The sequence below is a fragment of the Rhodoferax sp. genome, from assembly GCF_030653815.1.
Taxonomy (GTDB): domain Bacteria; phylum Pseudomonadota; class Gammaproteobacteria; order Burkholderiales; family Burkholderiaceae_C; genus Rhodoferax.
Genome location: NZ_JAURYQ010000041.1, coordinates 1 through 107,778 on the forward strand (window position 1 = coordinate 1; position 107,778 = coordinate 107,778).

The 107,778-nt window shown below is 61.9% G+C and carries 110 protein-coding genes and 1 pseudogene; 51 read left to right on the forward strand and 60 right to left on the reverse strand.

Annotated features, from left to right (window positions below):
- Positions 1-139 (reverse strand): annotated as a pseudogene (locus tag Q7U49_RS15460) (16S rRNA (cytidine(1402)-2'-O)-methyltransferase); the annotation flags it as partial.
- A 20-nt stretch (positions 140-159) separates the two neighbouring features.
- Here Q7U49_RS15460 and Q7U49_RS15465 point away from each other — a divergent pair.
- From Q7U49_RS15465 to Q7U49_RS15475, 3 genes are all read left to right on the forward strand, one after another.
- Positions 160-597, forward strand: a complete 438-nt coding sequence (locus tag Q7U49_RS15465) for a YraN family protein (protein ID WP_304765727.1) — start codon at positions 160-162, stop codon at positions 595-597.
- Between the two features lie 62 nt (positions 598-659).
- A complete protein-coding gene (locus Q7U49_RS15470) occupies positions 660-1,235 on the forward strand; it encodes an SIS domain-containing protein (RefSeq protein WP_304765729.1) in 576 nt (191 codons plus the stop codon).
- The gene (locus Q7U49_RS15475) at positions 1,235-1,894 is read left to right on the forward strand and encodes a BON domain-containing protein (protein ID WP_304765731.1); all 660 of its coding nucleotides are present in this window, start codon (positions 1,235-1,237) and stop codon (positions 1,892-1,894) included. The genes Q7U49_RS15470 and Q7U49_RS15475 overlap by 1 nt, the downstream gene beginning before the upstream one ends.
- 66 nt (positions 1,895-1,960) lie before the next feature.
- On the opposite strand, the gene Q7U49_RS15480 is transcribed toward Q7U49_RS15475, so the two are convergent.
- The 3 genes from Q7U49_RS15480 to Q7U49_RS15490 form a co-directional block, all read right to left on the reverse strand.
- Positions 1,961-2,896 carry an NAD(P)-dependent oxidoreductase gene (locus Q7U49_RS15480; RefSeq protein WP_304765734.1) on the reverse strand — a complete coding sequence of 312 codons (936 nt, stop codon included), beginning with the start codon at positions 2,894-2,896 and terminating at the stop codon, positions 1,961-1,963.
- A 63-nt stretch (positions 2,897-2,959) separates the two neighbouring features.
- Positions 2,960-4,096, reverse strand: a complete 1,137-nt coding sequence (locus tag Q7U49_RS15485) for a PilT/PilU family type 4a pilus ATPase (protein ID WP_304765737.1) — start codon at positions 4,094-4,096, stop codon at positions 2,960-2,962.
- 26 nt (positions 4,097-4,122) lie between these two features.
- Positions 4,123-5,166, reverse strand: coding sequence for a type IV pilus twitching motility protein PilT (locus tag Q7U49_RS15490; protein ID WP_304765739.1), 1,044 nt, complete (start codon positions 5,164-5,166; stop codon positions 4,123-4,125).
- A gap of 34 nt (positions 5,167-5,200) precedes the next feature.
- On the opposite strand from Q7U49_RS15490, the gene Q7U49_RS15495 reads away from it, so the two are divergent.
- Entirely contained in the window at positions 5,201-5,893 is a 693-nt protein-coding gene (locus tag Q7U49_RS15495; RefSeq protein ID WP_304765742.1) for a YggS family pyridoxal phosphate-dependent enzyme, read from the forward strand.
- Here the strand turns inward: Q7U49_RS15495 and Q7U49_RS15500 are convergent.
- The 3 genes from Q7U49_RS15500 to rocF form a co-directional block, all read right to left on the reverse strand.
- Positions 5,881-8,526 carry an EAL domain-containing protein gene (locus Q7U49_RS15500; protein WP_304765745.1) on the reverse strand — a complete coding sequence of 882 codons (2,646 nt, stop codon included), beginning with the start codon at positions 8,524-8,526 and terminating at the stop codon, positions 5,881-5,883. The two genes, Q7U49_RS15495 and Q7U49_RS15500, sit on opposite strands and share 13 nt — an antisense overlap.
- 5 nt (positions 8,527-8,531) lie before the next feature.
- On the reverse strand, positions 8,532-8,951 hold the full coding sequence (locus Q7U49_RS15505; protein ID WP_304765747.1) for an Lrp/AsnC family transcriptional regulator: 420 nt from the start codon (positions 8,949-8,951) through the stop codon (positions 8,532-8,534).
- Positions 8,952-9,022: 71 nt separating this feature from the next.
- Positions 9,023-9,943: an arginase gene (gene rocF, locus Q7U49_RS15510; protein WP_304765749.1), complete on the reverse strand. Its 921-nt coding sequence runs from the start codon at positions 9,941-9,943 to the stop codon at positions 9,023-9,025.
- 183 nt (positions 9,944-10,126) lie between these two features.
- On the opposite strand from rocF, the gene Q7U49_RS15515 reads away from it, so the two are divergent.
- Genes Q7U49_RS15515 through Q7U49_RS15535 form a run of 5 tightly spaced genes read left to right on the forward strand, consistent with a single transcriptional unit; the run spans position 10,127 to position 14,080 of the window.
- On the forward strand, positions 10,127-10,405 hold the full coding sequence (locus Q7U49_RS15515) for a 2Fe-2S iron-sulfur cluster-binding protein (protein WP_304765752.1): 279 nt from the start codon (positions 10,127-10,129) through the stop codon (positions 10,403-10,405).
- Entirely contained in the window at positions 10,392-11,714 is a 1,323-nt protein-coding gene (locus Q7U49_RS15520) for an FAD-dependent oxidoreductase (protein ID WP_304765755.1), read from the forward strand. The genes Q7U49_RS15515 and Q7U49_RS15520 overlap by 14 nt, the downstream gene beginning before the upstream one ends.
- A gap of 57 nt (positions 11,715-11,771) precedes the next feature.
- The gene (locus Q7U49_RS15525; RefSeq protein WP_304765758.1) at positions 11,772-12,620 is read left to right on the forward strand and encodes a transporter substrate-binding domain-containing protein; all 849 of its coding nucleotides are present in this window, start codon (positions 11,772-11,774) and stop codon (positions 12,618-12,620) included.
- 28 nt (positions 12,621-12,648) lie between these two features.
- Positions 12,649-13,305 carry an amino acid ABC transporter permease gene (locus Q7U49_RS15530; protein WP_304765760.1) on the forward strand — a complete coding sequence of 219 codons (657 nt, stop codon included), beginning with the start codon at positions 12,649-12,651 and terminating at the stop codon, positions 13,303-13,305.
- A gap of 19 nt (positions 13,306-13,324) precedes the next feature.
- Positions 13,325-14,080 carry an amino acid ABC transporter ATP-binding protein gene (locus Q7U49_RS15535; protein WP_304765763.1) on the forward strand — a complete coding sequence of 252 codons (756 nt, stop codon included), beginning with the start codon at positions 13,325-13,327 and terminating at the stop codon, positions 14,078-14,080.
- 10 nt (positions 14,081-14,090) lie between these two features.
- On the opposite strand, the gene Q7U49_RS15540 is transcribed toward Q7U49_RS15535, so the two are convergent.
- Positions 14,091-15,272: an FAD-binding oxidoreductase gene (locus Q7U49_RS15540; protein WP_304765765.1), complete on the reverse strand. Its 1,182-nt coding sequence runs from the start codon at positions 15,270-15,272 to the stop codon at positions 14,091-14,093.
- Between the two features lie 76 nt (positions 15,273-15,348).
- Here Q7U49_RS15540 and Q7U49_RS15545 point away from each other — a divergent pair, with 76 nt between their 5' ends.
- The gene (locus Q7U49_RS15545; RefSeq protein ID WP_304765767.1) at positions 15,349-16,407 is read left to right on the forward strand and encodes a 3-deoxy-7-phosphoheptulonate synthase; all 1,059 of its coding nucleotides are present in this window, start codon (positions 15,349-15,351) and stop codon (positions 16,405-16,407) included.
- Between the two features lie 9 nt (positions 16,408-16,416).
- On the opposite strand, the gene Q7U49_RS15550 is transcribed toward Q7U49_RS15545, so the two are convergent.
- Together Q7U49_RS15550 and lplT are read right to left on the reverse strand one after the other, a co-directional pair.
- Positions 16,417-16,902, reverse strand: coding sequence for a glutathione peroxidase (locus tag Q7U49_RS15550; RefSeq protein ID WP_304765770.1), 486 nt, complete (start codon positions 16,900-16,902; stop codon positions 16,417-16,419).
- Between the two features lie 21 nt (positions 16,903-16,923).
- Complete coding sequence (gene lplT / locus Q7U49_RS15555; RefSeq protein ID WP_304765773.1) at positions 16,924-18,207, reverse strand: lysophospholipid transporter LplT; 1,284 nt, start codon at positions 18,205-18,207, stop codon at positions 16,924-16,926.
- 124 nt (positions 18,208-18,331) lie between these two features.
- On the opposite strand from lplT, the gene alr reads away from it, so the two are divergent.
- Positions 18,332-19,423: an alanine racemase gene (gene alr / locus Q7U49_RS15560; protein WP_304765775.1), complete on the forward strand. Its 1,092-nt coding sequence runs from the start codon at positions 18,332-18,334 to the stop codon at positions 19,421-19,423.
- 117 nt (positions 19,424-19,540) lie between these two features.
- On the opposite strand, the gene Q7U49_RS15565 is transcribed toward alr, so the two are convergent.
- From Q7U49_RS15565 to Q7U49_RS15575, 3 genes are read right to left on the reverse strand one after another with little or no spacing between them, the layout of a single operon-like run.
- Positions 19,541-19,996: a type II toxin-antitoxin system VapC family toxin gene (locus Q7U49_RS15565; RefSeq protein ID WP_304765778.1), complete on the reverse strand. Its 456-nt coding sequence runs from the start codon at positions 19,994-19,996 to the stop codon at positions 19,541-19,543.
- Positions 19,993-20,367: a hypothetical protein gene (locus tag Q7U49_RS15570; protein WP_304765781.1), complete on the reverse strand. Its 375-nt coding sequence runs from the start codon at positions 20,365-20,367 to the stop codon at positions 19,993-19,995. The genes Q7U49_RS15565 and Q7U49_RS15570 overlap by 4 nt, the downstream gene beginning before the upstream one ends.
- 28 nt (positions 20,368-20,395) lie before the next feature.
- Complete coding sequence (locus Q7U49_RS15575; RefSeq protein WP_304765784.1) at positions 20,396-22,984, reverse strand: cation-translocating P-type ATPase; 2,589 nt, start codon at positions 22,982-22,984, stop codon at positions 20,396-20,398.
- Between the two features lie 241 nt (positions 22,985-23,225).
- Here Q7U49_RS15575 and Q7U49_RS15580 point away from each other — a divergent pair, with 241 nt between their 5' ends.
- From Q7U49_RS15580 to radA, 3 genes are all read left to right on the forward strand, one after another.
- A complete protein-coding gene (locus Q7U49_RS15580; protein ID WP_304765787.1) occupies positions 23,226-24,122 on the forward strand; it encodes a hypothetical protein in 897 nt (298 codons plus the stop codon).
- A 101-nt stretch (positions 24,123-24,223) separates the two neighbouring features.
- Positions 24,224-25,207: a PQQ-binding-like beta-propeller repeat protein gene (locus tag Q7U49_RS15585; protein WP_304765790.1), complete on the forward strand. Its 984-nt coding sequence runs from the start codon at positions 24,224-24,226 to the stop codon at positions 25,205-25,207.
- Between the two features lie 15 nt (positions 25,208-25,222).
- Positions 25,223-26,599: a DNA repair protein RadA gene (gene radA / locus Q7U49_RS15590; protein WP_304765793.1), complete on the forward strand. Its 1,377-nt coding sequence runs from the start codon at positions 25,223-25,225 to the stop codon at positions 26,597-26,599.
- 121 nt (positions 26,600-26,720) lie between these two features.
- On the opposite strand, the gene Q7U49_RS15595 is transcribed toward radA, so the two are convergent.
- Positions 26,721-27,311 carry a glycine zipper 2TM domain-containing protein gene (locus Q7U49_RS15595; RefSeq protein WP_304765796.1) on the reverse strand — a complete coding sequence of 197 codons (591 nt, stop codon included), beginning with the start codon at positions 27,309-27,311 and terminating at the stop codon, positions 26,721-26,723.
- A 189-nt stretch (positions 27,312-27,500) separates the two neighbouring features.
- Between Q7U49_RS15595 and Q7U49_RS15600 the strand changes: the two genes are divergently transcribed.
- From Q7U49_RS15600 to waaF, 3 genes are all read left to right on the forward strand, one after another.
- Positions 27,501-28,451: a branched-chain amino acid transaminase gene (locus tag Q7U49_RS15600; protein ID WP_304765799.1), complete on the forward strand. Its 951-nt coding sequence runs from the start codon at positions 27,501-27,503 to the stop codon at positions 28,449-28,451.
- A 68-nt stretch (positions 28,452-28,519) separates the two neighbouring features.
- Positions 28,520-28,723, forward strand: coding sequence for a zinc-finger domain-containing protein (locus Q7U49_RS15605; protein WP_304765802.1), 204 nt, complete (start codon positions 28,520-28,522; stop codon positions 28,721-28,723).
- Between the two features lie 3 nt (positions 28,724-28,726).
- On the forward strand, positions 28,727-29,731 hold the full coding sequence (gene waaF / locus Q7U49_RS15610; RefSeq protein ID WP_304765805.1) for a lipopolysaccharide heptosyltransferase II: 1,005 nt from the start codon (positions 28,727-28,729) through the stop codon (positions 29,729-29,731).
- Positions 29,732-29,929: 198 nt separating this feature from the next.
- On the opposite strand, the gene Q7U49_RS15615 is transcribed toward waaF, so the two are convergent.
- Genes Q7U49_RS15615 through Q7U49_RS15635 form a run of 5 tightly spaced genes read right to left on the reverse strand, consistent with a single transcriptional unit; the run spans position 29,930 to position 35,376 of the window.
- The gene (locus Q7U49_RS15615; protein WP_304765808.1) at positions 29,930-31,258 is read right to left on the reverse strand and encodes an ATP-binding protein; all 1,329 of its coding nucleotides are present in this window, start codon (positions 31,256-31,258) and stop codon (positions 29,930-29,932) included.
- 17 nt (positions 31,259-31,275) lie between these two features.
- A complete protein-coding gene (locus Q7U49_RS15620) occupies positions 31,276-31,983 on the reverse strand; it encodes a response regulator (protein WP_304765810.1) in 708 nt (235 codons plus the stop codon).
- Positions 31,984-32,043: 60 nt separating this feature from the next.
- Positions 32,044-33,363 carry an AmpG family muropeptide MFS transporter gene (locus tag Q7U49_RS15625; RefSeq protein WP_304765811.1) on the reverse strand — a complete coding sequence of 440 codons (1,320 nt, stop codon included), beginning with the start codon at positions 33,361-33,363 and terminating at the stop codon, positions 32,044-32,046.
- 17 nt (positions 33,364-33,380) lie between these two features.
- Positions 33,381-34,580, reverse strand: a complete 1,200-nt coding sequence (gene chrA / locus Q7U49_RS15630) for a chromate efflux transporter (RefSeq protein ID WP_304765813.1) — start codon at positions 34,578-34,580, stop codon at positions 33,381-33,383.
- 4 nt (positions 34,581-34,584) lie between these two features.
- On the reverse strand, positions 34,585-35,376 hold the full coding sequence (locus tag Q7U49_RS15635) for an exodeoxyribonuclease III (protein WP_304765816.1): 792 nt from the start codon (positions 35,374-35,376) through the stop codon (positions 34,585-34,587).
- Between the two features lie 10 nt (positions 35,377-35,386).
- On the opposite strand from Q7U49_RS15635, the gene pyrE reads away from it, so the two are divergent.
- Together pyrE and Q7U49_RS15645 are read left to right on the forward strand one after the other, a co-directional pair.
- Positions 35,387-36,103: an orotate phosphoribosyltransferase gene (gene pyrE / locus Q7U49_RS15640; protein WP_370654024.1), complete on the forward strand. Its 717-nt coding sequence runs from the start codon at positions 35,387-35,389 to the stop codon at positions 36,101-36,103.
- Positions 36,100-36,780: a DUF4124 domain-containing protein gene (locus Q7U49_RS15645; protein WP_304765819.1), complete on the forward strand. Its 681-nt coding sequence runs from the start codon at positions 36,100-36,102 to the stop codon at positions 36,778-36,780. The genes pyrE and Q7U49_RS15645 overlap by 4 nt, the downstream gene beginning before the upstream one ends.
- A gap of 15 nt (positions 36,781-36,795) precedes the next feature.
- Here Q7U49_RS15645 and gatB read toward each other — a convergent pair whose 3' ends face one another.
- The 3 genes from gatB to gatC are packed head-to-tail and all read right to left on the reverse strand — an operon-like array spanning position 36,796 to position 40,105.
- Positions 36,796-38,298, reverse strand: a complete 1,503-nt coding sequence (gene gatB, locus Q7U49_RS15650) for an Asp-tRNA(Asn)/Glu-tRNA(Gln) amidotransferase subunit GatB (protein ID WP_304765822.1) — start codon at positions 38,296-38,298, stop codon at positions 36,796-36,798.
- Positions 38,299-38,300: 2 nt separating this feature from the next.
- Positions 38,301-39,785: an Asp-tRNA(Asn)/Glu-tRNA(Gln) amidotransferase subunit GatA gene (gene gatA, locus Q7U49_RS15655; RefSeq protein WP_304765825.1), complete on the reverse strand. Its 1,485-nt coding sequence runs from the start codon at positions 39,783-39,785 to the stop codon at positions 38,301-38,303.
- Positions 39,786-39,805: 20 nt separating this feature from the next.
- Positions 39,806-40,105: an Asp-tRNA(Asn)/Glu-tRNA(Gln) amidotransferase subunit GatC gene (gene gatC / locus Q7U49_RS15660; protein WP_304765827.1), complete on the reverse strand. Its 300-nt coding sequence runs from the start codon at positions 40,103-40,105 to the stop codon at positions 39,806-39,808.
- A 200-nt stretch (positions 40,106-40,305) separates the two neighbouring features.
- On the opposite strand from gatC, the gene Q7U49_RS15665 reads away from it, so the two are divergent.
- From Q7U49_RS15665 to mrdA, 4 genes are read left to right on the forward strand one after another with little or no spacing between them, the layout of a single operon-like run.
- A complete protein-coding gene (locus tag Q7U49_RS15665) occupies positions 40,306-41,349 on the forward strand; it encodes a rod shape-determining protein (RefSeq protein ID WP_304765830.1) in 1,044 nt (347 codons plus the stop codon).
- A gap of 15 nt (positions 41,350-41,364) precedes the next feature.
- The gene (gene mreC / locus Q7U49_RS15670; RefSeq protein ID WP_304765833.1) at positions 41,365-42,285 is read left to right on the forward strand and encodes a rod shape-determining protein MreC; all 921 of its coding nucleotides are present in this window, start codon (positions 41,365-41,367) and stop codon (positions 42,283-42,285) included.
- Positions 42,282-42,812: a rod shape-determining protein MreD gene (gene mreD / locus Q7U49_RS15675; RefSeq protein ID WP_304765836.1), complete on the forward strand. Its 531-nt coding sequence runs from the start codon at positions 42,282-42,284 to the stop codon at positions 42,810-42,812. The genes mreC and mreD overlap by 4 nt, the downstream gene beginning before the upstream one ends.
- 33 nt (positions 42,813-42,845) lie before the next feature.
- The gene (gene mrdA / locus Q7U49_RS15680; protein WP_304765838.1) at positions 42,846-44,873 is read left to right on the forward strand and encodes a penicillin-binding protein 2; all 2,028 of its coding nucleotides are present in this window, start codon (positions 42,846-42,848) and stop codon (positions 44,871-44,873) included.
- Between the two features lie 37 nt (positions 44,874-44,910).
- On the opposite strand, the gene Q7U49_RS15685 is transcribed toward mrdA, so the two are convergent.
- Both Q7U49_RS15685 and Q7U49_RS15690 read right to left on the reverse strand, forming a co-directional pair.
- Positions 44,911-45,669 carry a TSUP family transporter gene (locus Q7U49_RS15685; RefSeq protein WP_304765840.1) on the reverse strand — a complete coding sequence of 253 codons (759 nt, stop codon included), beginning with the start codon at positions 45,667-45,669 and terminating at the stop codon, positions 44,911-44,913.
- A gap of 228 nt (positions 45,670-45,897) precedes the next feature.
- Positions 45,898-47,574: a GMC family oxidoreductase gene (locus Q7U49_RS15690; protein WP_304765843.1), complete on the reverse strand. Its 1,677-nt coding sequence runs from the start codon at positions 47,572-47,574 to the stop codon at positions 45,898-45,900.
- 143 nt (positions 47,575-47,717) lie between these two features.
- On the opposite strand from Q7U49_RS15690, the gene Q7U49_RS15695 reads away from it, so the two are divergent.
- Both Q7U49_RS15695 and Q7U49_RS15700 read left to right on the forward strand, forming a co-directional pair.
- Positions 47,718-48,845 (forward strand): ABC transporter permease, encoded by a 1,128-nt coding sequence (locus Q7U49_RS15695; protein WP_304765846.1) that lies wholly within the window; start codon positions 47,718-47,720, stop codon positions 48,843-48,845.
- A complete protein-coding gene (locus Q7U49_RS15700) occupies positions 48,842-49,657 on the forward strand; it encodes an ABC transporter ATP-binding protein (protein WP_304765849.1) in 816 nt (271 codons plus the stop codon). The genes Q7U49_RS15695 and Q7U49_RS15700 overlap by 4 nt, the downstream gene beginning before the upstream one ends.
- On the opposite strand, the gene mnmE is transcribed toward Q7U49_RS15700, so the two are convergent.
- Genes mnmE through rpmH form a run of 5 tightly spaced genes read right to left on the reverse strand, consistent with a single transcriptional unit; the run spans position 49,634 to position 53,673 of the window.
- Complete coding sequence (mnmE, locus tag Q7U49_RS15705) at positions 49,634-51,040, reverse strand: tRNA uridine-5-carboxymethylaminomethyl(34) synthesis GTPase MnmE (RefSeq protein ID WP_304765852.1); 1,407 nt, start codon at positions 51,038-51,040, stop codon at positions 49,634-49,636. The genes Q7U49_RS15700 and mnmE overlap by 24 nt on opposite strands.
- Before the next feature lie 24 nt (positions 51,041-51,064).
- Entirely contained in the window at positions 51,065-52,792 is a 1,728-nt protein-coding gene (gene yidC / locus Q7U49_RS15710; RefSeq protein WP_304765855.1) for a membrane protein insertase YidC, read from the reverse strand.
- Positions 52,789-53,073 carry a membrane protein insertion efficiency factor YidD gene (gene yidD, locus Q7U49_RS15715; protein ID WP_304765858.1) on the reverse strand — a complete coding sequence of 95 codons (285 nt, stop codon included), beginning with the start codon at positions 53,071-53,073 and terminating at the stop codon, positions 52,789-52,791. The genes yidC and yidD overlap by 4 nt, the downstream gene beginning before the upstream one ends.
- On the reverse strand, positions 53,070-53,489 hold the full coding sequence (rnpA, locus tag Q7U49_RS15720; protein WP_304765861.1) for a ribonuclease P protein component: 420 nt from the start codon (positions 53,487-53,489) through the stop codon (positions 53,070-53,072). Before rnpA ends, yidD begins: the two co-directional genes overlap by 4 nt.
- Before the next feature lie 49 nt (positions 53,490-53,538).
- Positions 53,539-53,673, reverse strand: a complete 135-nt coding sequence (rpmH, locus tag Q7U49_RS15725; RefSeq protein ID WP_006299042.1) for a 50S ribosomal protein L34 — start codon at positions 53,671-53,673, stop codon at positions 53,539-53,541.
- A gap of 225 nt (positions 53,674-53,898) precedes the next feature.
- On the opposite strand from rpmH, the gene dnaA reads away from it, so the two are divergent.
- From dnaA to Q7U49_RS15775, 10 genes are all read left to right on the forward strand, one after another.
- The gene (gene dnaA / locus Q7U49_RS15730; RefSeq protein WP_304765864.1) at positions 53,899-55,308 is read left to right on the forward strand and encodes a chromosomal replication initiator protein DnaA; all 1,410 of its coding nucleotides are present in this window, start codon (positions 53,899-53,901) and stop codon (positions 55,306-55,308) included.
- A 105-nt stretch (positions 55,309-55,413) separates the two neighbouring features.
- A complete protein-coding gene (dnaN, locus tag Q7U49_RS15735; RefSeq protein WP_304765867.1) occupies positions 55,414-56,520 on the forward strand; it encodes a DNA polymerase III subunit beta in 1,107 nt (368 codons plus the stop codon).
- Positions 56,521-56,562: 42 nt separating this feature from the next.
- Positions 56,563-59,157, forward strand: coding sequence for a DNA topoisomerase (ATP-hydrolyzing) subunit B (gene gyrB / locus Q7U49_RS15740; protein ID WP_304765870.1), 2,595 nt, complete (start codon positions 56,563-56,565; stop codon positions 59,155-59,157).
- A gap of 9 nt (positions 59,158-59,166) precedes the next feature.
- Entirely contained in the window at positions 59,167-59,547 is a 381-nt protein-coding gene (locus tag Q7U49_RS15745; protein ID WP_304765873.1) for an HIT family protein, read from the forward strand.
- Positions 59,548-60,492 carry a phosphorothioated DNA-binding restriction endonuclease gene (locus tag Q7U49_RS15750; protein WP_304765876.1) on the forward strand — a complete coding sequence of 315 codons (945 nt, stop codon included), beginning with the start codon at positions 59,548-59,550 and terminating at the stop codon, positions 60,490-60,492.
- Positions 60,493-61,194: 702 nt separating this feature from the next.
- The gene (locus tag Q7U49_RS15755; RefSeq protein ID WP_304765879.1) at positions 61,195-62,670 is read left to right on the forward strand and encodes a SulP family inorganic anion transporter; all 1,476 of its coding nucleotides are present in this window, start codon (positions 61,195-61,197) and stop codon (positions 62,668-62,670) included.
- 13 nt (positions 62,671-62,683) lie between these two features.
- Positions 62,684-63,553, forward strand: a complete 870-nt coding sequence (locus Q7U49_RS15760; RefSeq protein WP_304765882.1) for a universal stress protein — start codon at positions 62,684-62,686, stop codon at positions 63,551-63,553.
- A gap of 234 nt (positions 63,554-63,787) precedes the next feature.
- A complete protein-coding gene (locus Q7U49_RS15765) occupies positions 63,788-63,991 on the forward strand; it encodes a hypothetical protein (RefSeq protein ID WP_304765885.1) in 204 nt (67 codons plus the stop codon).
- An 11-nt stretch (positions 63,992-64,002) separates the two neighbouring features.
- Positions 64,003-64,461, forward strand: a complete 459-nt coding sequence (locus Q7U49_RS15770; protein WP_304765888.1) for a hypothetical protein — start codon at positions 64,003-64,005, stop codon at positions 64,459-64,461.
- A gap of 137 nt (positions 64,462-64,598) precedes the next feature.
- Positions 64,599-65,072 (forward strand): hypothetical protein, encoded by a 474-nt coding sequence (locus Q7U49_RS15775; protein WP_304765890.1) that lies wholly within the window; start codon positions 64,599-64,601, stop codon positions 65,070-65,072.
- Between the two features lie 48 nt (positions 65,073-65,120).
- Here the strand turns inward: Q7U49_RS15775 and Q7U49_RS15780 are convergent, their stop codons facing one another.
- Both Q7U49_RS15780 and Q7U49_RS15785 read right to left on the reverse strand, forming a co-directional pair.
- Positions 65,121-65,819 carry a M23 family metallopeptidase gene (locus Q7U49_RS15780; RefSeq protein WP_304765892.1) on the reverse strand — a complete coding sequence of 233 codons (699 nt, stop codon included), beginning with the start codon at positions 65,817-65,819 and terminating at the stop codon, positions 65,121-65,123.
- Between the two features lie 11 nt (positions 65,820-65,830).
- Entirely contained in the window at positions 65,831-66,802 is a 972-nt protein-coding gene (locus tag Q7U49_RS15785; RefSeq protein WP_304765895.1) for a L,D-transpeptidase, read from the reverse strand.
- Positions 66,803-67,006: 204 nt separating this feature from the next.
- Here Q7U49_RS15785 and Q7U49_RS15790 point away from each other — a divergent pair, with 204 nt between their 5' ends.
- Positions 67,007-67,213: a CsbD family protein gene (locus tag Q7U49_RS15790; protein ID WP_304765898.1), complete on the forward strand. Its 207-nt coding sequence runs from the start codon at positions 67,007-67,009 to the stop codon at positions 67,211-67,213.
- Between the two features lie 26 nt (positions 67,214-67,239).
- The gene (locus Q7U49_RS15795; protein ID WP_304765901.1) at positions 67,240-68,682 is read left to right on the forward strand and encodes a dihydrolipoyl dehydrogenase; all 1,443 of its coding nucleotides are present in this window, start codon (positions 67,240-67,242) and stop codon (positions 68,680-68,682) included.
- Between the two features lie 56 nt (positions 68,683-68,738).
- On the opposite strand, the gene Q7U49_RS15800 is transcribed toward Q7U49_RS15795, so the two are convergent.
- Entirely contained in the window at positions 68,739-69,260 is a 522-nt protein-coding gene (locus Q7U49_RS15800; RefSeq protein ID WP_304765903.1) for an Rrf2 family transcriptional regulator, read from the reverse strand.
- Between the two features lie 163 nt (positions 69,261-69,423).
- Between Q7U49_RS15800 and Q7U49_RS15805 the strand changes: the two genes are divergently transcribed.
- On the forward strand, positions 69,424-69,654 hold the full coding sequence (locus tag Q7U49_RS15805) for a hypothetical protein (protein ID WP_304765905.1): 231 nt from the start codon (positions 69,424-69,426) through the stop codon (positions 69,652-69,654).
- A gap of 36 nt (positions 69,655-69,690) precedes the next feature.
- Positions 69,691-70,158 (forward strand): CreA family protein, encoded by a 468-nt coding sequence (locus Q7U49_RS15810; RefSeq protein ID WP_304765908.1) that lies wholly within the window; start codon positions 69,691-69,693, stop codon positions 70,156-70,158.
- 74 nt (positions 70,159-70,232) lie between these two features.
- Here the strand turns inward: Q7U49_RS15810 and Q7U49_RS15815 are convergent, their stop codons facing one another.
- The 4 genes from Q7U49_RS15815 to Q7U49_RS15830 all read right to left on the reverse strand — a co-directional run bounded on the left by Q7U49_RS15815 (position 70,233) and on the right by Q7U49_RS15830 (position 74,416).
- A complete protein-coding gene (locus Q7U49_RS15815) occupies positions 70,233-71,732 on the reverse strand; it encodes a tripartite tricarboxylate transporter permease (RefSeq protein ID WP_370654025.1) in 1,500 nt (499 codons plus the stop codon).
- A 52-nt stretch (positions 71,733-71,784) separates the two neighbouring features.
- Positions 71,785-72,285 (reverse strand): tripartite tricarboxylate transporter TctB family protein, encoded by a 501-nt coding sequence (locus Q7U49_RS15820; protein ID WP_304765911.1) that lies wholly within the window; start codon positions 72,283-72,285, stop codon positions 71,785-71,787.
- 77 nt (positions 72,286-72,362) lie between these two features.
- Entirely contained in the window at positions 72,363-73,352 is a 990-nt protein-coding gene (locus Q7U49_RS15825; protein WP_304765913.1) for a tripartite tricarboxylate transporter substrate binding protein, read from the reverse strand.
- Complete coding sequence (locus tag Q7U49_RS15830; RefSeq protein WP_304765916.1) at positions 73,346-74,416, reverse strand: 4-hydroxythreonine-4-phosphate dehydrogenase PdxA; 1,071 nt, start codon at positions 74,414-74,416, stop codon at positions 73,346-73,348. Before Q7U49_RS15830 ends, Q7U49_RS15825 begins: the two co-directional genes overlap by 7 nt.
- 208 nt (positions 74,417-74,624) lie before the next feature.
- On the opposite strand from Q7U49_RS15830, the gene Q7U49_RS15835 reads away from it, so the two are divergent.
- Together Q7U49_RS15835 and Q7U49_RS15840 are read left to right on the forward strand one after the other, a co-directional pair.
- Positions 74,625-75,308, forward strand: coding sequence for a GntR family transcriptional regulator (locus tag Q7U49_RS15835; RefSeq protein ID WP_304765918.1), 684 nt, complete (start codon positions 74,625-74,627; stop codon positions 75,306-75,308).
- A 64-nt stretch (positions 75,309-75,372) separates the two neighbouring features.
- Positions 75,373-76,758 carry an NAD(P)H-dependent oxidoreductase gene (locus tag Q7U49_RS15840; RefSeq protein WP_304765921.1) on the forward strand — a complete coding sequence of 462 codons (1,386 nt, stop codon included), beginning with the start codon at positions 75,373-75,375 and terminating at the stop codon, positions 76,756-76,758.
- A gap of 2 nt (positions 76,759-76,760) precedes the next feature.
- On the opposite strand, the gene Q7U49_RS15845 is transcribed toward Q7U49_RS15840, so the two are convergent.
- The gene (locus Q7U49_RS15845) at positions 76,761-77,591 is read right to left on the reverse strand and encodes a sterol desaturase family protein (protein ID WP_304765924.1); all 831 of its coding nucleotides are present in this window, start codon (positions 77,589-77,591) and stop codon (positions 76,761-76,763) included.
- 77 nt (positions 77,592-77,668) lie between these two features.
- On the opposite strand from Q7U49_RS15845, the gene Q7U49_RS15850 reads away from it, so the two are divergent.
- From Q7U49_RS15850 to Q7U49_RS15860, 3 genes are all read left to right on the forward strand, one after another.
- Complete coding sequence (locus Q7U49_RS15850; RefSeq protein ID WP_304765927.1) at positions 77,669-78,331, forward strand: metalloregulator ArsR/SmtB family transcription factor; 663 nt, start codon at positions 77,669-77,671, stop codon at positions 78,329-78,331.
- An 18-nt stretch (positions 78,332-78,349) separates the two neighbouring features.
- Positions 78,350-78,700, forward strand: coding sequence for a DsrE/DsrF/TusD sulfur relay family protein (locus Q7U49_RS15855; RefSeq protein ID WP_304765928.1), 351 nt, complete (start codon positions 78,350-78,352; stop codon positions 78,698-78,700).
- Between the two features lie 148 nt (positions 78,701-78,848).
- Complete coding sequence (locus Q7U49_RS15860) at positions 78,849-80,024, forward strand: ABC transporter substrate-binding protein (RefSeq protein ID WP_304765931.1); 1,176 nt, start codon at positions 78,849-78,851, stop codon at positions 80,022-80,024.
- Positions 80,025-80,098: 74 nt separating this feature from the next.
- Here the strand turns inward: Q7U49_RS15860 and Q7U49_RS15865 are convergent, their stop codons facing one another.
- Together Q7U49_RS15865 and Q7U49_RS15870 are read right to left on the reverse strand one after the other, a co-directional pair.
- Positions 80,099-80,293 (reverse strand): zf-HC2 domain-containing protein, encoded by a 195-nt coding sequence (locus Q7U49_RS15865; protein WP_304765933.1) that lies wholly within the window; start codon positions 80,291-80,293, stop codon positions 80,099-80,101.
- Positions 80,290-80,916 (reverse strand): RNA polymerase factor sigma-70, encoded by a 627-nt coding sequence (locus Q7U49_RS15870; RefSeq protein ID WP_304765936.1) that lies wholly within the window; start codon positions 80,914-80,916, stop codon positions 80,290-80,292. Before Q7U49_RS15870 ends, Q7U49_RS15865 begins: the two co-directional genes overlap by 4 nt.
- 323 nt (positions 80,917-81,239) lie before the next feature.
- Between Q7U49_RS15870 and tkt the strand changes: the two genes are divergently transcribed.
- From tkt to Q7U49_RS15890, 4 genes are all read left to right on the forward strand, one after another.
- Positions 81,240-83,237: a transketolase gene (tkt, locus tag Q7U49_RS15875; RefSeq protein WP_304766016.1), complete on the forward strand. Its 1,998-nt coding sequence runs from the start codon at positions 81,240-81,242 to the stop codon at positions 83,235-83,237.
- A gap of 38 nt (positions 83,238-83,275) precedes the next feature.
- A complete protein-coding gene (gene gap / locus Q7U49_RS15880) occupies positions 83,276-84,274 on the forward strand; it encodes a type I glyceraldehyde-3-phosphate dehydrogenase (RefSeq protein ID WP_304765939.1) in 999 nt (332 codons plus the stop codon).
- Between the two features lie 74 nt (positions 84,275-84,348).
- On the forward strand, positions 84,349-85,977 hold the full coding sequence (locus Q7U49_RS15885; RefSeq protein WP_304765942.1) for an ABC transporter permease: 1,629 nt from the start codon (positions 84,349-84,351) through the stop codon (positions 85,975-85,977).
- A gap of 1 nt (position 85,978) precedes the next feature.
- Positions 85,979-86,611, forward strand: coding sequence for an ATP-binding cassette domain-containing protein (locus tag Q7U49_RS15890; protein WP_304765945.1), 633 nt, complete (start codon positions 85,979-85,981; stop codon positions 86,609-86,611).
- Positions 86,612-86,628: 17 nt separating this feature from the next.
- On the opposite strand, the gene Q7U49_RS15895 is transcribed toward Q7U49_RS15890, so the two are convergent.
- A complete protein-coding gene (locus Q7U49_RS15895) occupies positions 86,629-88,779 on the reverse strand; it encodes an FAD-dependent oxidoreductase (protein WP_304765947.1) in 2,151 nt (716 codons plus the stop codon).
- A gap of 245 nt (positions 88,780-89,024) precedes the next feature.
- On the opposite strand from Q7U49_RS15895, the gene Q7U49_RS15900 reads away from it, so the two are divergent.
- Positions 89,025-90,071, forward strand: coding sequence for a cyclic nucleotide-binding domain-containing protein (locus Q7U49_RS15900; protein ID WP_304765950.1), 1,047 nt, complete (start codon positions 89,025-89,027; stop codon positions 90,069-90,071).
- A gap of 59 nt (positions 90,072-90,130) precedes the next feature.
- Here Q7U49_RS15900 and Q7U49_RS15905 read toward each other — a convergent pair whose 3' ends face one another.
- From Q7U49_RS15905 to Q7U49_RS15920, 4 genes are all read right to left on the reverse strand, one after another.
- Positions 90,131-90,361 (reverse strand): sulfurtransferase TusA family protein, encoded by a 231-nt coding sequence (locus tag Q7U49_RS15905; RefSeq protein ID WP_304765953.1) that lies wholly within the window; start codon positions 90,359-90,361, stop codon positions 90,131-90,133.
- A gap of 56 nt (positions 90,362-90,417) precedes the next feature.
- A complete protein-coding gene (locus Q7U49_RS15910; protein ID WP_304765956.1) occupies positions 90,418-91,530 on the reverse strand; it encodes a YeeE/YedE family protein in 1,113 nt (370 codons plus the stop codon).
- A gap of 105 nt (positions 91,531-91,635) precedes the next feature.
- Complete coding sequence (locus Q7U49_RS15915; RefSeq protein WP_304765959.1) at positions 91,636-91,821, reverse strand: hypothetical protein; 186 nt, start codon at positions 91,819-91,821, stop codon at positions 91,636-91,638.
- A 24-nt stretch (positions 91,822-91,845) separates the two neighbouring features.
- A complete protein-coding gene (locus tag Q7U49_RS15920) occupies positions 91,846-92,031 on the reverse strand; it encodes a hypothetical protein (RefSeq protein ID WP_304765961.1) in 186 nt (61 codons plus the stop codon).
- 118 nt (positions 92,032-92,149) lie between these two features.
- Between Q7U49_RS15920 and gcvA the strand changes: the two genes are divergently transcribed.
- Positions 92,150-93,136 carry a transcriptional regulator GcvA gene (gcvA, locus tag Q7U49_RS15925; RefSeq protein ID WP_304765964.1) on the forward strand — a complete coding sequence of 329 codons (987 nt, stop codon included), beginning with the start codon at positions 92,150-92,152 and terminating at the stop codon, positions 93,134-93,136.
- Here the strand turns inward: gcvA and Q7U49_RS15930 are convergent.
- Genes Q7U49_RS15930 through Q7U49_RS15990 form a run of 13 tightly spaced genes read right to left on the reverse strand, consistent with a single transcriptional unit; the run spans position 93,105 to position 105,975 of the window.
- A complete protein-coding gene (locus Q7U49_RS15930) occupies positions 93,105-94,178 on the reverse strand; it encodes a LytR C-terminal domain-containing protein (RefSeq protein WP_304765966.1) in 1,074 nt (357 codons plus the stop codon). The genes gcvA and Q7U49_RS15930 overlap by 32 nt on opposite strands.
- A gap of 28 nt (positions 94,179-94,206) precedes the next feature.
- A complete protein-coding gene (locus Q7U49_RS15935; protein ID WP_304765969.1) occupies positions 94,207-95,154 on the reverse strand; it encodes a type II secretion system F family protein in 948 nt (315 codons plus the stop codon).
- 9 nt (positions 95,155-95,163) lie between these two features.
- Entirely contained in the window at positions 95,164-96,138 is a 975-nt protein-coding gene (locus Q7U49_RS15940; protein ID WP_304765971.1) for a type II secretion system F family protein, read from the reverse strand.
- A 4-nt stretch (positions 96,139-96,142) separates the two neighbouring features.
- A complete protein-coding gene (locus tag Q7U49_RS15945; RefSeq protein WP_304765974.1) occupies positions 96,143-97,504 on the reverse strand; it encodes a CpaF family protein in 1,362 nt (453 codons plus the stop codon).
- Between the two features lie 18 nt (positions 97,505-97,522).
- A complete protein-coding gene (locus Q7U49_RS15950; protein WP_304765977.1) occupies positions 97,523-98,695 on the reverse strand; it encodes an AAA family ATPase in 1,173 nt (390 codons plus the stop codon).
- 14 nt (positions 98,696-98,709) lie between these two features.
- Complete coding sequence (locus Q7U49_RS15955; protein ID WP_304765980.1) at positions 98,710-99,309, reverse strand: TadE/TadG family type IV pilus assembly protein; 600 nt, start codon at positions 99,307-99,309, stop codon at positions 98,710-98,712.
- 8 nt (positions 99,310-99,317) lie between these two features.
- Entirely contained in the window at positions 99,318-99,779 is a 462-nt protein-coding gene (locus Q7U49_RS15960) for a TadE/TadG family type IV pilus assembly protein (RefSeq protein WP_304765983.1), read from the reverse strand.
- A gap of 38 nt (positions 99,780-99,817) precedes the next feature.
- Positions 99,818-101,233, reverse strand: a complete 1,416-nt coding sequence (locus Q7U49_RS15965) for a pilus assembly protein TadG-related protein (protein WP_304765986.1) — start codon at positions 101,231-101,233, stop codon at positions 99,818-99,820.
- Positions 101,234-101,262: 29 nt separating this feature from the next.
- Complete coding sequence (locus Q7U49_RS15970) at positions 101,263-101,562, reverse strand: hypothetical protein (protein ID WP_304765989.1); 300 nt, start codon at positions 101,560-101,562, stop codon at positions 101,263-101,265.
- 11 nt (positions 101,563-101,573) lie between these two features.
- A complete protein-coding gene (locus Q7U49_RS15975; RefSeq protein ID WP_304765992.1) occupies positions 101,574-103,136 on the reverse strand; it encodes a type II and III secretion system protein family protein in 1,563 nt (520 codons plus the stop codon).
- 10 nt (positions 103,137-103,146) lie between these two features.
- Positions 103,147-103,992: a Flp pilus assembly protein CpaB gene (gene cpaB / locus Q7U49_RS15980; protein WP_304765994.1), complete on the reverse strand. Its 846-nt coding sequence runs from the start codon at positions 103,990-103,992 to the stop codon at positions 103,147-103,149.
- A 1-nt stretch (position 103,993) separates the two neighbouring features.
- Entirely contained in the window at positions 103,994-105,358 is a 1,365-nt protein-coding gene (locus Q7U49_RS15985) for an ATP-binding protein (RefSeq protein WP_304765997.1), read from the reverse strand.
- Positions 105,359-105,369: 11 nt separating this feature from the next.
- Positions 105,370-105,975: a prepilin peptidase gene (locus Q7U49_RS15990; RefSeq protein ID WP_304766000.1), complete on the reverse strand. Its 606-nt coding sequence runs from the start codon at positions 105,973-105,975 to the stop codon at positions 105,370-105,372.
- 125 nt (positions 105,976-106,100) lie between these two features.
- On the opposite strand from Q7U49_RS15990, the gene Q7U49_RS15995 reads away from it, so the two are divergent.
- A complete protein-coding gene (locus Q7U49_RS15995) occupies positions 106,101-107,138 on the forward strand; it encodes an IS630 family transposase (RefSeq protein WP_304766002.1) in 1,038 nt (345 codons plus the stop codon).
- Between the two features lie 30 nt (positions 107,139-107,168).
- Here Q7U49_RS15995 and Q7U49_RS16000 read toward each other — a convergent pair whose 3' ends face one another.
- From Q7U49_RS16000 to Q7U49_RS16010, 3 genes are all read right to left on the reverse strand, one after another.
- Entirely contained in the window at positions 107,169-107,393 is a 225-nt protein-coding gene (locus tag Q7U49_RS16000; RefSeq protein ID WP_304766005.1) for a hypothetical protein, read from the reverse strand.
- Complete coding sequence (locus tag Q7U49_RS16005) at positions 107,381-107,581, reverse strand: hypothetical protein (protein ID WP_304766008.1); 201 nt, start codon at positions 107,579-107,581, stop codon at positions 107,381-107,383. Before Q7U49_RS16005 ends, Q7U49_RS16000 begins: the two co-directional genes overlap by 13 nt.
- A gap of 11 nt (positions 107,582-107,592) precedes the next feature.
- Positions 107,593-107,778 (reverse strand): hypothetical protein (locus Q7U49_RS16010; protein WP_304766010.1); only part of this gene is annotated, 186 nt, incomplete at its 5' end.

A 107,778-nucleotide genomic window follows, 5' to 3' on the forward strand; every position in this document is an offset into this window, starting at 1 on the left:
CCCGCTGCAGCACATGCAGGGCGCGCAGCGTGATGTCGGCCAGGTTGCCAATGGGGGTGGCCACCACATACAGGCTGTGCTCTGGATAATGCTGATGGCTGGCCGCTGCCTGGGCTGCGGTCAGTGCCAACTCAAACAATGAAGCAACAGGGGAGTTCAATGGCGGTGTCTAAAGAAGGGGTTGAGCGGGCAAAGGGTGGGGCCAGACGACCAACCACCCGCGCACTCGGCGAGGCCGCAGAGCTCGGCGCCCTGGCACACCTGCAGGCCGCCGGGCTGGTGCTGGTGGCCCGCAACTTCCGCTCGCCGGGGCGGGGCGGTGGTGAGGTGGACCTGATTATGCGGGAGCCCGACGGCACGCTGGTGTTTGTGGAGGTGCGTGCCCGGGCGGGCACCGGCCATGGCGGCGCGGCCGCCAGTGTGGGTTGGGCCCAACAGCGGCGGGTGATTTTTGCGGCCCGCCATTTTCTGGCGCGCTTGCCGGTGTGGCCTCCGTGCCGCTTCGATGTGGTGGCGCTGCAGGGCGACGGCGGGGCCGGTGAGGCAGCAGAGCTGGTGTGGCTGAAGGCCGCTTTTGATGCCAGCGGTTACAGCTGAACCCATCCATGAGCCGCCCTTGGGGCGGCGCTGTGCGGGGCGTGCCCGTATCATCGGCCCCCATGCTTGTCCACCGTGTCCAACAGCAGTTCATTGACAGTGCCGATCTCACCTACCAGTGTGCCGAAGCGCTGGGGGCCAGTGTCGATGCGGCCATTGGTGCGCTGCTGGCGACGGTCACCGGGGGCGGCAAGGTGGTGGCGTGTGGGCTGGGTTCGGGCGGCGTGCTGGCCCAGTTGCTGGTGGCCCACCTGGTCAATGGCCTGGAGCGCGAGCGCCCGGCGTTGCCCGCCTTGCTGCTGCAACCGGATGCGGGGGCACCCGATGCGGTCTTGCGCCAGTTGGGGGCCCTGGCCGCGGCCGAGGAGTTGTTGTTGCTGGTGGGCGACACCACCGAACCCGAGCGCTGGCAGGCCTTGGTGCGCACCGCCCACGAGCGCGATATGGTTGTGGTGGCGCTGACCGGTCTGGGGGCTGGCGCGGTGGCCCGGGTACTGCGCGACACCGACGTGCACGTGGCCGTGCCACACACCCGCCTGACCCGCGTGCACGAGGTGCACCACCTCGTGCTCAATTGCATGTGTGATGGCATCGACGCCCAACTTCTGGGCGATGCCGCTGACTTGGAGAACACCTGATGAATGTCCTGACGACCCTTGGGCCCCGGCCTGCTGCCCTGGCCCTGGCCCTGGTGTTGGGTGTGGGTGCCACCGGCTGTGCGCCTTTGTTGGTGGGCGGGGTGGCCACCACCGCCATCGTGGCCAATGACCGCCGCACCTCGGGCGCGCAGCTCGAAGACCAGGGCATCGAGCTGCGCGCTGCCAACCGCCTGCGCGACGCCCTGGGCACCCGTGGCCATGTGAACGTGACCAGCTACAACCGCCAAGTGCTGCTGACCGGCGAGGTGCCCACGGAGGCCGACAAGCTGCAGGTCGGGCAGTTGGTGGCAGGGGTGGACAACGTGAGTGCCGTGCACAACGAATTGGCGGTGCTGGGCAACTCCACCCTGACCCAGCGCACCTCCGACACCCTGGTGACTGCCCGCGTCAGGGCTTCGCTGGTGAATGCCAAAGACCTGCACTCCAGCGCCATCAAGGTGGTGACGGAGCGGGGCACGGTGTACCTGATGGGCCGGGTCACCCAGCGTGAATCGGACCGGGTCACGCAGATTGCGCGCACGGTTCAGGGCTCGCAGCGGGTGGTGCGCCTGTTCGAGCTGATTTCCGAGGCCGAGCTGGCGCGTTTGCAGCCGCCGCCCGCGCCCAAGGCGGTATCCCCCAGCGCACCTGTCAACTGACCGGGGCCTCTGGCCGCCCGCCCGAGTTTGGGCGAGGCAGGCAGTGCGAGGCCACGGCTGGCCTGGTCAGTCGCTGCTGTCGGTGGTTTTTTGCAGGCGTTTGATCAGGCTGGACGTGTCCCAGCGGTGGCCACCCATGCGCTGCACGTCGGCATAAAACTGGTCCACCAGCGCGGTCACTGGCAGGCGTGCCCCGTTGCTGCGGGCTTCGTCCAGCACCAGTCCCAGGTCTTTGCGCATCCAGTCCACCGCGAAGCCGAAGTTGAACTGGTCGGCCACCATGGTTTTGCCCCGGTTGTCCAACTGCCAGCTCTGGGCCGCACCCTTGCCGATGACATCGAGCACCAGGTTCATGTCCAGCCCGGCATGCTGGCCAAAGGCCACCCCCTCGGCCAGCCCCTGCACCAGCCCGGCGATGCAGATCTGGTTGACCATTTTGGCCAGCTGCCCTGCGCCCGAGTCACCGACGCGGGTCACGGCACGGGAATAGGCCAGTGCCACCGGCTGCATGGCATCAAAGGCGGCTTGGGTGCCGCCACACATCACCGTCAGCACGCCGTTCTCGGCACCGGCCTGTCCGCCGGAGACGGGCGCATCCACAAACGACAGGCCCTTGGATTCGGCCAGCGCCGACAGTTCGCGCGCCACGGAGGCCGATGCGGTTGTGTGGTCCACAAAAATGGCACCCGGCTCCATGCCCGCAAAGGCACCGGCAGGCCCGGAGGTGACGCTGCGCAGGTCGTCGTCATTGCCCACACACGCAAACACCAGCTGGGCGCCCTGGGCCGCTTCTTCGGGGGTGGTGGCCATGACGGCGCGCTCGTGCAGGGCCATGTCGTCGCACCACGCGATGGCCTTGGCGGTGGTGCGGTTGTACACCGTGACATGGTGGCCAGCACGCACCAGATGGGCCGCCATGGGGTAACCCATGACGCCCAGGCCCAGAAACGCCACGCGGCTTGGCGGGCAAAATTCGTAGGTTTTATGACCAATGGTGCTCATGAAGTATCCTGTAAAAGTAGAGCTAACTATTGTTGATGGATAAGCGCGGAGTGGCTTTTTTCTTCAAATAATAGACAGGTGTTCGGTACCGGCCGAGATGTCTTGCGATTTGGCCCGCTGCGACTGCAGCTTGATGGACAGGCGCAGGTCGTTGACCGAGTCGGCGTTGCGCAGCGCATCTTCGTAGCTGATGATGCCGTGCTCGTAGGCGTCGAACAGCGCCTGGTCAAAAGTTTGCATGCCCATGTTGCGGCTTTTCTTCATGATCTCCTTGATCTCGGAGACCTCGCCCTTGAAGATCAGGTCGGCAATCAGCGGGCTGTTGAGCATGATTTCCACTGCGGCATGTCGGCCCTTGAGGTCCTGCTTGGGCACCAGCCGCTGTGAGACCATGGCCTTGAGGTTGAGCGACAGGTCCATCAGCAGTTGCTGGCGCCGCTCCTCCGGGAAGAAGTTGATGATGCGGTCCAGTGCCTGGTTGGCGCTGTTGGCGTGCAGGGTGGCCATGCACAGGTGGCCGGTCTCGGCAAAGGCCACGGCGTGTTCCATGGTTTCGCGGTCGCGGATTTCGCCCATCAGAATCACGTCGGGCGCCTGGCGCAGGGTGTTTTTGAGAGCTGCTTCCCAGCTGTTGGTGTCCAGCCCGACCTCGCGCTGGGTGACCACGCAGTTCTTGTGCGGGTGCACAAACTCCACCGGGTCTTCCACGGTGATGATGTGGCCCTGCGAGTTTTCGTTGCGCCAGTCGATCATGGCCGCCAGGGTGGTGCTTTTGCCCGACCCCGTGGCCCCGACGATGATGCACAGGCCGCGCTTGGTCATGGTCACGTCTTTGAGCACAGGCGGCAGGCCCAGGCCATCGATGGTGGGCAGCGTGGACGGAATCACCCGCATCACCATGCCAACCTTGCCCTGCTGAATGAAGGCGTTGACCCGAAACCGCCCGATGCCCGGTGGCGAGATGGCGAAGTTGCACTCCTTGTTCAGCTCGAACTCGGCGGCCTGCTTGTCGTTCATGACGGCGCGGGCCAGCGTGAGGGTGTGGGCCGCGTTGAGCGGCTGCGGGCTGACCCGCACGATCTTGCCGTCCACCTTGACCGCGGGCGGGAAGTCGGCGGTCACGAACAGGTCGCTGCCCCCACGGCTGACCAGCAGCTTGAGCAGGTCGTTGACGAATTTGCCGGCTTGGTCGCGTTCCATGGCGGTGTCCTGTGGGTTGGCGGGGTTCAGCCGGGAAAGTTGTCGGGAATCTTGGCCTTGCTCCTGGCCTCGGCCGCACTGATGATGTTGCGCTTGACCAGGTCCGCGAGGTTCTGGTCCAGGGTCTGCATGCCCATTTGGTTGCCAGTCTGGATGGACGAGTACATCTGCGCCACCTTGGCCTCACGGATGAGGTTGCGGATGGCGGGTGTGCCCAGCATGATTTCGTGTGCCGCCACCCGGCCCTGGCCGTCCTTGGTCTTGCACAGGGTTTGCGAGATCACCGCCTGCAGCGACTCGCTGAGCATGGCGCGGATCATTTCCTTCTCGGCCGCCGGGAACACGTCGATGATCCGGTCGATGGTCTTGGCGGCACTCGAGGTGTGCAGGGTGCCAAACACCAGGTGGCCGGTTTCGGCCGCGGTCATGGCCAGACGGATGGTTTCCAGGTCGCGCATTTCACCCACCAGGATGGCGTCCGGGTCTTCGCGTAGCGCCGACTTGAGGGCGGCGGCAAAGCTTTGTGTGTGCGGGCCGACCTCGCGCTGGTTGATCAGGCATTTCTTGGATTCGTGAACAAATTCAATCGGATCTTCTACCGTGAGGATGTGGCCGAACTCGTTTTCATTGAGGTAGTTCACCATGGCCGCCAGGGTGGTGGACTTGCCCGAGCCCGTGGGGCCGGTCACCAGCACCATGCCGCGCGGCTTGAGTGCCAGCTCGGCAAAAATTTTCGGGCAGTTGAGTTGCTCCAGCGTCAGGATTTTGCTGGGAATGGTCCGGAACACCGCGCCCGCGCCCCGGTTCTGGTTGAAGGCGTTGACCCGAAAACGCGCCAGGCCTTCGATCTCAAACGAAAAGTCGATCTCCAGGAACTCCTCATAGCGTTTGCGCTGGGCGTCGTTCATGATGTCGTACACCATGGCATGCACCTGCTTGTGGTCCAGGGGCTCCACGTTGATGCGCCGCACATCGCCGTGGACCCGGATCATCGGGGGCAGCCCCGCCGACAAATGCAAATCGGACGCCTTGTTCTTGACGCTGAAGGCCAGCAATTGGGTGATGTCCACAGAGGTTCCCTTTTGTTTGTTACGCTTGGTAATTATGACCAAGATTTCAACACAACTCAGCGCGGTGCGTGAGCGGATCCAAGCGGCTTGCCGGGCTTCTGGCCGGCCCACTGAAGCGGTGGCTTTGCTGGCCGTTTCCAAGACCTTTGGGGCCGACGCGGTGCAGGCGGCCTTTGAGGCTGGTCAGACCGCTTTTGGCGAAAACTACATCCAGGAAGCGGTCGGGAAAATCACCGCGCTGCGCCACCTGCCGCTGGTGTGGCACTGTATCGGCCCCATCCAGAGCAACAAGACCCGTCTCGTGGCCGAGCACTTTGACTGGGTGCACACGGTGGACCGGCTCAAGATTGCCCAGCGCCTGAGCGAGCAGCGCCCCGCAGAGTTGCCGCCATTGCAGGTGTGCATTCAGGTCAATGTGGATGGCGGGCCGACCAAGTCGGGCGTGGCGCCCGAAGACGCGTTGGCGCTGGCGCAGGCCGTGGCCGGCTTGCCGCGTTTGCGCCTGCGCGGCGTGATGTGTATTCCGGAACCAGCGCCCGACTTTGAGGCCGCGTGCCAGGTCTTCAAAAGGGCCGCAACCCTGTTCGACGCCTTGAAGGCACAGGGCCTCCAGCTCGACACCTTGTCGATGGGCATGAGCGCCGATCTGGAGGCGGCCGTTGCCTCGGGCAGCACCCTGGTGCGCGTGGGCTCCGCCATTTTTGGCGCGCGCCACTATCCGGTCTGAGCGCTGTCCGCGCTTGAGCTTGCGGCCTCGGGCGCCGGCGTTGGCTTGCCAAACAGGTAGCCCTGAAAGTAGCGACAGCCCAGTGTCAGCAAGGCATCGCGCTGCGCCGCGCTTTCCACGCCTTCGGCGATCACCGCCAGCCCCAGGCTGTCGCCGAGCGAGACGATGGCGCGGATGATGCTGACATTCTGCGGGTGCTCCAGCATGTCGCGCACAAAGGCCTGGTCGACCTTGAGCTGGTGCAGTGGCAGGCGCCTGAGAATCGCCAGTGACGAGTAGCCGGTGCCAAAGTCGTCCAGCGACAGGCGCACGCCGAGATCACGCAGCGCATCCATCTTGGCCATCACGTCGGGCACATCCTCGACCAGTTGACTCTCGGTGAGTTCCAGTTCCAGCCGCGCCGCGTTGGCGCCGGTTTGCAGCAGCATGGTTTGTACCCGGGCGACAAAACTGGGTTGGCGAAATTGTGCCGCGCTGACATTGACCGCAATGGTCCAGTGGTGCTGCGCGGCCTGCTGCGAAAACGCCTGCAATTGAAGACAGGTACTGCGCAAGACCCAGTCGCCCAGCGCCACGATCAGTCCGGAAGACTCGGCTACTGCAATGAATTCACCCGGCAGAATCAGGCCGCGCATTGGGTGTTGCCAGCGCAGCAGCGCTTCGAAACCCAGCGTCTGGCCCTGGTCGTTCACCTGTGGCTGGTAATACAACACAAATTCGTCATGGGCCAGCGCCCAGCGCAGGTCGGCCTCCAGCGTGGTGCGTGCCACCACCTGGGCTTGCATGTCGGGGTTGAAAAACCGCAGCGTGTTGCGCCCCGCTACCTTGGCCTGGTACATGGCCATGTCGGCCTGTTTGAACAGTTCTTCGCGCGTCTCGGCGGGGTTGTCAATCAGTGCCACGCCAATGCTGACACTGGTGCGGCAGGTTTGGCCGCGCAACTGGTATTTTTGGCTGAGTCGGTCCAGCAGTTTCCGGGCCACCTGCTGCGCTTGCCGCGCGGCCTCGCCCGGCTCGATGCTCAGGTTCACCAGCATCACCACAAATTCGTCACCGCCCTGGCGCGCCAGCGTGTCCTGGGTGCGCACGCATTCGCGCATGCGCTCGGCGATCTGGTGCAGCAGCTCGTCACCCACATCATGACCGAGGGTGTCGTTGATGTCCTTGAAGTTGTCGACGTCGAGGAACATCAGGGCGGCATGCTGGGGCGCGCGCGGCAGTGAAGTGAGCAACTGCTGCACCCGGTCCTGCAGCAGGCGCCGGTTGGGCAGGCCGGTCAGGGGGTCATAAAACGCCAATTGGTGGATGGCTTCTTCGGCCTGTTTGCGCCGGGTCATGTCGGTTGAAATACCGCACAGCGCGTACACGTGGCCGGCACTGTCGCGCAAGGGCAGCTTGACCGATAAAAAGCTCTGCGTGACCCGGCCATCGACACTGCGGTTGACTTCTTCCTCTTCGACCCGCTCACCGTGCTCAATCACGCGCAGGTCATTGGCGCGCAACCTGGCCACCGTGAGCTCGTCAAAGAAAGCGCTGTCGGTTTGCCCGACCACCTGTTCGGCGCTGCGCCCAAACAGGTGCGCCACCCGGCTGTTGACATACTGGTAGCGCAGTTCGAGGTCCTTGATGTAGATGAAGGCGTCCACGCTGTTGAGGATGGTGTTGAGCCGCTCTTCGCCGGCACGGACGTGGGCGGTTTTTTGCGCCACCTGGCGGCGCAGCCAGGTGCTCAGGGCGAGCGCCAGCACCAGCGCAGCCACCAAACCCGCGAGCAGCCACCACAAGGTGCGCGGTATGACAAATTCGGGCGCCGCCTGCAGCCAGCGCTTCAAGGCCTGCGCATAAGGCGAGTCGGACTGCGCCTGCCATGGCTTCAAATGACGGTCAATGGCGGCCAGCAGCACACCATTTTGGCCTTTGGTGGTGGCGTAATACAGCTGCGCGGGCAGGAACACCACGGCAGTCGGTTCCAGATCAAACCGGGACGCCTGCAGGTCGCCAAAAAAACGACTGGCCGCAACGACGTCGGCGTTGCCCTGGCGCACTTGCCCGAAACCCTGCTCAAATGAATCGGCATGGACCCAAGTGGGAGAAATGGCAAAGCCATTCAGCAAGTTTTCCAAAAAAGGCGCTTGCACCGAGCCGTCAATGATGGCGATGCGCTTGCCCTGCAAGTCGGTGATGGTCCGGATCGGCTCACTCTTGCGGGTGTACAGCTGCGACCAGCTCAGCAGCGCCGGCACGTCGTGAAAATCAAAGAGCTGTGCACGTTGCTCGTTGTAGGCCACGTCGGGCATCAGGTCGATCTCGCCCCGGCCCAGTGCGTTCAGGCAGGCCTGCCATTCACAGGGCACGGCCACCACTTGCCAGCGTTCCCGCTCGGCCACGGCCATCAGCACGTCGCCCAGAATGCCACTGGGCTGGCCACGGTCGCCCAAAAACAACTTGGGTGCGTTTTCATAGACACCGACCCGCACGGTGCGCTTTGGCGGGTCGGCGGCGAGCGCGCCGGTCGCGGTCAGGAGCGCGGTCAGCACCAGCCAAGCCATGCGCTGCACCAGGCGCCTTGAGAAGTCAGCGCAGTCCCCCTGCTGTTTGACAGCATCGGTCAGCGCAGCTTGGGGGGTGTTCATGGCTACTAACGGTAGGTCGCCAGGTGGATGTTGGTCTCGGTGCTGCGGATGCCCTTGATCAGCCGGATGCGCTCCAGAATTTGCGACAGCTCGGCCATTGAGGTGGCCTCCAGCTCGGCCAGCAGGTCCCAGCGGCCATTGGTGTCGTGCAAGGCCGCGACGCCGGGTTCGCCCAGCAAACTGGCAATCACCAGCCGGGTCTGGTTGCCTTCCACCAGCACCTCCATCCAGGCGCGGATGCTGCTGCGCCCGGATTCGGGCCGCATCTTGACCGTGTAGCCCAGAATGACCTGCGCATCTTCGAGCTTGCGGATGCGGTTGGTGACCGTGCCGCGCGAGACCTTGAGCTTGTGGGCGAGGTCGGCCACGTTCATGCGCGCGTTCTGGCGCAGCAGACCGATCAGGCTTTGGTCAAGTTCATCCATGGCTGTCAAAAAAGTTGGAGCAGGCACTCAAAGTGGCAATTAAACACCAAGACCGCAAGGCTTTGTGACGATTAACCCGCCTTGCGCATCAGTGTGCTCTTGCCAAACAGCGACTCGATCAAATCCACCGCCACCTCGGCGGTGCGGTTGCGCACGTCAAAGGCCGGGTTGAGTTCCATCACGTCGAGCGAGGCCAGGCGGCCGGTGTCGGCGATCATCTCCATGCACAGTTGCGCCTCGCGGTAGGTCGGGCCGCCGCGCACCGTGGTGCCCACGCCGGGCGCAATGTCGGGGTCGAGAAAGTCGACGTCAAAGCTCACGTGCAGATGGGTGTTGGCATCGACCAGCGCCAGCGCCAGCTCCATGGCGGCGCGCATGCCCATCTCGTCGATGAAGCGCATGTCAAACACCTCCAGCCCAGCCTCATGCACCAGGCGTTTCTCGCCCGCATCGACACTGCGAATACCGATCTGGCGCACCCATTTGGGGTTGATGGCCGGCACCTGGCCGCCAATGCCGGTCAGCTCGGGCGGCCCATAACCGCACAAACACGCCACCGGCATGCCGTGGAGGTTGCCGCTGGGCGTGAGCGCGCTGGTGTTGAAGTCGGCATGGGCATCGAGCCACAACACGCGCAGTTTTTTGCCGCTGTCGCGGCAATGGCGCGCCACCGCGCTGATCGAGCCCAGGCCCAGGCAATGGTCGCCACCCAACACGATCGGCAGCCGGTTTTGCTGCAGTTCGGCATACACCGCGTCATGCACGGTCTGGTTCCAGGCGACCACCTCCGCCAGGTGGCGGTAGCCGTCCACCGGTGGCAGCCACGGGTTGCTTGGCCCGCTCAGATTGCCGCGGTCTTGCACCTGCAGGCCTTGGCTTTCCAGCACCTGGACGATGTTGGCCACGCGCAAGGCTTCGGGCCCCATGCTGGCGCCGCGGCTACCGGCGCCAATGTCGGTGGGTGCGCCGATCAGGGAGATATGGGGGTTCATGGTGCTTGAGTTCCTGAAAATGAAGCTGGCCTGGGCGTAACTGGAAGACAGACTGTGCGCAGTTTAGTCAGATTCAGCAGCGCAGCGCACTCGTTGCTCGGATGAAGCGCAGCGCAATCCGGGGTCGACCAATTTTGAGGTTTAATAGCTCACCTAATTTGTCCAAATGTAATTTCAGAGAACATGATCGACGACACGTTTTTCTGGCAGGGGCATCCGGTGCTTTTCCGACCCGGGGAAACCTTTGCCGCCGCCTTGCGCCGTTCGGTTCTGGATGACCTGGGGCCGGCCATGGGGCAATTGCGCGGCCGTTACTTTTGCGGCATCGGCGCCTGTCAGGCCTGCCTGGTGTCGGTCAACGGCGCGGCGCCGGCCGAAGCCTGCCTGACACCGGCGCGCGCCGGCGTGCAGCTGACCCTGGCCGCGTTGCCCGTGAGTGAGGTGCACCGTGTCACAGCCTGACGTGCTCGTGGTGGGCGGCGGGCCGGCCGGCGTGGCTGCCGCGGTGGCGCTGACCGGCATGGGTTTGCGTGTCATGCTGGTTGAGCAGCGCGATCGCCTGGGTGGTGCCATCCACCGCGCTTACGTCGGTGCAGGCCCCAGCGCCATCCAGCGCAACGCGCACCATCAGCGCTGTTGGCAAGCCTTGCTGGAGCAGGTCAACCAAGCGGGCGAACTGCTGACGCTGCAACTGCAATCGGTTTTTCTGGGTGTCGAGGGCGAGGGTCGTTATCTGCTCGATGACCGGGTGGCGGGGTGCGTGCGCCCTGTGCGCCCCAAGGCCGTGGTGATGGCCGTGGGCGGCGTCGAGCGGGTGTTGCCGGTGCCAGGCTGGGAGCTGCCAGGCGTGAGCACGGTGGGCGGCATGCAGGTGCAGCTCAAGGAAACCGGCGAAGCACCGCAAGGCCGGATCCTGGTGGCGGGCAGCGGGCCGCTGCCCCTGGCTTTGGCCGCGCAGTTGGCCGCGGCCGGCAATCCGCCCTTGGCGCTGCTGGAACGCGGCACGCCGTTTGGCATGGCGCTGCTGCAACCGGCTGCGGCCCTGGCTGGTTTGCGCAGTGGGCCACAGCTGGTCGAGGCGCTGGGCTATGCCAGTCAGTTGCTGCGCTTTGGCGTGCCCTACCGCACGGGTTGCACGGTGACGGCGATTGAAGCGGTGCCGCAGGGCCTGCGCGTGGCCGTGGTCGACCGGCGTGGCCGGACCCTGGTGTACGAGGTCGCTCATCTGGCCCTGCACGACGGCCTGGAGCCCAACCAGACTGGCTTGCCGCGTCAAGCGGTGGCGGGCTTGCCGGTGGTCTGGGCCGGCGATTGCCGTGAAGTGCTGGGCGCCGATGCAGCGATTCACGATGGTCGGCGGGCCGCGCTGGAGGTCGGGAAAATCCTCGGGCACCCTTGCCCACAGGCCGGCTTTGATGCCCCGTTGCAGTCGGCCCGGCGCCTGCAGTCGGCCTTGCGCACGCTGTACCAGGCACCCCACCCCGCCATCACGCCCGAGACCGTGCTCTGTCGCTGTGAGGGCTTGCGCGCTGCCAGCGCTTCGGCACTGCAGGGTGCGGCCTCGGCGCATGAAATTCGGGTGGTCGGCCGATATGCCATGGGTCCCTGCCAAGGCCGTTTTTGTGCGCGCAACGCACAAGCGCTGGCCGCCCAGGCGGGGGTGTCGTTTGAACCCCTGGACCTGCACGGCAGCGTGCCGCGCTGGCCGTTGCGACCCGTGTCGGTGGCGGCGCTGGCGGCCTATGCCGATGACGCGTCGACGACCCCTTGATGACCGCGCGATCCATTTTTTTGCAACCGGCAGTTTTGCCTTTACCAGGAGAAGACAATGACACTGAACCCACGACGCCATTTCACCATGGGTATCGCCGCGCTGGCGGCCAGCTGCCTTGCCGGTGCTGCGCTGGCACAGGCCCCCGCTGCGGAGCAAAGCACCTGGGACCGCATCAACAGCACCAAGACCCTGCGCGTGGGTGCGGTTGCCGGTGCCCCGCCGAATTACCAGAAAAACCTGGCGACCGGCGAGTGGAGCGGCATCATGGTGGACCTGGCCAAAGATTTGGCGGCCAAGCTCAACGTCAAGCTGGTGGTCACCGAGACCACCTGGGGCAACTCGGTGCTCGACCTGCAGACCAACAAGCTGGACATCTTTTTTGGCCTGAACCCGACGCCGCAACGCCGCGAGGTGATCGACTTCACCGTGCCGCTGTACCAGAACGCCTTCACGCTGATCGCCAAGAAAGGCTTCCAGGCCAAGACCTGGGATGACCTGAACAAGCCCGAGGTGACGATTGCGGTCGATGTCGGTTCGTCCTATGACAACCTGGTGACGGCCATGTACGACAAGGCGAAAATCTTGCGCTTCGAGAAATCCAACGACGCCACCATGGCGGTGCAAACCGGGCGCGCCGACGTGCAGCCGCTGGTGGTCACGGTGTCGGTTGGCATCCTGAAGAAAAATCCCAACATCGGTCACCTGATCGTGCCCGAGCCACTCAAGGGCACGACCACCAATGCCGGCCTGCGCAAAGAGACCGACAAGACCTGGCAGACCTACGTGGACAAATGGATCACCGAACTGCGTGCCGCCGACCAGGTAAACCCGATCGTGCTGTCCAACCTCGACAAACTCATGGGCATCAAGCCCGCAGAGATTCCGGTGATCGTCAAGTTCTGATTCGCATCTTTGATGGTCAGGAGAATCTGTGTACCAGTGGAACTTTGAATTTTTGTGGGAATACCGCAGCCTGTTTGCCACCGGCCTGCTCTACACGCTGGGCTATACCGCGATGTGCATTGGGTTGGGGTTGCTGTTTGGCCTGATCGCCGGCATGGGGCAGTTGTCGCGCTTCGGCGTGGTGCGCTGGCCCATGAAGGGCTACGTGGAGCTGTTCCGATCGACGCCGGTGCTGGTGCAGATCATCTGGTTTTACTACGCCCTGCCGGTGCTTCTGGGCATTGAAATGTCGCCGGCCATGGCAGCGATCTTGGCGCTGTCGCTGTACGGCGGTGCGTTTTACTCCGAGATCATCCGCGGCGGCATCATCTCGATCGAGGTCGGTCAGACCGAGGCGGCACGCGCCCTGGGCATGACGCGCTTTCAGATCATGCACCGCGTGGTGTTGCCGCAAGCGCTGCGGCGCATGACGCCGCCGCTGCTGAACCAGTCGATCATGCAGCTCAAAAACACCTCGCTGGTGTCCATCGTGGCCCTGCCGGACCTGGTCTACCAGGCGCAGGCCGTGGTCCACGAAACCTACCGACCACTGGAAACCTACACGCTGATTGCCTTGATGTACCTGGCCGTGCTGGTGCCTGCCACCAGCCTGATCAAGCGGCTGGAGCGGCGCGCCGACACCTGATTTTTTTGGAAACCAAGTCATGATTGAAATACAGGGGCTGCGCAAGCAGTTTGGCGACAACGTGGTGCTGCGCGACGTGTCGATGCAGGTCGCCAAGGGCCAGGTGGTGGCCCTGGTGGGGCCGTCGGGCTCGGGCAAATCCACGCTGCTGCGCTGCATCAACCTGCTGACCCTGCCCGATGCCGGCAGCATCCGGGTCGGCACCCACGCGTTCAGCTTTCAGGGCGCCGCCACCAAGCTGCCGAGCGACCGCGTGCTGGCGCGTTTTCGGGCCAACACCGGCATGGTGTTTCAGCATTTCAACCTGTTCCCGCACATGACTGCCTTGCAGAACGTGATGGAGGGCATGGTCACGGTGCTGCGCACGCCCAAGACAGAAGCGCGCGAACAGGCGCTGCAATTGCTCGACAAAGTGGGTTTGTCCGACAAGGCCGATGCCCATCCGCAACAGCTCTCGGGCGGCCAAAAACAGCGCGTGGCCATTGCCCGCGCGCTGGCCATGCAGCCGCAGGTGATGCTGTTTGACGAAGCCACGTCGGCGCTCGACCCCGAGCTGGTGGGCGAGGTGCTGGCGGTGATCCAGTCGCTGGCCAAGGACGGCATGACCATGGTCATCGTCACCCACGAAATTGCCTTTGCGCGTGAAGTGGCCGACGTGCTGGTGTTCATGCGCGACGGTGTGGTGGTGGAAAGCGGCCCGGCCAGGGATGTGATCGATCACCCGCAGCAGGCCGCCACCCAGGCTTTTTTAGCGCGCTTTCACGACAAGCCTTAAAGTGTTGGGGTCAGAGCACGTCGCTGTGCGAGTGGTCTGACCCGCAAGGTTTCAGGAAACGTGCGGGTGTCAAGGCGGCCAGGTCCTGGGCGCTGTCCTGCCCCAGCGCCCAGCGCGCCACGGCGGCACCCACCAGCGGCCCCAGGCAAATACCGTCGCCCTGCATGGCGGTGGCCAGGATCAGACCGTCCAGTTCGGGGTGCCGGCCAACGATGGGCAGGCCGTCTTCGGTGGTGGCGCGGATGCCGGCGAAGGTGCGAATGACCCGTTGGCGCGCCAGCGGCGGGTAGACGTCAATGGCCTCGCGCAAAATGGTCGTCACCGTGCGGATGTCGGTCTGGCGGTCCAGCACGCCGGTCTCGCGGCTGCTGCCTATCAGGAACTGGCCGGTGCGCAGCGGGTCGATCACCAGGCTGACCGAGCTTTGCTGAGCCGTGGGCGTGTGTTTGGAGGCCAGGTAACTGGCCGACATCAGCGGCCCGGGCAGCGCCGCGTAGCCAAAGGCAGCGCGGTCGGTCACGATCAGCTGACCCTTGCGCGGAATCATCACCTTGTCCAGTCCCAAAAAATGCATCGAATCAATGCCCGCGGCCAGCACCACCACATCAGCCAGCAGGCGCCCGCCAGGGGTTTCCACGCCGATCACGCGCTGACCTGACAGCACCAGCTCGAGCACCGGGGTGTGCCGCAGCGGCACCACATTGGCACACGCCAGCAAGCGGTGCGTCACTTCGTAGCCAATGGCATGGCCGTCCCGGGGCACCTTGAGCCCGGCCAGCACGCTGGCGCCCAGGCCTGGCACCCGCCGCATCAGCATGGTGCGGTCAAGCCACAGCGTGGCCTCGCCCTGGTGGTCGAGGTCGCGCTGCTGCGCGGCAATCACCGCCACTTCAAGGTCGTTGCGGGCAAACAGGTAGGTGGGGCGGGTGTGGAACAGGTCGGTCAGAATTTCATCCTGCACCAGTTGGGCATACAGGTCGCGCGCCTGGCGTGCCAGTTGCATCATCACGCCGGGACGCTTGCTGGCCACCGACACCGCGCCATCCGAGGCACCGGTGGCACCCGCTGACGGCGCTTTAGCATCGAGCACGGTGACTTTGGCGCCGGCGCGGCTCAGGTAAAACGCGGTGGCCGCGCCCACGATACCGGCGCCGATCACAAGAACATGGGGAAAAGGTCGACTGTCAGGCATGTTGGGGGTGTGAGAACTGGCCTTATTAGAACCCACTCATAAAATCAAGGCTATTTCCGCTCTATTCAAAACTCCCATGACCTTCCCCACCCCGCTTGAAAACCTGAACGTGCTGTCGCAGCAAACCCTGCTGCCGCCGAGTGCCTTGCACGACGCCGTGCCCGCCAGTGAGCGCGCCACCCAGACCGTCAGCGCGGCCCGCACCGCTGTGGCCAACATCCTGCAGGGGCGTGACCCGCGCCTGCTGGTGGTGGTGGGGCCGTGTTCGATTCACGACCTGGTGGCGGCACGGGACTACGCTCAACGCTTGAAGGCGCTGGCCGATGAACTGAAAGACCAACTGTTCATCGTGATGCGGGTTTATTTTGAAAAGCCGCGCACCACCGTGGGCTGGAAAGGTCTGATCAACGACCCGCGCATGGACGACTCGTTCCACATCGAAGAGGGCTTGCATCTGGCGCGTCAGTTGCTGGTGGACTTGAACGACATGGGCTTGCCCTGCGGCACCGAGGCGCTGGACCCGATCACGCCGCAGTACCTGGGCGACCTGATTGCCTGGAGTGCCATTGGCGCGCGCACCACCGAGAGCCAGACCCATCGCGAAATGGCCAGCGGCCTGTCGAGCCCGGTGGGTTTCAAGAACGGCACCGACGGTAACCTGGACGTGGCGCTCAACGCCATGCTGTCAGCCGCCCAGCCGCACACCTTTTTGGGCATCAACGGTGAAGGCCAGGTGGCCCTGACACAGACCCGCGGCAATGCCCATGGCCATTTGATTCTGCGCGGCGGCAGCGTGCCCAACTACGACTCGGTGTCAGTGGCGCAAGCCGAGGCCGAACTGACCAGGGCTAAATTGCCGGTGAATATCGTGGTCGACTGCAGCCACGGCAACTCGCGCAAAAACCATGCGCTGCAAAGCCTGGTGCTGAAAGACGTGGTGGGGCAGATGGTGGACGGCTGCCGCGCCATCAAGGGTGTGATGCTGGAATCCAACCTGTTTGAGGGCAACCAGAAGCTGGCCGACCCCAAGGACCTGCGCTACGGCGTGTCGATCACCGATGCCTGTCTGGGCTGGGATGAAACCGCCAATGGCTTGCGCGACGCGGCGCAACGGCTGCGCGCGGTGGCGCGTTAAGAACGCGCTTCAGGCCGCCAGCGCGGCTTGAATGTCCTTGGCCAGGCTTGCGGGGGTGTCGGTAGGGGCGTAGCGTTTCAGTACCCGGCCATCCTTGCCGACCAAAAACTTGGTGAAGTTCCACTTGATCGATTTGCTGCCCAGCAGGCCGGGCGCTTCCCCCGCCAGCCACAGGTAAAGCGGGTGGGCACCCGCGCCGTTGACCTCGATCTTGGCCATCATCGGGAACGTGACACCGTAGTTGCGCTGGCAAAAGCCGGCAATCTCGGGGTTGCTGCCCGCGTCTTGCGCGCCAAACTGGTTGCAGGGGAAACCCAGCACCACCAGGCCTTGTTGGCCATGGCTTTCATGCAGTTGCTCCAGCCCGGCAAACTGCGGTGTGAAGCCGCAGGCACTGGCGGTGTTGACGATCAGTAGCACCTTGCCCTGAAAGGTTTTCAGAGCCACTGGCTTGCCATCAATGGCCAGCGCTTCAAAGTCATAGACAGTCGTCATGGCGTCCCCTTGTGATCAGAATCAACCATGGGCCTTGTCGTTTCTGGCGATGGCCAGCAAGCGGTCGATTTCTTCGTGGTGGTGCGTCAGGTTGCTGGCATGCCAGCGTCGAATGAGCCACATGAAGCCGGCAATCACCAGGCCAAAGCCGGTGATGGCCGCAAAAGTCGGCAAGCCCAGCCCGGTGGACAGGCTGTAAAGCGCGCCCAGTACCAGAATGCAGGCCTGTTCGTTGAAGTTCTGCACGGCAATCGAGCGCCCGGCGCCCATCAGGTTGTGGCCGCGGTGTTGCAGCAGCGCGTTCATGGGTACCACCAAAAAGCCGCCCAGGGCGCCCAGCAAAATCAGGAACGGCGCAGCCACCCAGACATTGGTGATGAAAATCAGGCCGATGATCAACAGGCCCATGACAATGCCCAGGGTGATCACGCGTGGACCGTCTTCAAGCTTCATGCGCATCGACGCCATGACCGCACCCACCGCCATGCCAATGGCCACCACGCCTTGCAAGGCCGACGCCTGGGTCACCGAATAATCCAGCGCGGCGGCGGCCCAGGCCAGCACGATGAAGCGCAAGTTGCCCGCCACCCCCCAGATCAGCGTGGTGGCCGCCAGCGAGATTTGCCCCAGCTTGTCGCGCCACAAGCGGGTGTTGCAGGTCCAGAAATCGGGCAGCAGGGTCAGCATGCGTTTGGGCATCGGGCGCATCAGCACACCCGTGAGCGGGATGTGGGTGTTGAACCAGGCCGCCAGCAGATAGACAAAAATCAGCACCGAAATGGCCGCCTCGGCCGGGTTGTTGATGCCGGTGTTGATGCCAGGGATGTCAATGGCGAGCAAATGCTGTGACACGTGGCGCCCGACCAACTGGCCCCCCAGCAAGACCCCCAGAATGATCGAGCCGATCGTCAGGCCCTCGATCCAGCCATTGGCCTTGACCAGTTGCGAGGCGGGCAGGAGTTCGGTCAGGATGCCGTATTTGGCAGGTGAATAGGCCGCGGCACCAAGGCCGACGATGGCATAGGCCAGCAGCGGGTGGGTGCCAAACAGCATGAAAAGACAACCCGCGATCTTGATGAAGTTGCTCACCAGCATGACCCGGCCCTTGGGCATGGAATCGGCAAAAGCGCCGACAAAAGGTGCCAACACCACGTAAAACAGGGCAAACATGGGCACCAGGGCCGCCTGTTGCCATTGCGGCGCGTGGCTGGTGCGCAGCAATTGCACGGCGGCTACAAACAAGGCGTTGTCGGCCAGCGAGCTGAAGAACTGCGCTGACATGATGGTGAAGAAGCCGCGTTTCATCGATGGTTTTTTTGCAACCGCGTGCGGCGGCGCTTTAAGGGGTGACATGTCTCCAAACGTTACCGGGTTATAGCACGCCGCTGCAGTGTCAAAATCGCCCTAACGCAATTTCTCCAGAGCTTTTATGCCCCGCCCGATCCTTGCCACCATCCACACCGCTGCGCTGCAGCACAACTTGGCGCGCAACCGCCAGGCTGCCCCTGACGCCAAGGTCTGGGCGGTGGTCAAGGCCAACGCCTATGGCCATGGCATCGAGCGCGTGTTTGAAGGCTTGCGCAGTGCCGATGGCTTTGCCTTGCTCGACCTGGCGGAAGCCCAGCGGGTGCGCGACCTGGGCTGGCGTGGCCCCATTTTGTTGCTGGAAGGGGTGTTCGAAGCGCGCGACCTCGAACTGTGTTCGCGCCTGGATTTATGGCACACGGTGCATTGCGACGAACAGATCGACATGCTGGCGGCCTGCAAGACGCACGTCGGGCACCGCGTGTTCTTGAAAATGAACTCGGGCATGAATCGGCTGGGTTTTACCCCGGCGCGTTACCGCAGTGCCTGGGCGCGCCTGAATGCCTTGCCGCAGGTGGATGAGATCTCGCTCATGACGCACTTCAGCGATGCCGATGGCGGCCAGGGCATTGCCGCGCAAATGGCCTGTTTTGCCGAGGTCACGCGTGACCTGCCGGGCGAACGCTCGTTGAGCAACAGTGCCGCCAGCCTGCGCCATGCCGATGCGGTGCTGGCCTCGGACTGGATTCGCCCCGGTATCAGCCTGTATGGCAGTTCGCCTGACCACCCCGAGCACCTGGCCGGTGACTGGGGTTTGCTGCCGGCCATGACGCTGGCGGCCAAGATCATCGCGGTGCAGGACATTGCAGCGGGTGCCAGCGTGGGTTATGGCTCGAAGTTTGTGGCCGAGGCACCGATGCGCCTGGGCGTGGTGGCCTGTGGTTATGCCGATGGCTACCCGCGCGTGTGCCCCACTGGCACACCGGTGCTGGTGGCCGGCGTGCGCAGCCGACTGGTCGGGCGTGTCAGCATGGACATGGTCACGGTGGACCTGACGCCGGTGCCCGAGGCCGGCATGGGCAGCGAGGTGACGCTGTGGGGGCGCGCGGCCAATGGCGCGGTGCTCGGCATCGACGAAGTGGCGCAGGCCGCCGGCACGCTGGGTTATGAGTTGATGTGCGCACTGGCGCAGCGGGTGCCGGTGCAAATGGATTGATATACATTGCGGGTCAGACCACTCGCGCAGCGACGTGCTCTGACCCCAACTAATTGGAGCGGCTTGTGGGTCAGACCACTCGCGCAGCGACGTGCTCTGACCCCAACTGATTAGATTTCAGGGCAAGCTGCTCAAGTGCGCTTGCGCTGCCGTAGCCAGTTTTTGGTCAAAAGTGGCCAGCGGGCAAGTGAGTTCGGCGGCCAGCCAGAGGTAGGACGCGTCATAGGCGCTGAGCTGGTATTGCAGGGCCAGTGCGCAGACTGTCTGCACATCTATTTCATGCAATTCAATGGTCATGTCCAAAAATTGTGCCAAGCCGTCAGCAGCGTGAGCCTCGCCTCGACGTAATTTTTTGACTGCGACGCTGGTGATCTCAAACGGAAGCAAGTTGGGCGCATGCAGCGTGTGCCCTGTGATGCTTTGTTGGGCTTGTTGTTGCCATGATTCCTGAAACACAATGCCGGCCAGCGCACTGCAATCGACAACCAAAGGTGGACGCACCAAATACAGAGCAGGCGGTTCGGCCAGGAACAAAGTCGGGATGACCGATGACGCCGTTGAGGGGGTGCTCATCGGCTGTCCCTGTCTTCACGAATCATGTCGATACTTGATCCCTGACCTGGCACCGGGCCATTGGGGTACTTGGCTTTCAATTCTGCTGCCACTTGTTCCACCGTTTTCCAGCCGCGCCGAACGATCGGGTGACCCAATCGGTCGAATCCCACGACCGTACCAAAGCGGGCTGGTGCGCCCGGCTGTGTGGCCTGATCGCTGTTGTCCGTCGTCCGGACGGCGCTGGCATCAAGGCTGCTTGCCTCCGGCGCCACCACACGCTGGATCAGCGCCATGAGCTCGCCTTGCAGCGAGCGGTGGTTGCGCGCGGCGCGCTCGCGCAGGGCCTGGGCCCAGGCTTCGGGGACGTCTTTGATCGAGAGGTTTGGCATAGTGGCTCCAAAATGGATATTGGTTCCATTATGGCACCATTTTGCATTTGATGATCTTGAGCAATTCAAACCAAAGCACGCTGGCCAAGCCCAGACCTGCTGCGCCAGCCAGCCAAGACACAGGCAGGGCATCGAACAAAAACAAACTTGCCAGCCACGGCACATAAAGCACCAATCCCAGCAAGCCCAGGGCGGCGGTGACCACCATCCACAGCGTGCGGTTGGGCACCCACAGGCTGGCCCACAGCGAGCCGGCGCGGCTGCGGTTGGAAAAAATCAGCGCCAGGTTGGTGAACACCAGCACGGCAAAAGCCAGGGCGCGCATGCCGCCCTCGGTCAATTGGCCTGCGCCCCAGGCGGTGGCCAGCATCACCACGGCCAGCGCGCCCAGGCCCTGCAACAGCGCCAGCCCCAGCGCCATGCCGCCAAACAAAGGCTGCGTGACGTCGCGCGGCGGGCGCTGCATCACGTCGGATTCGGCCGGTTCGTTCTCGAACACCATCGAGCAGGCCGGGTCGATCACCAGTTCCAAAAATGCGATGTGCAGCGGGAACAGCACGGTGGGCCAGCCCAGCAGCACCGGTAGCAGCGCCATGCCGGCAATCGGCACGTGCACCGCCAGGATGTAGCTCATGGACTTGCGCAGGTTGTCAAAAATACGCCGCCCCAGGCGCACCGCACCGACGATCGAGGCAAAGTTGTCGTCGAGCAGCACGATGGAGGCCGCTTCGCGCGCCACGTCGGTGCCGCGCCCGCCCATGGCCACGCCGACATGCGCGGCTTTCAGGGCCGGCGCGTCGTTGACGCCGTCCCCGGTCATGGCGACCACCCCGCCCGCCGCTTTCAGTGCCTGCACAATGCGCAATTTTTGCGTCGGGGCGATGCGGGCGCAGATTTGCACGCTGCCCATGCGCTGCTGTAGCTCGGTGTCGCTCAAGTGCGTCAGCTCGTCGCCGGTCAGCAGCCCGTGTGGGCCGGGCTGGAGCCCGGCTTGCGCGGCAATGGCCAGCGCCGTGGCAGGATAGTCGCCGGTGATCATCACCACCCGGATGCCGGCGTTGTGGGCCTCCGTGACGGCCTGCGGGATCCCGGCGCGCAGCGGGTCGGCCAGGCCCAGCAGGCCGATGAACTCAAAATCAAAGTCGTGTTCGATGGCGGGCCAGTCCTCACCGTCGAAGCGTCCGCCTGCCACCGCCAGCACGCGCAGCCCTTTGGCGGCCATGGCCTCGACGGCGGCAGCCACACCCGCCTGGTCGGCGCTGTCCAGATGGCACAAATCCACAATGGCTTCCGGTGCCCCCTTGGCCGCCACCACATGGGCATCACCGACCCGGGCGCGCCAGACATGCGACATGGCACGCAGCTCGGGCGTCAGCCCGTAGGTTTGCATCAAGGTCCAGTCGCGGTGCAGGTGTTCGGTGTCTTGCAGGAAGTGTTGCCCCAGGCGATGAAAGGCTTTTTCCATCGGATCAAAGGGGTCGGTGACACTGGCCAGAATGGAATATTCCACCAGGGTGTGAAAGCACTCGGGCAAGTCGCTCGTGGTGGCGTAGTCGATACTCAGGCTGCCAGCCGACCCGGGGGATTCGGGCACAAAGAGTTCCGCCACCGTCATGCGGTTTTCCGTCAGAGTGCCGGTTTTGTCGGCGCACAGCACGCTGGTGGCGCCCAGGGTTTCAATGGCGGCAATGCGCCGGGTCAGCACGTTTTGCCGGGACAGGCGCCAGGCACCCAGGGCAGGGATCACGGTCAGCACCACCGTGAATTCCTGCGGCAGCAAGGCCATGGCCAGCGCAATGGCGGCCAGCAAGGCAGCCAGCCAGTCGCCCCGCATCAGGCCATAGGCGGCCAACAAAAACAGGCTGGCAAACAAGGCCACCAGCGCCAGCAGCTTGACCAGGCGCGCCATTTGTTGTTTCAATGGCGAACTCTCAAGGCCCAAGCCGCTCAGTGCCTGACCAATGCGGCCAATTTCGCTGTGCTTTCCCGTGGCCATCACGCGTGCCAAGCCGTGCCCGCGCACCAGCAGGGTGCCGGAATACAAGGTGTTGGCGGGGGAAGCGGCGGCGCCGGCCGGTTCGGGCTCGGTAGCCAGCTTGTCGACCGGCAGCGGTTCGCCGGTGAGCAAAGACTCATCCACCTGCATTTCCGAGCCCTGGATCAACACCGCGTCGGCCGCAATACGGTCGCCTTCGGCGAGCATCAGCACATCGCCGCGCACCACCTCGCGCCCGGCAATGCGCAGTGCGGCACCGTCACGCAGCACCAGGGCGCGCGGGCTGGTGAGGTCACGCAGGGATTCGATGGCGCGCTCGGTCTTGCCTTCCTGGTACAAGGTGAGGGCCAGCACCACCAGCACCAGACCGAATAGCACCAGGCCTTCCTGTAAATCACCCAGTACCAGGTAGAGCACGCCGGCGGCCAGCAGCAGCGCGAACATCGGGTCCGACAACGTGTCGCGCGCAATGGCCAGCAGGCCCCGCTTTTGACCATCAGGCAGCTCGTTGGGGCCATCGTCCTGGAGCGTTTGGCTGGCTTGCACTGTGCTGAGTCCGACGACCTCATCGGACCTTTGTGTGTTGGCGGCTGGGTTCAAGCCTTTGTCCAGATTTGTCATGGAGGTCCTCAAGTTATCACAAGGACAAGGCCAGCGCCTTGCGATAGGTCGCGCCAAAGCACAAGGTGGGCACGCCCCATGAGGCCATGGCTTGATCCGTTGATGACGCGCAAGCGCGTTAGTTTTCTATCATCGACCCGCAGAATTGTGACGTTTTGTAACTTTTGTTAGCGAAAACCCCTAGTATTAATTTAAATTAAGACTCTTAATATTCGCATGTACGCATCACAAGGAGATTCAAATGCAGTTCCATCTTCCCGTCAAACATTGGCTTTCCCGGCTTGCCAAGGCGACTTGTGTTGTTGGCCTCGGCCTGGCCTTCGCAGGCCTCAGCCAGGCTGACGACAAACCGTCCGGCAAGCGCACCATCGCCGAGCAGTTCATTCACGACATGAAAGAAGGCAAGATCAGCGAGGCGGGGGCCGATGACCATGTGGTGCAGGAGCTGATCATCAAGCGCAGCATTCCCATCACCTACAAGTACATCAACACCCTGATGAACACGCCCAACGCCTTTGGCCCGGGTGTGGCCTGCACGGTGTGCCACAACTCCAATGACCCCGGCAAGAGCTACCGCGGGCTGGACCTGTCCACCTGCAAGGGCATGATCGAAGGATCCACCGAGGCACCGAAACACGTGCTGTTCACGCCCGGTACCGACCCCAAGCGCGACATCCTCATACGCCGCCTGCGCAACAACCGGATGCCCCTGGGCCAGGGGTTCGAGAATTCCACCTTCACACCGAACCACATGCTGGTGAAACAATGGATTGCCGATGGCGCCAAGAACGACGATCACTTCAAGAAAAAAGTCCAGCCCCTGTTTAAAAAAGCCAACGCCTTCGGCCCCAACACACCTGCCTGCACCGCATGCCACATGTCCAACCAGGAACCCCCGAGCTTTCATGAGTTGAACCTGAACAGCTACGCCGGCATCATGCTGGGTGCCGACTCGGTGGCCAAGGGTGTGGACAAGGCCACCAAGGTCATCGTCCCCGGCGACCCTGCTGCGAGTTTTGTCTGGCAACACCTGTCGGAAGACCGCATGCCCCCCGGCATCGCACCGTCCGAGGCGCGCGACCATCCGAACACCACCATTCTTGCTGCCTGGATCAAGCAAGGAGCCAAGTGCGATTGATGGCGTTGGGAAGTCTGAACCGCCGCCACTTTTTGGCGGCCCTCACAGCCGGTGGGCTCTGGCCCACTGGTGTTGTTACTGCCGCAACCCAAAGCCCCCGGGTGCTCAGGCGTTGGACCAGTGGCAACAGCACGCTGGTGCCTCTGGCTTTGGTGAACGGGCAGATCCTGTTCGGTGGCGACATGACCTTGGGGCGTATCGACCCCGAGAATGCGAGTCCGGTGTGGAATGTGTCGCACCAACTCAGCAGCGACGCTGTCTACCGGCCGCGCGTGGCAGGCCAGTTGGTCATTGCCGGCGGCCAACATGAGTTGGGCGCCTGGCAATTTAAGGAGGGCCGGCGCCGCTGGCTGCACCAGGCCAACATCCAGGTGGGCACGCCCTTCGTCACGCCGGAGCGCACCTATGTCGGTGACGGGCACGAGTTGCTGGCCCTCGACAACCACACTGGCGCCATTGACTGGCGCTTTGCCGGCACGCCGGACACGCTGGCCAGTTATGCGCCCACCGTGGCCGGTGATACAGTTTTTTTCGGTCCGGGCAACGGCCTGCTGTACGCCTTGAACAAAGCTGATGGCGCGCTTAAGTGGCAGCTCGACGACAGCAGGGAATGGCAATACATGCGCCAGATGTACGTCAGCGGCAAGGTGCTGGTGGCGGGCACTTACACCGAGTTGTTGTATGGCATTGCCGTCGATAGCGGCAAGATCCTGTGGAAATTCAAGGCCGGCAACTTCATCAACTCGCACCATGTGGCCGGTGAAACGGCTTACCTGTGGTCACCCACGGGCTGGATCTACGCCATTGACGTGGCCACGGGCAAGGTGCGCTGGCGCCATCAGACCACCCGTTACGGCAAGCATGCTGCCAACTGGGGTCCCATGATGGCCGAACTGGTGACGTTTGAGGGCAAGTTGTATTGCCTGGACATGAACCAGGTGCTGCATGTGCTGGCGCTCGATGACGGACGTGAGTTGCTGCGCATTGCGTTTGCGCACGACCTGCGGCCCAGTGTGAGCCCGTTGAAAAATTCGCGGGCGGTGATGGCGTCCGAGAGCGGAGAAGTGCAGCTGGTGCAGTGGTAGGGCTAACATCCCCCCATGGCCAAAGAAAAAACCCACTACGTTTGCTCCGATTGCGGCGGCACCAGCCCCAAATGGCAGGGCAAATGCCCGAGCTGCAACGCCTGGAACACGCTGATCGAATCGGTCCCCGAGAGCGCCTCTCCGGTCAAGAACCGCTTTGCTTCCCTGGCCAAAACGGCCGAAATTGCCGTGCTGGGCGACATCGACGCGGTGGACATGGCGCGCACGCCCACCGGGCACGAAGAGCTGGACCGGGTGCTGGGCGGCGGCATGGTCGAGGGCGGTGTGGTGCTCATTGGCGGCGACCCCGGCATTGGCAAGTCAACCCTGCTGCTGCAGGCGCTGGATTCGCTGCAACGCAGCGGCCAAAGCACGTTGTACGTGACCGGCGAGGAAAGCGGCGCCCAGGTGGCGCTGCGCGCGCGCCGGCTGGGCCTGGACGGCTCGCAGGTCAGGGTGCTGGCGGAAATCGGGCTGGAGAAAATCCTGGCCACGCTGGCCTCCACCCAGCCCGACATTGCCGTCATCGACTCGATCCAGACGGTCTATTCTGATCAGCTGACCTCGGCGCCGGGCTCGGTGGCTCAGGTGCGTGAATGTGCTGCCCACCTAACGCGTGCCGCCAAGGCGAGTGGCGTCTGCATCGTGCTGGTGGGCCACGTTACCAAAGAGGGCGCGTTGGCCGGTCCGCGCGTGCTGGAGCACATGGTCGATACCGTGCTGTACTTTGAGGGCGACACCCACAGCAGTTTCAGGCTGGTGCGCGCCATCAAGAACCGTTTTGGCGCGGTCAACGAAATTGGTGTCTTTGCCATGACCGAAAAAGGCCTCAAGGGGGTCAGCAACCCGAGCGCCATCTTTTTGAGCCAGCACGCCGAGCCGGTGCCGGGCAGTTGTGTCATGGTCACGCTCGAAGGCACGCGCCCGATGCTGGTGGAAATCCAGGCGCTGGTGGACAACGGCGGACCGTCTCCCCGGCGCCTGAGCGTGGGTCTTGACAAGGACCGGCTGGCCATGCTGCTGGCGGTGCTGCACCGCCATGCCGGCGTGGCCTGCATGGACCAGGACGTGTTTGTCAACGCGGTCGGCGGCGTGCGCATTTCCGAGCCGGCGGCCGACCTGGCGGTGCTGCTGGCCATCACCTCGAGCCTGCGCGGCAAGCCGCTGCCGAAAGGTTTTTTTGCCTTTGGCGAGGTGGGCCTGGCCGGTGAGGTGCGTCCCGCGCCGCGCGGTCAGGAACGCCTCAAGGAAGCTGCCAAACTGGGCTTCAGCGTGGCCGTGGTGCCCAAGGCCAACCTGCCCAAGAACCTCAAGGCGAAAGACTTCGAGGGTCTGACGATCCACGCCGTCGAACGCGTCGAGCAGGCCATGGAAGTAGTGAGAAACTTATAACTTTGCGGGTCAGACAAAACTGAGACCTTGCGGGTCAGACCACTCGCGCAGCGACGTGCTCTGACCCCAACTGATCAGATGAACCCGCTCGTAGCGATGCGTTCACCCCAACCGATCAAGATCAGTTCCGCACCAGCACATCGCCAGACTTGCGTACCGCATCGCCAGACTTGAAACCAGGGTCTTGCTCGTAGTTGAATTCAGCCGTCTTGCCGTCGTTGTAGCGCACGCTCACCGTCCAGACCTTGCTGGCGTTCATGTTCTCCTGAACTTTCTTGCCGGCATAGGCACCGCCAGCGGCACCGGCAACGGTGGCCAGGGTTTTGCCCGTGCCGCCACCCACCTGGTTACCCAGCACCGCACCGGCCACGCCGCCGGCGATCATGCCCAGCGCATTACTTTCGCCAGGTTTTTCAGTGACCTTGACGGCCGTGACCGTGCCGCAAGTGGTGCACACCGCCGGCAATGTGGTTGGTTTGGGCGGCGCAAGGGCGGCCATCGCCTTGTCGTAAATCGCCTTGGCGTCACGGCGGCATTGCAGCCGCGCTTCTGACGAGGCTTCGTCAGCGCACAATTTCTTGTCGGCCTCATAACGCGCCTTCGCTGCGCTTGCGGTTGGAGTTTGCGCTTGTGCGCCCAGGTTGCAGGCCCCCAACAGCAGTCCAGCGGCCAGCCAGCCAGGGATGGAACGAGGGATCAAGGTGCGGCTCATGAAATTCTCCTGATATTGAACATGGCGCGGGCCGGCACACGAGCCAACCCAGGTTGGCGAAGAATACTGCGATTTCCCGGCTTTGCCCAACCGGATCCCACAAACGGCGAAATTCTCGCAACAGCACTTCGCCGGACCCGTAAAATCTGCCTTTTGCAGTATTGCCCCCTTAATCTGAAGGAATAACCGATGAGCCCCTTACCGCCCGACCTGTCTGACCGTGATGGAAAAATCTGGATGGATGGCCAGATGGTGGAATGGCGTGACGCCAAGATCCACGTTCTGACCCACACCTTGCACTACGGTTGTGGCGTCTTTGAAGGGGTGCGCGCCTACAAAACGGCCGACGGCACCGCCATTTTCCGGCTCGAAGAGCACACCCAACGGCTGCTTAACAGCGCCAAGATTTTGCGCATGAGCATTCCGTTCAGCAAGGAACAAATCATGCAGGCGCAAGTCGACGTGGTGCGCGCCAACAAACTCGAGTCCTGCTACCTGCGCCCCTTGAGCTGGATCGGCAGCCGCAAACTTGGCGTCAGCCCCAAGGGCAACCACATCCACCTGATGGTGGCGGCCTGGGCCTGGGGTGCTTACCTGGGCGACGAAGGCATGACACGCGGCATCCGCGTCAAGATTTCCAGCTACACCCGCCACCACGTCAACATCACCATGACGCAGGCCAAGGCGGTCAGCAATTACACCAACTCCATTCTGGCCAACACCGAAGCCTTGGACGACGGTTACGACGAAGCCATGCTGCTTGATGCCAATGGCTTCATCAGCGAGGGTTCCGGCGAAAACGTTTTTGTGGTGAAAGACGGCGTGGTCTACACGCCGGACCTGTCGGCCGGTGCGCTCAACGGCATCACCCGCAACACGGTGCTGCACATCTGCAAGGACCTTGGGATTGAAGTGGTGCAAAAGCGCATCACCCGTGACGAGATCTACATTTGCGACGAAGCTTTCTTCAGCGGCACCGCCGCTGAGATCACGCCGATTCGCGAACTGGACCGCATCGAGCTGGGCAAGGCCGGCTACGTGGGTACCCGCGGCCCGATCACCGAAAAAATCCAGAGCGCGTTCTTTGACATCGTCAACGGCCGCAACCCCAAATACGCCCACTGGCTGACGAAAATCTGAAACCTTGCGGGACAGACCAAGATTTGCGAAGCAAATTTGCTCTGTCCTCAACTGATCAAAGGACCCCCATGACAAGCGCAACCGTAGAACTGCTGGCCAAAGACCTGAACCACCAGGGCGGGGTGTATTGCCCCAGTCCGCTGGCCGACATGAAGCTGTGGAACAGCCATCCCAAGGTGTATCTGGACGTGGCCCGCACCGGCCAGGCCAAGTGCCCCTATTGCGGTACGGTGTACAAGCTCAAGGAAGGCGAGCATTTCCACGGTCATTGATCGGTGAAGCGCGCCCTCATCGTCGCCCCGCAATGGATTGGCGACGCGGTGATGACCGAGCCGCTGTTGCGTCGCCTCGCTGCTCGGGGTGAACAGCTGACCGTCGGCGCTTTGCCCTGGGTGGCGCCGGTTTACCGGGCCATGCCGCAAGTGGCCGATGTCATTGAATTCCCGTTCGCCCACGGCGGCTTGCAATGGCGTGAACGCTGGCGCATGGCCAGCCAGATCAGGGGCCGATTCGATGTGTCCTACATTTGCCCCAATTCACTCAAAAGCGCGCTGCTGCCTTTTCTGGCGGGCATTCCGACGCGGGTGGGTTATGTGGGCGAGGCGCGCTTTGGGCTCTTGACGCAACGCCTGAAAAATCCGGCCAAGGGGCAGCGCCCGCCGATGGTGGCGTTTTACTCGGCACTGAGCGGTGAGACGGATGTGGCGGCTGACCGACCACAATTGCAACTCGCTGCGCAGGAGGTGGATGCCGCCTTGCGCGCCTTGAACCTGACACGCCTGGGTTATCACGTGTTTGCGCCCGGCGCCGAATATGGCGACGCCAAACGCTGGCCTGCCGCCCACTTTGCCGCGCTGGCAGAACAACTGGATTTGCCGGTGGTGCTGCTGGGTTCGGGCAAGGAAGCCGCGCTGTGCGCCGCCATCGCCGACCCGGTCAACGTGCAGCGCCCAGGGCACTGCATCAATCTGGCGGGAAAGACCACTCTGGTTCAAGCTCTAGGGGTCAGTTCGGCTTGTAAAAGTGCGGTGAGCAATGATTCTGGCCTGATGCACGTGGCGGCGGGCTTTGGGGTGGCGCAGGTGGCCATTTTCGGCTCCAGCAGTCCGCTGCACACCCCGCCGCTCAATGCACTGGCCAAGGTGCTGTGGCTTAAATCAGACGCCGACTACCAGCCGCCACTGACGTGCGCACCTTGCTTTCAGCGTGTTTGCCCGCTGGGACACACGCGTTGCCTCAATGACATCCTGCCATCTCGGGTCAGGGCTTTGCTGGCGTAAAAAAAAGCCACCCGAGGGTGGCTTGTAAAGGTTCCCCCGAAGGAGGAACGTCGTTGGAAACTTCACGAACTCAGAGACGACATCAAAGAAGATCAAAGACGTTGACTAAGGTCTGTGCTTCATGACTGTGACAGCAGTGAGATGAACTATAGCGGCCATGCGGTGGTCCGGATATCCCCCAATTGGGGGGTTTGATACCTATTTTTTTGGCAGCTCAAGCACGAAGGTGGCACCGCCGCCGGGCCGGTCCTCGCAAGCAACGTGACCGCCGTGGCGCTGGGCGATGGCCTTGACCAGTGCCAGCCCCAGGCCGACACCGCCATCGCGCTCGGTGGCGCCAGGCAGCCGGTAAAACGGTTCGAAAATGCGTTCGCGCAATTCAGGCGGAACACCCGGCCCATGGTCCGACACCCGGATCACCACCAGGCTGTCGGTTTGGCTCAGGCTCAGGTGGATCTCGCCGGCACCGTAGCGGCGGGCGTTTTCCAGCAGATTGCGCACGGCTCGGCGCAGCAGCTTGCTGATGCCCGGGACCGCCAGCTCGGTGATGGCCGTGCCTGCATCCAGTGGCGCGGGCAGATCCAGTTCGGCATTGACCCGGCCACATTCCTCTGCGGCGAGGCCGATCAGGTCGACCGACTCAATGGTGCCCAGGTCGGCCTCGCGGGCGTCGAGGCGACTGGCCAGCAAAATCTCTTCGATCAATTGGTCCAGTTCGTTGATGTTGCGGGTGATCTCGGCCTTGAACGCCGAGGAGGTGCCGGCACTCATCAGTTCCAGCCCCATGCGAATGCGCGTCAGCGGCGAGCGCAGCTCATGCGAGGCATTGGCCAGCAGCGATTTTTGCGAAGCCAGCAGTGCTTCGTGCGAGTGCACCAGCGTTTGCACACGCTCGGCGGCCTGGTTGAAACGCCGGGCCAGGAAAGCCACCTCGTCTTCGCCGGTTTCCGGCACGCGGGCTGACAAATTACCTTCACCCCACTGCTGCACGCCGTTTTGCAGGCGTTCCAGCCGGCGTGTCAGCGTGCGCACGATCGGGTAAGTGGCCAGCGCCACGGCCAGGCCCACCCAGACCAGCATCCAGGCAAAGCCAAAAGGCGGGCGGCTCCAGAACGAGGCGGGGGCGCGCACCAGGTGCATGCGCATGGTTTGCCCATCGTGCATGCGCACCACAAATTCGGGGCCGCCACGGCCAGGCCGACTGACGCCAGGATGTGTTCTGGGGCGACTGGGATCGGTCAGCGCATCGGCTTCTGACGGCTCAGGCGGTGGCAACAGGGGCGTGAGTTCATAGCGGCGCATCATGCCTAGGCCCTGCTGATCGTGTTGTTGCGGCCCCAGTGCATCGTCGCCGGGCAGGGCGCGCGAACGCCCCTTGCCAATGATCTGACCCGCCTGGTTGCGCACCTCGATGTCGCGCAGCGGTGGCTCGGCCGCCAGTCGCCAGGCCCAGCCCACCAGCAAAATGAGCACGGCCACGGCCAGTACCACAGCCAGCCAGATGCGAACATAGAGCTTGTTGAACAAGTTGACCTCTTGGCGCTTCAGTCTTGTTGGCGGGCAAACACATAACCCACGCCGCGCACTGTCAGGATGCGTTTGGGGTCTTTGGCGTCGACCTCGATGGCGGCGCGGATGCGGCCCATGTGCACGTCGATGGAGCGGTCAAAGGCCTCAAGCTCGCGGCCGCGCACGGCTTCCATGATCTGGTCACGCGTTAGCACGCGCCCGGCACGCTCGCCCAAAGCGACCAGCAGGTCAAACTGGTAAGAGGTCAGCTCGCAGACTTGGCCGGCCACGCTGACCACGCGCGCATCACGGTCAATTTCCAGGCTGCCAAAACGCATGACGTTGTCGTTGCTCGGCGCTGGCGTCTCGCCATGGCGGCGCAGTACGGCGCGCACGCGCGCCAACAGTTCACGCGGCTCAAAGGGTTTGGGCAGGTAGTCGTCAGCGCCCATTTCCAGCCCGATGATGCGGTCCATCGGGTCGCCCTTGGCCGTGAGCATCAGAATCGGCGTTTGGGCCAGCGCGCCGGGCAGGGACCGAATGCGCCGGCACACTTCCAGGCCATCGATGTCGGGCAGCATCAAGTCCAGAATCACCAGGTCGGCGGGCTGGGCCTGCAAGGCGGCCAAGCCGCTCAAGCCTTCTCCGGCATGCGCGACCTGGTAACCGGACTGGCGCAGGTACTCGCTGACCATGTCGGCCAGGCGGGCATCGTCCTCGATCATCAGCAGGTGTTGGTTCATGGTTTTGAGTCTAGGGGCTAAGGGCATCCAGCGCTTGAAGGGGGGGTAAAGTTGGGTAAATCAGGCCGGTTTCACGCGCGCTGCCAGCCACACCAGCAGCAACACCGGCGCGCCCAACAGGGCGGTGGCGGTGAAGAAGTGTTGGTAGCCAAACGCGTCGACATAAACCCCCGAATAGCCGGCGATGAATTTCGGCAACAGCAGCATCATGGAGCTGAACAGCGCGTACTGGGTGGCCGAGTAATTGACATTGGTCAGGCCGGAGAGGTAGGCAATGAACGCGGCCGAGGCAATGCCGCCGGCCAGGTTGTCGGCCGAGATCACGAAAATGAGTCCGGTCAGGTCGTGGCCGCGCGTGCTCAGGGCCGCAAACAGCAGGTTGCTGGCTGCGCTGAGCACCGCGCCCAGCATCAGTACCCGCATCACCCCCAGGCGCATGGCCATGGCCCCGCCAATGAAGGCGCCGGCCAGCGTCATGATGACGCCGTAGACCTTGGTGACGGTGGCGACTTCGGCCTTGGTGTAGCCCATGTCGACATAAAACGGATTGGCCATGATGCCCATCACCACGTCACTGATGCGGTAAACGGCAATCAGCGCCAGAATGAGTGCCGCCTGCCATTGGTAGCGGCGCAAGAAATCGGCGAACGGTTCGATCAGCGCGCCGCGCAGCCAGTCCAGGGCGTTTTTGGCGGCGGGCATGGGGAGGCGCAGGGGTTCGGGCGATAGCAACACAGTGACTAGCCCTAAGCCCATGCTGGCCGCCATGACCAGGTAGGCGGTGTGCCAGGCGCCGTGCTGGTAGCCGCTGGTCACCGTTTGGGCCCCGGCAGCAATCCACAACACACCGGCCCCGGCCCAGATCATGGCCAGCCGGTAACCGGTCTGGTAGGACGCCGCCAGTGCGGCCTGGCGGCTGATGTCCGCCGACTCGATGCGAAATGCGTCGAGCGCAATGTCCTGCGTGGCCGAGCCAAAGGCCACCGCCAGCGCCCCCCAGACCACCGGCGCGAGCGCCACCTGCGGGTCGTTGAAGGACATGGCAATCAGGCCCCAGACGATGGCCAGTTGTGACAGCAGCAGCCAGCTGCGCCGGCGCCCGAGCCAGCGCGTGAGCAGCGGAATCGGCAGCCGGTCCACCAGTGGCGCCCAGAGCCACTTGAAGGCGTAGGCCAGGCCGACCCAGCTCAGGTAACCAATGGTGGTGCGGTCAATGCCGGCCTCGCGCAGCCAGAAGCTCAGGGTGCCCAGCACAAGCAGCAAGGGCAGGCCGGCCGAAAAACCCAGGATGAGCATGCGCAGGCTGGCGGGCTCCAGATAGACCCGCAAGGTGCTTGTCCAGGAAGGTTTGGCAGCGGGTGTGGAGGTGGATGCAGTCATGCCGGAATAATAAGCGCTCAGGCTGCGAGCAGCCAGCCGGCCAGCGCCGCCAGCAGCACGACCACGACGGGTGATTGCCGGCCATAAACCAGCAGCCCGAAGGCCGCCAGTACCAATGCAAAATCACTGCACGCATGAATGGCGCTGGTCCATACCGGGTCATAAAGCGCCGCGCCAAGAATGCCGACGACCGCCGCGTTGACGCCGGCCAGCGCCCGTTGCACGCCGTCGCGCTGGCGCAGCAGCTCCCAGAATGGCAAGGCGCCCAACACCAGCAGGAAGGCCGGCACAAAAATGACCGCGAGCAGCAGCAGGCCACCAAACCAGCCACCGGGCGGCACTGACATGACGGCGCCCAGGTAAGCCGCAAAAGTGAACAGCGGGCCTGGTACGGCCTGGGTCGCACCGTAACCTGCCAGGAACAGCGTCGGGCTGACCAGTTCATTGGGCACCACGGCCAGCTGCAGCAGTGGCAACACGACGTGGCCGCCGCCAAACACCAGCGCGCCGGCCCGGTAGAAGCTCGAAACCACGGTCGCCAGTGGCGACGGGGCGATGGTGGCGAGCAGTGGCAGTCCGAGCAACAAGGCAACAAAAAGCAACAGCAGCACCGCCCCGGTGGTCTTGCTGATGCCGTGGTCGTGGTGCCGGGCTGCGGGCAGGTGCGCCAGTTGCAGGGCCCAGCGCCCGATGACGGCGCCGGACACGATGGCCAGGATTTGCCCGCCGGCAGAGGGCAACGCCAGCACCAGCAACGCGCTAAGCACCGCCACGCTGGCCCGCAGCCGGTCCGGGCACAGCGACCGGGCCATGCCCCAAACCGCCTGGGCCACCACCGCGACCGCGACCACCTTCAGCCCATGAACCGCCCCCGACTGCGCCAGGCCGGCCCACTGTTGGACACTATAGGCAAAGACAATGAGCGCCACCGCCGAGGGCAGCGTGAAACCGACCCAGGCCGCCAGGGCGCCCGCCCAGCCGGCGCGGCGCTGGCCGAGCGCCATGCCGACCTGGCTGCTGGCGGGGCCAGGCAGAAACTGGCACAAAGCCACCAGGTCAACATAGCTGCTGTCGTCCAGCCATCGGCGCCGTTCGACAAATTCGGTGCGGAAGAAGCCCAGGTGCGCCACCGGTCCGCCAAAAGAGGTCAATCCGAGCTTCAGGAAGGCAAGAAACACCTCGATGACAGAGCCAGGGTGCCGGCCTGCCGTGTTCATGGCCTCAGGCCTGCCAATCGTAGTCAACCGTGACGGGGGCGTGGTCCGAAAACTTTTCGGTTTTGTAGATGGCAACCGCTTTGGCGCCTGAGGCCAGGCCAGGCGTCGCCAAATGGTAGTCCAGTCGCCAACCCACATTTTTGGCATAGGCCTGGCCCCGGTTGCTCCACCAGGTGTAGGCCTCGTCGGTGGCGTCGGGGTGCAGCTGGCGGTACACGTCCACCAGGCCGCCGTCTCCGAGCAATTTACTCATCCAGGCCCGTTCTTCGGGCAAAAAGCCGGAGTTCTTCTGGTTGCTTTTCCAGTTCTTCAGGTCAATTTCCTTGTGCGCAATGTTGACGTCGCCGCACAACACAAACTCGCGCTCGGCTTTCAGACCCTGCAAATGCGGGTAGATCGCGTCAAGGAACCTGAATTTGGCCTGTTGCCGCTCCTCGCTTGACGAGCCACTGGGGAAATAGCAGCTGATGATGGAACGCTTGACACCGGCGCTGTCGAAGCGCAACTCCACATAGCGCCCTTCGGCATCAAACTCGGGTTCACCAAAACCCACCAGCACGTCGCTGGGCTGCTGGCGGCTGTAAATTCCAACCCCTGAATAACCCCTTTTTGCGGCAAAATGAAAGTAACCGCGCAGTTCATGCAATTGCTCGAAGCGGCCCAGTAAATCGTCATTCTGGGCCTTGACTTCCTGGACACAAATACAATCGGGGGCATGGGCCGCGATCCACGCCGGTAGGCCTTTATTGCAGGCCGAGCGGATGCCATTGAGGTTCAGGCTGGTTAATTTGAACAAGGACTTTTTCATGACAGAGCGTAATGGACCCCAGACAACACAAATGCCAGGCCAGGACGCGCTGGCGCTGGAATTTGTCCAGTTTGCGGTGGATTGCGGAGTGCTGCGCTTTGGTGAATTCAAGACCAAAGCCGGGCGATTAAGCCCTTATTTTTTCAACGCCGGCCTGTTTGACGATGGTGCCAAGCTGGGCCGACTGGCGCAATTCTATGCGCAGCGCCTGCTCGCCAGCGGCCTCGAATTCGACATGATTTTTGGCCCCGCCTACAAGGGCATTCCACTGGGCGCCGCGCTCACCGTGGAGCTGGCGCGGCTGGGTCGCAACGTGCCGTTTTGTTACAACCGCAAGGAGGCCAAAGACCATGGCGAAGGTGGCACGCTGGTCGGTGCCCCGCTGCAGGGCCGGGTTTTGATCGTTGACGATGTGATGTCAGCCGGCACGGCCGTGCGCGAGTCCATTGCCCTGATCCAGGCCGCTGGCGCCCAACCTCATGCCGTGGTCATTGCGCTGGACCGGCAGGAAAAAGCCACTGAAAACGGCCTCGACGTCAATCACAGTGCGGTGCAGTATGTGCAACAGCAGCTGGGTCTGCAGGTGTGCGCGATTGCCCGGCTGGAAGACCTGCTGCGGTATCTGGCGCAACACGCCGTGCCCGGCTTAGTCGATGCCCACCAGCGGGTGCAGGCCTATCGGGAACGTTATGGTGTGTCCGGGGTGTTCACATGACGACTGCCTTAGCTTGCGCCAGGCTTGGCCAGGTCACCGCCGGGCTGTTGCTGGCGACATTTGGGGCCAGCCTGTGGGCTCAGGGCGCGGCCGGACCGGTGCCCCAGATCTACACCTGCACCGATGCCAGCGGGCGCAAGCTCACCTCAGACCGACCGATCGCTGAATGCAGGGACCGCGAGCAGACGATTCTCAATCCGAGCGGTACCGTGAAAGCCAGAATCGGGCCGGTCCTGACGCCTTACGAGCAAAGCCAGTCCGAGGCCAGAATCCGGGCCGAGCAAAAAGAACGCGCCAGAAAAGAAGAAGAAAAGCGGATGGAGCGGGCGCTGTTGGTGCGCTACCCCAACCTCGTTGCGCACCAGAAAGATCGGGAAGAGGCGCTGGCCCAAGTGCAACTTGTCAAGCAGGTGGGCGTAGAGCGCCTGAAGGACCTGCTGGCCGAGCGCAGCAAACTGAATGAGGAAATGGCGTTTTACGCCAAAGACCCGAGCAAGGCACCCGCCAATTTGCAGCGCCAGATGGCAGGAGTGACGCAAAGTCTGGTCGAGCAAGAGCGCTTTCTGGCCGAGAAGGACAAGGAAATTCAGCGCATCAACGCGCGTTTTGATGAAGAGCAGGAGCGCCTGGAACCTTTGTGGCAAGCCAATGCGGCCACAGCGGGTCCGACCCGCTGAATCCAGGCGGGGGCATCAGGCCAGTTTTTGCAACAACAGTGCGTTGACCTGCTGCGGGTTGGCTTTGCCTTGGCTGCCCTTCATGATCTGACCCACCAGCGCATTCAGTGCCTTGGAATTGCCGGCACGGAATTCGGCCACATTCTTCGGGTTGGCCGTCAGCACGGCATCGACTATTTTTTCCAAAGCGCCGGTGTCGTTCATCTGCTTGAGACCCTTGGCCTCGATGATGGCATCGACCGTGCTCTCGGGCGCCGACCACAGCACATCGAGCACCTGGCGCGCGGCGTTGTTGGAGATGGTGCCGTCCTGGATGCGAGTCACGAGTTGCGCCAGCTGCGCTGGCGTGACCGGGCAAGCGCTGATGTCGACTTCAGCCATATTGAGCCGGCGCGAGACCTCGCCCATGATCCAGTTGCCGACCAGCTTGGCTTGGCCACAGGCCTGGGTGGCCGCTTCAAAATAGGCCGCCACCTCGCGGCTTTGCGTCAGCGTCGTGGCGTCATAGTCCGACAGGCCGTAGTCGGTGACAAAACGCTGCGCCATCACGCGCGGTAGCTCGGTCATGTCGCGGCGCACGCGTTCCACCCACTCGCGGGCGATCACCAGCGGCGGCAGATCGGGGTCGGGGAAATAGCGGTAATCGGCGGCGTCTTCCTTGGTGCGCATGGCGCGCGTCTCACCCGTGTCAGGGTTGAACAGCACGGTGGCCTGCTGAATCGCACGGCCATCTTCCAGCTCTTCAATTTGCCAGCGAATTTCAAAGTCGATGGCCTGCTGCATGAACTTGAAGCTGTTCAGGTTCTTGATCTCACGCCGGGTGCCGAACGCGGCACCGGGTTTGCGCACCGACACATTGGCATCGCAGCGGAACGAGCCTTCCTGCATGTTGCCGTCGCAAATGCCGATCCAGGTGACGATCTTGTGCAGTTCCTTGGCATAGGCCACGGCCTCGGCACTGGAGCGCATGTCGGGCTCGGTCACGATCTCCAGCAGCGGTGTGCCGGCGCGGTTCAGGTCGATGCCAGTCTGGCCGATGAAGTCTTCGTGCAGCGACTTGCCGGCGTCTTCTTCGAGATGGGCGCGCACCAGGCGCACCGATTTTTTCTCCAGCACCGCATCAAGGCCTTTTCCACTTTCCAGGTAAAACTCCACCGCGCCGCCCTGCACCACCGGAATCTCGAACTGGCTGATCTGGTAGCCCTTGGGCAGGTCGGGGTAGAAGTAGTTCTTGCGGGCAAACACGCTGCGCTCGGCAATGTGCGAGCCCACGGCCAGACCGAATTCAATGGCACGCTCCACCGCGCCCTTGTTCATCACCGGCAGGGTGCCGGGCAGGGCCAGGTCCACAGCGCAGGCCTGGGTGTTGGGCTCGGCGCCAAAGGCGGTCGGCGCGCGGCTGAAAATCTTGGACTGGGTGGAGAGCTGGGCGTGGGTTTCGAAGCCGATGACGACCTCATAACCCATGATCAGCAGAGACGAGGTGACAGGTTTGTCATCTTGGAAAGTGGTGCTCATCTTCAAATTCCTTGCGCTGAATCAGCAGGTTTCGCGGTGTGCCAGTCAGTGGCTTGCTGGAAGCGGTGCGCCACGTTCAGGAGGCGCGATTCTGTGAGGTAGTTGCCGATCAGTTGCAGGCCCACCGGCATGTGGCCGGCGCCAAAACCCACGGGCAGGCTCATGCCGGGCAAGCCCGCCAGCGAGGCGGGCAGGGTGAAGATGTCGGCCAGGTAGTCGGTCAGGGGGTCGCTGTGGCCGCCAAGCTTCCAGGCCACGGTGGGGGCCACCGGCCCGGCAATCACGTCACAGAGCTTGAAGGCCTGCTGGAAATCGTCGGCAATCATGCGGCGGATTTTTTGCGCCTGCAGGTAGTAGGCATCGTAATAGCCGTGGCTCAGCACGTAGGTGCCGATCATGATGCGGCGCTTCACCTCGTCGCCAAAACCCTGGTCGCGGGTTTGCAGGTACATGTCGTTGAGGTCGGTGTACTGATTGGCCCGAAAACCGAACTTGACACCGTCGAAGCGGCTCAGGTTGCTCGACGCCTCGGCCGGCGCAATGATGTAGTAGACCGGAATCGACAGCTCGGTGCGCGGCAGCGAAATGGGCACCAGTCTGGCGCCAAGTTGTTCGAATTCCTTCAGGGCGGCCTCCACGGCGGCGCGCACATCGGGGGCCAGGCCGGCGCCGAAAAATTCGGCCGGAATGCCGATGCGCAGCCCGGCCAGATCGGCGTTGAGGCTGCGGCTGAAGTCTTCAGCAGGCACGTCGAGAGAAGTGGAATCACGGTCGGGGTCGGGACCGCACATGGCGCTCAGCAGCAGGGCGCAGTCTTCGGCGCTGCGCGCCATGGGGCCGGCCTGGTCGAGGCTGGAGGCGAAGGCCACCATGCCGTAACGCGAGGCCCGACCATAGGTGGGCTTGATGCCGGTGACACCGCAGAACGACGCGGGTTGGCGGATCGAGCCACCGGTGTCGGTGCCGGTGGCCGCCGGTGTCAGGCGGGCGGCCACGGCGGCGGCACTGCCACCCGAGGAGCCACCAGGGGTACAGGACAGATCCCAGGGATTTTTGACCGGGCCATAGGCCGAGTTTTCATTGGCCGAGCCCATGGCGAACTCGTCGCAGTTGAGCTTGCCCAGGGTCACGGCACCCGCCTGCGCCAGCCTGGCGACCACCGTGGCGTCAAACGGTGACTGATAGCCCTGGAGCATTCTGGAGCCGGCCGTGGTGGCGAAATCGCGCGTCACAAAGATGTCCTTGTGTGCCAGTGGCACGCCAGCCAAAGGCCCGGCGTTGCCCTCGGTCAGGCGGGCATCGGCAGCACGGGCCTGGGCCAGCGTGACCTCCGGTTGCAGGTCGAGGAAGGCACCGAGCTCGGTGTGTTGCGCGGCGCGGGCCAGAAAATGCTCGGCCGCTTCAACCGCCGAGACTTTGCGCGTGGACAAAAGTGTGGCCAGTTGGGCCACCGTCAGATCATGCAGATCAGAGGAAATTTGCGTCATGGGAAGGTGTTCTTTTTGGTTTATTCAATCACCCGGGGCACCAGAAACAGGCCGGCATCGCGCGCTGGCGCGTTGCGCATATTGGCTTCGCGCTGGTTGGGCTCGCTGGCGATGTCAGCGCGCAGGCGCAGCGCCACATCCCCCATGATCTCCACGGGGTGGGCCAACGGAACGATGCCGCTGGTGTCCACGGCGCGCATCTTTTCCACAATGCCGAAAAAATCATTGAGTTGGGTGCACAGGCGGGTGCGCTCGTCCGGCGCCAAGCCAAGACGGGCCAAATGGGCCAGGCGGTCAATATCAGCGGTAGAAAGTGACATGAGGGTTCGATCGAAACAGGGTGTAAATGTGGGCCATCTGCTGGCGTTCTGCAGAGTTATGCACAGGCAATAGGGTATTATCCATCCCTTGAGCGGCAGCGCGCGCCAGCACGTCCTTAAGCCCAAAATTAACCCATTTTGAACCCGTTACCCGGTGACATGCGAGCCGATGTGCTCCATGTGCCCCAAAGGACTTATCCATGTTTGGAACATTTCGTCAGTATTTCTCGACTGACCTCGCCATCGACCTTGGCACCGCCAACACCCTGATTTACGTGCGCGACAAAGGTATCGTGCTTGACGAACCGTCGGTCGTCGCCATCCGCCACGAAGGCGGCCCGCAAGGCAAGAAGACGATTCAGGCGGTCGGCAAGGAAGCCAAGGCCATGCTGGGCAAGGTGCCCGGCAACATCGAAGCCATTCGCCCGATGAAAGACGGCGTGATTGCCGACTTCACGGTGACCGAGCAGATGCTCAAGCAGTTCATCAAGATGGTGCACCCGCGCTCCATCTTCCGCCCCAGCCCGCGCATCATCATCTGCGTGCCCTGCGGCTCCACCCAGGTCGAGCGCCGCGCCATCCGTGAAAGCGCGCTGGGCGCCGGTGCCAGCGATGTGTACCTGATCGAGGAGCCCATGGCCGCGGCCATTGGTGCCGGTTTGCCGGTATCCGAGGCCAGCGGCTCGATGGTGGTCGACATTGGTGGCGGCACCACCGAGGTTGGCGTCATTTCGCTCGGTGGCATGGTCTACAAGGGCAGCGTGCGTGTCGGTGGCGACCGATTCGACGACGCCATCATCAACTACATCCGCCGCAACTACGGCATGCTGATTGGCGAACCCACCGCTGAAGCCATCAAGAAGAACATCGGCTCGGCCTTTCCGGGCAGCGAAGTGCGCGAGATGGAAGTGCGCGGCCGCAACCTGTCGGAAGGCGTGCCGCGCAGCTTCACCATTTCCAGCAATGAAATCCTCGAAGCCCTGACCGACCCGATCAACAACATCGTCTCGGCGGTCAAGAACGCGCTGGAACAAACCCCGCCTGAACTCGGTGCCGACATTGCCGACCGCGGCATGATGCTGACCGGCGGTGGCGCCCTGTTGCGCGACCTGGACCGCCTGCTGGCCGAAGAAACCGGTCTGCCGGTGCTGGTGGCTGAAGACCCGTTGACCTGTGTGGTGCGCGGTTGTGGCATGGCGCTGGAACAAATGGATCGCCTGGGCTCCATTTTCACCAGCGAATAAGCGGGCCAGACAGCGATGCCACTCGGTACGCTGGACGGCACGCCACCGCCATTTTTCAGGCAGGGCCCGTCGGCACTGTCCAAACTGGTATTTTTCGGCGCACTGGCGCTGCTGCTGATGGTGGCCGATCTGCGTTTTCATGTGATCCAGCCCTTGCGCAGCGTGATTGCCACGGCGCTGTACCCGGTGCAATGGCTGGTGCTGCGCCCCATCATCTGGGGCCAGGGCGGCAGCCAGTATTTCGAATCCCTCAACCGTTCCCAGGCCAGCGAAGCGGCAGCCCAGTACCAACTTGGCCTGCAGTCCCAGCGCGCCCAGCAGGTGGAGCAACTCACGCTCGAGAACGTGCGCCTGCGGGCCTTGCTTGACATGCGTGCGCGCGTCAACACGCCGGCCCTGGCGGCACAGGTGCTGTATGACGCTGCCGACCCCTACACCCGCAAAGTCATCATCGACAAGGGCGCGCTGCAGGCGGTGGCGGCCGGCGCGCCGGTGCTCGACGAGGTCGGCATTCTGGGCCAGGTGACCCGGGTGTATCCGATGGTGAGCGAAGTCACCCTGATCACCGACCCCGACCAGGCCATCCCCGTGCTCAACACACGCACCGGTGCCCGCGGACTGGCCTTTGGCAACAGCAGCCTGAGCAGCGGCACGCTGGAGTTGCGTTACATGGATGCCCATGTCGACATGGCCGCCGGTGACCTGCTGACCACCAGCGGTGTCGATGGCATCTATCCGCCCGGCCTGCAGGTGGGTCGCGTGCTGAAAATGGAACGCCGCGCCGATTCGGCGTTTGCCCGCATCACGGCCCAGCCCATCGCCCGGCTGGATGGCAGCCTGCATGTGCTGGTGCTGCAGCCGCTGGCCGGGCAGCTGCCAGCCCGACCCGACGCGCCGGCCGAGCCCGGGCGCGGCAGGAAGGTGGGTAAGCCATGATCATGCCGCGCGGTCAGCAGTTGCTGCTGCCGGCGAGCTCGCTGTTCATCTGGAGCAGCTTGCTGGTCGCGCTGGGCGGCAACATGCTGCTCAACATGGGCTTGATCGGGCGCGCCGCCTGGCACCCCGACCTGTTGGCGCTGGTGCTGGTGTTCTGGACCATCCACCAGCCACTGCGGGTGGGCATGACGGCGGCTTTTGTGCTCGGTCTGGGCATGGATGTGCACCAGAGTGCGCTGCTCGGGCAGCACGCCCTGGCTTATGCGGTGTTGAGTTTCCTGGCCATCGCCATGCACCGCCGCCTGCTGTGGTTCAGCGTGCCGTCGCAGGCCGCGCAAGTGCTGCCCCTGTTCGTGGCGGCCCATGCCCTGACGCTGCTGGTGCGCTTGATTGCCGGCGATGATTTTCCGGGCTGGTCAATGCTGCTGGCGCCGGTTCTGGAGGCGCTGTTGTGGCCGGTCGTGAGCGTGGTGCTGCTGTCACCGCAAAAGCGCGCCCCCAATCCGGATGCCAACCGGCCGCTGTGAGCGCCGTGGTCACGTTCTCCTGCTGAAGCGCGCATGAAGATCATCCGCAATGTTCAACTTGAACTGGCCCGCTTTCGCCTGCGGGTGCTGGTGGCCAGCGTGGTGGTGTTGCTGTGTTTCGGGCTGCTGGCCGCACGGCTTTTTTATCTGCAGGTGCTGCGCCATGACGACTTGCGCGCCCAAGCTGAAAACAACCGCACGGCCGTGGTGCCGATCGTGCCCAACCGGGGCCTGATCCTGGACCGCAACGGCATCGTGCTGGCCACCAATTATTCGGCTTACACGCTGGAGCTCACGCCAGCCAAAGTGCCTGACCTGACGCAGACCATTGACGAACTGGCGCAAATTCTGGAGATCACGCCACGCGACCGGCGCCGTTTCAAGAAGCTGCGCGAAGAGGGCAAGAGTTTCGAGTCGATCCCCTTGCGCAGCCGCCTCACCGACGAAGAAGTGGCGCGCTTCGCCGCCCAGCGTTACCGTTTTCCCGGGGTCGACATCAAGGCGCGGCTGTTTCGCAACTATCCGTATGGTGAGCTGGCCAGCCATGTGATTGGCTACATCGGGCGCATCAACGTGGCAGAAAAGGAAAAACTCGAGGAGTCGGATGACGCCGCCAATTACCGCGGCACCGAGTACATTGGCAAGCTCGGCGTCGAGCAAAGTTTCGAGGCGCAACTGCACGGCGTCACCGGCATCGACGCCATGGAAACTTCTGCGGGCGGCCGGGCCACCCGGCGCCTGTCCAGCCAGTCCTCGACCCCCGGGCAAACCGTCAAGCTGTCGATTGACATCAAGCTGCAGCAACTGATTGAAGACATGTTTGGCGAGCGCCGCGGGGCGCTGGTGGCGCTGGACCCGAAAACCGGCGAGGTGCTGGCGTTTGTCAGCAAGCCCACCTTCGATCCGAACCTGTTTGTCGAGGGCATCGACCACGAAAGCTGGCAAGGGCTCAACGAGTCGATCGACAAGCCGCTGCTGAACCGGGCGCTGCGTGGCACCTACCCGCCGGGCTCCACCTACAAGCCCTTCATGGCGCTGGCGGCCCTGACGACGGGCAAGCGCACGGCCAGCATGCAGATCAACGACCCGGGTTTCTACATGTTCGGCGGCCACCGCTTTGGCAGCCCTGAAAACGAGCGCGGCGGCATCATGGACATGCACCGCGCCATCGTCGAGTCGAGCAACGTGTACTTTTATTCGCTGGCCAACGAACTGGGCGTCGAGGCCATGCACGACTTCATGAAGCCACTGGGCTTCGGCCAGCTCACCGGCATTGACATTCAGGGCGAAGTGCGCGGGGTGCTGCCCAACCAGGCATGGAAGCGCAATTACTTCAAGCGCCCGGAGCAGCAGCGCTGGTACGCGGGTGAGACCATCTCGCTGGGCATTGGCCAGGGCTACAACAGTTTCACCATGTTGCAGCTGGCGCAGGCCACGGCGATATTGGCCAACAATGGCATCAAGCACGCGCCGCAACTGGTGCTGGCAACGCAGGATGCCAGCGCCCAGGTCAGCGTACCGGTGGTGCCCCAGCCTGCCGAAAATCTGGGTTTCAAGCCCGAGCACCTTGACACCATTCGCCGCGCCATGGTGGGCGTGACGCAAGACGGCACCTCGCGCCGCGTGTTTGCCGGAGCCGGCTACCTCAGTGGTGGCAAAACCGGCACCGCGCAGGCCGTGTCGCTTGGCCGGAACGAAAAATACAACGCCGCCCGCATGGAAGAGCGCCAGCGCGACCACGCGCTCTACATTGCTTTTGCCCCGGCTGAAGATCCCAAAATGGCGATCGCCGTGATTGTCGAAAACGCCGGTTTTGGCTCGGTCTCTGCGGCACCCATGGCGCGGCGCGCTTTTGATTACTGGTTGCTGGGCCAGTACCCGAGCGACGAGGATTTGGCGCTGGTGCGCAAGGGATTGGCCTCGGCGCCGGTGGGGCAGCCGCGCGTGGCGGCCAACGTTCCCTGGCCGCGCGTCGCGCAAGCCACACCAGCGGCTCCGGCCGTGTCAGCGCCTGCTGCCGTGGCCGGCGTTGCTTCAGCCCCGGTGCTTGCCCCGCGCTGAGGCAACCCAGGGGCCATTTAACGTGCTCTGACACCAACTATTTCAGAAACGCGTCATAACTGGTCTTGAGGATCAGGGCGCTGACCACCAGCATAAATACGACGCGCACGAAACCTGTGCCATGCTTGAGCGCCAGCCGGGTGCCGAGCAGACTGCCCACCACATTGGCCAGCGCCATGACCAGCACAAAATGCCACCAGATGTGACCCTTGGCAACGAACAGCGCCAGGGCCGACAGGTTGGTGGCGGTGTTGACCAGCTTGGCCGACGCCGAGGCGCTCAAGAAGTCGTAGCCCAGCAGACGGACAAACAGGAAGACCAGAAAGCTGCCAGTGCCCGGTCCAAAAAACCCATCGTAAAAACCGATCACGGCACCAATCCCGGCGGCGACGAGTTGTTCCTGCAAACCGGAGTAGTTGGGTGCATGGGTGCGCCCGAGCTCCTTTTTGGCCAAGGTGTAGAGCAGGACCACCAACAGCACAAAGGGCAGGACCTTGCGCAGGAAGTCGGGCGACACCACGGTGACCAGCCAGGCGCCGGCAAAAGAGGCCAGCAGCCCGGCGCTGGCGGCGGGCAGCAGTGCGGCCCAGCGCATCTGGACCTGTCGGCTGTATTGCCAGCTGGCCATGGCCGTGCCCCACACCGAGGCCCCTTTGTTGGTGCCGAACAGCGTGGCTGGAGGTGCCGTGGGGAAAGTGGCAAACAGGGCCGGGATCAGAATCAGGCCGCCACCACCGACGATGGAATCGACAAAACCGGCAAACAGCGAGGCAACAGAGACGATGAGCAATTCCATGGCCACATTGTCATGGATAGGAATCAGCGCATAAAAAAAGGCACCGGGGTTGCCGGTGCCTTTTTTCTGTTTGTTTTTCGACCCTTGCGGGCATGATCTCCTGGGGCCTTTCGCTGGGGTCAGCACATGTCTGACCTTGCGATGACTGGCACTATATGTGTCGATCTGGTGCAAAGCCATCCGGAATAACCCTAGGCCAGGCCCTTTTTGGTGCATGGGTCAGGTTCATCACACCCCGGCGCTGATCCAGCGTGCTGCCTTTTCGGCCATCATCAGGGTGGGCGAATTGGTGTTGCCGCTGGTGATGATGGGCATGGCGCCGGCATCGACCACGCGCAAGCCGGCAATCACACCGCCCGGGCCGCGCACCCGCAGGTGCGCGTCCAGCACCGCCATTCGGTCCTCCGCGCGGCCCATCTTGGTGGTACCCACCGGGTGAAAAATGGTGGTGGCAATGTCGCCGGCCAGGCGGGCCAGGTCGTCATCGCTCTGGTACTGCACGCCGGGCTTGAACTCCTGCGGCTGGTACCTGGCCAGCGCGGGTTGCGCCACGATGCTGCGCGTCAGGCGCAGCGAATCGGCCGCCACCTTGCGGTCCATGTCGGTGCTCAGGTAGTTGGGCGCAATGGCGGGCGCCGCCGAGAAGTCGGGCGACTTGATTTGCACGCTGCCCCGGCTGCTGGGGTTGAGGTTGCAGACGCTGGCCGTGAATGCCGGAAAGCTGTGCAGTGGCTCGCCAAAGGCCTCCAGGCTCAGCGGTTGCACGTGGTACTCCACGTTGGGGTAGGGCTGGCTCGGGTCGCTGCGCGTGAAGGCGCCCAGCTGGCTCGGCGCCATGCTCATCGGGCCGCTGCGCTTGAACGCATATTCCAGTCCGATCATGGCTTTGCCCCACAGCGAATTGGCCTGCACGTTGAGGGTCTTGACGTCCTGCACCTTGTACACCGAGCGAATTTGCAGATGGTCCTGCAGGTTGGCGCCGACGCCGGGCGCGTCATGCAGCACCTTGACGCCGTGTTGCTGCAGCAAGGCCGCCGGGCCGATGCCCGAGAGCTGCAAAATCTGCGGCGAACCGATGCTGCCGGCACTCAAAATCACCTCGTTGGCGGCCTGCACCGCGACCCGGCCGCCGGGCGTTTGCACCAGGGCGCCGGTGCAGCGCAACTGCCCGTTGGCTTGCGCTTCGATGCTGAGTTTGACCACCTGGGACGAAGTCCAGAGCGTGAAGTTGGGGCGGCTCATGCAGGTGGGGCGCAAAAAAGCCTTGGCGGTGTTCCAGCGCCAGCCGCTGCGCTGGTTGACCTCAAAATAGCCCACGCCTTCGTTGCTGCCCTGGTTGAAGTCGTCGCTGGCGGGAATGCCGACCTGCTGGGCAGCCTGGGCAAAGGCGTCGAGCACATCCCAGCGCAGGCGTTGTTTCTCGACCCGCCATTCGCCTTTGCCGCCATGAAACTGGCCGAATTTTTTCATATCGTCCTGGGCCGGGCCGGCGGCCGCGCCATCAAGCCGGTAATGGCTTTCATGGGCCATGAAGTCGGGCAGGCTGTTGTGCCAGCCCCAGGCGTCGTCGCCCGTCAGCTGTGCCCAGGTGTCGTAGTCGCGCGCCTGGCCGCGCATGTAAATCATGCCGTTGATGCTGCTGCAGCCGCCCAGCACCTTGCCGCGCGGGTAGCGCAGGCGGCGCCCGTTCAGGCCGACATCAGGCTCGGTCTGGTAGAGCCAGTCGGTGCGCGGGTTGCCGATGCAATACAGGTAACCCACCGGGATGTGGATCCAGTGGTAGTTGTCGGGTCGGCCTGCCTCGATCAGCAGCACGCGTTTGGACGCATCCTGCGACAAACGGTTGGCCAGCAGGCAACCGGCGGTGCCGGCGCCAATGATGATGTAGTCAAAGGTGGTGCTCATGGCGGATGTCTCTCATTTGCTTTTGTGCGCGGCGTGGTTCTTGCCTTGTTCGTGCAGGCATTTTGCCGCAGGTTGTTGTGAGCGTCGGAAAACCTGACCCCGTGCCAGTTGCCGTTACCATTCCGGACTTATGCCGTGACACCATGCCCGACGCCTTACCCACGCTGACCCTGCAACCCGCCCCCGGTGGCGCGCCGCGCGCGGTGCTGGGCGGCAGCTGGAGCGCGGCACGCCTGGCTGATCCCATCCAGTGGCAGCAAATCAGCCAGGGCTTGGCTGATCTGGCCAGCCCGGGCGCCGTGACATGGGATTTGCGCGCCATCACCCGGCTTGACCACACCGGTGCCCAGCTGCTGTGGAACACCTGGGGTCACCAGTGGCCGGCGCAACTGCAATGGCAGCCCGGCCAGCGCGCCATGCTGGAGCGGGTGGCGCGTTTTTCGATTGCCGCCGTCAAACCGGCGCGGCGCACGCTGTGGCAGCTCTTTTTGCGCCTGGGCGAACTGCTCTGGCTGCTGTGGGATCACCTCGTCGGGCTGTTGGCGCTGACGGGCCAGCTGCTGCTCGATGTTGTGGCCTTGCTGCGTGCGCCCCGGCGCGGGCCATGGCGCGATGTGTCCGGCCATTTGTTCCGCATTGGGGCCAGGGCGCTGCCGGTGACGGCGCTGGTTGGCTTCACCATCGGGGTGGTGCTGGCCTACCTGATGTCACGTCAGTTGCGCCTGTTTGGTGCCGACACCTTCATTGTCAATATTCTGGGCCTGGCCATCATCCGCGAGCTGGGGCCCATGCTGGCGGCGATTTTGATTGCCGGGCGCTCGGGCTCGGCCATCACCGCGCAGATTGGCGTGATGCGCGTGACCGAGGAGCTCGACGCCATGCGGGTCATGGGCATTGCCCGGGGTTACCGCCTGGTGCTGCCACGCGCCATTGCCATGGCCATTGCCATGCCCCTCATCAGCGTCTGGACCACGCTGGCCGCGTTGCTGGGCGGCATGCTGGCTGCCGACGTGGTGCTGGGTGTGACGCCGGCCTATTTCTTTGCCACGTTGCCACGCGCCGTGGCCATCAGCAACCTGTGGCTGGCCTTGGGCAAGTCGGTGGTATTTGGTTTGCTGATTGCCTTGATCGGCTGCCATTACGGCTTGCGCGTCAAGCCCAACACCGAAAGCCTGGGGCAGGGCACCACCGCCTCGGTGGTCACCGCCATCACGGTGGTGCTGTTGGTGGATGCGGTGTTTGCCGTGGTTTTCAGGAATCTCGGCCTATGAGAAAAGCCGTGGTCGAGATTGACAAGTTGTGGTCGGTGTTTCACGAGGCCGGGCGCCATGTGGTGATTCATCAGGACCTGGACCTGCGCATCGAGGCCGGCGAACTGGTATCGATTGTGGGCGGCTCCGGCAGCGGCAAAACCGTGCTGCTGCGCCAGATGCTGGGGCTGGCCGTGCCGGCACGCGGCAGCGTGAAGGTGTTGGGTGAAGCCGCCGCCAGCATGGGGCGCGAAGGTGCGGCCAGCCGGGTCGGCATGCTGTTTCAGCATGGCGCGCTGTTTTCGGCTTTCAGCGTGATTGACAACATTGCCTTTGCCCTGCGCGAGCTCAAAACCCTGCCCCATGACCTGATCATGGATGTCGCCATGGTCAAGCTGCGCATGGTCGGGCTGGACCCGTCGGCGGCGCACAAAATGCCGGCCGACCTGTCGGGCGGCATGGTCAAGCGGGCGGCGCTGGCACGCGCCCTGATCATGGACCCGCCGCTGCTGTTGCTCGACGAGCCCACCGCCGGCCTGGACCCCGGCAGCGCCGACGAGTTTTGTGCGTTGCTGCAGTCGCTGCACCAGGAGCTGGGGCTGACGGTGGTGATGGTCACGCACGACCTTGACACCTTGCTGGAGCTGTCCACCCGCATCGCCGTGGTGGCCGACCGGCACATTGTGGCCAGCGGCAGCGCGGCCGAAGTGATGGCGCAGCCGCACCCGTTTATCAAGGAGTTTTTCCTGGGTGAACGCGGCCGCCGTGCCAGTGCCCTGCTGGATGCGCCGCTGCGCCCCCCGGCCAGCTTATTTGCCGATACAGAAACTTGAAAAAATCACGCCGAGCAAATCGTCGGAGGTGAACTCACCGGTGATCTCACCCAGGGCGTTTTGCGCCAGCCGCAATTCTTCTGCCAGCAAGTCGAGCGCCTGGGCTTGGGCGGCCAGGTGGGCTTGCGCCAGACCCAGGTGCACTTGCGTTTGCTGCAAGGCCTGCACATGGCGTTCGCGCGCCATGAAAACCCCTTCCGAGCCTGACTGCCAGCCTGCCACCTGCAGCAGTTGCTGGCGCAAGGCGTCCAGCCCGGCGCCGGTTTTGGCTGACAGCTGCAGGCCGTCGGGCAAGTCAGATGCCGTGCTGGCGTCCCGCTTGTTCCAGACCTCGATGACCGGCACCTGCCTTGGGATTTTCTGCGCGATGGCATGGGCAATGGCCGCATCGTCCGCCTGATAGGCTGGCTGGTCGACGCGGGTCAGGTCGTGCAGGAACAGCACCGCATCGGCCTGCGCAATGGCTTGCCAGGCGTGCTCGATGCCAATTTTTTCAACCTCGTCCTCGCTGTCGCGCAACCCGGCGGTGTCGATCACATGCACCGGCACGCCTTCAATCTGGATGGTTTGCTGGACCTTGTCGCGGGTGGTGCCGGGAATGGCGGTGACGATGGCCAGCTCGGCCCCGGCCAGGGCATTGAGCAGCGACGACTTGCCGGCATTGGGTTGGCCGGCAATCACCACCTTGATGCCTTCGCGCAGCAGCGCGCCTTGCTGCGCGCGTGCCATCAGCGCCGTCAGATTTTGAATCAGGTGTGCGAGCTGCCCCTGTGCATCGGCCTTTTGCAAAAAGTCGATTTCCTCTTCGGGGAAGTCCAGCGTGGCCTCGACCAGCATGCGCAAATGGATCAGGGCGTCGCGCAACTGGTGAATTTCTTGCGAAAACGCCCCCGCCAGCGAGCGGCTGGCGCTGCGCGCAGCGGCCTCGGTGCTGGCATCGATCAGGTCGGCAATGGCCTCGGCCTGGGCCAGGTCGATCTTGTCGTTCAGGAAAGCGCGTTCGGAAAACTCGCCCGGCAGCGCCACGCGCAGGTGCGCCAGCCGGGGTGTGCCGCTGGGGCCGGGCTCGGCGCCCGCCTGCAGGCAGCGCGCCAGCAGCAGCTGCAACACCACCGGCCCGCCATGGGCTTGCAGCTCCAGCACGTCTTCCCCGGTGAAGGAATGGGGTGCCACAAAATAAAGGGCCAGGCCATGGTCGATGGCCTGGCCGGTGGCGTCCAGAAAAGGGGTGTAAGTGGCTTCGCGCGGTTTGAGCGCCCGCCCGCACAGGGCCAGCACCAGCTCGTTCAGGCCGCGCCCGCTGACCCGCACGATGCCGACGGCACCGCGACCCGGCGCCGTGGCAATGGCCACGATCGGGTCGCTGTGGCGTGGCAAGCTCACGTCAGGTCAGGCCGCGTGCTGCGGTTAGAACTTGGGTAAGTGAAACTTCGGCGGCACGCCCATGCGGGTGTTGATGACCCACTGCTGGGCGATCGACAGCACGTTGTTGGTGATCCAGTACAGCACCAGGCCGGCCGGGAAGAAGAAGAACATCACGCTGAACGCCAGCGGCATGAACCACATCATCTTGGCTTGCAAGGGGTCTGGCGGTGCCGGATTGAGCGAGGTCTGCAACACCGTGGTGAGCGTCATGACAATCGGCAAAATGTAGAACGGGTCAGGGCTTGAGAGGTCGTGAATCCAGCCGATCCAGGGCGCGTTGCGCATCTCGACGCTGGCCAGCAGCACCCAGTAAAGCGCAATGAACACCGGGATCTGGACCATGATCGGGAAGCAGCCGCCCATCGGGTTGACCTTTTCCTCGCGGTAAATGCGCATCATTTCCTGCTGCATTTGCTGCGGGTTGTCTTTCAGGCGTTCACGCATTTCCATGATGCGCGGGTTCACCGCCTTCATCTTGGCCATGCTCGAATAGGCCTTGGCATTGAGCCAGTAGAACGCCGCCTTCAGCAGCAGCACCAGCGCCACAATTGACCAGCCCCAGTTGTGGATGAAGCTGTACAGCTTGTCGAGCAACCAGTACAGCGGCTTGGCCAGAATGGTCAACCAGCCGTAGTCCTTGACCAGTTCCAGGCCAGGCGACAGGGCTTCGAGCACTTTTTCTTCCTGCGGGCCGGCGTACAGCGTGGTGGCAATGGTTTTGCGGGCGCCCGGAGCGATGGATTCGAGCGGTGCGATCATGCCCACCGAGTACAAATTGGTGTCGACCTTGCGCATGAACAGGTCGCGCTTGATGCCGTCGGCCAGCAGCCAGGCGCTGGCAAAGTAGTGCTGAACCATCGCCACGTAGCCGTTTTGGGCCGACTTTTCGATGTCAATCTTGCCTTTTTCAATGTCGGAAAAGTCGACCTTCTGGTATTTCTGGGCCTCGGTGTACACCGCCGGGCCGGTGAAGGTGAAGTACAAGGACGATTCGCCCGGTGGCTTGTTGCCATCACGCACCAGTTGCAGGTAAAGCTGTGGTGCCACTGCGGCGGCACCGACGTTGACCACCTCGTGCTTGACAGCCACCACGTAGCTGCCGCGCGTCAGCGTGTAGGTCTTGACCAGTTGCACGCCGCCCACTTCGGCTGATTCAAAGCGCAATTCGAGGTTCTGGCTGCCTTCCTTCAGGCTGCGCTCGCCCGGGGCCAGTGTCATGACCGTCTTGTGGGTCGGCAGCGCCAGACCCCCGGCACCCGCAATCAGGCCTGACTGGGCCAGGTAAACGCGGTCCTTGCTGTCATCAAACAGGATGAAGTTCTGGTTTTTGTCCGCCATGTCGGTGTGCTTGAGCATCTCGGCCTTGACCAGCGAACCGCCTTCGGTATCAAAGGTGAGTTTGAAGACATCGGTTTCAACCAGCACCAATTCACGCGTTGCCGCAGGTGCCGCAGCAGGGGCTGCAACGGCCGGCACGGCCCCGGCAATCTGGTCGGCGCCAGCCACGCTGGTGCTGGCGGTGGGCACGCTGCTTGGCAGGCTGTTGGCTGCGCTGGCAGCGCCCGTTGGGCCCTGGGGCTGCACAGCGGCCGGCGTGGCACCAGGGAAGAAGGTGGCTTGACGACCGTTGTAAATCTGCCATTGATCCCACAACATGACCAGGGAAAAACCAAAAATCACCCACAAGATGGTGCGGCGGATATCGTTCATGAGGATTTCTTTTGAGTGGAAGAGGGGATCAACCGGGTAAACAAAGGGGGTGAGGACTTGGCAGACGCCTGCGGCACCGGGTCCAGGCCGCCGTCACACCAGGGATGGCAGCGTCCGATGCGGTGCAACATGAGGTAGCCGCCCTTGGCGGCGCCAAAACGCTGCAGGGCCTGCAGTGCATACACCGAGCAGGTGGGCTCAAACCGGCACGACGAGCCCAGCCATGGACTCAAAAAGAGTCGATAGCCCTTGACCAGCAGAATCAACAACCTGGCCATCATGCAGCCGCCGGGGTTTGCGCGCCGCCCAAGCTGCGCGCGGCGCGTTCCAGTAACTGGTGCATTTCGGTGCGCGCCGCCAATTTGAGCGCCTCAGAGCTTGCACTGACAAACTGTGCCCGGTCAAAGCCGCTGCGCAGCCGAACGACGTAAGCTGCCACCGGCAATTGCGCCTGGTACAGGTCGCTCACGGCGTAGATCTGACGTTTCAGTGCGTTGCGTGTCACGGCGCGTTTGGCCCAGCGCTTGGGCACCATGGCGCCCAGCCAGACGGCTGCCACATTGAACAGCGGCTTGGCGGCCAGGTCCACGGGGTCAGCATTCAGCGCCACGGTGTGCAAGGCAAAGTGCGTGGTGCGCGCCAGGGTGGACCCTGCCAGCACGGCTTGAAACTGGCGCCGACTTTTGAGCCGTTGCAAGGTGTGTCAAGCGTTGCAGCAAACGAGACCAGACTGCGCCCGCGCTAAATCAGACAGCCAGACGCTTGCGGCCCTTGGCACGGCGTGCATTGATCACGGCACGACCGCCACGGGTTTTCATGCGCACCAAAAAGCCATGCGTACGGGCGCGACGAATTTTGGAGGGTTGGTAAGTGCGTTTCATTGTCGGAAATCCTAAGAAGCTTCAGAGGCAAGCTGCCTCAGTTTGATTGATTATGCCAAGGGCATCAACGTAAATTTCACCCGAACAGTTCAGGGGAACCGCAGATTATCGCAAACTTTTGGAGACACCGTAAATCAGGGGAAGACCCGTAGTGTGGATAAGTGTTTGATAAATTAGAATTCACGTGGTCAGAAATCAAAAATATCCACAGAAACCAAGCACACAATGACCCCGGGCCCCCACCCCCAACCACAAGCCGCCGCAGACCTTGGCGGCGCAGATTTCTGGCAAGCCTGCATCGATCAAATGGCACAGGAACTCCCGGAGCAGCAATTCCAGACCTGGATCAAGCCTTTGTCGGCCCAGGTCTCCGATGACCTGAGCAAGGTCACCATTTTTGTTGCCAACCGCTTCAAGATGGACTGGATCCGGGCGCAGTACAGCCACCGTCTGGCGCTGATCATGGAGCGTCTGACGGGCCAGTCAGTGCAGATTGAGCTGGCGCTGTCTCCGCGTGACGCGGTGGTGCGCAAGCCCGAGCCCAAGACGGCGAGCCCCGCCGTGCTGTTGGAGACGCTGGCTGAAGCCGACCATTTCCGCCCTGCCGAGCCGCTCAAAAGCCGCCTCAACACCTCGCTGACGTTTGACGCTCTGGTCGAGGGCAGTGCCAATCGCATGGCGCGCGCGGCGGCCATGCACGTGGCCGGCATGCCGGGCCATTTGTACAACCCGCTGTTCATTTATGGCGGCGTGGGCCTGGGCAAGACCCACTTGATGCATGCGGTGGGTAACCAGCTCATGGCCGACCACCCCAGCGCCAAGGTGCTTTACATCCACGCCGAGCAATTCGTGACCGATGTGGTGAAAGCCTACCAGCGCAAGGCGTTTGATGAATTCAAGGAACGCTACCACTCGCTGGATCTGCTGCTGATTGATGACGTGCAGTTTTTTGCCAACAAGGAGCGCACGCAAGAAGAGTTTTTTAACGCCTTCGAGGCCTTGCTGGCCAAAAAGTCGCACATTGTCATGACCAGCGACACCTATCCCAAGGGCCTGGCGGACATTCACGAACGCCTGGTGTCGCGTTTCGACTCCGGGCTGACAGTGGCCATCGAGCCGCCCGAACTCGAGATGCGGGTGGCCATCCTGATCAACAAGGCGCAGACCGAAGGCATTGTGATGCCCGAGGAAGTGGCCTTTTTTGTGGCCAAGAACGTGCGTTCCAACGTGCGCGAGCTGGAAGGCGCCTTGCGCAAAATTCTGGCGTATTCGCGCTTCAACCAGAAGGAAATCTCGATCCTGCTGGCGCGCGAGGCGCTGCGCGACCTGCTGTCCATCCAGAACCGTCAGATTTCGGTGGAAAACATCCAGAAAACGGTGGCGGACTACTACAAGATCAAGATCGCCGACATGTATTCCAAGAAGCGGCCCGCCAGCATTGCCCGGCCGCGCCAGATTGCCATGTACCTGGCCAAGGAACTCACCCAAAAGAGCCTGCCCGAAATTGGTGAAATGTTTGGCGGGCGCGACCACACCACGGTGTTGCACGCGGTGCGCAAGATCGGCACCGAGCGCCAGCAGGTCACTGAACTCAACCAGCAATTGCACGTGCTGGAACAAACACTTAAAGGTTGATGCCAAAAGGCTGACGCAAATGAGTGGGAAAATAGCTGCTTTATCAAGATCCGGGTTGGGCCAATGGTGGTCGAGCCTGTTAGCCATTGAACCCAAGAGGATGACATGATTGTTTTAAAAGCCACCCAGGACAAGGTTTTGTCGGTTTTGCAGGCGGTCTCGGGCATTGTTGAGCGTCGCCACACGCTGCCCATCCTGGCCAATGTGCTGATTCGTAAAACCGGCGATGCCTTGCAGCTCACCACCAGCGACCTGGAAATCCAGATCCGCACGGCGGCCGAGTTGGGCGGTGATACCGGCGACTTCACCACCACGGTGGGCGCGCGCAAACTGATCGACATCCTGCGCACCATGCCGTCCGACCAGGTCGTGTCGCTCGAATCCAGCGCCGCCAAACTCATCCTCAAGGGTGGCAAAAGCAAGTTCACGCTGCAATCCATGCCCGCCGAAGACTTTCCGCTGGTGCAGGAGTCGGCCAACTTTGGCCCGGCCTTCAGCGTGCCGCAAAAAACGCTCAAGGCCTTGCTGAGCCAGGTCTCGTTTGCCATGGCGGTGCACGACATTCGCTACTACCTGAACGGCATTTTGTTTGTGGTGGAAGGCAAGCAGCTCAGCCTGGTCGCCACCGATGGTCACCGGCTGGCCTTTGCCAGCGCCACCCTTGACGTCGAAGTGCCCAAGCAGGAAGTCATCTTGCCGCGCAAAACCGTGCTGGAGCTGCAGCGCCTGCTGTCGGATGCCGAAGGCGCCATCGAGATGCAATTTGCCAACAACCAGGCCAAGTTCAGCTTTGACGGCATGGAATTTGTCACCAAGCTGGTCGAGGGCAAGTTCCCGGACTACAACCGCGTGATTCCGCGCAACCACAAGAACAGCATCACGCTGGGCCGCAGCGCGCTGCTGGCCACGTTGCAGCGCACCGCCATTCTGACCAGCGACAAGTTCAAGGGCGTGCGCCTCAACATCGACCCCGGCACCCTGCGCGTGGCCGCCAACAATGCCGAGCAGGAAGAAGCCGTGGACGAGCTCGACATCGACTACGGTGGTGACAGCATCGAAATTGGCTTCAACGTGACCTACCTCATCGACGCCCTCAGCAACATGTCGCAAGACATGGTGACGCTGGAACTCTCGGACGGCAACAGCTCGGCGCTGTTCACCATTCCCGACAACACCACGTTCAAGTATGTGGTGATGCCGATGCGCATCTAAGCGCCAGCTGCCCTGCCTCTTTCAAACCCCACTGACTCCGCCATGACCGAAGAAAACAAGCCCGCCCACCATCCTGAAAATGCCGTTCACACGGGCGAAGGCACGGCTGACAGTTCCAACTTTCAGCCCACCATCGATGCCCACCAGGAAGGTGCTTCCGAGGCCTATGGTGAAGGTTCGATCCAGATCCTGGAAGGCCTGGAGGCCGTGCGCAAGCGCCCCGGCATGTACATTGGCGACACCAGTGACGGCACCGGCCTGCACCACCTGGTGTTCGAGGTGGTGGACAACTCCATTGACGAATCGCTGGCGGGGCATTGCGATGACATTCTGGTCACCATCCACACCGACAACTCGGTGAGTGTGGTCGACAACGGCCGCGGCATCCCGACCGGCGTCAAGATGGACGACAAACACGAGCCCAAGCGCAGCGCGGCCGAGATTGCCCTGACCGAGCTGCACGCCGGCGGCAAGTTCAACCAGAACAGCTACAAGGTCTCGGGCGGCCTGCACGGCGTGGGTGTGAGTTGCGTCAACGCCTTGAGCAAAATGCTGCGCCTCATCGTGCGCCGTGACGGCAAGGTCCATACGCTCGAATTCAGCCGGGGTTTTGTGCAAAACCGCCTGGTAGAAAGTGTCAATGGCGTTGACGTGTCGCCCATGAAAGTGACGGGTGAAACCGAGCGTCGCGGCACCGAAGTGCATTTCTTGCCCGACACCGACATCTTCAAGGAAAACAACGATTTTCACTACGAGATCCTCAGCAAGCGCCTGCGTGAACTGAGCTTTTTGAACAACGGCGTGCGCATTCGCCTGAAGGACGAACGCAGCGGCAAGGAAGACGACTTTTCTGGCGCTGACGGCGTGCGCGGGTTCGTGAACTTCATCAACAAGGGCAAGACGGTCCTGAACCCCAACATCTTCCACGCCATGGGCGACCGCCAGAGCGACCAGGACACCAACATCGGTGTCGAAGTGGCGATGCAGTGGAACAGCGGCTACAACGAGCAGGTGCTGTGCTTCACCAACAACATCCCGCAGCGCGATGGCGGCACCCACCTGACCGGCCTGCGCGCGGCCATGACGCGCATCATCAACAAGTACATCGACGACAGCGAAATCGCCAAAAAAGCCAAGGTCGAAGTGACCGGCGACGACATGCGCGAGGGCCTGACCTGCGTGCTGAGCGTCAAGGTGCCCGAGCCCAAGTTCTCCAGCCAGACCAAGGACAAGCTGGTGTCCTCGGAAGTGCGCGGCCCGGTCGAAGACATCGTGTCCAAGCTGCTGTGGGACTACCTGCAGGAGCGCCCGGCGGACGCCAAGATCATCGTTGGCAAAATCGTTGAGGCTGCCCGCGCCCGCGAAGCCGCCCGCAAGGCCCGCGACATGACGCGCCGCAAGGGCGTGCTCGACGGCATGGGCCTGCCCGGCAAGCTGGCCGACTGCCAGGAAAAAGACCCGGCGCTGTGCGAAATCTACATCGTCGAGGGTGACTCCGCCGGTGGCTCTGCCAAGCAGGGCCGCGACCGCAAGTTCCAGGCGATTCTGCCGCTGCGCGGCAAGATCCTGAACGTGGAAAAAGCGCGCTACGAGAAGCTGCTCACCAGCAACGAAATCCTGACGCTCATCACTGCCCTGGGCACCGGCATCGGCAAGGCCGGTGGCAGCACCGGCAACGACGACTTCGACGTCGCCAAGCTGCGCTACCACCGCATCATCATCATGACCGATGCCGACGTGGACGGCGCCCACATTCGCACCCTGCTGCTCACCTTCTTCTACCGCCAGATGCCCGAGCTGGTGGAGCGCGGCCACATCTACATCGCCCAGCCGCCGCTCTACAAGGTGAAGGCCGGCCGCGAAGAGCTGTACCTGCAGGGCGCCACCGACCTCGACAACTTCTTGCTGCGCGTGGCGCTGGTCCATGCCACGGTTTACACCGGTGGCGACAACAGCACGGCCCTGACGGGTGACGCACTCACCGAGCTGGCGCGCAAGCACCAGCAGGCCCAAAACGTGATTGCCCGGCTGGCGAACTTTCTGGATGTGTCCGCCCTGCGCGCCATTGCCGACGGCGTGGCGCTGAACCTCGACACGGTCGCCGACGCCGAGGCATCGGCCATCGCGCTGCAAGCCCAGTTGCCCGACGCCGAAGTGGCGGGCGAATTTGACGTGCGCAGCGACAAACCCATTTTGCGCATCAGCCGCCGCCTGCACGGCAACATCAAGAGCAGCGTGCTGACGCAGGACTTTGTCCACGGCGCCGACTACGCCGCCCTGAGCGAAGTTGCCAAAACCTTCAGGGGCTTGCTCAGCGAAGGCGCCCGCGTCACGCGCGGCGAAGGCGAGCGCCAAAAGGAACAAAAGGTCAATGACTTCCGCGAAGCCATGGCCTGGCTGATCGCCCAGGCCGAAAGCTCAACCAGCCGCCAGCGTTACAAAGGCTTGGGTGAAATGAACCCCGAACAGCTCTGGGAAACCACCATGGACCCGACGGTGCGCATTTTGCTGCGCGTGCAGATCGACGACGCCATCGAAGCCGACAAGGTCTTCACCATGCTGATGGGCGACGAGGTCGAACCGCGCCGCGAGTTCATTGAAACCAATGCGTTGCAGGCGGGGAATATTGATATTTGAGTCACTGTGGTGAATCACTCCTGCCCGTTTTGCACGCTGCTGCCTGAACGTATCGTTGCTGCAAACGAGGCGGGCTGGATTGTTCGGGATGCTTATCCAGTCACGCATGGGCATACGCTCGTTATCCCCCGACGCCATATCAGCTCATTCTTTGAACTGGTCGCCGACGAACGCCAACAACTGCTGCTGCTATTGGACATAGCCCGAGCCGGGCTTGATGTAGAACTTCACCCGCAGGGGTACAACATCGGTATCAACGACGGGCCTGCAGCCGGGCAAACGGTGCCGCATCTGCACATTCACCTCATTCCGCGTTACGAAGGCGACATCCCTGACCCGCGAGGCGGCGTGCGTTGGGTGATTCCGCACAAGGCAAAGTACTGGACGTAAATGGCGACACAAAAAGTTCAGCCGTTGACGCAACTTTTTGAGGGCATTCGCCGGGCCCAGTCAGACGGGCGCTTTTCTCCTCACAAACCACTTCTGCTGCTGCTCGCATTGGCTCGCGCTCAACAAGGTGCCCAAAGATTAATTCGACTTGAAGATATTGACCTGCAACTGCAGCAACTGCTGAGTGAGTTCGGTCCCACGAATGCAGCTAAAAGCCGGCACTACCCATTTTGGCATTTGCGGACAGATGGCAAAGGGCAACTGTGGGAGGTGGTAGGGCCCGCCTCGTTGCTGCAACGAAACCCCGGTGCAACGCCGAACCTGAGCGAGCTAAAGCAAGCCAGCGTCTTTGCAGGCTTTTCTGAAACCGTAGATAAAAGCCTTAAACAAGATCCATCTTTGATTCCGGAGTTGGGGCAAATGTTGCTGCAAAGCTTTTTCCCAGAAACCTTGCATGCAGACATCGCTGATGCAATTGGGCTTGATCTGACTGTGACGGATCATCGTGTTGAAGAGCCTTCGGAAAGTTACGAATCAATAAGCAGGAAAAAGCGCACCCGAGCGTTCCGCGACATGGTGCTTCGGGCTTACGAATACCGCTGCTGTGTTTGCGGTTTTGATTTGCGTATTGGGCACATTCCCGCTGGACTGGAAGCCGCGCACATTCAATGGCATACCGCCGGAGGACCTGATATCGGTCCTAATGGACCGTCCCTTTGTGCTTTGCATCACAAGCTGTTTGATCTCGGTGCGTTCACTCTGACGCCCAATTCGCAAAAGATCGTTTTCAGTGAACATGCGGTCTCTGGGTCACGCGGACTGACGGGTGAGCTCCAGCATCACGGGAAAACCGCCCTTGAGCCCACGTCAAGCGAAGCGGCGCCAGGCGCCCATTTTCTCGAATGGAATTGGAGTCATGTGTTCAAAAAGGAAGCACGCCCTTGAGCAGGCGCGTCTTCAAACAAGCCGAATCGGCGTCAACTGTAGGTTGTAGAGACGAAACACTCAATTTTTCAGCCTACTTCCGTCCAAGAGCTGACATTCTTGTGAACGGCCCACCGGTACGATTTCTGTCATCAGAAACCTTCTTAGAGGTGGTCGCCGACTTGTATGAAGTTGGTCCCGTCAGGTGCATGCAACGACTCCGAAACTAGATGAAAATTTTTGAGGAAATGTTCTGGCCATCCGTCGATGGCCTGCCTACAAAAACGAATCAGTATCACGGCTGCTCGTCGCTTTGCTTAAGCATTCATTGATCTGAACTTGAAAATTTTTTAAGAACTTGCTCACCCCAAACTTTTGCCGCTAACCATGCGGCAAGCCTTTGGGTTCAAAGTCGAATATTCGGCAAGACTTTGCCTGAAAAACCGACAAAACTTTGAATTCGGTTCAGCGTAACTCATTGATTTAAAATAGTAAGATAGGCAAATCTTTGCTCTCCCCTTTTGTAGGCGAACTCCCTTGTAAAACGCAGCAACACCCACCACGAACCGGCTTTGTCGCAATCGTGTGACAAAAGCTGCCCGAACGCCTTGCGGCTGTCGGGTCGTGTTGCCTCCGGTATTTTCTTTTTATCGGGCTGTCAAACTGATGGCCCACCCTGGGCTTGGGTTAGCTTTGACCTGCCCATCCATTCCCTGAGTTGTCATGAATTCCTTGAAACAAGATTGGTTTTCCAATGTCCGAAACGATTTGCTGGCCGGCCTGGTCGTCGCGCTGGCGCTGATCCCGGAAGCCATCGCCTTCTCCATCATTGCCGGCGTGGACCCCAAAATTGGCTTGTATGCGTCATTCAGCATTGCGGTGGTGACCGCGTTCATGGGCGGGCGCCCCGGCATGATCTCTGCGGCCACCGGCGCCATGGCCTTGCTGATGGTGACCCTGGTCAAGGACCACGGCCTGCAGTACCTGCTGGCGGCCACCGTCCTGACCGGCGTTCTGCAGATCATCGCGGGCTGGGTCAATCTGGGGGCGCTGATGCGCTTTGTCTCGCGTTCGGTGGTCACCGGTTTTGTCAACGCCCTGGCGATTCTTATTTTTCTGGCCCAGTTGCCCGAGCTCACCAACGTGACCTGGCACGTGTACGCCATGACGGCAGCCGGCCTGGCCATCATCTACGGCTTGCCCTACCTGACCAAGGCCATTCCGTCGCCGCTGGTCACCATTGTGGTGCTGACGGCCGTGGCCATCTCTCTGGATCTGGACATCCGCACGGTGGGTGACATGGGTGCGCTGCCCGACAGCCTGCCGATGTTCCTGATCCCGGACATTCCGCTGAATCTGGAGACGCTGTTGATCATTTTCCCGTACTCCCTGACCCTGATGGTGGTGGGTTTGCTGGAGTCGCTGATGACGGCGACCATCGTCGACGACCTGACCGACACCAAGAGCGACAAGAACCGCGAGTGCGTGGGACAAGGCGTGGCCAACATTGCGACAGGCTTCATCGGTGGCATGGCCGGTTGCGCCATGATCGGGCAGTCGATCATCAACATCAAGTCCGGCGGACGCGGGCGCCTGTCAACCTTTGCGGCGGGCATCTTCCTGTTGTTGATGGTGGTGTTCCTGGGCGACTGGGTGGCCCGCATTCCGATGGCAGCCCTGGTGGCCGTGATGATCATGGTTTCCATCGGCACCTTCAGCTGGGGCTCGATCCGCAACCTGCGCGAGCACCCGAAAAGCTCCAGTATGGTGATGATGGCCACGGTGGTGGTGACCGTGGCCACGCACGATCTGGCCAAAGGGGTGCTGGTGGGCGTGTTGCTGTCGGGCTTCTTCTTTGCGCAAAAGGTAGGCCGGATGCTGCGGATTCGCTCCAGGGCCGAGGACGAGGGCCGGGTTCGCGTCTACCAGGTCACAGGCCAGGTGTTCTTTGCCACGGCCGATCACTTCACCAATGCGTTCGACTACAAGGAAGTCATCGACAAAGTCTGCATCGACGTCAGCCGTGCCCATTTCTGGGACATCACCGCCGTCAGCGCGCTGGACAAGGTGGTACTCAAGTTTCGCCGCGAGGGCGCTGACGTGGACATCATCGGTCTCAACGAAGCCAGCACCACCCTGGTCGACAAGTTTGGTGTGCACGACAAAGACGGCGCCGAAGACCTGTTGATGGGTCACTGAAAGGAAGCAGCAGATGAACGCAAAGAACGACAACAAAGTCATGGCCTGTGTGGATCAATCGGCCTATGCGGCCCATGTGGCTGACTACGCCGCCTGGGCAGCGCAGCGCATGGGTGCGCCCCTGGAGCTGCTGCATGTGATTGATCGGCACCCGGAAATCAGCAAGGGCGATGACCTCAGCGGCGCGTTGGGCATGGACGCCCAGGAAAAGCTGCTCGACCAGCTGTCGGCCGAAGACAACGCCAAGGCGCGCAGCGCCAAGGAGGCCGGGCGCTTGTTCCTCAACCAGCTGCGCCTGAGGGCGATGCAGGCGGGTGCGTCAGAGGTGGACGTGCGCCAACGTTATGGTTCCCTGCAGGAAACCCTGGTGGAGCAGGAAGAGGGCGTTCGCCTGATCGTGCTCGGGCGTCGGGGCGAGTCTGCGCAGGTGACGCAACGTGACCTGGGGCGCAACGTGGAGCGCATTGTTCGTGGCCTGCACAAACCCATATTGACGGTGACTGACGGCTTTGCCGCGCCCCGCAACGTGATGATCGCCTTCGATGGTGGTGCCGTCACGCGCCGCGGTGTGGAAATGATCGCTGCCAGCCCCTTGTTTCGCGGCCTGCCGGTGCACATCCTGATGACGGGCAAAGAAAATGCGGAAGCGCCCAAGCAGATGGAGTGGGCTCGAAGCAAACTGCACGAGGCAGGTTTTGAGGTGGTGACGGTCATCCGGCCGGGGGATACCGAAAGCACCATCGCCACGTACATTGCCGAGCATTCCATCGATCTGTTGACCATGGGCTCTTACGGCCACTCCATGCTGCACAGCTGGTTGTTCGGCAGCAAGACCACAGACTTGCTGCGTGCCTCCAGGATCCCGACGCTGCTGCTGCGATAAAAACCGCGTTTGGCATTGTCTGGATGTCTCTGCGGATGCATCAGAGCGAAAGCGCTCGCAGTCCTGCGGAAGAGACGGGTGCGCCATCACACAGACGCTGGCAGGATCGTGGTTTAAATTCATTTCTCCGGTTGCAGGCAAATCCTTTTGCTGTGCGTGGCAAGCAGCCAGGTTGACTCAGGTGTTCTGTGTCAATTTGCAGCCCAGATCACATCTGCCTTAATGGAGAAAATGATGAACAACTTGCGATTATTGATTGTTGGTGCCGCCCCGCTACTGACGAGCGGCGTGGCCCTGGCGCAGACAGGAACCATGATGGGTGGTGATCACTCTGGCTTCGGCTGGATGGGTGGCTACGGCGGTGTCTGGATGCCGGTCCTGCTCATTGTGGTGGTCGTCGCCCTGATGGTGCTGGTCATTCAGCGCAAGGACAAGTAAAGTGGAACACCATGAAGTCTTTCTTTAGCGTTCAGCGAACACGGTACACCGCTGCCGTGATGCTGTTCGTCTGGATGATTTCCTTGGGGATCGGCGTGGCCAACGCGTGTCTGCTCCAGCAGGACCAGGGACCTCGTGACTATTTCAGTCTAGGTCCTGCAGGGAACGACCTGACAGCGCATGTTGAAGGTGTGGTGTCGCGGGACCACTTCGCTGCGAATCCGGTTCATTCTGACGAGCACACATCGTCGCCGGAAAAAATAACTTGCCTGCATTTTTGCGAGGCAGAGCAAAGTACGCTTATCACTGGTCACCTGGACGGATTCGCTCACCTCGATCTGGTTCCGATCCTGTTTTTGACCGGCTTGCCGGTGCCAACAACTGGTCAGGCATTGCCAGCGCAGGCCTTCACCAGCCCGAGTTGGTCGGAGCCACCGGTCTCCATCCGCTTTCTGCGGCTCACTATTTGACACCCCCAAATCAGGCTCTCTGCTGCTTGGGGTGACCCGCGCGGCAGTGGGCCTGCATCTGCTTTCAGCATGCCTTCCAGGGAATGCTGAAAGCGTCTCTTGCCGTTTCCCCTCATTTTTTCCAATTGGAGTTGACCATGTCACACCTTCGCCAGACCGTTCTCACGATTGCCCTTGCTACGGCCGCCATCGGCGCCTCGGCCCAAACCGCTGCGCAAATCGACGCGCAACAAAAGGAACATCAAGCCCACGTATTGGCTACAGAGCAAGCTTCCATCAATCAGCCCGCTTCGCCCGCCGACCCGGCCAGCGCCGGAAAGATGGCTGCCATGGACAGCAAAATGAAAGCCATGGCCGAGATGCATCAAAAAATGATGGCTGCCAAAACGCCGGAAGAAAAGAAGGCACTGATGGCCGAGCACATGAAAACCATGCAGGAAGGCATGAAGATGATGGGCATGATGGGCGGCGGCATGGCCGGCATGCAGGGCAACAAGCCGATGCCAGGCGCCATGGGCCAGCACCACCAGATGATGGAAAAACGCATGGCCATGATGGAATCCATGATGCAAATGATGATGGACCGGATGCCAGCGCCTGCTGCCAATTAATGGCCGCATTGCCAGCACTTCGCCTGCGACGCAGCAAGGTCTGATTGCTCACGGCCGCACAACGCCTCCCAAGAGCGGATAAGGGTTGATCGGGCTGCCTTTCCACCATTGTTTTTCCGGCCCCAGCACGAACACGGCAAAGTGCAAATGCGGCGTGTTCGGATCGGCGTTGCCACTGGTCCCGACATAACCGACCAGATCGCCGCGTTTCAGCGCCATCCCCTCCTGGACGCCGTCAGCGTACCGGTCCAGGTGCGCGTAGTAATAGGCCAACTGCGCGCTGGTGTCGAATTGGTACAGCGTCAGACCGCCGGGTTTGCTGTTGAACAGCTTGGCAATTTTGCCGTCTGTCACCGCAAACACTTGCGTTCCCTTGGGCGCCAGGATGTCGATGGCTTCATGGCGCCGTTCGCCGCTGCGGGCTTCATCAAAGGTGTTTTGCAGCGCGCTGGCCTTGATGCCCGCGACCGGGATCAGCAGCTGGTTTTCCACCGGCACGGCAAGCTCAGGTGCCGATGCCGCGGCTACCAGCGGTGGCTCGGCGATGGGTTCGGACGCCGGCATTGCCATGGCGCTGGGCGCTGGTTCGGTGGCAGCGGCCACAGGCACACAGGGCAGCGCTGGCGCCATGACTGTGGCGCGGTCCGCCACGATCACCACCGGCTGGGCTGAGCCCAGCCCTGAGTAGACATAGAGGCTGATCGCACCGACCAGCGCACCGATCAGAAACGTGAGGAGCCACTTCATGGGGGACGCCCTTACTTTTGCAGCAGAACGTCGACGCCGGTCGCGACCGCTTGCGCGAGCGCAGACGCATCCCAGTTGGTCAGCCGAATGCAGCCGTGCGATTGGGTCTTGCCAATGGTGGCGGGTTCTGGCGTACCGTGAATGCCGTAATGTTCTTTGGACAGATCGATCCAGACCACACCCACCGGATTATTCGGTCCGGCCGCAATCTTGGCCTTGGCTTCGCCCGGCTCGGCGTCCCAGAACAATTTCGGGTTGTAGTGAAACACCGGATTTCGCGCCACGCCATTGACTTTCCAGTCGCCCAAGGGCAGCGGATCATGTTTGCTGCCGGTTGTGACTGGAAACTGGGCGATGACTTTGCCGTCAGCATCGACCAGCGACAAGGTGCGGTCCGATTGGTCGACGATGATTTTTGCCGCTTTGGGTAATTCAGGGGTGCCGGCCACATTGGGCACCATGATTTCCTCGCCTGCACTGGTAAAACTTTTCCCGGGATTGAGCTGGTCGAGCAGTTTGGGACTGACGTGAAATTTTTCACCGAGCGCCTCTCTGGCCGAGCGGTAGCCAAGTTCCTTCAGCTTCGCCTTGTCCGCCCAATCGGTCGGGATCGGATGAAACGGACCTGCGACGTCCGCGTCCAGGATCGTGTAGGCCACCAGAACGGGTGCGGTGTCGGTATTCAACACGGCCCAGGTTGGCGCATCAACAATGCCGGTGTCCTGCAAGCGGTTCGCCTTTTGGTAGCCGCTGACGGCATTGCGTAAATTCTGTCCGTAGGCCGCGTCGATCTCGCCGGAGGAAAAACGAGCCCGGTCCAGCAACACTTGGGCGCGCAGCACGGCGCTGCCTTTCATTTTTGGCCCGATCAGCTGCGCGCGTTCAGTTTCAGTGAGCGTGTCGGGGTTTGGCAGCGGCGCTGCCAGGGTGACGCTGCTCGTTGCGCATGCCGTGAGCAGCGCCAGAAGATGTTGCATTTTCATGGTTGTTTCTTTGGGTTTGGTTCTGCCTCTCAGCGTAACAGCGGCTGGTGTGGGTTTCTGTGCGCTGGCGAACCGGGGATTCAAAGCGGGTGCCAGCGTGCGCAATCGCACAGATGACGGCAGGCGAACGCCATAGCATTCAGTCCAGGGTCATCCACTGACTCGCTTGCGAAGCAATTCGCTCAACCTCAAAGGAAAATCATCATGAACAAGAATCAAGTCAACGGCACTGTGAAAGATATCGCCGGCAAAGTCCAGGAGCAAGCCGGCAAGCTCGTAGGTAACAAGGAGCAGGAGGCCAAGGGCATTCACAAACAAGTCACGGGCAAGGCAGAAAAGCGGCTGGGCGATGCCAAGGAAATCGTCGAGGACGCCAAGGACGCTGTCAAAGACGCCGTGAAGCGTCTCTAAAATATTTCCTGATGCTGCAAGCTGCCATGACACCACTTCACGTCGACGTTGCCATTGTGGGCGCCGGTACCGCCGGCATGGGTGCCTACCGGGCGGCCCGCGCCCATACCGATTCGGTGTTGCTGATCGAAGGCGGTGCTTATGGCACGACCTGCGCGCGCGTGGGTTGCATGCCCAGCAAATTGCTGATCGCCGCCGCCGAGGCCGCGCACCAGGCACGCCATACCCAAGCCTTCGGGATACAGGTGCCAACGGTCACGGTGGACGGCGCTGCCGTGATGGCGCGGGTACAGCGCGAGCGCGACCGTTTTGTCGGCTTTGTGCTGGAAACGCTTGACGCCATGCCACCGGGTGACCGGTTGGCTGCCCGTGTCAGGTTCCAGGATGCCAACACCCTGGTGACCGAGCATGGCCAGCTGATTCAGGCCAGGCGCATCGTCATCGCCACCGGCAGCACGCCGGTGCTGCCGCCGGTTCTGAAAGGGCTGGACGCGCGTTTACTGACCAATGAAAACGTCTTTGACCTGCCCAACTTGCCGACCAGCCTGGCGGTGTTTGGCCCAGGTGTGCTGGGGCTGGAACTGGCCCAGGCCATGAGCCGCCTGGGGGTGCGGGTCAAGGTGTTTGGCGTGGGCGGCGGCATTGCCGGCATTCAGGATCCGGCCATCCGGGAGGATGCCAACCAGACTTTCAACAAAGAGTTTTATCTGGACGCCTCGGCCCGGGTCGAGTTCGTCAGGGAAACGACCACCGGGGTCGACGTTCACTATCTGCATCGCAACGGGGTCTGGAAAACCGAGGCCTTCGACCAGGTGCTGGCGGCGACCGGCCGGGCGCCTGCGGTGGCCGGCCTCGGCCTGGAACACACGGGCGTGCCGTTGAACGACCGCGGCGTGCCGTTGTTTGACCGCTTCACGCTGCAGTGCGGCGACAGCACGATCTTTATTGCTGGCGACGCCAGCAACGACAGTCCGTTATTGCACGAGGCGGCCGACCAGGGGCGCATTGCTGGCGAGAATGCCGCGCGTTTCCCCGATGTGCGACCTGGCCTGCGCCGCGCGCCGCTGGCGGTGGTCTTCACCGATCCGCAAATCGCCGCGGTGGGTTTGAACTTGAAACAACTCAATGAGCAATTCAAGGATCGCTTTGCGGTGGGTGTCGTGTCCTTCGAGGACCAGGGCCGCAGCCGGGTCATGCTGCGCAACCAGGGCCTGCTGAAAGTCTATGGCGAGCAGGGCAGCGGCTTGTTTCTGGGGGCTGAAATGTTCGGCCCTGCGGCCGAGCACATCGGGCATCTGCTGGCCTGGGCGGCGCAACAGCGCATGACCGTCTCCAGCATGCTGGACATGCCCTTTTATCATCCGGTCATCGAAGAGGGGGTGCGCACCGCTCTGCGCGACCTCAACCACAAGCTGCACATCGGTCCCCAGGTGATCGCGCGCTGTATGGATTGCGGACCTGGCGCCTGAGCTTGGTCCAGGCAGCGGACGCGCGCGGCGCCGCTTTACCGGGTCAATCTGATGTGTCAGGGCGCCCGAAGGGTCTGACCCAGCGCAAAAACCGAGTTGGGCACATTGGGCCGGATGATTTGTTCAACTGGTTTTCTGAACACCCCCCGGTTGGGTGGCGGCTTTTTCTCAATCCTGACCCCTCGGGCCAGTTGATTAAGCACCAAACGCTCCAAAGTGACAGACTGCATGAAGTTGATCATTTTCTCATTCATGGCGTCCCACAAGTCTTGCGTCATGTCTTGTGCTGGCGTCGCGCCTGGCTGTTTTGATTTTGGTGTTGCATCTTCAACGGCGTAGACGATGTCGGCTACCGTGATGCCATCACTGCGCCGGCCCAAGGCGTAGCCACCACCTGGGCCGCGGGTGCTGGTAACCAGTTCCCGCAAACGCAGCTTGCTGAACAACTGCTCAAGGGATGACAGCGAAACTTGTTGACGCAAGCCGATATCATTGAGCGACACTGGCCCGAGTTCTTCACGCAAGGCAATGTCAATCATCGCATTCACGGCAAAACGGCCTTTGGTAGTTAAACGCATTTCGAAACCTCCTGACAGTGCACGAAACCTTGAGAAAACTTTGATTCATCAAGATGCCTGGCCGCAATGTAGTCGCAGGCAGGGGTGGCAGTTTGTTCGGTTGCGTACCGACCGGTCATATGTGAACAAATAGTATTGCCTCACAATCAACCAAGGCAACACCATGACCAGCACAAACGTATCAAGTTCGCAGGAGTCCCTCGTCTCTCCGCAGTTCCTTCACCGCGAAGCGGCAGTCCAGCTGGAAAAGGCCGTCAAGCACCATCGGCAAGCGGCACTGCTCCACGATGTTGGCGATGCCAGGCAAGCGGAGACCCATGGCAGCATTGCCTACAACCACACTGCGCACGCTTTGGAGGTGAGTGGTCGGGCATTGAACGTTCTGCTTTGGTAGCCGTTGCCAAGTGAATCTCAGCTGAAGGTACCTTGGATGAAAAAATTGTTGTTAGCCATTACTGCCCTCCTCGCATCGTCAGGCGGCATGGCCGAGACCGTGGGCGAGGTCAGCACCACCTTCAAACTATTGAGCCCCAATGACAAGATCGTCGTGGAAGTGTTCGATGACCCCGAGGTGCAGGGGGTGGCCTGCTATTTGTCGCACGCCAAAACAGGCGGTTACAAAGGTGCGCTGGGCCTGGCCGAAGACACGTCTGACGCCGCAGTGGCTTGCCGCCAGATCGGGCCCATTGCCTTCAAGGGCAAGATCGCTGGGCAGGACGAAGTGTTCAATGCCCGAACCTCTTTCCTGTTCAAACAAGTCCGCGTGGTGCGCATGGTCGACAGCAAGCGCAACACGCTGGTCTACCTGGTGTATTCCGACAAGCTGATTGACGGCAGCCCCAAGAACAGCGTGACGGCCGTGCCTGTGCCGGCCGCGCAGCCGATACCGTTGAAGTAAAGCGAGAGACAGCGCGTCGTTGCAAGGGTTGCCTTTCCCTCTGCGCGTAAGCTGCGTTAAACGCTTTCGGAATTTCAAACCGCCTTGCGCATGCGGCCGATGAGTCTGCCAATGAATGGCCACATCAGCAACAGCACGGCGAGTGTCATGATCGTCGCGACCAGCGTCGAATTGGTCCAGAAGATTCCCAGCGATCCCTTCGAGAAAATCATCGATTGGCGGAAGGCATCCTCGGTCTTGTCACCGAGCACCATCGCCAGAACCATGGGTGCGATGGGGTAGTCGAGTTTTTTGAGCAGGTAGCCGACGATGCCGAAGCCCAGCGCCAGCCAGAGATCGAGGCGAGCACCGCTGATCTGGTAGGCGCCGATGAAACACACGACGACGATCATCGGGCCGATGATCGAAAACGGGATTCTCAGAATGGCGGCAAACAGCGGCACCGTGGCGAGCACCAGGAACACGGCCATCACATTGCCAAGATACATGCTGGCAATGGTGCTCCAGACAAAATCCGGGCGTTCGATAAACAACATCGGCCCGGGTGTCAGACCCCAGATCATCAGGCCGCCCATCATGACGGCTGCGGTTGCCGATCCAGGAATACCCAGCGCCAGCATTGGCAAAATGGCGCAGGTCCCGGCCGAGTGGTCTGCCGTTTCCGGTGCGATCACGCCGGCCGGTTCACCCTTCCCGAAACCGCTCTTGTTGCGCGCAAAACGCTTGGCCAGACCATAACTCATGAACGAGGCGGCGGTCGGCCCGCCGGGCGTGATGCCCATCCAGCAGCCGACGAGTGCGCTGCGCAGCAGCGTAACCCAGTATTTCGGCAGCGAGATGATCGCGTGAACGACATCGCGGATTTTGATGCGGGCGTGTATGCCGTTGAAGTGCAGGCCTTGTTCCATCGTCTGTATCAGTTCACCGAGGCCAAACAGCCCGATCACGGCGACCAGGAAACTGATTCCCTTGATCAACTCGGTGATGCCGAACGTCAACCGCATGTTGCCGGACATGCCGTCCATGCCGATGGTGGCAAAGGCAAAGCCGAGCATCATCGACACAACCGCCTTGAATGGCGAGCCGCCTCCCATGCCGATAAAGCTGCAGAAGGTCAGAAAATAGACAGCAAAGAACTCCGGCGAGCTGAATTTCAGTGCGAACTGGGTGACCCAGCCGGACAAGATGGTAATGACGGTCACGCCAATGAGTGCGCCGATACCGGCGGATATGAAGGCGAGGGTCAACGCCTTGGTGGCATGCCCCTGTTGTGCCATCGGGTAGCCGTCGAAAGTCGTCGCGACCGACGAGGGTTCGCCCGGAATGTTGAACAGGATCGACGTGGTCGAACCGCCGAACAGTGCGCCCCAGTACATGCTGGTGAGAAGGATGATGGCCGATATCGGGTCCATGGTGAAGGTGAGCGGTATCAGCAGCGATACGCCGTTCGGTGCACCCAGTCCCGGCAGGACGCCGACCAGAATACCCAGCAGTACTCCAACCGCCATGAGTCCAAGATGGTAGGCGGAGAAAACGATGACGAAACCGTCCATCAGGTTGCCAAAATTCGCCAATGTGTTTCTCCAGAATCTCGCTGTCGTGGAAAGTTTTCTTGCCGAGCCAGGGTTAGTAAATGTTCAGCAGGGCTTCAATTGGCCCTTTGAGCAGGGGAACTTGGAACCATTTTTCAAAAACGAAGTAAAAAATCACAATCGTGCTCATGCAGATGGTGAGCGCCTTGCCGATCCGGTATCCCCCCTGGATCGTCATGACACCGAACAGATAGAGAGCAAGGCCGACATAAAGTCCAAGCACCATCGATACAGCGACGAAACCGAGCATGGGCAGGAAAAATGTCAGTATCCGATGGCCTTGCTCTCGTGTCAGAAAAACTTCCTTACGGTGACGTTGTGCGATCACGGCCTCAATCAGTGCACCGCAACTGGCGATGACAATGAACAGACCGATATAAAAGGGAAAGTAGCCCGGTTGTGGTCCGGCATCACCCCAGCCGGTTCCGATTTCGAGTGATCCGTAACTGACAATCGCACCGGCCAAGGCAGCAGCACAGGCCACTGCAATTTCCATCGTCAAACGGGTCATCAAGGTCCCGGATGGATTACGCATAGGGCAAACTCCTCAATAATGAAACAACGGGGCAGGTTTGACCTACCCCGAAAAGCCCCGGGCCGCCGGTTACGGTTTTATTGAACGATCCACTTCTCGCGTCTGAAGACCTCGGTGGCCTTTTCGGCGTCCTGCTTGGTGTAGGCGCGCAATTCGTCACCGGTCAGGAAGCGATCGCTTTGCGAGGTGCGCTCGATGTACGTTTTCCACTCAGGCGTCTCGCTCACTTTTTTGAGCATTGTCGTGTAAAAGGCGACCGCATCGGGCGATACCTTGGCTGCCAGCCAGACAGTGCGCGGCATTTGGTAGTTGGCGATCGGCACGCCCGAGTCTTTGCACAGTGGAATGTCCGACCAGGCCATGTCCTTGGTGACCTTGGGGCCGGCGGTCATGCGTTGCGAACTGAAGACGCAGAGCGGTCGAATCATGCCGGCTTTCCATTGACCGAGGTTTTCATTCGGGTTGTTGAGGTTGGCGTCGATGTGACCGCCCGCCAGTTGGACTGCCGCTTCGCCACCGCTCTTGAACGGGATGTAGGTAAACTTGGCGCCAGTCGCTTCGCTGATCATGCTGGCCAGCGTCTGGTCGGTGTCCTTGGACTGTGAGCCACCCATTTTTAGTCCCTCGGGCTTCTTGGCCGCCTCGATGAAGCTCTTGGCGTCCTTGTAGGGCGATTCGGCGTTGACCCAGATCAGGAATTCGTCGAGCGCCAGTGCCGTGACCGGGATCAGGCTGTCGGCCGAATACCCCATCTTGGCAACGAGCGGTAGCAGGTACTGGTTGTTGGTGCCGAAGGTCAGCTTGTAGGGATCATCGGCGGTGGCCGACCCATAAACAAAGCCTTCACTGCCGGAGCCGCCGCCCTTGTTGACAACAACAATCGGCGCGTTCATCAGTTTGTATTTGACGATGATCGACTGGATCGTGCGGGAAAAAATGTCGGTTCCGCCGCCAGGTCCGGAAGCAACCACAAACTCAACCGGTTTTTCCGGTACCCAGGCCGCGCTGGCCGCTGTTGCATACAAGACGCTTGCCAGCAGCGTGGTGATTGACTTGCGATTTAACATGATGTAACCCTTTCTGTGTTGCTGAGTTGAGGCTCGGTGGAAAAAACGTTTTTTAAAGCCATGCGCGCGGCCAGGAGCATGGCCTCGCGGCTTGCGCCGATATTGGCGATGCCGCGCCCGGCGATGTCATAGGCGGTGCCATGCGCCGGTGTGCAGACCGGGAAAGGCAGGCCTCCCATCAAGGTCACGCCGCGATCAAAGCCCATCAGCTTCATCGCGATTTGTCCTTGATCGTGGTACATGGTCAGGACCGCATCAAAAGCGCCATTCTTGGCACGAACGAAGACCGTATCCGCTGGATACGGTCCGGAGACATTGAAGCCGCGGTCAATGCCTGCCTGTACGGCTGGCTCGATCACGTCAATCTCTTCCTTGCCGAAATTGCCGCCATCGCCAGCATGCGGATTGAGCGCCGCGATCGCAATGCGAGGATGGTCAAAACCCGCGTTGCGCAGGGTGCGGTCGGTGAGTGTCAACTCGCTAAGGATGCCCTCGGTAGTAATCGCCGCGGCGACTTCGGAGAGTGGGATGTGGGAGGTGACCCGTGCGTTCCACAGATTCTCCAGGACGTTGAACTCGCGCGCATGGCCCTTGAACCCGATCACCTCGGAGATGAAACGTATTTCGTCGTCATAGCCGGGATAGACATAGCGCATGGCTTTCTTGTTGAACGGCGTAAAACAAACCGCGTCAGCCTTTCCTTCGTGCGCCATCGTGAGCGCACGCCGGAAGTTCTCGAGCGCATAGGCGCCGCCGATGGCAGTGGCTTCACCACGCTTGACATCCAACGGGGAAAGATGCCCGAGGTCGACAAAGACCGGGCGGTCGGTTGCGTCAAAGTCAGCATCGGGCGCCACGTAGCTGACATCGAACGTCACCCCGGCAATCTTTGCACCTTCCTCAAGGATTCGCCGATCGCCAAAAACGACGATATTGGCTACCGCCCGAACCTCGTCGAGGGATAGAAGTTTGGCGGTCAACTCCGCGCCGACCCCCGCAGGATCACCCATGGCGAGGGCAATGGTGGGGCGTGTGGCGCTAGCGGCGAATGGATTGGCCGACATTCTTGTCTCCTTTGTCATTTTTTTAATGATGCTACCGAAGAAGTGCTCTTGTCAACAATTAAATGTAGTATTCTGCATTCTGAATGCAGAATTTAGATTACAGTTTGGTTAAGCGTGCGACGCACCTGCGTTGTCGATGCGTGTGCTTCAATACCTGGTCTTGCTTGAACGATATGGATTGGTGGCGATGAACCTTGAAATAAACACAATGGGCGACACGGACCTTCTCCCACATACCGAGTCCGAAGTGGTCCGTATCGAGCGCCCGACTTTGCATAACGTCGTGGTGTCGCGCATCCGTGACATGATCATTGAGGGGCAACTGCCGACGGGCGTGCGTATCCATGAAGGCCGGGTCGGTCAACAACTCGGCGTCTCGCGCACACCGCTGCGCGAAGCCTTGAAGGTGCTGGCCAACGAAGGTCTGGTCGAGTTGATTCCCAACCGTGGCGCGACGGTTCGCAAGCTGACTGCCAAAGAAGTCCGGGACATGCTTGCCGTTCTGACTACTCTCGAAGAACTGGCCGGATCATTGACCTGCCAGAATGCCTCCGATGCTGATATCCAGGAGGTTCGGCGCCAACATGACGAGATGTTGAAGTTTTACTCGGCGCGTGATCGACTGCCGTATTTCAAGCTCAATCAGCAAATCCACTCGGCGCTGATCTCGCTTTCGGGAAATGAATCGCTGGCGATGGTGCACGACATTCTGCAGTCCCGCATGAAGCAAATTCGCTACCTGGGTCACAGGACCGAGGATCAGTGGGCGGCCGCGGTGGCGGACCATGAAGACATGATCGGCGCGCTTGAGGCGCGTGACGGCCAGCGTTTGTCGGCAGCGATGGCCAATCACCTCGCGCGAACCTGGGAGCGCATCAAGAACGCAATCTAAAGACTGCTTCGCTTATGGGTAAAGCTTGAGCCGCCATCAACTCTAACCTGACCCTGGGAACGATATGAACCATCTGGATTACTTTGCCAGCGCACAACGACCCGTTGAAACGTGTGTGTTGGGTAGCGGCGGCTTTGGTCGCAGTTTTCTGGCGCAAGGCATGCGGGTACCGCTGATGCGGGCCCGCATTGCGGTTGATATGGATGCTGAAATCGCCGCAGCGGCATTTCTGGCACTGGGTGTGCCGACCACTGAAGTTGCGCGTTGTTTTACCGCGGATGAAGCGCGGCGGGCATGGGCCGAGGGCAAGTACATTGCGGCGGGTGACTTTTCGTCTGTGGTCGGCTTGCCAATCGATGTTGTCGTTGAAGCGACTGGAAACCCGGAGGCGGGCGCGCGGCACAGCCGCATCGCCATCGAAGCGGGTCACCACCTTGTTCTGGTCTCCAAGGAAGTGGACAGTGTGGTGGGGCCCTATCTCGCACACCTCGCGCGGCAGCGCGGCAAGGTGGCAACCCCGGTCGACGGGGACCAGCCCAGTTTGCTGATCGGGCTGATCACCTGGGCGCAATTGCTGGGCTTCGACATTCTTGCTGCCGGCAAAGCCAGTGAATACGACTTTGTTTATGACCAGGCTGCGGGAAGCATGTCGAGCAATGGCCAGACGGTCTCGTTGTCGAACTTTGCGCCGCACTGGGCCTTGGGCAGGAGTCCGGCCATGGAAATTGCACAAGCGCGGGCGCAGGCTTGCGCGGCGCTACCGCAGCGTTGCGTGCCGGACTTGTGCGAGCTGCTCGTCGTGGCCAATTCAACCGGGTTCCTGCCGGATCGCCCCGATTTGCATGCACCGATCGCACGCATTTCTGAAGTGCCAAGCTTCTTCGGGGCCACAGCCGATGGCGGACTCCTGAGCGGCGGGCAGGTGCTGGACGTGTTCCACTGCCTGCGCCGACCCGACGAGGCAAGCTTTGCTGGCGGCGTGTTCGTTGTGATCCGCTGCGAGGACGACGTGACCTGGGATCTGCTGGCCGCCAAGGGCCATGTGGTGTCCCGCGACGGTCAGCGCGCGATGGTCTATTTGCCGCGCCATCTCCTCGGGCTTGAGGCTGCGACCAGCGTGCTCGAGGCGGCCATTCATGGCCGTTCGAGCGGCGCGCAGGCACCTTTTCCGCGATTGGATCTGGTCGCCCGGGCGACGCGGAACCTGTCGGCCGGAACCGTCCTGGCCATGGGTGGTCACCATCACACCATCGAAGGTACGGCCGGCGAACTGCATCCGGCCCAAGCGCTTGCTGGCGGTCATCCTGTGCCGTTTTATCTTGCCGCCAACCGGCAATTGGTACGGAACGTCCAGGCTGGCGCACTGATAACGCTCGACGACATCGAGATTGACGCCAGCTCGGTCTTGCTCGCTCTGCGGCGCCAGCAGGACGCCAGTTTTCATCTTTGAAGTCATTGGCTTAGACTTGCCACCTCTCCCCGGAACGGCATCAGCAGCATGCCGTCGAGTCGAACCACCTCGCGCGGATCGGTATGGCCGTGAATGCCGATGGCCATACCCAATTGGCCAGCGCGCGGTTGTTCGCGGTAGGTGCCAAACAGTCGGTCCCACCACGGCAGGTTGAAGCCGAAGTTGGAATTGGTCTCGTCCTCTTCGACCGAGTGGTGCACCCGGTGCATATCGGGTGTGACGATGATCCAGCGCAGCACGCGGTCCAGGCCCGCCGGCAGGCGGATGTTGCCGTGGTTGAACATGGCCGCTGCATTGAGGACCACCTCGAAGATCAGCACCGCCAGCACGGGCGGTCCCAGCACCGCGATGGTGGCGATCTTGATCAGCATGGACAGCGCGATCTCGATGGGATGAAAGCGCGCGCCCGTGGTCAGGTCGTAGTCGGGGTCGGCGTGATGCACCCGGTGCAGCCGCCACAGCACCGGCACAGCGTGCACCATGACATGCTGCAGCCAGATCACAAAGTCCATCGCGATCACAGCCAAAGGCACGGCAAGCCAGAACGGCACATGGAAGTGATTCAGCAGACCCCAGCCGTTGGCCGCACTGAACGCGGCCATGCCCACCGCTGCCAGCGGGAACATCAGGCGCAGCAGCACGGTGTTGAGAATGACCAGGCCGAGGTTGCTGGCCCAGCGAAGGGGCTTGGATGTGGTGAGTGCGCGCTGGGGTGCCACCAGCTCCCAAAGTGCGACGAGCGCAAAGACACCCACAAAGAAGCCCATTCTTATCGCAGGCTCGTTTGAGAGTACAAACTGTTCAAATTCCATGTTGTCTCCATTAAATCAACGCCAACTCTTGCGTTGGATCAATTTCATTCAATCCAACGGACGTTAGAATATACACCATGAACAATCGATCACTCAAGGACCTTCTGTACGAGCAGGTCGCCCGCGTGGGCAAGGCACTCTCCAGCCCCAAGCGGCTGGAAATCCTGGAGATGCTGGCCCAAGGCGAGAAGGCGGTCGAAACCATTTCACTTGAGGTGGCCATCGACAACAAGCTCGCCAGTGCGCATCTGAAAGCCCTCAAGGAAGCCCGGCTGGTGCAAACCCGCCGTGACGGCAAGCGTATTTATTACAGCCTCACCGGCAAGGACGTGGCCCAGCTGGGTGTGAGCTTGCGTCAGGTGGCCGAGGAGCACCTGGTCGAATTGCGCATGGCGCTGCAGGGCATGATGGCCGACCCGGACCGCATGGTCAGCGTGGGCCGCAAGGAACTCATGGCGCAGGCCAAGCGCGGCGAGGTCATCGTGCTCGATGTTCGTCCGCAGAACGAGTTCGACACCGCGCACCTGCCGAACGCCCGTTCATTGCCCCTGCCCGAATTGGCCCAGCGCCTGGCCGAACTGCCGCGTGACGTGCAGATTGTTGCCTACTGCCGGGGTCCGTTTTGCCTGATGTCCGATGAAGCGGTGAAGCTGCTAAAGGCCCATGGCTACCAGGCCCGCAAGACCTTTGATGGCGTGAGCGAGTGGCAGGCCGCAGGCTTGCCTCTGGCCAAAAACTGATCAACCAAGGAGAAACTCATGTCCACCACGCTGTTTATCATCAACGATGCGCCCTATGGCAACGAGCGCGCCTACAACGCCCTGCGCCTGGCGGCGGCGGTTGCCGGCAAGGAAGGCCAGCAGGTTCGGGTGTTTTTGATGGCGGACGCGGTGGCCTGCGGCAAGAACGGCCAGAAAGTGCCCGAGGGTTACTACAACATCCAATTGATGCTGGGCAAGATCGTGCGCAAGGGCGAAGTGCTGCTGTGCGGCACCTGCATGGATGCCCGCGGACTGCGCGCCGAGGAACTCATGGAAGGCGCCCTGCGCGGTACCTTGGCCCAGTTGGCCGACTGGACCGTCGAGGCCGACAAGGTGCTGGTGTTCTGATCTGCTTCGGGTCCATCTCCTGATCGGTTCGTAGGCGTGTCTTTATCCCTATGCCGTTGGATTGAAAAGCACCCGGTGTAAGCTTTTGGGGTCTTGAGCCGACCCAGCCATCAGACCCTCCTTCCAACCACTACAAAGGTTCTCTTGCATGAAGTTTTTGACATTCGCTGCCACGCTACTCAGCTTGGGCGCAGCCACCCTGGCGCACGCCGACTGGTCCCAGATTCAAAACGAGGCCAAAGGGCAAACGGTGTATTTCAATGCCTGGGGTGGCAGCGAACCCATCAACGCCTACATCAGCTGGGCCGCCAAAGAGGCCAAGACCCGCTACGGCATCGACGTGCGGCATGTCAAGATCACCGACGCCGCTGAAGTGGTCAAACGCCTGCAAACCGAGGTGGCCGCCGGGCGCACCAGTAACGGCTCGGTCGACCTGATGTGGGTCAATGGCGAAAACTTCCGCAATCTTAAAAATGGTGGCCTGCTGTTTGGGCCCTGGGCCCAGAGCCTGCCGAACTGGGGCTTGGTGGACCTGAACAAGCCGGTGCGCACTGATTTTTCGGTGCCCACCGAAGGCTATGAGTCCCCTTGGGGAACAGCGCAACTGACCTTCATTGCCGACCGCGTCAGAACGCCGACGCCGCCGCGCTCAGCCCAGCAATTGCTGGCCTTTGCTCAAGCCAATCCGGGTCGCGTCAGTTATCCCAAGCCGCCAGATTTTCACGGTACTACTTTCGTCAAACAACTGCTGCTGGACCTGACGCCCAACAAAGCCGCCTTGCAACAGACCGTGACACCTGAGGCATTTGCCAGCGCGACGCAAGCCTTGTGGGTTTATCTGGACCAGCTACACCCCGTGTTGTGGCGCAATGGCAAAAGCTTTCCCGCCAGTGCGGCTGAAATGCACCGCATGCTCGGCGACGGTGAACTCAAAATGTCGCTCACCTTCAACCCCAATGAGGCGGCCAACCTGATCGTCAGCAAACAACTGCCCCTAAGCGCCTACAGTTTTGGCTTCACCGGCGGCACCCTTGGCAACGTGCATTTTGTCGCCATTCCCGGCAATGCCCGTGCCAGGGCCGGCGCGCAGGTGTTTGCCAATTTCCTGTTGTCAAGCGAAGCGCAAATACGCAAGGCCAACATCAGCGTGTGGGGTGACGGCACGGTGCTGGATGTCAACAAGCTGCCCGTTGCAGCCCAGGCGCAAATGCGCAAGGCTGCCCCGGGCGCATTGGCGGAGTCCGTGCCCACCCTGCCTGAGCCGCACGCCAGTTGGGTGGAAGCGCTGGAATCGGAGTGGCTCAAGCGTTACGGCACGCGTTAATGCGCACAGGCACGATGATGGAGAAATTCATCTGGCAGCGCCAGTCGGATTCGGTAGCGGATTTGTCCAGCGACTTACTTTTTTTCAGCCTCGTCAAGTCCCTTGGCATAGGCCTTCATGGCCTGGCTGAGAAACGGGATTTGCAGGCTGAAATTCTTGCAGCCGGCGCACATCATGACGTGCATTTTCAAGGCCATCTTTTCGGACAATGACAGGGTGCAGTCCTGGGACTCGGAGATCAGCCGCGTGGCTTGCTGGCAGTTCATCATGCGCGTTCTCCATTCACGAACCAGTTGTTCTCCAGGCACTCGCGCAGGCGCAGTCGGGACCGATGCAGCATCACATTCAAATTGGTGGTCGTGATGCCCACCGTCGTGCAGATCTCATGGGTTTCGAGCTCGACAAATTCTTTCATCATGAACACCCGGGCCTGGTTGCCGGGCAGCCCTTCGAGGCAGGTCTCGAAGACTTTCCAGAACTGGTTTTGATGCAGGGCCTGTTGCGGGTTGCCCCAGGTGGCCGGCTTTTCATCGGCCTGCCAATGGCCCCGGTGGTCAAACAGTTCTGAAAAATCCTCGCCCTCGTCATCCTCCCGCAGCAAGCTGCTGGCATTGACCGTGCGCATTTTCTGGCGCAGGGTATCGGCAATCTTGTTGCGCAAAATGGCGAAGACCCAGGTTTTCAGGGCAGCCCTGCCGGCGAACGACTTGGCATTTTTCAGCGCACCCATCAAGGCCTCCTGGACGGCGTCCTCGGCAGCGTGGCTGTTGGAGAGTTGCAGCGTGGCAAATTTGATCATCTGGCGGCGCAAGTCGTTCAGAAATGCCGTGTCTGACAGGATGGCTGCGTCAGCTGCCGCAGGGCTCGGGCCTTCATTTGTCGATGCATCCATGCTTGAGTTTCTCGCAGAGTCGGTTCGCACATGGCTGCACTGTAACGCGACACGCAGCCTTCCGGTACAGTGGTCGGCGGCGTCCCAGTTAACGACACTTTGAAGCATGCAGACCAGCCCAAAATGAAGGGGCAACAGACCAGGTTGTCTACAATCACTGTCTGACGTGCGCCTGAGGGCCGGTAAGTGATGGCCTTCAAAATGATCCCGGCTCCTGCAGGCGTCCACTTTTCGTCCAAATTGTTCAAGGCATTTCCTCCATGGCTGAAACCATTCCTACCTCTCCAGCAACCCAAGGCAGCGCTGCCGTGAACCTGGTCGACATGGCCAACGCCATCCGCGCCCTGAGCATGGACGCGGTGCAAGCCGCCAACTCCGGCCACCCCGGCGCGCCCATGGGCATGGCCGACATGGCAGTCGCCTTGTGGGGTAGCCACCTCAAGCACAACCCGGCCAACCCCAAGTGGCTGGACCGTGACCGTTTTGTGCTCTCCAACGGTCATGCGTCCATGCTGCTGTATTCGGTGCTGCACCTGAGCGGTTACAAGCTGCCCATCAAGGAACTGAAAAACTTCCGCCAACTGCACAGCAAGACGCCAGGGCACCCCGAAGTGGACGTGACGCCCGGTGTTGAAACCACCACCGGCCCGCTGGGCCAGGGCATCACCAACGCGGTCGGCATGGCGCTGGCCGAAAAGCTGTTGGCCCGGGAATTCAACCGCGACGGCCTGGACGTGGTGAATCACCACACCTACGCCTTCATGGGCGACGGCTGCCTGATGGAAGGCATCAGCCACGAGGCCTGCGCGCTGGCCGGCGCCTGGAAACTCAACAAGCTGATTGCGCTGTACGACGACAACGGCATCTCGATCGACGGCCAGGTGGCACCTTGGTTCATCGACAACACGGCCCAGCGTTTCGCCGCTTATGGCTGGAACGTGCTCGGCCCCATCAGCGGCCACGACGCCGAGCTGGTGGCCGACACCCTTGCCGAGGCCAAGTTGTCCAGCGACAAGCCCACGCTGATCATCTGCAAGACCGCCATTGGCCAGGGTAGCCCGAACCGCGCCAACACCGCCAAGGCGCACGGCGAGCCGCTGGGTGCCGAAGAAATCAAGCTCACGCGCGACGCCATCGGCTGGCCGCACGCGCCATTTGTGATCCCAAAAGACGTCTACGCCGCCTGGGACGCCAAGGCCGCAGGTAGCGCCGCCGAGGCCGCCTGGAACGACAAGTTTGCCGCCTACAAAGCTGCGCATCCGGCGCTGGCCAAAGAGCTGCTGCGCCGCATGAAGGGCGAGCTGCCGAAGAACTTTTCCCAGGTGGCCGTGGACACCGCCGTGGCCGCCCACACCAAGGCCGAGACCGTGGCCAGTCGCAAAGCCAGCCAGCTCGCGCTGGAAGCCTTCACCGCCGCCTTGCCCGAAATGCTGGGCGGCTCAGCCGACCTCACCGGATCCAATCTGACCAACACCAAATGCACCCCCAACCTGCGTTTTGATGCGGTCACGGGCGCGGGCAATGGTGGCCGCCACATCAACTACGGCGTGCGCGAATTCGGCATGGCCGCCATCATGAACGGTGTGGCGCTGCACGGCGGCTACATTCCTTACGGCGGTACTTTCCTGACCTTCAGCGACTACAGCCGCAACGCCGTCCGCATGGCTGCGCTCATGAAGCTGCGCGTGGTGCATGTGTTCACCCATGACAGCATTGGCCTGGGCGAAGATGGCCCGACGCACCAATCGATCGAACACGCCGCGTCCTTGCGCCTGATTCCGAACCTCGATGTCTGGCGTCCCGGTGACACGGCCGAGACCGCCGTGGCCTGGGCCGTGGCCTTGCAAAACAAGACCAAGCCCACGGCTTTGCTCTTGAGCCGCCAGAACATTCACTACGCCCCCAAGGCCAGCCTGGGTGACATCAGCAAGGGTGCCTATGTGCTGGCTGAGCCGACCGAGGTGGGCCTGAAGAAAAAGGCGCAGGCGGTCATCATCGCCACCGGCTCCGAGGTGCCTTTGGCGCTCAAGGCGCAAGAGCTGCTGGCGGCCCGCAAGATTGCCGTGCGCGTGGTTTCCATGCCGAGCACCACGACGTTTGATCAGCAGGACGTGGCTTACAAAACGGCCGTGCTGCCCGCCGGCTTGCCGCGTGTGGCCGTGGAAATGGGCGTGACCGGCGGTTGGTGGCAATACGGCTGCGCGGCCGTGGTTGGCATCGACAGTTTTGGTGAGTCGGCACCGGCGCCCGAGCTGTTCAAGCATTTTGGCTTCACGCCCGAGAACGTGGCGGACACGGTGCAAAAAGTGCTGCGCAAGTAAAAGTTTCGATAATCTGTTTTTAACTCCTGGAGAAAAGTATGACGATCAAGATTGGTATCAACGGCTTTGGCCGTATCGGCCGCAACGTGTTGCGCTCGGCGCTGCAAAATTTCAGCGACATCGAAGTCGTTGCCATCAACGACCTGCTGGAACCCGACTACCTGGCTTACATGCTGCAATACGACAGCGTGCATGGTCGTTTCAAAGGTGACGTGTCGGTCGACGGCAACACACTCATCGTCAACGGCAAAAAAATCCGCCTGACGCAAGAACGCGACCCGGCCAACCTGAAATGGAACGAAGTCGGCGCCGACATCGTGATCGAAGCCACGGGTATTTTCCTGGACAAGGCCGGTGGTGAAAAACACCTGGCTGCTGGCGCCAAAAAAGTCATCTTCTCGGCACCTTCCAAAGACGACACCCCGATGTTCGTGTTTGGCGTGAACGACAAGACCTACGCCGGTCAGGCCATCATTTCCAACGCAAGTTGCACCACCAACTGCCTGGCCCCCCTGGCCATGGTCATCAACGACAAATTTGGCATCAAGCGCGGTCTGATGACCACGGTGCACGCCGCCACCGCCACGCAAAAAACCGTGGACGGCCCGAGCAACAAAGACTGGCGCGGTGGCCGTGGCATTCTGGAAAACATCATCCCGTCCAGCACCGGTGCCGCCAAGGCCGTGGGCGTGGTGATTCCAGCACTCAACAAGAAGCTCACTGGCATGTCGTTCCGCGTGCCCACAAGCGACGTGTCGGTGGTTGACCTGACGGTGGAGCTCAACACCAGCGCCACCATGGCTGAAATCTGCGCCGAGATCAAGGCGCAATCCGAAGGCGCCTTGAAGGGTGTGCTGGGTTACACCGACGAAAAAGTGGTGGCCACCGACTTCCGTGGCGAAACCCGCACCTCGGTGTTTGACGCGGATGCCTCCATCGCCCTGGACGGCACCTTCGTCAAGCTGGTGAGCTGGTACGACAACGAGTGGGGCTACTCCAACAAGTGCCTGGAAATGGTGCGCGTGGTCGCCAAGTAAGCCCCAGCGGCTGCTGACTCAAAAAGGGCGCCTGCGGGCGCCTTTTTGTTTAAAGCCCTATTCAGTCCGTCTGCATGAAGTTGTCACCCCTTTCCACGCGCGGCCTCAGCCGGGCGCAGTGGCTGGCGTTGGTGCCGGTGGCGCTGATCTTTGGCCCGCTGCTGCCCGGACTGTTCTGGGCGCTGGCACCGGCGCTGGACGCTGCCGCCTGGCGTGATTTGTGGTTCGACCCGCAATGGCCGCAAGCCTTGCGCGCCACCCTGTTGTCTGCCGCGCTGGGCAGCGCGCTGGCCCTGGGCATGACCCTGCTGCTGGCCAGCTGGCATTACCCCGGCACGCTTTGGCGCACGCTGCAGCGGCGCCTGCCCCTGCTGTTGGCGCTGCCCCACGCGGCGTTTGCGGTGGGCCTGTTTTTTTTGCTGGCCCCGTCGGGCTGGCTGGCACGCGGGGTGGCGCAGCTGGTGGGCTGGGTCAGCCCGCCCGACTGGATCACGGTGCAAGACCCCTATGGCCTGAGTCTGGCGCTGGCGCTGGCGATCAAGGAAAGCTGGTTCCTGCTCTGGGTGCTGGCGGCGCTGCTGGGTGAGCAGCAGGTCAGCCGACAGATGGTGGTGGCGCGCACGCTGGGCTACAGCCGGGCGCAGGCCTGGCGCCTGATCTTGTGGCCGCAGTTGTTGCCGCGCCTGGGCTGGCCGTTGGCAGCGGTGTTGGCCTATGGCTTGTCGGTGGTCGACATGGCCATCATTCTCGGGCCGAACACGCCGCCGACATTGGCCGTGCTGGCCTGGCGCTGGCTCACCGACCCCGACGCGGCGCTGCAGGCTCGGGGCAGTGCCGCCTCGCTGGTGCTGCTGGCGCTCTTGCTGCTGGCCGCCGCCCTGGCGCGCGGCTTCTGGCATTGGCGCCAGCAGCGCCGACCTGACCCCGACGGCGTACGCAAGGCACCCGCAGCGCGGCATGGGTTCAAGCTGCACGTTCCGCTGTTTTTGACCGGTTACGCGGTGCTGGCGGTGTTGTTGCTCTGGTCGTTGGCCGAGACCTGGTTTTTCCCGGCGCTGTGGCCCGACAGCCTGTCATGGCAAAGTTGGCGCACGGCCGATTGGGCGCCGTTCTGGACCACACTCTGGTTGGCAGGTGCGGTCAGTCTGCTGTGCCTGCCGGCTGCGCTCCTCTGGCTGGAATGGGGGCCGCAGCGCTTCAATGCCGCGCTCTACCTGCCCTTGATCGTGCCTGCCATGCCGCTGGTGGCGGCGCAGTATGCGGCGTTGCTGAACCTGCGCCTGGACGGCACCGCCGTCGGCTTGGTGTGGGGTCATTTGCTGTGGGTCTTGCCCTACATGGTGCTCACGCTGGTGGGCGCCTACCGCGCTTTCGATGCGCGCCTGCTGGTCAGCGCCCAAGCGCTCGGGTGCACCCGGCTGCAAGCCTGCCTGCGCGTGAAGTGGCCGCTGTTGGTGCGCCCGATCCTGGCCGCTTTTGCCGTCGGTTTTGCCGTGAGTGTGGCGCAATACCTGCCCACCCTGTTCGCTGGCGGGGGTCGTTTTGTCACCGTGACCACCGAGGCCGTGGCTCTGAGCGCGGGCGGCAACCGGCGCGTGCTGGCGGTGCAGGCGCTGCTGCAAATTGCTCTGCCGGTGGCCGCTTTCGCCTTGGCCGCCTTGATTCCCCATTGGCTGGCCCGACACCGCAAGGGATTACGCTGACATGCTGACCATCAAAAACCTGACCCTCATGCGTGGTACAACCACGCTGCTTGAGCACTTCAACCTGACGGTCAAGCCCGGCGAGATCGTGACCGTCTCCGGGGCTTCCGGCTCGGGCAAATCGACCCTGTTGAACTGGATGATCGGCGACCTCGACCCCGCTTTCAGTGCCACCGGCGAATTGTGGCTGGATGAGCGCCGCCTCGACGCCCTGCCCATCGAGCAACGCCAGCTGGGCTTGCTGTTTCAGGACGACCTGCTGTTTGCGCACCTGAGCGTCGGGCAAAACCTGGCTTTTGCGCTGCCCGGTCGGGTGGCGGGCAGCCGGGCGCGTCGGCAACGCATTGCGCAAACACTCACCGACATGGGCCTGGCAGGTTTTTATGAGCGTGACCCGGCCACGCTGTCAGGCGGGCAGCGGGCACGCGTCAGCCTGATGCGCACCTTGCTGGCCGAGCCGCACGCGCTGCTGCTCGATGAGCCGTTTTCCAAACTCGATGCCGCGCTGCGCAGCCAGTTTCGCGCCTATGTGTTCGATCAGATCACGCGCCAGCGCATTCCCACGTTGCTGGTGACCCACGACCCGGCCGACGTGCCGCCTGGGGGAAGGGTCGTTGAGATCGGGGTGTTGTAGGGTGTTCTTAGGGCCGCTTAGCCCCGCTTCCAACTATGAAGCCGCTGTAGCCACGCCAGCACTTTCTGCGGCGCGTGGGCGCGCTTCCACTCACCGGCCGCGTACTTGTTGGCCTCGGCCAGGGTCGGGTAGGTGTGGATGGTGCCCAGAATCTTGTTCAGGCCCAGGCCGTGTTTCATGGCCAGCACAAACTCGGCCAGCACATCGGCTGCGTGTTCACCGACGATGGTGACGCCCAGAATGCGGTCCTTGCCCGGCACCGTCAGCACCTTGACAAAGCCCTGCGCCACGCCGTCGGCAATGGCGCGGTCGAGGTCGTCGATGCCGTATTTCGTGACCTCAAAAGCAATGTTCTTCTCCTTGGCCTCCTGCTCGTTGAGGCCGACGCGCGCCACCTCGGGCTCGATAAAGGTGGCCCAGGGCACCACCGAATAATCGACCTTGAACTTCTTGAAATCACCAAACAGCGCGTTCACCGCCGCGTACCAGGCCATGTGGCTGGCGGTGTGGGTGAACTGGTAGGGGCCGGCCACGTCACCGGCCGCAAAAATGTTGGGGTACAGGGTCTCCAGGTAGTCATTGACCGCCACCGTGCGCTCGGTCGGTATGCCCAGTTCTTCCAGCCCGTAACCCTGCAGGCGTGCCACACGCCCAACCGCGCACAGCAAGGCGTCGAACGCAATGCGCTGTTCAGCGCCCTGGTGTTCGACCACGATGAACTTGCGCTCACCGTCCTTTTCGCAGCGCAAGGCCTTGTGGCCGGTGAGCACCTCGATGCCGTCGCGCGTCAAGGCGTCACGCGCCAGTTCCGACACCTCAAGGTCTTCACGCAGCATCAGACGCGGCGCCATCTCGATCTGGGTGACCTTCGAGCCCAGCCGGGCAAAGCTTTGCGCCAACTCGCAGCCAATCGGGCCGCCGCCCAGCACCACCAGCCGGGCCGGCGGCGCGTCGCGCTTGGCAAATTCGTCCCATAGCGTGTCGCTGGTGACATAGCCCACGTCAGCCAGGCCGGGCAGGGGTGGCACAAACGGGCGCGCACCTGCGGCAATCACGATGCTGCGTGTGGTCAGGCGCTGGGTGGCGCCGCTGTTCAGTTTGATTTCCACCGTCCAGGGGTCGACGATTTTTGCGTAGCCTTCCAGCACCTCCACACCCAAGCCGGTGTAGCGTGCCACGCTGTCGTGCGGCGCCACGGTGGCGATCACGTCATGCACCCGCGCCATCACCTTACTGAAACTGAACTTCGGGTCAACGGCGCTCAAACCGTAGTTTTCTGCATGGCGCATCTGGTGGGCGATGCGCGCCGACTTGATCAGCGCCTTGCTCGGTACACAGCCGTAATTCAGACAGTCGCCGCCCATCTTGTGTGTTTCGACCAGCGTCACCCGGGCCTTCACCGCCGCCGCAATGTAGCTGGTGACCAAACCGGCGGCACCGCCGCCAATCACCACCAAGTTGCGGTCAAAGGTTTTGGGGCGCTGCCACTTCGCATAGACCCGGCGGCTTTGCACAAAACTGGCAAGCCGTTTGGCCAACATCGGGAAAATGCCCAGCAGCACAAACGACAGCAGCAAGCCCGGCGACAAGATACCCGACAAGCTGGTGATCTGGGCCAGCTGGGTGCCGGCATTCACATACACCAGCGTGCCCGCCAGCATGCCCAATTGGCTGACCCAGTAGTAGCTGAGCGTGCGAATGGGGGTGAGCCCCATCAGCAGATTCACCAGAAAGAAGGGAAACAGCGGCACCAGGCGCAGCGTGAACAGGTACATCGGCCCGTCTTTGGCCATGCCTTCATTGATGGCTTTCAGGCGATTGCCAAAACGCGTCTGAACCAGGTCACGCAACAAAAAACGCGAGGCCAGAAACGCCAGCGTGGCGCCCATGCTGGAGGCAAACGATACGATCAGCGTGCCACCGGCCAGGCCAAACAGCGCGCCGCCGGCCAGCGTCATGATGACCGCGCCAGGCAGGGACAGCGCGGTCACCAGCACATAGCCGGCAAAGTACACCAGCGCCACCATCACCGGTGACTCGGTGCGCAGGGTCCTGATTTGCTCAAGGCCGGTCTTGAGTCCATCAAGCGTCAGCACCTGGTTCAGGTCGAAGGCAAAAAATGCCAGCACCAGTGCGAGCACAAGGCCAAGAATCGCTATTTTTTTCATGAAAATTCCGAGTGAAGATGAACCGCCGAGGGCTGACGCCGCGCCGCTGGACTCCAGCATAGTCGTTCCCGTCAAAGTTTCCTTACAGACCTCGTTGCTTGGCATGCTTGGCGCATCCATGCCGTGGGCTTGTCTGAGTAGTCGAACAGCCTGAAAAAAGGTGTGACGGACAACGCCTGGGCATCTATCAGTGTTGGCTGATTGATAATCACCATTCGCCCTCTAAAACTACTCCGGAGATCGACATGGACCTTACCGACCTGGCCAAGCGCCTGGGTGCCACCACGCTGTTTTCACGTTTACCCAGAGAACAGTTGCTGGCGCTGCTGGCGCAAAGTCCGCGGCGCCAGGCTGCTGCAGGCAGCGTGTTGTCGGACACCGCGCACGGGCTCAAGAACCACCTGGTGCTGCTTTCGGGTGAATTGGAAGCGCAGCGCACCTGGACCGAGGCCGATGGCAGCCAGAACACCTTTGCCTGGCCTGTCGCGGTGCGTGCCGACGGGCCGGGTTTTGCGCTGCTGAGTGCAGCGGGTAGTCATATCCGTGTGCAGGCATTGACCGATTCGGACTACCTGTCGATCGATGGCGATGCGCTTGATGAGTTGCTCGGCTGGAGCGAGCTGGACGGCAATGCCACCCTGGCGCGCAACTTGAAAGTGTTCCACAAGGTACCGATCGAGAACGTGCAGCAGGCCTTTGCGCGCATGGTGGAGCGCCCGGTGGTGGCCGGCGAGACCATCGTCACCCAGGACGAGCCGGGCGACAGCTATTTCATTATTTTGTCGGGCGAAGCCGAGGTCTGGGTCACCGACCCCATGACCGACGAGACCGCCATGGTGGCCGTGCTGAGCGACTCTGACGCGTTCGGCGAAGAAGCGCTGTTGCTGGGCGGCAGCCGCAGTGCCACCGTCAGGATGCACACCCCCGGGCGCCTGTTGGTGCTGAGCAAGAGCGACTTCGACGAGCTGCTCAAACCCAATATGGTCGAGGAAGTGAACGCTGAACAAGCCCACGCGCTGCTCAGTGAGGGCAACGTGAAGTTGATCGACTGTCGCTACGACATGGAGTTTGAAGAGAGCCGCATTCCCGGGGCGCAATGGGTGCCCTTGAGCACCATTCGCCAACACGGGGTTTTCAAGATCGACCCGGAGGCGACCTACATTGTTTATTGCCGCAGTGGCCGGCGCAGCAATGCAGCCGCTTTTTTGCTGCGCGAGCGTGGCATTCGCGCCCTGTCGCTGACCGGTGGCATCAAGGACTGGCCTTACGAGGTGGACAACAGCGCGCTGTGACCGACTAATTAGTTGGGGTCAGAGCACGTCGCTGTGCGAGTGGTCTGACCCGCAAGGTTTCAGGAGCCGCGGCGAATCACGTGGATGTAGTCCTTGCCAACGTTTTGCTGCTCCAGCATCTCGTGGCCGGCTTTTTTGGTGAAAGCCAGCATGTCGTGTACCGAACCCGAGTCGGTGGCCACCACGCGCAGCACTTGGCCCACCTGCATGTCGGTCAGGGTTTTCTTGGTTTTCATCAGGGGCAGGGGGCAGTTCAGGCCGCGGGCGTCCAGCTCTTTGTCAATCTGCATGCGATTTCCTCCGGGTGTCGTTGATTTTTGAATGGAATGAGGGGGCACTTGGGGTTTCACTCGCGCATCAGCAGCCACATCTGCAGGCGCAAGCCCCCAATGGCGCCAAGCACAATGCCCAGCACCGCAATCATGCTGGTCACGCTCAGGGTGGACAGGCCCGACAGGCCCTGGCCCACGGTGCAGCCACCGGCGGTGACGCCGCCAATGCCCATGCAGGCCGCGCCAATGATGTGCAGGGCGGTGTCCTGGGTGCCGCGAAAACCTTCCCAATGAAAGCTGCGCTTGTACAGCGCATAGGCCAGTGCCCCCAGCACCACGCCAAATACCGACACCACGCCCAGCGACAGTACTTTGGACGGGTCGAAAAAGATGACCCATTCGAGTGTGCGCGCCATCGGCGAGGTGAAACTGAGGGCCTGCAGGGCGCCGCCGGCGGTGCCCAGGTAAACTGGCTCCAGCGTTTCCGGGTGCTCCGCCACATACCCCAGATGGCCGATGATCCACCACATGGCGGCAATCACCGCCCCGATGCCCAGCCCGGCCAGCAGGTTGTTGCCCGACGACCTGAACTCGGCGTCCCACAGCGCCCAGAGCACCAGGCCACCGCCCACCAGCAGCGCCAAGACCAGGCCGGTACTGCCGACGTTGAGGCCAAGCATGGCTGAGAGCCAGGCGGGCACGGCATTGCCCGGGCTGATCTCAAAAGACACCAGGTCAACCGAACTGCCGCGCAGCAGGGCGGTCATGCCACGCATGGTGGCAAAGGCTGCCACGCCCATCACGAAGAACACCACCAGCGACTTCAGGTTGCCCTCGCCGATGCGCACCAGCGTTTTGCTGCCACAACCCGAGGCCAGCACCATGCCCAGACCGAACAGGGCGCCACCCACCAGCGCCGACAGCCAGAGCACACGGGCCGAGGCATAAATGGTTTGCGAGGCATTGATCAGGCCCAGCCAGGCCATCAGGTAGAAGCCGATCATGGCGACACCCACCGCCATGCCCCACATGCGCATGCGGGTCCAGCTGCCCATGTTGTAGATGTCGCTGATGGCGCCCATGGTGCAGAAGTTGGTGCGCTGGGCGATGGCGCCAAAGCCGAAGGACACCGCGAAGGCGGCCCACAAGACCTGGCTCTGCAGGGCTAAAAAGGCGGGAAGGTCCATGGCATCAGGGCATAAGAATGAAGCGATATTTGTATCACAGTCATTCCCCTGTTGGCACAAGGGTTTCCCCGATGTGGGGCTGGTGTCCCACAAATATTCGAACGGTCAGCGCTTGGCGCTGCTGAACATGGCCCCGGTAGCCAGAAAGACAAGGGTGGCGCCCACCACCACGGTCACCGCGCCGGTGACCGCTGCCGACGGGTTGTGGGAGATGAACAAAAAATTCCCCAGGCCGATCAGCACGGCCAACATGCCCACCACAAAATTCACCAGGCTGAAAAAGGCTTTCATGCAGGTACCCGTGACGTGTTCAGCTCAGAACACCGGGCTGGTCGACGACCTGGCGGCCGCGGCTGCCCGCTGCACCTTGTGCTCGATCAGACCACTGATCCACTGCGCGCTTTTTGAGTACGCAACTGAAAGAAAGTCAGCCAGAGCCTGGGCGCGCAACGCCTGTGCGCGACGGATGCTGGCCTCGATATCGGCGTAACTGTATTCCATGATGTTGCTTCCTTTTGCTAAATAAATGCCCCTCTTGAGGACACGGTGCTACGATAGCTTTGATGCTGCAATGCAGCAAACGATCAATTCTCATGCGACACCTGACAAAAACTCATCCATGACGTACCGCCTGCCCCCCTTGAATGCACTGCGTGCTTTTGAAGCGGCGGCGCGTCACCTCAGCTTCAAGAATGCGGCGCTGGAGTTGTCGGTCACACCGACGGCGGTGAGCCACCAGATCAAGCTGCTGGAAGAATCCCTGGGCTTGCCGCTGTTTGACCGGCTGACCCGAGCGCTGGCGCTCACGCCCCAGGGCGAGGCCATGCTGCCCAAGGTGCGCGAGGGGCTGGAATGCTTTGCCGCTGCGGTGGAAAGTGCCCATGCACATGCTGAGCAGGGGCGCCTGGTCGTGGTGGTGCCACCTTCTTTTGCCACCCGTTGGCTGGTGCCCCGGCTGCGCCGCTTTGCCGTGGCGCAACCGTCACTGAACTTGCATGTGATCCGCTCGCTCAGCACCATCGACGGTAATCAAACCGTTGGCGCTGCCGCATCCGAGCCAGCAGACTTGCGCCCGGAAGACTCGTTGGTGGAGATCCGCTTTGGCGGTGGCAGCTACCCGGGCTACCACGTGGACCGCATGTTTGGCTCGGATTACATTGCCGTGTGCAGCCCGAAGCTGCTGGCGGCCGAGCCACCGCTGCGCGTGCCGGCTGACATGCGCCACCAGGTGCTGCTGCATGACGATGGCGCGGGTGACCGCATTGGCCCGGGCTGGGATGAATGGTTCCGGCTGGCCGGTGTGAGCGGTGTTGACACCCGGGCCGGACCACACTTTGGCGATGCCGGCATGGCCTATGTGGCTGCGCTGGACGGTCTGGGGGTGGCCCTGGCGTCCCGGCCGCTGGTGGCCAACGCTTTGGCCCAGGGCCGGTTGGTGGCGCCCTTTGACATCGCCGTGGTCCAGAACCATGCCTACCATCTGGTCGTTGCCGAGTCCATTGTCAGGCGGCCGGCGGTGCAGGCCTTTCGCCAGTGGTTGCTGGAAGAGTCTCAGGCTGAAGCGCCCGGGCCTGTCAACTCCAGCGCCAGCCCCCTGGCGCACTGACGGCCAGCTGCTGTTTTTCTTCTGCATCGAGCCAGGCGGCAATGGCCTGGCCGGCCATGTCATGGCCCAGCACCAGACGCAGCTGGACACACGCATTCAAGCGCTTGGCGGCCACGGCTTGTGTGGCCACCGGCATGCGCGACTGCAGCGCCTGCGCCGCCAGGGCCTGGCCGTTCACATACTGGATCTCGGTTTTCAGCTGCCGGTAGGGTCGGGCATTGGTCAAGCGGGCGGTTGTCACGCCTTCGCTTGCCAGCCGGTCCGCGGTGCGCCGCGCCAGCCTTCGGATACCAACCCCGTTGGACACTTCCAGGCGCACACCACTCAGGGTCGCACCCGGGGCACTCACTTGGGCCGAGGGCGCGGTGGTTTCCCGAGCCGGTTCGCTTGCTTGGGCGGCCGCATGGGTCGGCGCCTGCAACTCAAACACATTCGGCGCCACCCTCACCAGGCGCGGCCCGTCCTGGTCCCCGGTTTCGGATGACAGCGCTGCAACCGCAGGCGCTTGCCTGGCTTTTGCACTGGCCAGTAATGTCAGGTTTTGCTGCGTTTGTGCATTGGCCGGGTCGAGGTCGCGCGCCTTGCCCAGGGCGACTTCAGCCTCGTCAAGGCGGTTGGCGCGCAGCAGGGCGTAGCCGGCGTTGTTGTGCACATGGGCGGCACCGGGTGCCAGCGCGCTGGCGCGGGCAAAGAGCTTGAGCGCCTCGTCGGTGCGCTCAGACTGCGCGTAAACCACGGCCAGCCCGTTGAGGGCACCCGCATGCTCAGGCGCCAGTTCCAGGGCGCGCACGTAGTACTGGCCCGCCAGCGCGGTTTGCCCGGCACCATGCGCGCTCAGGCCCAGGGTGTAAAACGCGTCACTGGAAGGCGTCTGCGCAGTGACGGCACTGGCCTGCGCCACCTTCACCGGCACTGTGCTGGCCTGGCCACGCGCGGGTGTCGCCGCGCTACCCGCCAACGGAGCGCCTGGTTTCAGCGGGGCACAGCCCAGCAGCGCGCCCAGCATCACCACCGAGGCCAGGGCGTTCAGCTTGAATTTCATGACAGACTCCTTGACAAATGAACCCGGCTCAGCCACCACTCATGGTGGGCAGCAGCACGCGGTAAATGCTGATCATGGCCGGGCCCAACAGCACCAGCATCAGCGACGGAAAGATGAAAAAGATCAGCGGGAACAGCAATTTGAGCGGAATTTTTGCTGCCCGTTCTTCGGCCCGCAGGCGCCGGTGCGTGCGCATGGTCTCGGCTTCGATGCGCAGCGCGTCGGCCACGTTGGTACCAAAGCGGTCTGCCTGCACCAGCATGGCCACGAACGACGCCACGTCGTCCACCCCGGTGCGCAAGGCCATGTTGCGCAAGGCCTGGTCGCGCTTGACGCCCATGCGCAGCTCCAGCGCCACCAGGTTGAGTTCGTCCGCCATGGCTTCGCTGCGCAAGCCGATCTCGCTGGCGGCACGGTTCATGGCGGCGTCCAGCCCCAGGCCGGCCTCCACGCAGACCAGCATCATGTCCAGCGCGTCGGGCAGGGCGTCCTCGACCTCGCGCTTGCGGTGCTTGATGAGGTTGGCCAACAGCACATTGGGCAGGTAGTAACCCAGGGCGGTCAATAGCACCAACACCAGGATCGTGTTGGTCGCGGTCATCTGCATGGCGCTCAGGCCCTGGTACAGCACAAACAAGCCTGGCCACAGCAGCGCCAGCACGGTCTTGGCGGCAAAGTAAATGGCGGGCCACGCGGTCTCGCGCAGCCCGGCCTGCATGAAGCGCACGCGCAGGCTGGACTCATCCCAGCCCACCTTGGGCGTGGACAGCTTGGCCATGGGGCCCACGGCCTTGATCACCCTGGCCTGCCATTCGCTGCCGGCAATCAGGCTCTTTTCGCCCTTGCTCTCCGGGTTCACCAGCTGGTTCAGGCGCTGTCGCAGCGCCGGGTCGCGACCGAACCAAAGTGTTGCGCCCATTGCCAGCCCGGTGACTGCCAAAAAGATCAGGACCAGAATCACAATTTGCATGTTCATGATCGCACCTCAGATCCGGATGTCGATGATTCGCCACATGGCAAAAATGCCGATGACCATCATGATCAGCGCGCCAATCACCAGACTGATGCCAACCGCGTCGGTGAACAGCACCGACAGGTATTTCGGGTTCAAAATCTGCACCGCACCCGCCACGCAGAAGGGCAGCCCGGTCAGAATCCACGCCGACAGTTTGCCTTCTGCCGCCAGCACCCGCACCTTGGCAAACAGTTTGAAGCGTTCGCGCACCAGCTCGGCCAGTTTGTCCAGCAACTCGGCCAGATTCCCCCCCGTTTCCCGCTGGATGATCACCGCCATCACAAAGTAGCGTACGTCCGGGCTTGGCACACGGGTGGCCAGGTTGTTCAGGGCGGTGTCCACCGCGATGCCGTAGCTGATTTCATCGGAGGTGATCTTGAACTCGCCGGCAATCGGTTCCTGGCCTTCGGCGCCCAACATGCTCAAGGCCGACGGAAAGGCATGGCCTGCACGAAGCGCCCGGGCGATCAGGCCCATGGCGTCGGGCAACTGCGCCTCGATCTTGTGCAGCCGCTTGCTGCGCAGCCAAGCCAGCCGGAACCAGGGCAGCAGCGCCAGCAGCACGACCACCAGAAAAATCATGACGATGGGCCAATGCAACACCAAGCCCGCCACCAGTCCCACCAGCACCAGCATGCTGGATGCCGCCAGCAGGTGCGACACTGTGCTGGCGCTGCCGGCCTGCATCAACAGCCGGTCCAGGTGGTGAACCCGCGGCAGCATCAGCAACACGCGTTGCAGGGCTGGCGTGTTGCTCAGCACCCGTTCCTTGAACAATTTTGCCGCGCCCTCTGTTTGGCCTTCGGCAGAAATAGCGCGCAAGCGCTGCGCCACCCGGCGTACTTCCGGACTTCGGGTGTCGTTCCAGTAAACAAAGAGTCCTTCGATCAGCAGCACCACCGCCACAAAACCGAGGATCAAGAGCAGTGAAAAACTGTAGTCCATGATGTCACTCGTAAATAAGGGTGGGGTCAAAGGCTTCGTCCGGCACCTCAAGGCCATAGGCCTTCAGTCGATCCATGAACTTGGGTCGCACGCCGGTGGCCCTGAAGTGGCCCTGCACGGTGCCGTCAGGCGCAATGCCGGTCTGGGTAAATCGGTAGATTTCCTGCATGGTGATGATGTCGCCCTCCAAGCCGTTGATTTCCTGCAGGCTGATGATCTTGCGGCGTCCGTCGTTCAGCCGGGCAATCTGGATCACCGCCATGATGGCCGAGCTGATCTGCTGGCGCATTGCATCCTGCGGCATGGCAACACCACCATAACCCGCCATGTTCTCCAGTCGGGTCAGCGCGTCGCGCGGCGAGTTGGCGTGCACCGTGGCCATGGAGCCTTCGTGGCCGGTGTTCATGGCCTGCATCATGTCCAGCACTTCGGCGCCACGCACCTCGCCCACGATGATGCGGTCGGGCCGCATGCGCAGGCTGTTGCGCACCAGTGCCCGCTGACTCACCTCGCCCTTGCCTTCGATATTGGGCGGGCGTGTTTCCAGCCGCACCACGTGAGGCTGTTGCAGTTGCAGCTCGGCGGCGTCTTCAATCGTCACAATGCGTTCGCTGTGCGGAATCGACGCAGACAGCACGTTCAACAGCGTCGTCTTGCCGGTGCCGGTACCGCCCGAGATCAGGATGTTCATCTTGGCGCGGACCATGGCCGCCAGCAGCTGCCCCAGCACCGGTGTCAGCGCGTGTTTTTCCAGCAGGTCGTTCATGGTCAGCGGCACCACGGCAAAGCGGCGAATGGAGAGCAGCGGGCCATCGAGTGCCAGGGGCGGGATGATCGCGTTGACCCGCGAACCGTCGGGCAGGCGCGCATCCACCATCGGGCTCGACTCATCCACGCGTCGACCCACGCGCGACACGATCTTGTCGATGATCTTCATCAGGTGGTCGTCGTCGGAAAAGGACACATCGGTCTTTTGCAGCTTGCCGCCGCGCTCCACGTACACCTGGTGCGCACCATTCACCAAAATGTCGGACACCGAAGGGTCGGCCAGCAGCGGCTCCAGTGGCCCCAAACCGGTGATCTCGTCCAGGATGTCCTGCACCAGTTGCTTGCGCCCCGGTGCGTTCAGCGCCACGCCGGTGTCCTGCAGCAGGCGTTCCACCAGCAGGCCGAGCTCATCGCGCACCCGCTCGGGTTTCATCGCGCTCATCACATTCAGGTCGATCCGGCTCAGCAACTGGCTGTGCAGGCTGTCCTTGAGCGTGTGGTACTCGGAGTGCGTGTAGGTGGCGGCAGGGGGCTCCTCGACCGATGCGCCCGCGGGTGATTTCAGCCGGAGCTCCTGTGCTTGTTTTTTAAGGTCCATGATGCTTCTCGCTTGGTATTAAAAACCGTCTGTCAGTGCTGCCAGCCAGCCCTTTTTGGGCTTCAGGGTGACCGGCGTCAGGTCGGCGGCCCAGGCTTGCAACAGGTGCGTGACCGGATCGCGTGGCGACAACATCGGCAGGGGCACGCCTTCATTGATCGACGCCATCACCGCCTCATAACTGGCCGGCACGGTGCGTGCCACCTTGTTCTGTGTGACGCGTTCCAGTTCATCCAGTGCGATGCTTCCGTTTTTTTCGTAACGGTTCACCACCACATGCAATTTGTTTTGCCCGTAGCCCAAACCTTCAAACACCGTCTCGATGCGCTTGACGTTCTGAATCGCGGGCAAGGCCAGTTGCAGCACCAGGTAAATGCGATCAGACAGATCAAGCGCCTTGATGGTGGTCGGGTCCAGCGTGCGGCCGGTATCGAGGATCACAAAGTCGTAGTGGCTGAGCGCCAGCACAAGAATTTTCTGCAGTATCTTGGGCGTCAAAATTTCAATGTGGTACGGGAACAGGGGCGCGGACAGCACGTACAGGTTTTCGCGCGCGGCCAGCACGCTGGACTCCAGCAAGGCCGCATCCAGCAGATCGCTTTGGCGGGCCAGGTCCAGAATGCTGGCGCCCGGTTTGCGGTCGGTCACGTTGGCCAGCATGTCGCCAAAAAACAGGTTCAAGTCCACCAGCAGCACCTTTCGGCCCGCTGCGGCCAGCGTATAGCCCAGGTTGCTGGCCAGGAAGGTGCTGCCCGAGCCGCCCTTGGCGTTCAGGAATGCCAGCAACTCGCCCTTGTTGTCGGTCAGGCGCGAGCTCAGGGACTCAGTCTTGTGCCAGTAGTCCACCGCGCTCACCACGCTGTCCTTGCTCAGCGGGGCTGGCAGGATGTGGCGCACGCCGGCTTCCATGGCACTCTTGAGCAGGTCGATCGAGGCGTCGGGGCTGACCAGCAGCACCATGACGCCAGGCACCCGCAGCGTGGCGGCTTCGATCTGCTCGAACGCCTCGGGGTCTGGCGTCGGGAAATTGAGCAGTACCACATGGGGCCGATCTTTTTGAATCACCGACAACAAGCGCCTGGCATCGCCCACGTGCACATTGATCTCCACCTCCGGCAGGTTTGCCAGCGAGGCAATCAGCGCTTCGCGTTCCTGGATGCTTGAGCAGAGTAGGGAGACTTTGAGGTTCATGATAATTTCCCCTCTCAAGGGGCTCTGTAGCCAAGGCTTTCGGCTGGCATGCGAACGGTCGACAGCGGAATGCGGATGCCCAACAAGTTGGTTGAATTGGGGCCACTGGTGGCAAACAGGCCAATCATGGGTTGGAACGGGATGGGTTGACCCTCGCTGCAGGTCGTTGTCGCAGCCAAGGGTAAGCTCAAGCAGACTTCGACATATCGGATGCAACTGGTTTCTTTCTCGAGGCAGGCCGCAATGTTGTCGCCAGGATCCGCTGGCATGTTTGCACCACTTATTTGATTTTGGTCGGCATTCAGGTAACGGATGACGACGTTCAAATCGGAAATCTCGGGAGCTGCTGGCAGGGTTCCGGCGTTGACGCGAAACACAGCCGATTGTCTGATGGCCGTCATTGCAGCGTTATCCTTGAAATTCGTGACCACAGCCTGCCGCGCGGCATGGCGGGTGACTTCCTGAGCTGTGTTCCAAACGTAGAAAAGGCGGCCAAACTCCATTACGCCGAAGAGCAGCAGGAAAAATGGAATGGCGACCAGTGCAAGTTCGACCGCAGCGACGCCACGCTGAAAAACGCTGGACCGGCTGTTGGAAAGCGATGGGGTTTTCATGTCACACCTCAATTCATGTAGCGCATGGTGGTGTGGGGCGCAAGAGCAATGCTGCCGAGACTGATCAGGCTGTCCTGACCGATGAACGGAAACCATTCGCCCAGCGTGACGGCAAAGCCGGTAATGCTGACTTTGACGTTGGCCGGTGGCGTGCCATTCGTGCACGCGACGGCGTTAAACGCTTCGTTCAAACACTGCACCTGTACATTTCCTGGCACCAAAAGCGGGCTGACGTTGGCTGCGTTGGCGCTGTTTTGGGTCATGGCGCGTGCCACATCAAGGCCTTGGCTGCTGATGGACTCAATCGGCCATGAGGACATCGCGCGTGCGCCATCCCGCGTCGCCTTGGTCAGCGCATCGGCATACCAGAAAGTGCGGCCAAATTCGACCATGCCCGCCATGATGAGCAGCAAGATCACGATCACAAACGCGAACTCGACTGCTACCGCGCCGACCTGTAGGGGGCGCATGAGCGGTCCCTGTGGAATTTTTCTGGCAGTTGAGGCGTTCATTTGTACAACCTGATATCGGTGGGTAGCGGCTCGACCAAGCCGGCAAATTCAGCGTCAATGGATTTGGGCAAATCGGCCTTGACTTGCATGAAGAACTTGCCAATGGCTTCAACCCTGATGGTTGAATTGCATCCTGTTCCGGTTGATGCGGGGCAATTGATAATCGCGAGGTTCAGCACCCGGCGGTCTCTCTTGCCTGGCGGGACTTGAGGCGCTTTGAAGTAATCACCACCTGTTGCGCTGTAGGGGGCTGCGGGATCGGTCTGGTAATTTTCCGCAGCTCCACCACCGTAAAGGTCTGGCCAATCATTCAATGTGAAGGCAGTGCCAGCCGTAGCGGTGGGCGATGTGCCAACTGCCGATACCGCCCGGCTGTAGCTCCAAAGCACGCCGTAGTCTGCAAAGCTCGGGTTTGTGATGGGTTTGTTTGTTGCCTTATCGACCGCGATGCTTTGCCGGGACGGATCGGGATTCATCCAGCTTGCCGGAAAGCCAGCATTGGTGTTGCCGAATTCGTAAGTCTTGACATTGGCGTCCTGCGGAGCACAGGCGTTCATATTGAACCGGGAATTGAGCGCGACTTGCATTGGTCCTGCAGAAATGCCGGTGTTGCCATAAACATAGCCTGGCACTGTGCCAACGGCGGCAGTGGTGCCGCGACACACAAAAGGAGCGGTGTAGTTTGCAGAGGAATGCGCCGGGTCGCACGATGGGCCACCCCAGGTATCGACCGGGTTCAGCAAATAGGGTTGGCCGCTTCCGCCCAAGGGCCCCAGCTCCATGATGTTGTAGGAGACACCGCGCCGGAAGCCGAATTCGGTTAATTCAATTCCCGCTGCAGACGTGCGGGCACCACCCCGAAACGTGTCAATCGCACAAATACCAATGGGCGTGACGTCGGTCAGATAGAACCCCGCCACGGCACGACCAAACGTTTGGGTCGTCTGGTTGCCGAAGACACGGGCAAAAAAGGTGGTGAGGTTGCCCGATGGGATATCTACTTTGATGAACGTCTTGTCGGCTGCTGCGGCATCAAGTGTGATTCCGCTGGCCGGTACCATGCAGGCGTCTTCCGGGCAACTTCCAACGCTGATCATGTCAGGCGTGATGTTGATGCGCGCATCGCTCTTGAATGAGAAGGTCGTCTTATTTTGCAGTCCGAGTGCCGTTGCCGTTGCAATTGCTTTTGAGATGCCTGCGGCCTTTCTGTTGAGATCCTTGGCGCCCGCCAGCGCCGCCGCATCGGCCGCGTTTTGCAGCTCGGTGCGCACCACATAAGTGCGACCCAAGTCAAATACCAAGGCCATGAAGCCAAAGAGCACCAGCAGGCTCAGGCCCAACATGATGGCCACCGCGCCTCGTTGATGCTGGCGCTGGCAAGGCCTCTGTTTCAGGGATGTGACGGTCTTCATGTTGTTGCTCCCGCTGATGCGCCCGGCGGTCAGTCGCCGTTCAGGCCTCCGCCAATGTTGGTGATTTCAAACGTCCTGGGTGGCGACTTGAAGGATTCCTGGTAGCGCTCTTGCGCAGCGGCACCGGCTCGGCCGTCGATGCCGAGCACCGGGTCGCGGTTGGCCGAGGCCGTCGGGTTGAGCGTCTGCGCGGTGCGCGCCTGGCGCACGGCGTTGCCAAAATTGGCGTCCAGCGCGGGCGTGGTGGCGGCGCAAGCCGTCAGCAGTGCGGCACACGAGGCTGCGGCCAGCTTGCCAGCCAGGCGGGTGGGAAAAAGTGCGTTTTTCATGATGAAGCTCCTTACTTGACTTCCATGCCACCGGTGGCATTGATCGGGGCCACCGGGGCCGGGGCGCTGCGCTGATCGGCCGGAATTTCTTCATGGCCAGAACCTTCGAGCTTGTTACCGAAATAGAACTCGCTGCGGTTGGGCGGCATGTAGCTGTCGGTGGGCAGGATGTAGTTGGGGGCGAGCGGCTTGATCAGGCGCGGTGTGATGACAAACATCAGCTCGCTGCGGTCGCCCTGAAATTCGTTGCTGCGAAACAGCGCACCCAGCACCGGCACTTCACCCAGGCCGGGCACCCGGTCCACGACTTGTGTCACATTGTTTTTGATCAGGCCGGCAATGGCCAGGCTTTGACCGTCCATCAACTGCACCGAGGTTTGCGCCCGGCGGGTGGTGAAGCTCGGCAAGATGGCCGTTTGACCCCCGATGGTGCTGAACGGTGAACCGGTCTGCGACAGCTCGGACACCTCGGGCGCCACCTTCAGGTGGATGCGTCCACCCTCCAGTACCGTTGGCGTGAACTTGACGCCCACCCCATATTCCTTTTCTTCCAGCGTGATGGTGGAGCCGCCGGTCGCGTCATTGGCCCGCGCCACCGGAATGAAGATCTTGCCGCCCGCCAGGAAGCTGGCCTCCTGGCCGCTGATGGCGACCAGGTTGGGTTCGGCCAGGATTTTGATCAGGCCATCGTTCTTCTCGAGGTCGATGGAGAGGCCGTTGGTGCTGTTCTTGATGGCACTGAGCAGGCCGGCGCCACCGCTCAACAGGTTGGAGCCAATGCCATACATCCAGTCGCCATTGGACCGGGTGGCGCTGAACTTGGCGCCCATCTTGTCCATCAGCGTCTTCGACACCTCTGCCACCGTTACTTCCAGCATGACCTGCTGGGCCTCGGCTATCTGCAAGAGGTTCACCACCTTGGCCCCGCCCGCGCCGCCGCTGCTGCTCATTTGCAGCTTGGTGCCGGGTGCCACCTTGGTGTCGCCGGCCACGATGGGCAGCACCAGGCTCTTGTTCATGTCGCTGACAAAGGCATTGGCAATGTCTTCGGCGGCCTTGGCCTTGACGGCGCTGGAGACCACGCCGGTCAGGATGACCGAGTCGGCCGCCGGCCGCACCGTGATGCCTTTCTCGCCGGGCAGCAGTTCATGGATCTTGGCCTCCATGCGCGCCACGTCGATGTTCACATTGACATCGATGGCGGTGGGCCCGGCGCCCTTGCGCCAGATCATCAGGTTGGTCGAGCCATAGGTCTTGCCCAGCAGGTAAAGCTCGGAGGCGCTGATCAGGGTGACGTCAGCCACGGTCGGGTTGCCGACCGAAATGCGCGTGATGGCCGAGGGCAGCCGCATCAGGGTGGACTTGCCAATGGTCAGGTTCAAGGCCGGTCCGACCGTGGACGCGTCGGCGCTGGCATCGGCCACCACGGACGTAGCAGCCACCGTAGCGGGCTTGGCTGCGGTCGTGCCTTTGATCACCGCGGGGGCTTGCGCCTGCGCCGTCAGGGCGCCAAGCGAGACAGCCAGTGCCACCCAAAGGGGGGTCAACATGGGGGGGCGTAACAAGGTTTTCATGGTCTTTTCCTTAAAAATCAGCGGTTGCTTTTTGCAGGCCACGGATCACTTCCACGCGGTCCTTGGGTTCTTCGACAGGCTTGGCTGGCACGGGCCTGGGCTTCGCGCGCTGCACCACTTTTTTGACCGGGGCCGGCGCAGAGGCCACCACCGCCACCGGTGCCGGCGCTGCAAACAGGTCTTGCTGATGGACCCCTGTCGTGGCGCCGTCCTGGGTGTCGACCTGGTTGCGCAAGATCAGCGACAGCGTGCCGATGTTGCGTGCCAGGTCAATCTTTTCGGCCTGCTCGGGCGTGACTTCCAATGTGACGGCGTTCACCACCCGGGGTTTGGTTTCATCAGGCCGCTGGGCCTCTTGCGCAATGGCCAGCACCATGATGCGCTCCAGCACCACCCGTGACATCGGTTTGTCTTTCTCATCCCTGAAGTTCACCAGCAGATCCACAAAGCTGCCCGGCGCCAGGAAGCCGGCCACGCCCACCACCTCGTTGACCTTGACGGTGATGGCGCGGTGCCCTTCCTTGATCACTGAATCGAGCCCTGCCTTGGTGCCCTCGGGCGCCAGCTTGGGTGCCAGCACCGGCTCGCCCTTGAAGATGCTGATGCGCACCACGCGTCCCTCCAGCTTCTTGGGGTCGTCGAAAGCGCCGGTGGGCACCGCACCTTTCGGCCACGGCACCGACTCCAGCATGGTGGGGGTGATGGCCTGGCCCAGTTCCATGTCGCGCGAGGCGACCAGCACCGTGGTTTTGTCGCTGGCGGCCTGTTGGCCCATCCAGCGTGCCGCCAGCAGCACCGCCGCGATGCCCAGCAGCACCGACAGGGCCAGCATGATGATTGCGCGTTTGCTCTTCATTTCAATCTCCTAGTTTGAAAGTCGGGCTGGCTTCGGCCTGCGTCGGCAGGCTGTTGCCACCAAAGTAAGTGGCCCACGCCCAGTCCAGCACCTCGGGGGTCATGCGCGGGGCTTGTTCCAGGTACTTGGCGCGGTCGGCTATCTTGCTGATGACATCGAACGGCAGGCTCGGCAGATAGGGCTGGAGCTTGCGCATGTGCAAGGTGTTGACCAGGTAATCAATGCCGGCCGGGTCGGGCGGCACGCCGCTGCGGGCACAGGCTTGCGCCACCACCGCGCGGTAAGCTGCTGCGTTCATCGGCAGGATGTGAATTTTGTAGCCCAGGCGTCGGGCAAAGGCCGGGTCCACCAATTCCTCGGGCGCCAGGTTGGACGAAAAAACCACGTGCACGTCAAACGGCACGGTGAACTTGGTGCCGGTGTTGAGCGCCAGGTAATCCACGCGGCGGTCCAGCGGCACGATCCAGCGGTTCATCAGCTCGTGCGGGCTCACCCGTTGGCGGCCAAAGTCGTCGATCACGAAGATGCCGTTGTTGGCCTTCATTTGCGGCGGTGCCACATGCAGGCGGGTGTGCGCGTCGTAGTTCAGATCCAGCATGTCGAGTGTGAGCTCGCCACCGGCAATCACCACCGGCCGCTCGACCAGTGCCCAACGGCCGTCAATGGGGTTTTCGCGCGTCAGGCCGGGCATGGGTGCCGCGCCAGCAGGTGCGGGCGCTGGCCGATGCACGATGGGGTCCAGCACCTGAATCACCTCGCCAGCCACATAGATCGCGTGCGGCACCCAGATGTGGCCCTCCAGCGTGTTGATGAGGTGCTCGGCCAGGTAGGTCTTGCCGCTGCCACTGTCGCCATAAAGGTAAATGGCCTTGCCGGAATTGAGCGCACTGCCCAGCGTGGGCAGCATGGCCGGGTCGATCACCAGGTCCCCCATGGCTTGCTTGAGATGCGCAGCCCGCACCGGCACCAGGTGGCGGCTTTGCTCGCTGACCCGGCTCACGTATTCGGGCAGGGTGACCGGAGCCGGACCGACGTAGTTGCATTTTTCAAACGACAGCCGGGCCAGGCGCTGGCCGGTCTCGGTCAAGGCGTAGCTGACGTCGCCCTCCAGATCGCCACGGCGTGGCACTTCCAGCAGGCCGAGCTTGCGCATGGTCGTCAGCAAGCTATCCACCACCGGCACAGCCATGCCCAGGTGTTGCGAAATCTGGTAAAGCTTGAGCTCACCCAGGCGGGCAAAGTGGCGCAAGGCCAGGTCGGTCAAAAAGGCTGCTGGCAGGTTGGCGGCGTCGGCCACCGGCATTTCGGCCGGATCGGGATGCACAGCCTGTAGCAGCGATGCCGCGGTGTGTGACAGATCATCCATGATGTGTGCTTTCAGAAATTGACCAGCGGAGCATGGCCGCTGAAAATCCAGGCGCCATAGGCCAGCAGGCCGGCGGCCATCGCCAGCGCATAGGGCATGCGGTCGGCTGACTGGGTGGCTGGGTTAAAGCGGGCCACCGAGCCGGGCACACATTGGCCCAGCGCCGTGACCACATTGAAAAGAACCAGTTGCGTTTTGCCGACCCAGACCATGCGCACCAGGGCGAGCATTCCGCCCGCGACCAGAATGAACAGCGCCACATTGACAGCCGCAGCCGGGCCGACAAAGCTGCCGATGCCAGCCATCAGCTTGGCATCGCCCGCGCCCATGGCGCGCAGCAGGTAAGAAGGCAAAAAGACGGCCAGGCCGGTGAGCGCCCCGAGCAGCGCACCCTTGGCACCCAGTGCACCGGGGTAGGCGCTCAGCAACCCGGAACCACTTGACCAAATTTGCGGGCCGATGAGGTTGACAACCAAGCCTGCGCCCAGGGTCAGCAAAACGAGCGTGTTGGGAATACGCCGCTCGCGCAGGTCAAACACCAGGGCGGTGAGAACCAGCAGCACCAAAGCGGTAAGACCCAGGGTCTGCCATGCATCAGGAGCTAGCTTGAACCACATTTGATGACCTGCTACTTTCTTATTGGTTGGTTGCCTGTTTTTCTAATCCGCATCATTCAAGAATCAACTTATTGATTCGGCCCAAATAAGTTTGAACTTTCCATAATTTTCGTGGTCGAATACGTATGGAAAAAGAAGACGCAAGAAACCAAACCCTGGAGCAACTCCACGAGCGGCGCAAGCAAGTCGTGCGATTGCACAAGAAGGCCATCAAGATCATGAAGATCGTTGAGCTGACGGGCTTGAGCTACCCGACGGTACGAGCCACGATTGATCGGTATGAGGCAGGTGACTGGGCAGCCATACGGCCAGCCCGTCGCGGTCGCCCCAAGGGCGATGGTCGGGTACTCAGTGCGGCCCAGGAAGATGCCATCCAGCGCATCATCATCGACAAGCGCCCCGAACAACTCAAGATGGATTTCTTCCTGTGGAGTCGAGCCGCAGTGGGTCAACTCATCGAACAGGAATACGGCCTCAAGTTGCAGGTACGCAGCATTGGCAAGTACCTTGCGCGCTGGGGCTTCACACCGCAGCGCCCCATCAAACGCGCCTACGAACAAAACCCTGAAGCGGTGCAGGCTTGGTTGCAAGGTGAATATCCCGGCATAGAGCAACGTGCCAAGCGCGAGGGTGCTGAAATTCATTGGGGTGACGAGACCGCCCTGACCAACACCGATGTACGTGGCAGAAGCTATGCACCGGCAGGCAAAACACCCGTGGCGCTGGCCGTGGGCGGTACACGCCAAAAACTCTCCATGATCGCCACCGTCACCAACCAGGGCAAGACCCGCTGGATGATCATTGAGGAGTCTTTTGACGCCGACAAATTCATCGAGTTTCTGCAAGCACTGATCAAGGACGCAGGCAAAAAGGTGTTCCTGATTTTGGATAACTTACGGGTACACCACAGCAAGGTAGTCAAGGCTTGGGTGGCAGAGCGCAAAGAGCACATCGAACTCTTTTACCTGCCCAGCTACAGCCCACAACTCAACCCAGAAGAAAGACTCAATGCGGACCTGAAGCAGGAGATGAGCAAACGTGTGCCAGTGCGCACCAAGGCCAAGTTACGCCACGCTGCCGCCGAGCATATGACGATGCTGGAGCAGACGCCTGAGCGTGTCATCGCCTACTTTCAGGATCGGCGCGTCAAATATGCGGCTTAAAACTTCATCGGGCCGGATCAATAATCACTTTCAAATCCACGTTTCAACGATCTTGGGATCATCCTGCGGTGAGCGCTCCAGGCGCGTAAGCCCTTGAGGAAGTCTGCCGCGCAACCCTTCTAGCGTCTTGTCTTGCAGTAGCTCATTCGTGGGTTGATTCAACCACTTGCGGGCCACAAAGCGCCCTGGTAGATCAACCGGGCTGTCGTACACCGTCCAAAGCTCTAGCACAGCGATTTCCTTCAGTTGGTCCAATAGGTCAACTCTTCGTCAGCGGCCTCAACCGGGTCGTCGCCATCGTTGAAAGCATCGTCAGCCGAATCCGCAGTTTGCATAGCTTTCTCGGCATCCAAGTCCGTGCGCTCAGAAATACGCTTGGCATAAAGTTCGTTCCAGGCGGCGCGGTCCAATTGGACAGTAGCTGGTGCTTGAATGGTTGTCATGATCTGTTCTCCTATGCTTGATTTAATTGGGATGCATGAGCAAAGGCGATTTCTCTCAATGCATGAAAACTCAGATTGCTTTTAGAAACATGATTGCAGAAAACTTCAGCAAGTTGGTGCGCAAAAAGCATTGGTGCTTGCTCCTCTGGACGGCCGCATTCGGCTGCAAACATGGCCTGCCTTCCTGACATGAACTG

What these genes read in the sequence shown, in the direction of transcription:
- Q7U49_RS15935 (WP_304765969.1), bottom strand. Translation starts at nt 95,154, where the DNA reads ATGAACATGCAAATTGTGATTCTGGTCCTGATCTTTTTGGCAGTCACC.
- Q7U49_RS15505 (WP_304765747.1), bottom strand. Translation starts at nt 8,951, where the DNA reads ATGGATGAACTTGACCAAAGCCTGATCGGTCTGCTGCGCCAGAACGCG.
- mreC (WP_304765833.1), top strand. Translation starts at nt 41,365, where the DNA reads ATGCCACTCGGTACGCTGGACGGCACGCCACCGCCATTTTTCAGGCAG.
- rocF (WP_304765749.1), bottom strand. Translation starts at nt 9,943, where the DNA reads ATGAACCCCCATATCTCCCTGATCGGCGCACCCACCGACATTGGCGCC.
- Q7U49_RS15995 (WP_304766002.1), top strand. Translation starts at nt 106,101, where the DNA reads ATGGAAAAAGAAGACGCAAGAAACCAAACCCTGGAGCAACTCCACGAG.
- Q7U49_RS15480 (WP_304765734.1), bottom strand. Translation starts at nt 2,896, where the DNA reads ATGAGCACCATTGGTCATAAAACCTACGAATTTTGCCCGCCAAGCCGC.
- Q7U49_RS15770 (WP_304765888.1), top strand. Translation starts at nt 64,003, where the DNA reads ATGAAGTCTTTCTTTAGCGTTCAGCGAACACGGTACACCGCTGCCGTG.
- Q7U49_RS15790 (WP_304765898.1), top strand. Translation starts at nt 67,007, where the DNA reads ATGAACAAGAATCAAGTCAACGGCACTGTGAAAGATATCGCCGGCAAA.
- gatC (WP_304765827.1), bottom strand. Translation starts at nt 40,105, where the DNA reads ATGTCACTTTCTACCGCTGATATTGACCGCCTGGCCCATTTGGCCCGT.
- Q7U49_RS15920 (WP_304765961.1), bottom strand. Translation starts at nt 92,031, where the DNA reads ATGGAATACAGTTACGCCGATATCGAGGCCAGCATCCGTCGCGCACAG.
- mreD (WP_304765836.1), top strand. Translation starts at nt 42,282, where the DNA reads ATGATCATGCCGCGCGGTCAGCAGTTGCTGCTGCCGGCGAGCTCGCTG.
- Q7U49_RS15665 (WP_304765830.1), top strand. Translation starts at nt 40,306, where the DNA reads ATGTTTGGAACATTTCGTCAGTATTTCTCGACTGACCTCGCCATCGAC.
- dnaN (WP_304765867.1), top strand. Translation starts at nt 55,414, where the DNA reads ATGATTGTTTTAAAAGCCACCCAGGACAAGGTTTTGTCGGTTTTGCAG.
- Q7U49_RS15470 (WP_304765729.1), top strand. Translation starts at nt 660, where the DNA reads ATGCTTGTCCACCGTGTCCAACAGCAGTTCATTGACAGTGCCGATCTC.
- Q7U49_RS15795 (WP_304765901.1), top strand. Translation starts at nt 67,240, where the DNA reads ATGACACCACTTCACGTCGACGTTGCCATTGTGGGCGCCGGTACCGCC.
- gap (WP_304765939.1), top strand. Translation starts at nt 83,276, where the DNA reads ATGACGATCAAGATTGGTATCAACGGCTTTGGCCGTATCGGCCGCAAC.
- Q7U49_RS15910 (WP_304765956.1), bottom strand. Translation starts at nt 91,530, where the DNA reads ATGGACCTTCCCGCCTTTTTAGCCCTGCAGAGCCAGGTCTTGTGGGCC.
- Q7U49_RS15595 (WP_304765796.1), bottom strand. Translation starts at nt 27,311, where the DNA reads ATGAGCCGCACCTTGATCCCTCGTTCCATCCCTGGCTGGCTGGCCGCT.
- Q7U49_RS15465 (WP_304765727.1), top strand. Translation starts at nt 160, where the DNA reads ATGGCGGTGTCTAAAGAAGGGGTTGAGCGGGCAAAGGGTGGGGCCAGA.
- radA (WP_304765793.1), top strand. Translation starts at nt 25,223, where the DNA reads ATGGCCAAAGAAAAAACCCACTACGTTTGCTCCGATTGCGGCGGCACC.
- rpmH (WP_006299042.1), bottom strand. Translation starts at nt 53,673, where the DNA reads ATGAAACGCACTTACCAACCCTCCAAAATTCGTCGCGCCCGTACGCAT.
- pyrE (WP_370654024.1), top strand. Translation starts at nt 35,387, where the DNA reads ATGACAGAGCGTAATGGACCCCAGACAACACAAATGCCAGGCCAGGAC.
- alr (WP_304765775.1), top strand. Translation starts at nt 18,332, where the DNA reads ATGCCCCGCCCGATCCTTGCCACCATCCACACCGCTGCGCTGCAGCAC.
- chrA (WP_304765813.1), bottom strand. Translation starts at nt 34,580, where the DNA reads ATGAACACGGCAGGCCGGCACCCTGGCTCTGTCATCGAGGTGTTTCTT.
- Q7U49_RS15565 (WP_304765778.1), bottom strand. Translation starts at nt 19,996, where the DNA reads ATGAGCACCCCCTCAACGGCGTCATCGGTCATCCCGACTTTGTTCCTG.
- yidD (WP_304765858.1), bottom strand. Translation starts at nt 53,073, where the DNA reads ATGATGGCCAGGTTGTTGATTCTGCTGGTCAAGGGCTATCGACTCTTT.
- Q7U49_RS15500 (WP_304765745.1), bottom strand. Translation starts at nt 8,526, where the DNA reads ATGAACACCCCCCAAGCTGCGCTGACCGATGCTGTCAAACAGCAGGGG.
- Q7U49_RS15885 (WP_304765942.1), top strand. Translation starts at nt 84,349, where the DNA reads ATGAAGTTGTCACCCCTTTCCACGCGCGGCCTCAGCCGGGCGCAGTGG.
- Q7U49_RS15550 (WP_304765770.1), bottom strand. Translation starts at nt 16,902, where the DNA reads ATGACGACTGTCTATGACTTTGAAGCGCTGGCCATTGATGGCAAGCCA.
- Q7U49_RS15785 (WP_304765895.1), bottom strand. Translation starts at nt 66,802, where the DNA reads ATGAAAATGCAACATCTTCTGGCGCTGCTCACGGCATGCGCAACGAGC.
- Q7U49_RS15965 (WP_304765986.1), bottom strand. Translation starts at nt 101,233, where the DNA reads ATGAAGACCGTCACATCCCTGAAACAGAGGCCTTGCCAGCGCCAGCAT.
- Q7U49_RS15960 (WP_304765983.1), bottom strand. Translation starts at nt 99,779, where the DNA reads ATGCGCCCCCTACAGGTCGGCGCGGTAGCAGTCGAGTTCGCGTTTGTG.
- Q7U49_RS15890 (WP_304765945.1), top strand. Translation starts at nt 85,979, where the DNA reads ATGCTGACCATCAAAAACCTGACCCTCATGCGTGGTACAACCACGCTG.
- Q7U49_RS15855 (WP_304765928.1), top strand. Translation starts at nt 78,350, where the DNA reads ATGTCCACCACGCTGTTTATCATCAACGATGCGCCCTATGGCAACGAG.
- Q7U49_RS15685 (WP_304765840.1), bottom strand. Translation starts at nt 45,669, where the DNA reads ATGGAATTGCTCATCGTCTCTGTTGCCTCGCTGTTTGCCGGTTTTGTC.
- Q7U49_RS15765 (WP_304765885.1), top strand. Translation starts at nt 63,788, where the DNA reads ATGAACAACTTGCGATTATTGATTGTTGGTGCCGCCCCGCTACTGACG.
- Q7U49_RS15900 (WP_304765950.1), top strand. Translation starts at nt 89,025, where the DNA reads ATGGACCTTACCGACCTGGCCAAGCGCCTGGGTGCCACCACGCTGTTT.
- Q7U49_RS15955 (WP_304765980.1), bottom strand. Translation starts at nt 99,309, where the DNA reads ATGAAAACCCCATCGCTTTCCAACAGCCGGTCCAGCGTTTTTCAGCGT.
- Q7U49_RS15570 (WP_304765781.1), bottom strand. Translation starts at nt 20,367, where the DNA reads ATGCCAAACCTCTCGATCAAAGACGTCCCCGAAGCCTGGGCCCAGGCC.
- Q7U49_RS15805 (WP_304765905.1), top strand. Translation starts at nt 69,424, where the DNA reads ATGACCAGCACAAACGTATCAAGTTCGCAGGAGTCCCTCGTCTCTCCG.
- Q7U49_RS15945 (WP_304765974.1), bottom strand. Translation starts at nt 97,504, where the DNA reads ATGGACCTTAAAAAACAAGCACAGGAGCTCCGGCTGAAATCACCCGCG.
- tkt (WP_304766016.1), top strand. Translation starts at nt 81,240, where the DNA reads ATGGCCAACGCCATCCGCGCCCTGAGCATGGACGCGGTGCAAGCCGCC.
- Q7U49_RS15860 (WP_304765931.1), top strand. Translation starts at nt 78,849, where the DNA reads ATGAAGTTTTTGACATTCGCTGCCACGCTACTCAGCTTGGGCGCAGCC.
- Q7U49_RS15850 (WP_304765927.1), top strand. Translation starts at nt 77,669, where the DNA reads ATGAACAATCGATCACTCAAGGACCTTCTGTACGAGCAGGTCGCCCGC.
- Q7U49_RS15580 (WP_304765787.1), top strand. Translation starts at nt 23,226, where the DNA reads ATGCAGTTCCATCTTCCCGTCAAACATTGGCTTTCCCGGCTTGCCAAG.
- Q7U49_RS15575 (WP_304765784.1), bottom strand. Translation starts at nt 22,984, where the DNA reads ATGACAAATCTGGACAAAGGCTTGAACCCAGCCGCCAACACACAAAGG.
- Q7U49_RS15495 (WP_304765742.1), top strand. Translation starts at nt 5,201, where the DNA reads ATGACCAAGATTTCAACACAACTCAGCGCGGTGCGTGAGCGGATCCAA.
- Q7U49_RS15970 (WP_304765989.1), bottom strand. Translation starts at nt 101,562, where the DNA reads ATGAAAAACGCACTTTTTCCCACCCGCCTGGCTGGCAAGCTGGCCGCA.
- Q7U49_RS15755 (WP_304765879.1), top strand. Translation starts at nt 61,195, where the DNA reads ATGAATTCCTTGAAACAAGATTGGTTTTCCAATGTCCGAAACGATTTG.
- Q7U49_RS15690 (WP_304765843.1), bottom strand. Translation starts at nt 47,574, where the DNA reads ATGAGCACCACCTTTGACTACATCATCATTGGCGCCGGCACCGCCGGT.
- Q7U49_RS15835 (WP_304765918.1), top strand. Translation starts at nt 74,625, where the DNA reads ATGGGCGACACGGACCTTCTCCCACATACCGAGTCCGAAGTGGTCCGT.
- dnaA (WP_304765864.1), top strand. Translation starts at nt 53,899, where the DNA reads ATGACCCCGGGCCCCCACCCCCAACCACAAGCCGCCGCAGACCTTGGC.
- cpaB (WP_304765994.1), bottom strand. Translation starts at nt 103,992, where the DNA reads ATGAAGAGCAAACGCGCAATCATCATGCTGGCCCTGTCGGTGCTGCTG.
- Q7U49_RS15605 (WP_304765802.1), top strand. Translation starts at nt 28,520, where the DNA reads ATGACAAGCGCAACCGTAGAACTGCTGGCCAAAGACCTGAACCACCAG.
- gatA (WP_304765825.1), bottom strand. Translation starts at nt 39,785, where the DNA reads ATGACGCAAATTTCCTCTGATCTGCATGATCTGACGGTGGCCCAACTG.
- Q7U49_RS15820 (WP_304765911.1), bottom strand. Translation starts at nt 72,285, where the DNA reads ATGCGTAATCCATCCGGGACCTTGATGACCCGTTTGACGATGGAAATT.
- Q7U49_RS15990 (WP_304766000.1), bottom strand. Translation starts at nt 105,975, where the DNA reads ATGTGGTTCAAGCTAGCTCCTGATGCATGGCAGACCCTGGGTCTTACC.
- Q7U49_RS15515 (WP_304765752.1), top strand. Translation starts at nt 10,127, where the DNA reads ATGATCGACGACACGTTTTTCTGGCAGGGGCATCCGGTGCTTTTCCGA.
- Q7U49_RS16005 (WP_304766008.1), bottom strand. Translation starts at nt 107,581, where the DNA reads ATGACAACCATTCAAGCACCAGCTACTGTCCAATTGGACCGCGCCGCC.
- gatB (WP_304765822.1), bottom strand. Translation starts at nt 38,298, where the DNA reads ATGAGCACCACTTTCCAAGATGACAAACCTGTCACCTCGTCTCTGCTG.
- Q7U49_RS15760 (WP_304765882.1), top strand. Translation starts at nt 62,684, where the DNA reads ATGAACGCAAAGAACGACAACAAAGTCATGGCCTGTGTGGATCAATCG.
- Q7U49_RS15540 (WP_304765765.1), bottom strand. Translation starts at nt 15,272, where the DNA reads ATGCCTGACAGTCGACCTTTTCCCCATGTTCTTGTGATCGGCGCCGGT.
- Q7U49_RS15525 (WP_304765758.1), top strand. Translation starts at nt 11,772, where the DNA reads ATGACACTGAACCCACGACGCCATTTCACCATGGGTATCGCCGCGCTG.
- Q7U49_RS15600 (WP_304765799.1), top strand. Translation starts at nt 27,501, where the DNA reads ATGAGCCCCTTACCGCCCGACCTGTCTGACCGTGATGGAAAAATCTGG.
- Q7U49_RS15865 (WP_304765933.1), bottom strand. Translation starts at nt 80,293, where the DNA reads ATGATGAACTGCCAGCAAGCCACGCGGCTGATCTCCGAGTCCCAGGAC.
- Q7U49_RS15985 (WP_304765997.1), bottom strand. Translation starts at nt 105,358, where the DNA reads ATGGATGATCTGTCACACACCGCGGCATCGCTGCTACAGGCTGTGCAT.
- Q7U49_RS15840 (WP_304765921.1), top strand. Translation starts at nt 75,373, where the DNA reads ATGAACCATCTGGATTACTTTGCCAGCGCACAACGACCCGTTGAAACG.
- Q7U49_RS15870 (WP_304765936.1), bottom strand. Translation starts at nt 80,916, where the DNA reads ATGGATGCATCGACAAATGAAGGCCCGAGCCCTGCGGCAGCTGACGCA.
- Q7U49_RS15810 (WP_304765908.1), top strand. Translation starts at nt 69,691, where the DNA reads ATGAAAAAATTGTTGTTAGCCATTACTGCCCTCCTCGCATCGTCAGGC.
- Q7U49_RS15895 (WP_304765947.1), bottom strand. Translation starts at nt 88,779, where the DNA reads ATGAAAAAAATAGCGATTCTTGGCCTTGTGCTCGCACTGGTGCTGGCA.
- Q7U49_RS15950 (WP_304765977.1), bottom strand. Translation starts at nt 98,695, where the DNA reads ATGAACCTCAAAGTCTCCCTACTCTGCTCAAGCATCCAGGAACGCGAA.
- mrdA (WP_304765838.1), top strand. Translation starts at nt 42,846, where the DNA reads ATGAAGATCATCCGCAATGTTCAACTTGAACTGGCCCGCTTTCGCCTG.
- Q7U49_RS15845 (WP_304765924.1), bottom strand. Translation starts at nt 77,591, where the DNA reads ATGGAATTTGAACAGTTTGTACTCTCAAACGAGCCTGCGATAAGAATG.
- lplT (WP_304765773.1), bottom strand. Translation starts at nt 18,207, where the DNA reads ATGAAACGCGGCTTCTTCACCATCATGTCAGCGCAGTTCTTCAGCTCG.
- gcvA (WP_304765964.1), top strand. Translation starts at nt 92,150, where the DNA reads ATGACGTACCGCCTGCCCCCCTTGAATGCACTGCGTGCTTTTGAAGCG.
- Q7U49_RS15975 (WP_304765992.1), bottom strand. Translation starts at nt 103,136, where the DNA reads ATGAAAACCTTGTTACGCCCCCCCATGTTGACCCCCCTTTGGGTGGCA.
- Q7U49_RS15780 (WP_304765892.1), bottom strand. Translation starts at nt 65,819, where the DNA reads ATGAAGTGGCTCCTCACGTTTCTGATCGGTGCGCTGGTCGGTGCGATC.
- gyrB (WP_304765870.1), top strand. Translation starts at nt 56,563, where the DNA reads ATGACCGAAGAAAACAAGCCCGCCCACCATCCTGAAAATGCCGTTCAC.
- Q7U49_RS15485 (WP_304765737.1), bottom strand. Translation starts at nt 4,096, where the DNA reads ATGGAACGCGACCAAGCCGGCAAATTCGTCAACGACCTGCTCAAGCTG.
- yidC (WP_304765855.1), bottom strand. Translation starts at nt 52,792, where the DNA reads ATGAACGATATCCGCCGCACCATCTTGTGGGTGATTTTTGGTTTTTCC.
- Q7U49_RS15775 (WP_304765890.1), top strand. Translation starts at nt 64,599, where the DNA reads ATGTCACACCTTCGCCAGACCGTTCTCACGATTGCCCTTGCTACGGCC.
- Q7U49_RS15915 (WP_304765959.1), bottom strand. Translation starts at nt 91,821, where the DNA reads ATGAAAGCCTTTTTCAGCCTGGTGAATTTTGTGGTGGGCATGTTGGCC.
- Q7U49_RS15700 (WP_304765849.1), top strand. Translation starts at nt 48,842, where the DNA reads ATGAGAAAAGCCGTGGTCGAGATTGACAAGTTGTGGTCGGTGTTTCAC.
- Q7U49_RS15830 (WP_304765916.1), bottom strand. Translation starts at nt 74,416, where the DNA reads ATGTCGGCCAATCCATTCGCCGCTAGCGCCACACGCCCCACCATTGCC.
- Q7U49_RS15930 (WP_304765966.1), bottom strand. Translation starts at nt 94,178, where the DNA reads ATGAAATTCAAGCTGAACGCCCTGGCCTCGGTGGTGATGCTGGGCGCG.
- Q7U49_RS15620 (WP_304765810.1), bottom strand. Translation starts at nt 31,983, where the DNA reads ATGAACCAACACCTGCTGATGATCGAGGACGATGCCCGCCTGGCCGAC.
- Q7U49_RS15940 (WP_304765971.1), bottom strand. Translation starts at nt 96,138, where the DNA reads ATGGACTACAGTTTTTCACTGCTCTTGATCCTCGGTTTTGTGGCGGTG.
- Q7U49_RS15545 (WP_304765767.1), top strand. Translation starts at nt 15,349, where the DNA reads ATGACCTTCCCCACCCCGCTTGAAAACCTGAACGTGCTGTCGCAGCAA.
- Q7U49_RS15905 (WP_304765953.1), bottom strand. Translation starts at nt 90,361, where the DNA reads ATGCAGATTGACAAAGAGCTGGACGCCCGCGGCCTGAACTGCCCCCTG.
- Q7U49_RS15535 (WP_304765763.1), top strand. Translation starts at nt 13,325, where the DNA reads ATGATTGAAATACAGGGGCTGCGCAAGCAGTTTGGCGACAACGTGGTG.
- Q7U49_RS15825 (WP_304765913.1), bottom strand. Translation starts at nt 73,352, where the DNA reads ATGTTAAATCGCAAGTCAATCACCACGCTGCTGGCAAGCGTCTTGTAT.
- Q7U49_RS15750 (WP_304765876.1), top strand. Translation starts at nt 59,548, where the DNA reads ATGGCGACACAAAAAGTTCAGCCGTTGACGCAACTTTTTGAGGGCATT.
- Q7U49_RS15800 (WP_304765903.1), bottom strand. Translation starts at nt 69,260, where the DNA reads ATGCGTTTAACTACCAAAGGCCGTTTTGCCGTGAATGCGATGATTGAC.
- Q7U49_RS15645 (WP_304765819.1), top strand. Translation starts at nt 36,100, where the DNA reads ATGACGACTGCCTTAGCTTGCGCCAGGCTTGGCCAGGTCACCGCCGGG.
- Q7U49_RS15625 (WP_304765811.1), bottom strand. Translation starts at nt 33,363, where the DNA reads ATGACTGCATCCACCTCCACACCCGCTGCCAAACCTTCCTGGACAAGC.
- Q7U49_RS15475 (WP_304765731.1), top strand. Translation starts at nt 1,235, where the DNA reads ATGAATGTCCTGACGACCCTTGGGCCCCGGCCTGCTGCCCTGGCCCTG.
- Q7U49_RS15695 (WP_304765846.1), top strand. Translation starts at nt 47,718, where the DNA reads ATGCCCGACGCCTTACCCACGCTGACCCTGCAACCCGCCCCCGGTGGC.